The 110,145-nt window shown below is 69.8% G+C and carries 115 protein-coding genes and 2 tRNA genes (2 of these 117 only partly in view); 60 read left to right on the top strand and 57 right to left on the bottom strand.

Annotated elements, in window-relative coordinates; genetic code table 11:
- The 4 genes from E9232_RS27050 to E9232_RS27035 all read left to right on the top strand — a co-directional run.
- Window positions 1-980 carry the 3' portion of an ABC transporter ATP-binding protein/permease gene (locus tag E9232_RS27050; RefSeq protein WP_374710652.1) on the top strand. The gene continues 772 nt to the left of window position 1, outside the view, so 980 of the gene's 1,752 nt are visible here — the last part of the coding sequence; the start codon falls outside the window, past its left edge; its stop codon occupies window positions 978-980.
- Complete coding sequence (locus E9232_RS27045; RefSeq protein WP_309799410.1) at window positions 977-2,278, top strand: glucoamylase family protein; 1,302 nt, start codon at window positions 977-979, stop codon at window positions 2,276-2,278. Before E9232_RS27050 ends, E9232_RS27045 begins: the two co-directional genes overlap by 4 nt.
- A 63-nt stretch (window positions 2,279-2,341) precedes the next feature.
- Window positions 2,342-2,566: a hypothetical protein gene (locus tag E9232_RS27040; protein ID WP_309799408.1), complete on the top strand. Its 225-nt coding sequence runs from the start codon at window positions 2,342-2,344 to the stop codon at window positions 2,564-2,566.
- Window positions 2,566-4,008 (top strand): glycoside hydrolase family 15 protein, encoded by a 1,443-nt coding sequence (locus E9232_RS27035; RefSeq protein WP_309799406.1) that lies wholly within the window; start codon window positions 2,566-2,568, stop codon window positions 4,006-4,008. Before E9232_RS27040 ends, E9232_RS27035 begins: the two co-directional genes overlap by 1 nt.
- 145 nt (window positions 4,009-4,153) lie before the next feature.
- Here the strand turns inward: E9232_RS27035 and mgrA are convergent, their stop codons facing one another.
- Together mgrA and E9232_RS27025 are read right to left on the bottom strand one after the other, a co-directional pair.
- Complete coding sequence (gene mgrA / locus E9232_RS27030; protein ID WP_309799405.1) at window positions 4,154-5,197, bottom strand: L-glyceraldehyde 3-phosphate reductase; 1,044 nt, start codon at window positions 5,195-5,197, stop codon at window positions 4,154-4,156.
- 33 nt (window positions 5,198-5,230) lie between these two features.
- On the bottom strand, window positions 5,231-5,749 hold the full coding sequence (locus E9232_RS27025) for a hypothetical protein (RefSeq protein WP_309799403.1): 519 nt from the start codon (window positions 5,747-5,749) through the stop codon (window positions 5,231-5,233).
- Between the two features lie 181 nt (window positions 5,750-5,930).
- On the opposite strand from E9232_RS27025, the gene E9232_RS27020 reads away from it, so the two are divergent.
- Window positions 5,931-6,182, top strand: coding sequence for a hypothetical protein (locus E9232_RS27020; RefSeq protein ID WP_309799401.1), 252 nt, complete (start codon window positions 5,931-5,933; stop codon window positions 6,180-6,182).
- 34 nt (window positions 6,183-6,216) lie between these two features.
- Here the strand turns inward: E9232_RS27020 and E9232_RS27015 are convergent, their stop codons facing one another.
- The 9 genes from E9232_RS27015 to E9232_RS26975 form a co-directional block, all read right to left on the bottom strand.
- Entirely contained in the window at window positions 6,217-6,978 is a 762-nt protein-coding gene (locus E9232_RS27015; protein ID WP_309799399.1) for an MBL fold metallo-hydrolase, read from the bottom strand.
- A 3-nt stretch (window positions 6,979-6,981) separates the two neighbouring features.
- Window positions 6,982-7,776, bottom strand: coding sequence for a TatD family hydrolase (locus E9232_RS27010; protein WP_309799397.1), 795 nt, complete (start codon window positions 7,774-7,776; stop codon window positions 6,982-6,984).
- Entirely contained in the window at window positions 7,776-9,329 is a 1,554-nt protein-coding gene (gene metG, locus E9232_RS27005; RefSeq protein ID WP_309799395.1) for a methionine--tRNA ligase, read from the bottom strand. Before metG ends, E9232_RS27010 begins: the two co-directional genes overlap by 1 nt.
- Window positions 9,330-9,358: 29 nt before the next feature.
- Window positions 9,359-10,432 (bottom strand): DNA polymerase III subunit delta', encoded by a 1,074-nt coding sequence (locus E9232_RS27000; RefSeq protein ID WP_309799394.1) that lies wholly within the window; start codon window positions 10,430-10,432, stop codon window positions 9,359-9,361.
- Window positions 10,429-11,073: a dTMP kinase gene (tmk, locus tag E9232_RS26995; RefSeq protein ID WP_309799393.1), complete on the bottom strand. Its 645-nt coding sequence runs from the start codon at window positions 11,071-11,073 to the stop codon at window positions 10,429-10,431. Before tmk ends, E9232_RS27000 begins: the two co-directional genes overlap by 4 nt.
- Window positions 11,074-11,220: 147 nt before the next feature.
- A complete protein-coding gene (locus E9232_RS26990) occupies window positions 11,221-12,156 on the bottom strand; it encodes a septal ring lytic transglycosylase RlpA family protein (protein ID WP_309799391.1) in 936 nt (311 codons plus the stop codon).
- A gap of 286 nt (window positions 12,157-12,442) precedes the next feature.
- A complete protein-coding gene (locus E9232_RS26985) occupies window positions 12,443-13,333 on the bottom strand; it encodes an NAD(P)/FAD-dependent oxidoreductase (protein ID WP_309799390.1) in 891 nt (296 codons plus the stop codon).
- Between the two features lie 192 nt (window positions 13,334-13,525).
- On the bottom strand, window positions 13,526-14,401 hold the full coding sequence (locus E9232_RS26980) for a hypothetical protein (protein ID WP_309799388.1): 876 nt from the start codon (window positions 14,399-14,401) through the stop codon (window positions 13,526-13,528).
- Between the two features lie 182 nt (window positions 14,402-14,583).
- Window positions 14,584-15,792, bottom strand: coding sequence for an NAD(P)/FAD-dependent oxidoreductase (locus E9232_RS26975; protein ID WP_309799386.1), 1,209 nt, complete (start codon window positions 15,790-15,792; stop codon window positions 14,584-14,586).
- A 236-nt stretch (window positions 15,793-16,028) separates the two neighbouring features.
- Here E9232_RS26975 and E9232_RS26970 point away from each other — a divergent pair, with 236 nt between their 5' ends.
- Both E9232_RS26970 and E9232_RS26965 read left to right on the top strand, forming a co-directional pair.
- A complete protein-coding gene (locus tag E9232_RS26970; protein ID WP_309799384.1) occupies window positions 16,029-16,319 on the top strand; it encodes a hypothetical protein in 291 nt (96 codons plus the stop codon).
- A 249-nt stretch (window positions 16,320-16,568) separates the two neighbouring features.
- Window positions 16,569-17,627: a helix-turn-helix domain-containing protein gene (locus tag E9232_RS26965; protein WP_309799382.1), complete on the top strand. Its 1,059-nt coding sequence runs from the start codon at window positions 16,569-16,571 to the stop codon at window positions 17,625-17,627.
- Window positions 17,628-17,741: 114 nt separating this feature from the next.
- Here the strand turns inward: E9232_RS26965 and E9232_RS26960 are convergent, their stop codons facing one another.
- Both E9232_RS26960 and E9232_RS26955 read right to left on the bottom strand, forming a co-directional pair.
- Window positions 17,742-18,053 carry a hypothetical protein gene (locus tag E9232_RS26960; RefSeq protein WP_309799380.1) on the bottom strand — a complete coding sequence of 104 codons (312 nt, stop codon included), beginning with the start codon at window positions 18,051-18,053 and terminating at the stop codon, window positions 17,742-17,744.
- 140 nt (window positions 18,054-18,193) lie between these two features.
- Window positions 18,194-18,628 (bottom strand): response regulator, encoded by a 435-nt coding sequence (locus E9232_RS26955; protein ID WP_309799379.1) that lies wholly within the window; start codon window positions 18,626-18,628, stop codon window positions 18,194-18,196.
- Between the two features lie 559 nt (window positions 18,629-19,187).
- Between E9232_RS26955 and E9232_RS26950 the strand changes: the two genes are divergently transcribed.
- On the top strand, window positions 19,188-19,691 hold the full coding sequence (locus tag E9232_RS26950; RefSeq protein WP_309799377.1) for a sigma-70 family RNA polymerase sigma factor: 504 nt from the start codon (window positions 19,188-19,190) through the stop codon (window positions 19,689-19,691).
- Here E9232_RS26950 and E9232_RS26945 read toward each other — a convergent pair.
- Window positions 19,685-21,139, bottom strand: a complete 1,455-nt coding sequence (locus E9232_RS26945) for a DHA2 family efflux MFS transporter permease subunit (protein WP_309799375.1) — start codon at window positions 21,137-21,139, stop codon at window positions 19,685-19,687. The genes E9232_RS26950 and E9232_RS26945 overlap by 7 nt on opposite strands.
- Before the next feature lie 270 nt (window positions 21,140-21,409).
- Here E9232_RS26945 and ampC point away from each other — a divergent pair, with 270 nt between their 5' ends.
- On the top strand, window positions 21,410-22,519 hold the full coding sequence (ampC, locus tag E9232_RS26940) for a class C beta-lactamase (protein ID WP_374710660.1): 1,110 nt from the start codon (window positions 21,410-21,412) through the stop codon (window positions 22,517-22,519).
- 51 nt (window positions 22,520-22,570) lie between these two features.
- On the opposite strand, the gene E9232_RS26935 is transcribed toward ampC, so the two are convergent.
- The gene (locus tag E9232_RS26935) at window positions 22,571-24,289 is read right to left on the bottom strand and encodes an MFS transporter (RefSeq protein WP_309799371.1); all 1,719 of its coding nucleotides are present in this window, start codon (window positions 24,287-24,289) and stop codon (window positions 22,571-22,573) included.
- Window positions 24,290-24,481: 192 nt separating this feature from the next.
- On the opposite strand from E9232_RS26935, the gene E9232_RS26930 reads away from it, so the two are divergent.
- The 3 genes from E9232_RS26930 (at window position 24,482) to E9232_RS26920 (ending at window position 27,245) form a co-directional block, all read left to right on the top strand.
- Entirely contained in the window at window positions 24,482-25,333 is an 852-nt protein-coding gene (locus E9232_RS26930) for an alpha/beta hydrolase family protein (protein ID WP_309799369.1), read from the top strand.
- Window positions 25,334-25,372: 39 nt separating this feature from the next.
- Window positions 25,373-26,938 carry an ABC transporter substrate-binding protein gene (locus E9232_RS26925; protein ID WP_309799366.1) on the top strand — a complete coding sequence of 522 codons (1,566 nt, stop codon included), beginning with the start codon at window positions 25,373-25,375 and terminating at the stop codon, window positions 26,936-26,938.
- A gap of 67 nt (window positions 26,939-27,005) precedes the next feature.
- Window positions 27,006-27,245, top strand: a complete 240-nt coding sequence (locus E9232_RS26920) for a hypothetical protein (RefSeq protein WP_309799365.1) — start codon at window positions 27,006-27,008, stop codon at window positions 27,243-27,245.
- 24 nt (window positions 27,246-27,269) lie between these two features.
- On the opposite strand, the gene E9232_RS26915 is transcribed toward E9232_RS26920, so the two are convergent.
- Window positions 27,270-27,728, bottom strand: a complete 459-nt coding sequence (locus E9232_RS26915) for an Lrp/AsnC family transcriptional regulator (RefSeq protein WP_309799363.1) — start codon at window positions 27,726-27,728, stop codon at window positions 27,270-27,272.
- Between the two features lie 138 nt (window positions 27,729-27,866).
- Between E9232_RS26915 and alr (E9232_RS26910) the strand changes: the two genes are divergently transcribed.
- Together alr (E9232_RS26910) and E9232_RS26905 are read left to right on the top strand one after the other, a co-directional pair.
- Window positions 27,867-29,027 carry an alanine racemase gene (alr, locus tag E9232_RS26910; protein WP_309799361.1) on the top strand — a complete coding sequence of 387 codons (1,161 nt, stop codon included), beginning with the start codon at window positions 27,867-27,869 and terminating at the stop codon, window positions 29,025-29,027.
- The gene (locus E9232_RS26905; RefSeq protein WP_309799359.1) at window positions 29,024-30,355 is read left to right on the top strand and encodes a D-amino acid dehydrogenase; all 1,332 of its coding nucleotides are present in this window, start codon (window positions 29,024-29,026) and stop codon (window positions 30,353-30,355) included. The genes alr (E9232_RS26910) and E9232_RS26905 overlap by 4 nt, the downstream gene beginning before the upstream one ends.
- A gap of 124 nt (window positions 30,356-30,479) precedes the next feature.
- Here the strand turns inward: E9232_RS26905 and E9232_RS26900 are convergent, their stop codons facing one another.
- From E9232_RS26900 to E9232_RS26890, 3 genes are all read right to left on the bottom strand, one after another.
- Window positions 30,480-30,812: a protealysin inhibitor emfourin gene (locus E9232_RS26900; protein ID WP_309799358.1), complete on the bottom strand. Its 333-nt coding sequence runs from the start codon at window positions 30,810-30,812 to the stop codon at window positions 30,480-30,482.
- 20 nt (window positions 30,813-30,832) lie between these two features.
- Complete coding sequence (locus E9232_RS26895) at window positions 30,833-31,906, bottom strand: M4 family metallopeptidase (RefSeq protein ID WP_309799356.1); 1,074 nt, start codon at window positions 31,904-31,906, stop codon at window positions 30,833-30,835.
- Window positions 31,907-32,295: 389 nt separating this feature from the next.
- On the bottom strand, window positions 32,296-32,988 hold the full coding sequence (locus E9232_RS26890; protein ID WP_309799354.1) for a hypothetical protein: 693 nt from the start codon (window positions 32,986-32,988) through the stop codon (window positions 32,296-32,298).
- A 94-nt stretch (window positions 32,989-33,082) separates the two neighbouring features.
- Between E9232_RS26890 and E9232_RS26885 the strand changes: the two genes are divergently transcribed.
- Entirely contained in the window at window positions 33,083-33,763 is a 681-nt protein-coding gene (locus E9232_RS26885; protein ID WP_309799352.1) for a TetR family transcriptional regulator, read from the top strand.
- 210 nt (window positions 33,764-33,973) lie between these two features.
- A complete protein-coding gene (locus tag E9232_RS26880; protein WP_309799350.1) occupies window positions 33,974-34,954 on the top strand; it encodes a hypothetical protein in 981 nt (326 codons plus the stop codon).
- Window positions 34,955-35,017: 63 nt separating this feature from the next.
- On the opposite strand, the gene E9232_RS26875 is transcribed toward E9232_RS26880, so the two are convergent.
- Complete coding sequence (locus E9232_RS26875; protein WP_309799348.1) at window positions 35,018-36,160, bottom strand: epoxide hydrolase family protein; 1,143 nt, start codon at window positions 36,158-36,160, stop codon at window positions 35,018-35,020.
- A gap of 231 nt (window positions 36,161-36,391) precedes the next feature.
- Here E9232_RS26875 and E9232_RS26870 point away from each other — a divergent pair, with 231 nt between their 5' ends.
- The 5 genes from E9232_RS26870 (at window position 36,392) to E9232_RS26850 (ending at window position 39,915) form a co-directional block, all read left to right on the top strand.
- Window positions 36,392-36,547: a hypothetical protein gene (locus tag E9232_RS26870; RefSeq protein WP_309799346.1), complete on the top strand. Its 156-nt coding sequence runs from the start codon at window positions 36,392-36,394 to the stop codon at window positions 36,545-36,547.
- A 167-nt stretch (window positions 36,548-36,714) separates the two neighbouring features.
- Entirely contained in the window at window positions 36,715-36,918 is a 204-nt protein-coding gene (locus tag E9232_RS26865; protein ID WP_309799344.1) for a hypothetical protein, read from the top strand.
- A gap of 331 nt (window positions 36,919-37,249) precedes the next feature.
- The gene (locus tag E9232_RS26860) at window positions 37,250-38,053 is read left to right on the top strand and encodes an ABC transporter permease (RefSeq protein ID WP_309799343.1); all 804 of its coding nucleotides are present in this window, start codon (window positions 37,250-37,252) and stop codon (window positions 38,051-38,053) included.
- A gap of 57 nt (window positions 38,054-38,110) precedes the next feature.
- Complete coding sequence (locus E9232_RS26855; protein ID WP_309799341.1) at window positions 38,111-39,088, top strand: ABC transporter substrate-binding protein; 978 nt, start codon at window positions 38,111-38,113, stop codon at window positions 39,086-39,088.
- 11 nt (window positions 39,089-39,099) lie between these two features.
- Entirely contained in the window at window positions 39,100-39,915 is an 816-nt protein-coding gene (locus tag E9232_RS26850; RefSeq protein WP_309799339.1) for an ABC transporter ATP-binding protein, read from the top strand.
- Between the two features lie 49 nt (window positions 39,916-39,964).
- Here E9232_RS26850 and E9232_RS26845 read toward each other — a convergent pair whose 3' ends face one another.
- The 4 genes from E9232_RS26845 to E9232_RS26830 are packed head-to-tail and all read right to left on the bottom strand — an operon-like array spanning window position 39,965 to window position 42,470.
- Window positions 39,965-40,402, bottom strand: coding sequence for a DUF2948 family protein (locus E9232_RS26845; protein WP_309799337.1), 438 nt, complete (start codon window positions 40,400-40,402; stop codon window positions 39,965-39,967).
- 4 nt (window positions 40,403-40,406) lie between these two features.
- A complete protein-coding gene (gene murA, locus E9232_RS26840) occupies window positions 40,407-41,690 on the bottom strand; it encodes a UDP-N-acetylglucosamine 1-carboxyvinyltransferase (RefSeq protein WP_309799335.1) in 1,284 nt (427 codons plus the stop codon).
- 36 nt (window positions 41,691-41,726) lie between these two features.
- The gene (gene dcd, locus E9232_RS26835; RefSeq protein WP_374710659.1) at window positions 41,727-42,272 is read right to left on the bottom strand and encodes a dCTP deaminase; all 546 of its coding nucleotides are present in this window, start codon (window positions 42,270-42,272) and stop codon (window positions 41,727-41,729) included.
- Window positions 42,273-42,284: 12 nt separating this feature from the next.
- Window positions 42,285-42,470 (bottom strand): hypothetical protein, encoded by a 186-nt coding sequence (locus E9232_RS26830; RefSeq protein WP_309799331.1) that lies wholly within the window; start codon window positions 42,468-42,470, stop codon window positions 42,285-42,287.
- Window positions 42,471-42,582: 112 nt separating this feature from the next.
- Between E9232_RS26830 and E9232_RS26825 the strand changes: the two genes are divergently transcribed.
- Window positions 42,583-42,657 (top strand) — tRNA-Thr (locus E9232_RS26825).
- A gap of 135 nt (window positions 42,658-42,792) precedes the next feature.
- A tRNA-Thr gene (locus E9232_RS26820) sits at window positions 42,793-42,867 on the top strand.
- 400 nt (window positions 42,868-43,267) lie between these two features.
- Here E9232_RS26820 and E9232_RS26815 read toward each other — a convergent pair.
- From E9232_RS26815 to E9232_RS26800, 4 genes are all read right to left on the bottom strand, one after another.
- A complete protein-coding gene (locus E9232_RS26815; protein WP_309799329.1) occupies window positions 43,268-43,474 on the bottom strand; it encodes a hypothetical protein in 207 nt (68 codons plus the stop codon).
- Window positions 43,475-43,843: 369 nt separating this feature from the next.
- Window positions 43,844-45,427: a cisplatin damage response ATP-dependent DNA ligase gene (locus E9232_RS26810; protein ID WP_309799327.1), complete on the bottom strand. Its 1,584-nt coding sequence runs from the start codon at window positions 45,425-45,427 to the stop codon at window positions 43,844-43,846.
- A complete protein-coding gene (locus tag E9232_RS26805; RefSeq protein WP_309799325.1) occupies window positions 45,424-46,458 on the bottom strand; it encodes a ligase-associated DNA damage response exonuclease in 1,035 nt (344 codons plus the stop codon). The genes E9232_RS26810 and E9232_RS26805 overlap by 4 nt, the downstream gene beginning before the upstream one ends.
- 26 nt (window positions 46,459-46,484) lie before the next feature.
- Window positions 46,485-46,907, bottom strand: a complete 423-nt coding sequence (locus E9232_RS26800; RefSeq protein ID WP_309799323.1) for a hypothetical protein — start codon at window positions 46,905-46,907, stop codon at window positions 46,485-46,487.
- Between the two features lie 100 nt (window positions 46,908-47,007).
- Between E9232_RS26800 and E9232_RS26795 the strand changes: the two genes are divergently transcribed.
- The gene (locus E9232_RS26795) at window positions 47,008-47,934 is read left to right on the top strand and encodes a PfkB family carbohydrate kinase (protein WP_309799321.1); all 927 of its coding nucleotides are present in this window, start codon (window positions 47,008-47,010) and stop codon (window positions 47,932-47,934) included.
- Window positions 47,935-47,942: 8 nt separating this feature from the next.
- On the top strand, window positions 47,943-48,857 hold the full coding sequence (locus tag E9232_RS26790) for a pseudouridine-5'-phosphate glycosidase (protein ID WP_309799319.1): 915 nt from the start codon (window positions 47,943-47,945) through the stop codon (window positions 48,855-48,857).
- Here the strand turns inward: E9232_RS26790 and E9232_RS26785 are convergent.
- The 3 genes from E9232_RS26785 to E9232_RS26775 form a co-directional block, all read right to left on the bottom strand.
- The gene (locus E9232_RS26785; RefSeq protein WP_309799317.1) at window positions 48,854-49,921 is read right to left on the bottom strand and encodes a lipid A deacylase LpxR family protein; all 1,068 of its coding nucleotides are present in this window, start codon (window positions 49,919-49,921) and stop codon (window positions 48,854-48,856) included. The genes E9232_RS26790 and E9232_RS26785 overlap by 4 nt on opposite strands.
- A gap of 87 nt (window positions 49,922-50,008) precedes the next feature.
- Window positions 50,009-50,692, bottom strand: coding sequence for a dethiobiotin synthase (bioD, locus tag E9232_RS26780; protein WP_309799315.1), 684 nt, complete (start codon window positions 50,690-50,692; stop codon window positions 50,009-50,011).
- Entirely contained in the window at window positions 50,689-51,843 is a 1,155-nt protein-coding gene (locus E9232_RS26775) for an aminotransferase class I/II-fold pyridoxal phosphate-dependent enzyme (RefSeq protein WP_309799313.1), read from the bottom strand. The genes bioD and E9232_RS26775 overlap by 4 nt, the downstream gene beginning before the upstream one ends.
- A 117-nt stretch (window positions 51,844-51,960) precedes the next feature.
- On the opposite strand from E9232_RS26775, the gene bioB reads away from it, so the two are divergent.
- Window positions 51,961-53,007: a biotin synthase BioB gene (bioB, locus tag E9232_RS26770; protein WP_445351992.1), complete on the top strand. Its 1,047-nt coding sequence runs from the start codon at window positions 51,961-51,963 to the stop codon at window positions 53,005-53,007.
- Window positions 52,997-54,265, top strand: coding sequence for an adenosylmethionine--8-amino-7-oxononanoate transaminase (locus E9232_RS26765; RefSeq protein ID WP_309799312.1), 1,269 nt, complete (start codon window positions 52,997-52,999; stop codon window positions 54,263-54,265). The genes bioB and E9232_RS26765 overlap by 11 nt, the downstream gene beginning before the upstream one ends.
- A 186-nt stretch (window positions 54,266-54,451) precedes the next feature.
- Here E9232_RS26765 and E9232_RS26760 read toward each other — a convergent pair whose 3' ends face one another.
- Window positions 54,452-55,051: a flavin reductase family protein gene (locus tag E9232_RS26760; RefSeq protein WP_309799310.1), complete on the bottom strand. Its 600-nt coding sequence runs from the start codon at window positions 55,049-55,051 to the stop codon at window positions 54,452-54,454.
- Window positions 55,052-55,238: 187 nt separating this feature from the next.
- Between E9232_RS26760 and E9232_RS26755 the strand changes: the two genes are divergently transcribed.
- The gene (locus tag E9232_RS26755) at window positions 55,239-55,700 is read left to right on the top strand and encodes a DUF4126 domain-containing protein (RefSeq protein ID WP_309799309.1); all 462 of its coding nucleotides are present in this window, start codon (window positions 55,239-55,241) and stop codon (window positions 55,698-55,700) included.
- 37 nt (window positions 55,701-55,737) lie between these two features.
- Here E9232_RS26755 and E9232_RS26750 read toward each other — a convergent pair whose 3' ends face one another.
- Complete coding sequence (locus E9232_RS26750; protein ID WP_309799307.1) at window positions 55,738-56,220, bottom strand: YybH family protein; 483 nt, start codon at window positions 56,218-56,220, stop codon at window positions 55,738-55,740.
- 248 nt (window positions 56,221-56,468) lie between these two features.
- Here E9232_RS26750 and E9232_RS26745 point away from each other — a divergent pair, with 248 nt between their 5' ends.
- Entirely contained in the window at window positions 56,469-57,017 is a 549-nt protein-coding gene (locus E9232_RS26745) for a hypothetical protein (RefSeq protein ID WP_309799305.1), read from the top strand.
- A 7-nt stretch (window positions 57,018-57,024) separates the two neighbouring features.
- Here E9232_RS26745 and E9232_RS26740 read toward each other — a convergent pair whose 3' ends face one another.
- A complete protein-coding gene (locus E9232_RS26740) occupies window positions 57,025-57,789 on the bottom strand; it encodes a 5'-methylthioadenosine/adenosylhomocysteine nucleosidase (protein ID WP_309799303.1) in 765 nt (254 codons plus the stop codon).
- Window positions 57,790-57,858: 69 nt separating this feature from the next.
- A complete protein-coding gene (locus E9232_RS26735) occupies window positions 57,859-58,122 on the bottom strand; it encodes a hypothetical protein (protein WP_309799301.1) in 264 nt (87 codons plus the stop codon).
- Here E9232_RS26735 and E9232_RS26730 point away from each other — a divergent pair.
- The 7 genes from E9232_RS26730 (at window position 58,121) to E9232_RS26700 (ending at window position 66,216) form a co-directional block, all read left to right on the top strand.
- The gene (locus tag E9232_RS26730) at window positions 58,121-58,795 is read left to right on the top strand and encodes a hypothetical protein (protein WP_309799299.1); all 675 of its coding nucleotides are present in this window, start codon (window positions 58,121-58,123) and stop codon (window positions 58,793-58,795) included. The genes E9232_RS26735 and E9232_RS26730 overlap by 2 nt on opposite strands.
- 168 nt (window positions 58,796-58,963) lie before the next feature.
- Window positions 58,964-60,226 (top strand): arsenic transporter, encoded by a 1,263-nt coding sequence (locus E9232_RS26725; RefSeq protein ID WP_309799298.1) that lies wholly within the window; start codon window positions 58,964-58,966, stop codon window positions 60,224-60,226.
- Window positions 60,227-60,346: 120 nt separating this feature from the next.
- Window positions 60,347-62,818: a ligase-associated DNA damage response DEXH box helicase gene (locus E9232_RS26720; protein WP_309799296.1), complete on the top strand. Its 2,472-nt coding sequence runs from the start codon at window positions 60,347-60,349 to the stop codon at window positions 62,816-62,818.
- A gap of 95 nt (window positions 62,819-62,913) precedes the next feature.
- Window positions 62,914-63,528, top strand: coding sequence for a hypothetical protein (locus E9232_RS26715; protein ID WP_309799293.1), 615 nt, complete (start codon window positions 62,914-62,916; stop codon window positions 63,526-63,528).
- A complete protein-coding gene (locus E9232_RS26710; protein ID WP_309799291.1) occupies window positions 63,525-63,965 on the top strand; it encodes a hypothetical protein in 441 nt (146 codons plus the stop codon). The genes E9232_RS26715 and E9232_RS26710 overlap by 4 nt, the downstream gene beginning before the upstream one ends.
- Window positions 63,966-64,025: 60 nt before the next feature.
- Window positions 64,026-64,727: a ligase-associated DNA damage response endonuclease PdeM gene (gene pdeM, locus E9232_RS26705; protein WP_309799290.1), complete on the top strand. Its 702-nt coding sequence runs from the start codon at window positions 64,026-64,028 to the stop codon at window positions 64,725-64,727.
- Window positions 64,728-64,773: 46 nt separating this feature from the next.
- Window positions 64,774-66,216 carry a cryptochrome/photolyase family protein gene (locus E9232_RS26700; RefSeq protein ID WP_309799288.1) on the top strand — a complete coding sequence of 481 codons (1,443 nt, stop codon included), beginning with the start codon at window positions 64,774-64,776 and terminating at the stop codon, window positions 66,214-66,216.
- Here E9232_RS26700 and E9232_RS26695 read toward each other — a convergent pair.
- The 4 genes from E9232_RS26695 to E9232_RS26680 are packed head-to-tail and all read right to left on the bottom strand — an operon-like array spanning window position 66,213 to window position 69,361.
- A complete protein-coding gene (locus E9232_RS26695; RefSeq protein WP_309799286.1) occupies window positions 66,213-66,911 on the bottom strand; it encodes an HdaA/DnaA family protein in 699 nt (232 codons plus the stop codon). The two genes, E9232_RS26700 and E9232_RS26695, sit on opposite strands and share 4 nt — an antisense overlap.
- Window positions 66,908-68,023: an AI-2E family transporter gene (locus E9232_RS26690; protein ID WP_309799284.1), complete on the bottom strand. Its 1,116-nt coding sequence runs from the start codon at window positions 68,021-68,023 to the stop codon at window positions 66,908-66,910. The genes E9232_RS26695 and E9232_RS26690 overlap by 4 nt, the downstream gene beginning before the upstream one ends.
- Complete coding sequence (locus E9232_RS26685; RefSeq protein ID WP_309799282.1) at window positions 68,020-68,619, bottom strand: CDP-alcohol phosphatidyltransferase family protein; 600 nt, start codon at window positions 68,617-68,619, stop codon at window positions 68,020-68,022. Before E9232_RS26685 ends, E9232_RS26690 begins: the two co-directional genes overlap by 4 nt.
- A gap of 7 nt (window positions 68,620-68,626) precedes the next feature.
- The gene (locus E9232_RS26680) at window positions 68,627-69,361 is read right to left on the bottom strand and encodes a hypothetical protein (RefSeq protein ID WP_309799280.1); all 735 of its coding nucleotides are present in this window, start codon (window positions 69,359-69,361) and stop codon (window positions 68,627-68,629) included.
- An 86-nt stretch (window positions 69,362-69,447) separates the two neighbouring features.
- On the opposite strand from E9232_RS26680, the gene purM reads away from it, so the two are divergent.
- From purM to E9232_RS26665, 3 genes are all read left to right on the top strand, one after another.
- Window positions 69,448-70,530, top strand: coding sequence for a phosphoribosylformylglycinamidine cyclo-ligase (purM, locus tag E9232_RS26675; RefSeq protein WP_309799278.1), 1,083 nt, complete (start codon window positions 69,448-69,450; stop codon window positions 70,528-70,530).
- The gene (gene purN, locus E9232_RS26670; RefSeq protein ID WP_309799276.1) at window positions 70,518-71,183 is read left to right on the top strand and encodes a phosphoribosylglycinamide formyltransferase; all 666 of its coding nucleotides are present in this window, start codon (window positions 70,518-70,520) and stop codon (window positions 71,181-71,183) included. The genes purM and purN overlap by 13 nt, the downstream gene beginning before the upstream one ends.
- Before the next feature lie 128 nt (window positions 71,184-71,311).
- Entirely contained in the window at window positions 71,312-71,455 is a 144-nt protein-coding gene (locus E9232_RS26665; RefSeq protein ID WP_309799274.1) for an aa3-type cytochrome c oxidase subunit IV, read from the top strand.
- A gap of 110 nt (window positions 71,456-71,565) precedes the next feature.
- Here the strand turns inward: E9232_RS26665 and ndk are convergent, their stop codons facing one another.
- Window positions 71,566-71,985 carry a nucleoside-diphosphate kinase gene (gene ndk / locus E9232_RS26660; RefSeq protein ID WP_309799272.1) on the bottom strand — a complete coding sequence of 140 codons (420 nt, stop codon included), beginning with the start codon at window positions 71,983-71,985 and terminating at the stop codon, window positions 71,566-71,568.
- Window positions 71,986-72,115: 130 nt separating this feature from the next.
- Here ndk and E9232_RS26655 point away from each other — a divergent pair, with 130 nt between their 5' ends.
- The gene (locus E9232_RS26655) at window positions 72,116-73,999 is read left to right on the top strand and encodes an ABC-F family ATP-binding cassette domain-containing protein (protein ID WP_309799270.1); all 1,884 of its coding nucleotides are present in this window, start codon (window positions 72,116-72,118) and stop codon (window positions 73,997-73,999) included.
- Window positions 74,000-74,005: 6 nt separating this feature from the next.
- Here E9232_RS26655 and E9232_RS26650 read toward each other — a convergent pair whose 3' ends face one another.
- From E9232_RS26650 to E9232_RS26640, 3 genes are read right to left on the bottom strand one after another with little or no spacing between them, the layout of a single operon-like run.
- Window positions 74,006-74,716 (bottom strand): phosphatase PAP2 family protein, encoded by a 711-nt coding sequence (locus E9232_RS26650; RefSeq protein WP_309799269.1) that lies wholly within the window; start codon window positions 74,714-74,716, stop codon window positions 74,006-74,008.
- Window positions 74,713-75,177, bottom strand: a complete 465-nt coding sequence (locus tag E9232_RS26645) for a DNA polymerase III subunit chi (protein WP_309799267.1) — start codon at window positions 75,175-75,177, stop codon at window positions 74,713-74,715. Before E9232_RS26645 ends, E9232_RS26650 begins: the two co-directional genes overlap by 4 nt.
- Entirely contained in the window at window positions 75,177-76,700 is a 1,524-nt protein-coding gene (locus E9232_RS26640) for a leucyl aminopeptidase (protein WP_309799265.1), read from the bottom strand. Before E9232_RS26640 ends, E9232_RS26645 begins: the two co-directional genes overlap by 1 nt.
- A gap of 196 nt (window positions 76,701-76,896) precedes the next feature.
- Here E9232_RS26640 and lptG point away from each other — a divergent pair, with 196 nt between their 5' ends.
- From lptG to rsmA, 3 genes are all read left to right on the top strand, one after another.
- Window positions 76,897-77,991, top strand: coding sequence for an LPS export ABC transporter permease LptG (gene lptG, locus E9232_RS26635; RefSeq protein WP_309799263.1), 1,095 nt, complete (start codon window positions 76,897-76,899; stop codon window positions 77,989-77,991).
- A gap of 97 nt (window positions 77,992-78,088) precedes the next feature.
- A complete protein-coding gene (locus E9232_RS26630) occupies window positions 78,089-79,390 on the top strand; it encodes a peptidylprolyl isomerase (RefSeq protein WP_309799261.1) in 1,302 nt (433 codons plus the stop codon).
- 35 nt (window positions 79,391-79,425) lie between these two features.
- Window positions 79,426-80,262, top strand: a complete 837-nt coding sequence (rsmA, locus tag E9232_RS26625; protein WP_309799259.1) for a 16S rRNA (adenine(1518)-N(6)/adenine(1519)-N(6))-dimethyltransferase RsmA — start codon at window positions 79,426-79,428, stop codon at window positions 80,260-80,262.
- 1 nt (window position 80,263) lies between these two features.
- Here the strand turns inward: rsmA and gmk are convergent, their stop codons facing one another.
- A complete protein-coding gene (gmk, locus tag E9232_RS26620) occupies window positions 80,264-80,896 on the bottom strand; it encodes a guanylate kinase (RefSeq protein ID WP_309799257.1) in 633 nt (210 codons plus the stop codon).
- Complete coding sequence (locus E9232_RS26615) at window positions 80,893-81,798, bottom strand: YicC/YloC family endoribonuclease (protein WP_309799256.1); 906 nt, start codon at window positions 81,796-81,798, stop codon at window positions 80,893-80,895. Before E9232_RS26615 ends, gmk begins: the two co-directional genes overlap by 4 nt.
- Before the next feature lie 310 nt (window positions 81,799-82,108).
- Between E9232_RS26615 and E9232_RS26610 the strand changes: the two genes are divergently transcribed.
- Both E9232_RS26610 and E9232_RS26605 read left to right on the top strand, forming a co-directional pair.
- Window positions 82,109-82,867 carry an SDR family NAD(P)-dependent oxidoreductase gene (locus E9232_RS26610; protein WP_309799254.1) on the top strand — a complete coding sequence of 253 codons (759 nt, stop codon included), beginning with the start codon at window positions 82,109-82,111 and terminating at the stop codon, window positions 82,865-82,867.
- 36 nt (window positions 82,868-82,903) lie between these two features.
- On the top strand, window positions 82,904-83,071 hold the full coding sequence (locus E9232_RS26605) for a hypothetical protein (RefSeq protein WP_309799252.1): 168 nt from the start codon (window positions 82,904-82,906) through the stop codon (window positions 83,069-83,071).
- Window positions 83,072-83,086: 15 nt separating this feature from the next.
- Here the strand turns inward: E9232_RS26605 and pssA are convergent, their stop codons facing one another.
- From pssA to fabD, 7 genes are all read right to left on the bottom strand, one after another.
- Window positions 83,087-83,965, bottom strand: a complete 879-nt coding sequence (pssA, locus tag E9232_RS26600) for a CDP-diacylglycerol--serine O-phosphatidyltransferase (RefSeq protein WP_309799250.1) — start codon at window positions 83,963-83,965, stop codon at window positions 83,087-83,089.
- Window positions 83,962-84,654, bottom strand: coding sequence for a phosphatidylserine decarboxylase (locus E9232_RS26595; RefSeq protein WP_374710651.1), 693 nt, complete (start codon window positions 84,652-84,654; stop codon window positions 83,962-83,964). The genes pssA and E9232_RS26595 overlap by 4 nt, the downstream gene beginning before the upstream one ends.
- A gap of 29 nt (window positions 84,655-84,683) precedes the next feature.
- The gene (gene mltG, locus E9232_RS26590; protein WP_309799245.1) at window positions 84,684-85,709 is read right to left on the bottom strand and encodes an endolytic transglycosylase MltG; all 1,026 of its coding nucleotides are present in this window, start codon (window positions 85,707-85,709) and stop codon (window positions 84,684-84,686) included.
- A gap of 4 nt (window positions 85,710-85,713) precedes the next feature.
- A complete protein-coding gene (gene fabF / locus E9232_RS26585; RefSeq protein WP_309799244.1) occupies window positions 85,714-86,976 on the bottom strand; it encodes a beta-ketoacyl-ACP synthase II in 1,263 nt (420 codons plus the stop codon).
- Window positions 86,977-87,021: 45 nt separating this feature from the next.
- Window positions 87,022-87,261 carry an acyl carrier protein gene (locus tag E9232_RS26580; RefSeq protein WP_309799242.1) on the bottom strand — a complete coding sequence of 80 codons (240 nt, stop codon included), beginning with the start codon at window positions 87,259-87,261 and terminating at the stop codon, window positions 87,022-87,024.
- Window positions 87,262-87,403: 142 nt separating this feature from the next.
- Window positions 87,404-88,141 (bottom strand): 3-oxoacyl-[acyl-carrier-protein] reductase, encoded by a 738-nt coding sequence (gene fabG / locus E9232_RS26575; protein WP_309799239.1) that lies wholly within the window; start codon window positions 88,139-88,141, stop codon window positions 87,404-87,406.
- A gap of 32 nt (window positions 88,142-88,173) precedes the next feature.
- Window positions 88,174-89,127, bottom strand: coding sequence for an ACP S-malonyltransferase (fabD, locus tag E9232_RS26570; protein ID WP_309799238.1), 954 nt, complete (start codon window positions 89,125-89,127; stop codon window positions 88,174-88,176).
- 234 nt (window positions 89,128-89,361) lie between these two features.
- On the opposite strand from fabD, the gene rpsF reads away from it, so the two are divergent.
- From rpsF to E9232_RS26505, 13 genes are all read left to right on the top strand, one after another.
- Complete coding sequence (gene rpsF, locus E9232_RS26565; protein ID WP_309799237.1) at window positions 89,362-89,838, top strand: 30S ribosomal protein S6; 477 nt, start codon at window positions 89,362-89,364, stop codon at window positions 89,836-89,838.
- A gap of 5 nt (window positions 89,839-89,843) precedes the next feature.
- Window positions 89,844-90,074: a 30S ribosomal protein S18 gene (rpsR, locus tag E9232_RS26560; protein ID WP_306770208.1), complete on the top strand. Its 231-nt coding sequence runs from the start codon at window positions 89,844-89,846 to the stop codon at window positions 90,072-90,074.
- 12 nt (window positions 90,075-90,086) lie between these two features.
- Window positions 90,087-90,683 (top strand): 50S ribosomal protein L9, encoded by a 597-nt coding sequence (gene rplI / locus E9232_RS26555; RefSeq protein WP_309799230.1) that lies wholly within the window; start codon window positions 90,087-90,089, stop codon window positions 90,681-90,683.
- A 277-nt stretch (window positions 90,684-90,960) separates the two neighbouring features.
- Window positions 90,961-93,513, top strand: coding sequence for a bifunctional lysylphosphatidylglycerol flippase/synthetase MprF (gene mprF / locus E9232_RS26550; RefSeq protein ID WP_309799228.1), 2,553 nt, complete (start codon window positions 90,961-90,963; stop codon window positions 93,511-93,513).
- Between the two features lie 14 nt (window positions 93,514-93,527).
- A complete protein-coding gene (locus E9232_RS26545) occupies window positions 93,528-94,949 on the top strand; it encodes a virulence factor family protein (RefSeq protein ID WP_309799226.1) in 1,422 nt (473 codons plus the stop codon).
- Between the two features lie 115 nt (window positions 94,950-95,064).
- The gene (locus E9232_RS26540) at window positions 95,065-96,552 is read left to right on the top strand and encodes a replicative DNA helicase (protein ID WP_309799224.1); all 1,488 of its coding nucleotides are present in this window, start codon (window positions 95,065-95,067) and stop codon (window positions 96,550-96,552) included.
- The gene (alr, locus tag E9232_RS26535; RefSeq protein ID WP_309799222.1) at window positions 96,542-97,660 is read left to right on the top strand and encodes an alanine racemase; all 1,119 of its coding nucleotides are present in this window, start codon (window positions 96,542-96,544) and stop codon (window positions 97,658-97,660) included. The genes E9232_RS26540 and alr (E9232_RS26535) overlap by 11 nt, the downstream gene beginning before the upstream one ends.
- Entirely contained in the window at window positions 97,657-98,427 is a 771-nt protein-coding gene (locus E9232_RS26530; RefSeq protein ID WP_309799220.1) for an MlaE family ABC transporter permease, read from the top strand. The genes alr (E9232_RS26535) and E9232_RS26530 overlap by 4 nt, the downstream gene beginning before the upstream one ends.
- A 7-nt stretch (window positions 98,428-98,434) precedes the next feature.
- Window positions 98,435-99,214, top strand: a complete 780-nt coding sequence (locus E9232_RS26525; protein WP_309799218.1) for an ABC transporter ATP-binding protein — start codon at window positions 98,435-98,437, stop codon at window positions 99,212-99,214.
- Between the two features lie 14 nt (window positions 99,215-99,228).
- Window positions 99,229-100,668 carry a DNA repair protein RadA gene (gene radA / locus E9232_RS26520; RefSeq protein ID WP_309799216.1) on the top strand — a complete coding sequence of 480 codons (1,440 nt, stop codon included), beginning with the start codon at window positions 99,229-99,231 and terminating at the stop codon, window positions 100,666-100,668.
- Window positions 100,655-101,437, top strand: coding sequence for a CvpA family protein (locus tag E9232_RS26515; protein WP_309799214.1), 783 nt, complete (start codon window positions 100,655-100,657; stop codon window positions 101,435-101,437). The genes radA and E9232_RS26515 overlap by 14 nt, the downstream gene beginning before the upstream one ends.
- A gap of 68 nt (window positions 101,438-101,505) precedes the next feature.
- On the top strand, window positions 101,506-102,972 hold the full coding sequence (gene purF / locus E9232_RS26510) for an amidophosphoribosyltransferase (protein WP_309799765.1): 1,467 nt from the start codon (window positions 101,506-101,508) through the stop codon (window positions 102,970-102,972).
- 4 nt (window positions 102,973-102,976) lie between these two features.
- A complete protein-coding gene (locus tag E9232_RS26505; RefSeq protein WP_309799212.1) occupies window positions 102,977-103,696 on the top strand; it encodes an SDR family NAD(P)-dependent oxidoreductase in 720 nt (239 codons plus the stop codon).
- 6 nt (window positions 103,697-103,702) lie between these two features.
- On the opposite strand, the gene E9232_RS26500 is transcribed toward E9232_RS26505, so the two are convergent.
- The 4 genes from E9232_RS26500 to E9232_RS26485 all read right to left on the bottom strand — a co-directional run bounded on the left by E9232_RS26500 (window position 103,703) and on the right by E9232_RS26485 (window position 107,921).
- Window positions 103,703-104,539: a transglutaminase-like domain-containing protein gene (locus E9232_RS26500; protein WP_309799210.1), complete on the bottom strand. Its 837-nt coding sequence runs from the start codon at window positions 104,537-104,539 to the stop codon at window positions 103,703-103,705.
- 213 nt (window positions 104,540-104,752) lie between these two features.
- Window positions 104,753-105,643 (bottom strand): 3-hydroxyisobutyrate dehydrogenase, encoded by an 891-nt coding sequence (gene mmsB, locus E9232_RS26495; protein ID WP_309799208.1) that lies wholly within the window; start codon window positions 105,641-105,643, stop codon window positions 104,753-104,755.
- Between the two features lie 43 nt (window positions 105,644-105,686).
- Window positions 105,687-106,760 carry an enoyl-CoA hydratase/isomerase family protein gene (locus E9232_RS26490; protein ID WP_309799206.1) on the bottom strand — a complete coding sequence of 358 codons (1,074 nt, stop codon included), beginning with the start codon at window positions 106,758-106,760 and terminating at the stop codon, window positions 105,687-105,689.
- A gap of 21 nt (window positions 106,761-106,781) precedes the next feature.
- Window positions 106,782-107,921, bottom strand: coding sequence for an acyl-CoA dehydrogenase family protein (locus tag E9232_RS26485; protein WP_309799205.1), 1,140 nt, complete (start codon window positions 107,919-107,921; stop codon window positions 106,782-106,784).
- A 300-nt stretch (window positions 107,922-108,221) separates the two neighbouring features.
- Between E9232_RS26485 and E9232_RS26480 the strand changes: the two genes are divergently transcribed.
- Window positions 108,222-108,626: a heme-binding protein gene (locus E9232_RS26480; protein WP_309799203.1), complete on the top strand. Its 405-nt coding sequence runs from the start codon at window positions 108,222-108,224 to the stop codon at window positions 108,624-108,626.
- A gap of 24 nt (window positions 108,627-108,650) precedes the next feature.
- Here the strand turns inward: E9232_RS26480 and E9232_RS26475 are convergent, their stop codons facing one another.
- Window positions 108,651-109,157, bottom strand: coding sequence for a hypothetical protein (locus E9232_RS26475; RefSeq protein ID WP_309799201.1), 507 nt, complete (start codon window positions 109,155-109,157; stop codon window positions 108,651-108,653).
- 353 nt (window positions 109,158-109,510) lie between these two features.
- Between E9232_RS26475 and E9232_RS26470 the strand changes: the two genes are divergently transcribed.
- Window positions 109,511-110,145 carry the 5' portion of an ABC transporter ATP-binding protein gene (locus tag E9232_RS26470; RefSeq protein WP_309799199.1) on the top strand. It continues 181 nt past the right edge of the window, so only the first 635 of its 816 coding nucleotides appear in the window; its start codon is at window positions 109,511-109,513; its stop codon lies off the right edge, out of view.

Genomic DNA, 110,145 nt, shown 5'->3' with positions numbered 1-110,145 from the left:
CCGCCGGCTATGGCTGGTTCACCATCGTCGCCCCGATCCTGGTCGCCTCGCCCGGCTATTTCGGCGGCGACCTGACCTTCGGCGAGCTGATGGTGGCGGTCGGCGCCTTCATCCAGGTGCAGCAGGCCCTGCGCTGGTTCGTCGACAATTTCAGCAACCTCGCCGACTGGCGGGCAACGCTGCTGCGGGTGATGAGCTTCCGCGAGACGCTGCTGACGCTCGAAAACCTCAACGGCGAGCCGCGGAAGATCGAGTTCGCCGTGGGCCCGGCGAAGCAGATCGGCTTCGAGAAGCTCGGCGTGCTGTCGACCGGCGGCATGGCCGTGCTCGACGACGAGAAGGTCCGGATCACGCCGGGCGAGCGCGTGCTGATCGTTGGCCGCACCGGCGGCGGCAAGAGCACCCTGTTCCGCGCCTTCGCCGGGCTGTGGCCCTGGGGCACCGGGCGGATCCTGGTGCCGCCCGACGCCAACATGATGTTCCTGCCGCAGCGTCCCTACCTGCCGCCGGGCACCATGCGTGCCGCCCTGGCCTATCCCAAGGACGCCGCCAGCTTCGGTGACGACCAGATCTGCGCCGCGCTGAAGCGCACCGACATGGGCCATCACGAGATCTCGCTCGACCAGGTGAAGCACTGGGACAAGGAGCTGACCGGCGACGAGCTGCAGACCCTGACCTTCGCCCGGCTGCTGCTGCACAAGCCGGACTGGGTGTTCATCGACGAGATGGTCGATTCGATGGACGAGGAGCGGCGCAAGATCGCCATGTCGATCTTCGAGCACGAGCTGCCCGGCACCGCGGTCATCACCATCGCCCGGCGCGAGGTCAAGAACGGCTTCTACACCCGCGTCCTGAAGCTGCACATGACCGACGAGGTCACCGGCGCGCGCCGGATGCCGGTCGGCCGCCAGCCGCGGCGGGCGATCCCCTCCTCCGCCGGCTACGCCCCCCTGCTGCATCACCGAGAACCGATGGAATGACGAAACGGCCTGCTGCCCCGACCCGCCGCGCCTCCTCGAAGAAGTCTGGCGCGGCGGCGCTGTCGGACGACGCCCTGCTCGATCTCGTGCAGCGCCAGACCTTCCAGTTCTTCTGGGATGCGGCGCACCCGGTCAGCGGCATGATCCCCGACCGCACCGACCGCGCCGGCAAGCCGCCGAACAACTGGGTCACGACCGGCGGGTCCGGCTTCGGCGTCATGGCGATCATCGTCGCGGCGGAACGCGGCTGGATCGAGCGGGTGGCCGCGGTGGAACGGCTGATGGTCATCATCCGCCACCTCGAACACACCACCTCGCATCACGGCGTGTTCCCGCATTTCCTCGACGGCAGCACCGGCGCCACGGTGTCGTTCAGCCGCAAGGATGATGGCGGCGACCTGGTCGAGACCGCCTTCCTGTTCCAGGGGCTGCTCTGCGCCCGCGCCTATTTCGACCGCGACGCCGCCAACGAGACCGAGCTGCGCAACCACATCACCTGGCTGTGGAACGAGACGGAGTGGAACTGGTACACCCGTGGCGGGCTGAACGTCCTGTTCTGGCACTGGGGCGCCAACAACGGCTGGGGCATGGGCCACGAGATCCGCGGCTGGAACGAGTGCCTGATCACCTACATCCTGGCCGCCTCGTCGCCGCGCTACGCCATCGACGCCGAGGTCTACCATAAGGGCTGGGCCATGGGTCGGTACTTCCTGAGCCAGCGGACCTACTACGACATCGAGCTGCCGCTCGGCATGCCCTATGGCGGGCCGCTGTTCTTCACCCACTACTCCTTCCTCGGCCTCGATCCGCGCGGCCTGAAGGACCAGTACGCCGATTACTGGGAACAGAACCGCCGGCACACGCTCATCAACTACGAGCACTGCGTCCGCAACCCGAACCACTTCAAGGGGTACGGGCCGGATTGCTGGGGCCTGACCGCCAGCGACAACCCGACCGGCTATTCCGCCCATGCGCCGGACAACGACATCGGCGTCATCAGCCCGACCGCGGCGCTGTCGGCGATGCCCTACGCGCCGGAGCAGTCGATGCGGGCGCTGCGGCACTTCTATGAAACGCTCGGCGACAAGATCTGGGACAGGTTCGGTTTCGTCGACGCCTTCTCGGAACAGGCCGGCTGGGCCGCCGACACCTATCTGGCGATCGACCAGGGCCCGATCGTGGCGATGATCGAGAACCACCGCAGCGGCCTGCTGTGGAAGCTGTTCATGGGCATCCCGGACGTGCAGCAGGGTCTGCGCAAGCTCGGCTTCGAAAGCCCGCATCTGGGCGGAGGCTGAGGGCGGAGCACAACTCCAGCTTCGCCGCCCTTCCCGCCCGAATTCTGCTAGACTGGTGTGATCATGAACGAGAGCACCGAGAATCTGGTCCTTGAGCATCTCCGGCACCTCCGCGCCGGCACGGACCGTTTGCTCGACCGCATGGACGACCTGACCGCCCGCGTCGGGCGGCTCGAGGTCAACACCGCGCGCATCGAGGTCGTTCTGGCCGAGCACTCTGTGCGGTTCGACAAGGTCGAACGGCGGCTCGACCGGATCGAAACCCGTCTTGGGCTGATTGACGCTTGATGCGGTCTGACGGCCCCGGCTTGGCCGGCTGGGCGGAGCGGCAATACGCCGTCTCCGCCCGCAACCTGACGCTCGGCGTCTCCGCCACCCATCTGGTCAAGCAGCGGCCGCCGTTCCGCCAGCGCATCGTGCCGAAGCCCGGCTCGGTGGTGGCGACGGCGGTGATGGGGGCCTACGACCCCGATCCCGACTATTTCTTCCACTGGTACCGGGATTCGGCGCTGGTGATGGATGCGCTGCGGATCGCGATCGCCGACGGCAGCCGGCCGGCCGCGGATGCCGGCCTGGTCCGCGACTTCATCCGCTTCAGCCTGGATCTGCGCGGCCTGACCGGTGCGGCGGTCCTGGCTGCGGGCGACCCGAAGCGCGGCGTCGATCCCGCCTTCGTCCAGCATGTCCGCTCCGATGCCGATCTGCGCGGCGTGGCCGGCGACCGCATCTGGGGCGAGGTCCGGGTCAATCCGGACGGCACCCTGGACACGCTGAACTGGTCGCGGCCGCAGCATGACGGGCCGGCGCTGCGTGCCCTGACCCTGCTGCGCGGCCTGGACCTCGACGGGCTGGACCGGGCCGGGGCAGCCGAGCTGCTTCACATCGACCTCGCCTTCACCCTGGCGCATCACCGCGAACCGAGCTTCGAGATCTGGGAAGACAGCCTCGGCCACGACTACTACACCCAGGCCGTGCAATGCGCCGCCCTGCGCGAGGGCGCCGGGTGGCTGGAGGCGCAGGGCGATGCCGGGACCGCCGACCGATGCCGGCAGGCGTCGGCGGCGCTGGCGACGGCGCTGGACGGCCATTGGCAGGCCGATGCCGGGGCCTATGCCAGCCTGCTGCCGGCGTCGTCCGACGCGCCGCGCCGGGCGCTCGACATCGCTGTCATCCTCGGCGTGCTGCATGCCGGCCTGACCGACGGTCCGCACAGTGTGCTGGATCCGCGCGCCCAGGCGACGCTGGCCGCTCTCGAGGACCTGTTCGCCGGGCTCTACCCGATCAACCAGGACCGCCCGTCCGGTCGGGCTCCGGCGCTGGGCCGCTACCGCGAGGACCAGTATTACGGCGGCGGCGCCTGGTACATCGCGACGCTGGGCGCCGCGGAGTTCCATTTCCGCCTGGCCGGGGCGCTGGCCGGCGGCACGGATTTCGCGCTGACCGCCGACAACCGCGGCTTCGTGGCCCGGGCGCTGGGCGCCGAGCCCCGCGCGGAGGACGCCGCATCCCCGGCCGGACGCCGGCGGCTGGCGGACGCCTTCCTGGCCCGCGGCGACGCCTTCCTCGCGACGGTCCGGGCTTACACGCCCGATGACGGCGCCTTGTCCGAGCAGTTCGACCGGACGACCGGGGCGCAGACGTCAGCCAAGCACCTGGGCTGGAGCTATGCCGGCTTCATCTCCGCCTTGGCGGCGCGGAGGAAAGCGTCGGTGAGCCTCCGGGCTCGCTGACAACAACCCATAGCTGTCATTGCCGGGCTTGACCCGGCAATCCAGGGGCCACCAAGAACCGCCTTCGAAAACCCCTGGATGCCCGGGTCAAGCCCGGGCATGACAGTGAAAGAACCGAAGTGTGGAGCGGGTCTGACGACCCCTCCTACCCCGCCGCCTTCGCGGTCGAGGACGTCCGCCACAGGTCGATGCCGCCATCCAGGGCGTGCCGGTCGATCTCGGCCAGCTCCTCGGCGGTCAGGGGCGCGCCCTTCAGCGCGTCCAGGCTGTCGTCGAGCTGGGCCACCGACCGCGCGCCGATCAGGGCCGAGGTGACGCGCGGGTCGCGCAGCACCCAGGTCAGCGCCATCTGGGCCAGGGTCTGGCCGCGGCGCTTGGCGATCCCGTTCAGCCCGCGGATGCGCGCGATGTTGCCCTCCGACAGCAGCGCCGGCCGCAGCGACCCGCCGCGCTTGGCCCGCGAATCCTCGGGCACGCCGTCGAGGTACTTCGAGGTCAGCATGCCCTGCGCCAGCGGCGAGAAGGCGATGCAGCCGATGCCCAGCTCCTCCAGCGCATCGAGCAGCCCGTCCTCGACCCAGCGGTTGAGCATGGAATAGGAAGGCTGGTGGATCAGGCAGGGCGTGCCGAGGTCCTTCAGGATCGCGGCGGCCTGGCGCGTCGCCTCCGGCGAGTAGGAGGAGATGCCGACATAGAGCGCCTTGCCCTGGCGCACGACATGGTCGAGCGCACCCATGGTCTCCTCGAGCGGCGTCTCTGGGTCGAGGCGGTGGGAGTAGAAGATGTCGACATAGTCGAGCCCCATGCGCTTGAGGCTCTGGTCCAGGCTGGCGATCAGGTATTTGCGCGAGCCGAAATTGCCGTAGGGGCCCGGCCACATGTCGTAGCCGGCCTTGGTCGAGATCAGCAGCTCGTCGCGGTAGGGCTGGAAATCGGCGGCGAAGATCCGGCCGAAATTCTCCTCGGCCGAGCCGTAGGGCGGGCCGTAGTTGTTGGCCAGGTCGAAATGGGTGACGCCGCGGTCGAAGGCGCGGCGCAGCACGGCGCGGCCGGTCTGGTAGTGGTCGACCCCGCCGAAGTTCTGCCACAGGCCGAGCGAGATCTCCGGCAGCTGGAGGCCGCTGCGGCCGGAACGGCGGAACTTCGCGGCCTCGTAACGCGCCTCGTCGGCGATCCAGGGCTTCTGCATGGCTGTCGTCCTACCTGTCGAATGTCGTTGGCGTCACGCGGCCGGCGGAGTGCCGGCCCGAATCCCGTCCTGCAGGGCGACGGGCTGGGCGCATTGCCCGGCCCCGCCGATCACGGTCTGCGCCGCGTCGCCGTCGCCGGGCGACCCGTCCTGCAGGTAGAAGATCTCGTTGTTCGAGTTGAAGGCGCGCAGCTCGCGCCCCGCGGCGTTCTGGATCGTGCCGGTGTGGTTGACCGGGTGCTGCTGCCGCCCGCCCTCCGGCGTCTCGACGATCAGGAAGCCGCACAGCTCGTAGCGCAGCGTGCGCCCGGGCGGCACCTTGACCGACAGCTCGGCGGTCGGCTCGTCCTTGGTGACGTGCAGCACGCCGATGGTGCGGCCGTCGATGCCGACCGTGATCAGCTCCTCGATCTGGCCCTGCCCGAGCTCGTCGGTGATGCGGAAGCGGTCTTCCTTCGGGCCGGCGCCGGCCTGCGGCGCGGCCACGAGAATCAGCGCGCAGGCGGCCAGCAGGGCACGCCAGGGCCGCAGGATGCGCTTCGATGGCCGCACGATGCCCTCCCCGTCCATATCCCGCCCGTTCGCTGTGATCGGGCGACCCTAGCGCGGGGCCGGAGCACATACCAGCTTGCGCAATCGTCCCCAGATCGGCTAGGCCATCGCCTCCGCGGATGCGGCGTGGCCTTCGGGGTCATGTCCGGGCATCCCTTCGAAACCCAGCTAAGGTATCGACATGCGTTCGTTCGACGGGCAACGGTCCGATGGCGCCCCGATTCGCCGGAACCGCCAGGAAAAGGAAAAGCAGCTGCAGGAGCTGGAGCAGAAGCGCGCCCATCTCGGCATGCACACCTCCTCGACCCTGCGCGCCGCCATGGACCGCAAGATCGCGGAGCTGAAGACCGAACTGGCGCTGGCCGACCGTGCCGCCGCGGCCCAGTCCGCCGCCGGCCCCGCGCCGCGCCGGCCGGGCGGCCCGCGCCGCTGAGCATCTGAGGGGCGGCGGCTCGCCGCCCCGGCTCTCAGCTGTATTCGATCACCAGCCCGTCATGGGCCGGCCGGACATGCGCCGGCAGCCGCGCGCACAGCCGGTCGTAGTCCATCTGGTGGTTCATGTGGGTCAGCCAGGCCCGCTTGGGCTTGAGCCGCTCGATCCATTCCAGGGTCAGTTCCAGATGGGCGTGGGAGACATGCGGCTCCTCCCGCGTGGCATCGACCATCCAGCTCTCGACCCCCTCCAGCGCCGCCCAGGCCCGATCGTCCAGCCGCACCACATCGGTCGAATAGGCGAAGCTGCCGAAGCGGTAGCCCATCGACAGGCTGCGGCCGTGGTCCTGCTCGAATGGCACGATGTCGATGTCGCCGATCCGGAACGGCCCCTCCAGCACATGCGGCACCAGGAACGGGTGGTAGAAGCCTCGGTCCATCTCGACCGAGGTCATGGTGTAGCCGAAGCGTTCCTCCAGCTCCTGCCGCACCGCCGCGTCCATGTAGGTGTTGATCGGCTGCTTGAAGGCCAGCGGCCGCAGGTCGTCGATGCCGTGGATGTGATCGGCATGGGCGTGGGTGTAGAGCAGCGCGTCGACCCGCTTCACCTCGTGGTCCAGCAGCTGCTCGCGCAGGTCCGGCGAGGTGTCGACCAGGATTGTGGTGGTGTCGCTCTGCACCAGGATCGACGGCCGCCGCCGGCGGTTGCGCGGATTGGCCGGGTCGCAGGTGCCCCAGATGCCGCCGACCATCGGCACGCCCATCGAACCGCCGCAGCCGAGGACCGTCACGCGCATCGCTCAGGCCTCTTGTCTCGGAATTTTCGTGAACAGGTTGAAGAAGTTGTCCGTCGTCCTTCGCGCAAAATCTGAGCTTGGAAGGCCGTGCAGCTCGGCCACGCGCTGGGCGGTGTGGGCGACGAAGGCGGGCTCGTTGCGCTTGCCGCGCTTCGGCACCGGCGCGAGGTAGGGCGCGTCGGTCTCGACCAGGATGCGGTCGAGCGGGACGTCCTTGGCGGTGGCGCGGATGTCCTCGGACTTGTTGAAGGTCACGATCCCGGACAGCGAGATATGAAGCCCGAGTTTCACTGATTCTTCAGCCAGTTGCCGCGTTCCGCTGAAGCAATGGATGATGCCGCGCAGCGGTGGCCGGTCGCCGCCCTGCCCCTCCTCTTCCAGGATCCGCAGCGTGTCGGCCTCGGCCTCGCGGGTGTGGACAATGATCGGCAGGTCGGCGATGCGGGCGGCGCGGATGTGGCGGCGGAAGCCCTCCTGCTGCGCCTCGGCCGGACTCAACCCGTAGTGGTAGTCGAGGCCGGTCTCGCCGATGCCGACGATCTTCGGATGGGTGGTGAGGTCGAGGATCTCCTCGACCGTGAGGTCGGTGAAGTCCTTGGCCTCATGCGGGTGCACCCCGACCGCGCCGTAGAGCATCGGAAAGCGCTCGACCAGGGCGATGGTCGCCGGCAGCCGCTCCGGCCGGGTGCAGATGGTCAGCATGCAGCCGATTCCGGCGGCCGTGGCGCGGCCGACCACATCGTCGATCTCCGCGGCGAAATCCGGGAAATCCAGGTGGCAGTGACTGTCGACCAGCATCAGGCGGCGCTCTCCGGCTCGATATAGCGCGGGAACACGCCCTCGGGCTTCGGCAGCGGCGTGCCGGGCACCAGGGCATCGGCGTCGCCGACCCGGGCGAAGCTGCGCGCGTCGTCCGCCACGGCCAACTGGTCGAGCGTCTTCGCCATCGCCTGCGGCATGATCGGCTGCACCAGGATCGACAGGCGCCGCACCGTCTCGGCCAGCACCCACAGCACTGTGGCCATCCGCGCGGGGTCGGTCTTGCGCAGGGTCCAGGGCGCCTGCTCGTCGACATAGCGGTTGGCCTCGCCGACGACGGTCCACACCGCCTCCAGCCCGCGATGGAAGGCCTGGGCGTCGAATTCGCGACGCAGCGTCTCCAGCAGCGCCGGCAGCTGGTCCAGCAGCCCGCGGTCGACCTCGGTCAGGGGGCCGGGCTGCGGCACGCGGCCGTCGCAGTTCTTGGCGATCATCGACAGCACACGCTGGGCAAGGTTGCCGAAGCCGTTGGCCAGCTCGCCATTGGTGCGCTGGACCATGGCGCGGCGCGAGAAGTCGCCGTCCTGGCCGAACGAGACCTCGCGCAGCAGGAAGTACCGCACCGGGTCGAGGCCGTAGGTCTCCACCAGCTCCAGCGGGTCGATCACGTTACCGAGCGACTTCGAGATCTTCTGGCCCTCATTGGTCCACCAGCCATGGGCGAAGACGCGCTTCACCACCGGCAGGCCGGCCGACATCAGGAAGGCGGGCCAGTACAGGGCGTGGAAACGCAGGATGTCCTTGCCGACCATGTGCAGGTCGGCCGGCCAGAAGCGCTTGAAGCTCTCGGCCTGGGTGTCGGGATAGCCGACCGCGGTGAGGTAGTTGGTCAGCGCGTCGACCCACACATACATGATGTGCGCCTCGTCGCCTGGCACCTTCACCCCCCAGTTGAAGGTGGTGCGGCTGATCGACAGGTCGCGCAGCCCCGACTTCACGAAGGCGATGACCTCGTTGCGGCGCGATTCCGGCGCGATGAAGTCCGGGTTGGCCTCGTAGAAGGCCAGCAGCCGGTCGCCCCAGGCCGACAGGCGGAAGAAGTAGCTCGGCTCCTCCACCCAGTCGCATTCGGCGCCGGTCGGGGCGATGCGCTTGCCGTCGACAATGGTCAGCTCGTCCTCGCCGTAGAACGCCTCGTCGCGCACCGAGTACCAGCCGGCATAGCCGCCAAGATAGATGTCGCCATTGGCCTTCATCGCCTCCCAGATCGCCTGCGACGCCTTGATGTGGCGCGGCTCGGTGGTGCGGATGAAGTCGTCGTTGCTGAAGTTCATCGCCGCGGCCAGGTCGCGGAAATTCTGGCTGACCTGGTCGGTGAAGGCCTGCGGGTCGATCCCGGCCAGCTCGGCCGCCTTCTGCACCTTCTGGCCGTGCTCGTCGGTGCCGGTCAGGAAATGCACGTCATAGCCGTCGAGCCGCTTGAACCGCGCCAGCACGTCGCAGGCGAGCGTGGTGTAGGCGTGGCCGATATGCGGCTTGTCGTTGACGTAGTAGATCGGGGTGGTGATGTAGAAGGGCTTCGGCGCCGACATCGCGGCCTCTTTTCGTGCTGTGGCGGCGGTCAGCTGTTGCAGGCGCGCTCGATGCCGATGAACGCCTGCAGGAGGACCTGCTTCCGATCGAGGTTGGACCCGTCCGCCTGGGCGAACAGACGGCGGGTGTTGTCCCACAGCTCCACCCAGCGATCAAGGCCGCCGGCCCTGCCGACCGCACCGACCACACGCTGCATCACCGTCCCCTCGCCCGCCACGATCTCGGGCGGCTCGGTGCCGCGGGCGGCGGCGCGGGCCAGCCGCGCCATCCACCAGACCAGCAGCTCGGTGAACAGCCGCCAGCTCGATTCGGCGGCCACCGGCCCGATCCGGTCGCCCATCTTGTGCACGGCGCGGAAATCGACCCGCGGGAAGTCGTCCAGCAGCGCCACCATGTCGCGATAGAGGCCGAGCCCGCCCTCCTCCAGCAGCGACGTGGCGCGGCCGATGCTGCCCTCGGCCAGGCGCACCAGCGCCGCCCGGTCGGCTGGATCCAGCTCCGGCGCGTGCTCGGCCAGCAGCCGGTCGACCGTCGCATCCGGCAGCGGCTCCAGCGCCAGGTGCCGGCAGCGTGAGCGGATGGTGGGCAGCAGCGCGCCGGGGTTGCCGCAGGTCAGCAGCAGGATGGCGCGGGCCGGCGGCTCCTCCAGGATCTTCAGCAGGGCGTTGGCGCCGTTGCGGTTCATCGCCTCGGCCTCGTCGACGATGACGGCGCGCCAGGCGCCCTCGGCCGCGGTCAGGCGCAGGAACGGGTCGATGCGCCGGATCTCCTCGACCGGGATCTCGCGGCTGCGGCGCTTGCGCTCGTCGTCGCCGTTGTTGCGCTCGATGGTCAGCAGGTCGGCATGGCCGCCGGCGGCGGCGCGGCGGAAGGTCGGGTGCTCCAGCGGCAGGTCGAGACCTGCCGCGTCAGGGCGGCCGCCGGCCATCAGGAAGCGGGCGACACGATGAGCAAAGGTGGCCTTGCCGATGCCGGATGGGCCGGTGATCAGCCAGGCATGCGGCAGCCGGCCGGCGCGGAACGCGTCCAGGAACGCCGCCTCCGCCGCCTCATGGCCGAGCAGCCGGGGGTTGGCGCGGGGCGCCAGCAGGGGCTCGGTCACCTGACGGCCCCCAACTTGAACCTGGCGTCGACGGCGGTCCGGATGGCGGCGGCCACATCGTCGATCGGGCCGGCGGCGTCGATCACGACGCAGCGCTGCGGCTCGGCCGCGGCGATGGCCAGGAAGCCGTCGCGCAGCCGGCGGTGCAGCGCCTCGCCCATCCGCTCATAGCGATCCTCGGCCCCGCGCCGGGCGCCGGCCCGCGCCAGGCCGATTTCGACCGGCACGTCGAGCAGCAGCGTGAGGTCCGGCTTCAGCCCGTCCGTCGCGATCTGGAACAGGGTGTCGAGCACGCCGCGATCCACCCCCTGCCCCACGCCCTGATAGACCAGCGAGCTGTCGGCGTAGCGGTCCGACACCACCCAGGCGCCGCGAGCCAGGGCGGGGCGCACGGTGACGCGCAGATGGTCGCGCCGGGCGGCGAAATGGAGCAGAGCCTCAGTCACGGCGTCCCAGCGGTCGGTGTCGCCCTTGACCAGGAGGTCGCGGATCGCCTCGGCCCCGGGAGAGCCTCCGGGCTCGCGCGTGGTCACGACCTCCAGGCCGCGTTCGGCCAGGGTCGTGGCGAGGCGGCGGAGCTGGGTGCTCTTGCCGGAGCCCTCGCCGCCTTCCAGGGTGATGAACTGTCCGCGCGTGCTCAAGCGATCCGTCCCGATGGTTCGCCTCGGGGACGGGTCTCGTCCGCCAGGGCCAGGCGAGCCCCACCCTAGCGAGTTGCGGACCGCATGATCCAGATGATTGAGACCGTCATCTGCGACGGCCGGGCATTCCCCACGTCTGGCCGGCCGTTACTCCGCGACGATGCGCGCCCCGGGATAGCCGGCATCGGCGATCTGCTTCAGGGCGCTCGATGCGGCCTTGGGGTCGATGAAGGGGCCGATGCGCAGTTCGATCGCGCCGGAACCAGCGGCGGTCGAGACCGGTCCGAAGCGGCGCAGAGCTTCGGACAGCGTGGCCACCTGCTGCGGCCGGGTGACCTTGGCGGCGGCGACGAAGAGGCCGGTCGGCTTCCCCTCGTCCTCGGCGCGGCCGACGATCTCCGGCATCCGGGCGGGCAGCGCCGGCGCCGGCGGGACGGCGATATAGGGCACGTCGCCGACATCGGCCGGGCCGCCGGCGGAGGCGACCTGGCTGCGCCGCGCCTGCTGCCGCTGCAGTTGCAGCGCCTGGTAGCGCGTCTCTTCTTCGAGCACCTGGATCTTGACCCGGGCCGAACCGCTGCCGCGGAAGCCCAGCAACTCCGCACCACGGGCGGACATGTCGATGATCTTCGACCGCACGAACGGGCCGCGGTCGTTGATCCTGACGATCAGCGTCCGACCGTTGTCGAGGTTGGTGACCTTGACCAGGCTGGGCATCGGCAGGCTGCGGTGCGCGGCGGTGACGAGACCGCTGTCGAAGCGTTCGCCGCTGGCGGTCTTCCGGCCGTGGAAGCCGGGCCCATACCAAGTGGCGTCGCCGACTTGCACGGAATCGCGATCGGTGCGCGCCACGTAGCGCACGCCGTTAATGGCGACGACACCCGGATCGGCGGGTCGTTGGACAGTCGGCCGTTCAGCGATGCTCCCCTTCCCGGACTGGGTGGGAGCGCATCCGGTGGCGACCAGTGCCACACCGATGGCTGCAACGACGGCGAGCCCCGATCGACGATCCGTGTTCCTGCGGGTAGATCTCACGCAGAAGGCACGGCGTCCGGACCGGGTCAGGTTCGGTTCGGCAGTCATGTTGATCGATATGTCATAAGAACCGGGGCCGGGTCCAGCTTTTTCGGTCCGTCTCGGTTCGTTGCTTCTGCAACTGACCTGTCGGCCGACCCGAAACGGCACCCGCGATCCCCGATCTGCCTGGGTATTTCTACATACTCTCATAGGTTGTATTGGACGGCAGAGAGATTCAACAGGAGACTATTATCCTCACCAAACCCGGGCGAAATCAAAACGCTATGCGAATTTTCGGAGAGCCGAAATGTCCCGAAGGCTGCCGGCCGTCGAACCGGCAGCCGTCTGGAGTCTAGACCAGCTGTTTCGCGACCATCGCGGCCTGGCCGATGCCGGCCGAGATCGACGCGAAAAAGGGGTCCAGCGCGACATCGCCGATCGCCCAGACATTCGGCAGGCGGGTCCGGCAGCGTTCGTCGACGCGCAGGAATCCCCGCTCATCGATCAGGCTGGTGTCGTTCAGGAAAGACGTATTCCCCGTGACCCCGATGCGCACCAGCACGGCGGCGCACGGCAGGATGCGGATTTCGGAGCCCTGCTCGATCTCGACACCTTCGACCCGATCGCGTCCGACGATCCGCAGCACCCGCGCCGGCGCCCGGACCTCGATGTTTGCGGTCTTCGCCATCCGGTCGAGGAAGCGGTCCTGCCCGCGAAAGACTGGCGACCTGTGCACCAGGACCACCCGCGCCGCCGCCTCGGCCAGCAGCAGCGCGTTTTCGACGGCGCGGTCGCCGCCCCCGACGATCACCACGGTCCGTCCGGCGAAGCGCTGCGCATCCTGCGAGGCCGAATACACCTCGCCGCGCCCGATCATCTCGGCTTCGCCGGGGATGCCGAGGGTCTTCTGCCGGCTGCCCGAGGCGATGATCAGCCGGTCATAGCCATACGGCCCCGTGGTCGTCCGAACGACGCCGGACTCCGGATCGATCCCTTCCACCACGATGTTTTGGCGGATCTGCACGCCGAGGGCCGAGGCATGCGCCGCAAGCCGTGCGGCGAGGTCCGGACCCGCAACCTCGGGAATTCCCGGAAAGTCGGGAATGAGGTTGCCGATCGAGAGCAACTGGCCGCCCGGCCGGTCATGGCTGTCCAGCACGATGGGGTGGAGGTCGAAGCGCCGCAGCCAAATGGCCGCGCTCAAGCCGGCCGGGCCCGCCCCGATGACGATGATCTTCTGCACCGGTGACCGCATTCCCATCGCATCGATCGCACGCCCGTCGGGGGGCAGCAGGCAAACCAGCCTATCGCGCCGGCCCCGGTGCATCAATCGGCTGGCTGGAGACGGGCCATACGCCGGGGACCCAGTCTCGCTCAAGAAAAACCCCGGCTGAAGCCGGGGTTTCCTTTTCACGTCCGGACCTCGACGAACCGATCAGGGATCGTCGCGCAGCCGGCCGCCGAGCGCCGCGCTGACCGAGGCGATGAAGGCGCCGATCAGCAGCGACAGGAAGGTGGCGAAGGCCGTCGTCAGGCCGGCCTTGCGGGCGGCATCGGCCGCCTGCTTCGCCTTCACGGTTGCGGCGTCGATCTGCGCCACGACCTCACCGACCCGCTTCTCCGCATCGGCCTGGCTCAGGCCGGTCCGGCTCGCCACGACCTGGGCGAGGTAGCTCTTGTCGGCGTCCGGCAGCGTACCCGTGGCGGCGCCGTTCACCAGGATGCGAGTCACCTCCTGGCGCGCATCGGCCCGGTCCGCCGTCGCCACCTGGCTGCCGGGCGGCTGCCGGAACAGCTGGTCGACGAAGTAGCCGGTCGGGTCGCCTGGCGCGGCGTTCGACGCGGCGGCCGTCGCGCCCTGCGCCGCACCGGCGGCGACGGTTGCCCCGGCCTGCACCCCGGTCGAGGCGGCGCCGAAGGCGATGCACGCCAGCAGTGCTGCGACGAGCAGGGTCGAGACGCACCACGCCAGCAGGCCGTGGGCGGTGTCGCGGAAGAACACCTCGTCGGTGTGGACATCGGTCCAGCGGGTCCGCAGCCGACCGGTGACGTAGCCGCCGAGGCCGGAGGCGATCCACTGGATCACCAGGAACCCGATCGCCGCGGTCACGGCGAAGGTGCCGGCGCCGACCCCGGTGTTGGACCAGGGCGAGACGATGGACAGCCCGAAGCCCGTGCCCAGGACCATCAGGGCGAGCGTGACCGCGGCGGCGACCGCGGCACCGGCGAAGATCGCGCCCCAGGACACCGCTGAAGCGGTCTCCGCGGCCACCGGGACCACGCCCCGGGAGTCCGAGAATGTGGTGGTCATGTCCTGGTTCTCCTCAGTGGAACAGAAGCGCCAGGATGATGATCACCGGGATGGGAACACCGAGCAGCCAAAGAAGAATTCCGCGGCCCATTTTGGCCTCCAAGAAAAGGACTGATGCTTAGCCAATAGTGGGTCGGATGGTTTCGTTCCGCTTTCTCCGATCGGCAGCGTCCGGGCCGATGTCAGGGAAATGCGAAGATCGCCTCGTCGGGATCGGGGATGCCCAGGATCGCGCGAGGGATCAACTGGGCGGCCATCGCGCTGAAGGTGAAGCCGTTGCCGCCAAAGCCGAGGATTGCGAAGCCGCGGCGCATCCCGGGAATCCGGCCGATGGTCGGCAGGCCGCTCCGGCTTTCGCCGAAGCTGCCGGTCCAGCGGTAGTCCGGCGTCGGGTCGATCGCCGGCCACAGCGCGGCGACCCGGCGGGCGATCGCAGCGCTCTTGCTGCCGATCAGCGCGTCGCGCTTGTCCTCGTCGGCGAAGGGCTCGTCCTTGCCGCCGGCGACGACGCGTCCGTCCGCGGTGGTGCGGGCGTAGAAATACGGGTCGCTGGCATCCCACACCAGCGCCCGGCTGCGCCACAGCCGGTCGGGCTGCGGCGCGGTCGCGATCGCCCAGGTGGAATTGATGTCGTGCGCCGCGGGCGGGATGAACGGCATCAGCTCGTAGCCGGTGGCGAAGACGGCGAAGCGGGCGCGGATCTCCGGTCCGCCGGCGGTGGCGATGACGATTCCGGAGCGGGTCTCCTGGACCTCTGTGGCCTCGACCGGCGCATGCAACGCGGCCCCTCTCCGGCCGGCGGAGCGCCACAGCCCGCCGACCAGCCGAAGCGGATCGGCCTCGGCATTGCCGGCCGAGACGATGGCGCCGGCGGCGTCGATCGAGGTCAGGTCATGCAGCGCCACGCTGTCGACGAAACGCGAGCGCAGGCCGATCCGCAGCCGGGCCTCGCACTCCCGGCGCAAATCCTTCAGGCCTAGTGTGGTGCCCGGCAGGTAGACCGAGAGGCGGTCCCGGAACTTCGGGCGCAGGCCCAGGTCGCGGATCCGCGTCCGGAGGTGATCCACGGCCGCGGCGGACCGCCAATAGGCCCGGGCGGCCCGCGCCTCGCCGATCTCGTCCGTCAGCTGGATCAGGGGCCGGTCGATCTCGGTGGCCAGCAAGGCGGTGCTGGCAGCCGAGGAGCCGCGCCCGAAATCGCGGCGATCGATGGCGATGACGCTGAGGCCGGCCTGCAGGATCGCGTCGGCGACGAGAGCGCCCGAGACGCCGCCGCCGACAATGGCGACATCCGCCTCGTGGTCCCCGTCCAAAGCCGCCGCGGGGATGCCCGGCATGCCGTGGGCGGACCAGACGGGCTGGCCGGATCTGAGGTCGAGCCGTTCGGGCATGTGGATCACCGTCCGTGTTCGGGCAAAAGGCCGGAGACACGGCGGGATCCGCAGTCCTGCGCAATCGGTCGTTGCCTCGAGGCGTCAATGTCGTGGGCCCGTCGCCGGTTCCCTTCGCTTGCCGTCCGGCGGGACGACCCAGGATCCGATGCGGCCGAGGGAACAACTTCCCATCGTCCGGCATTGAGCTGTCACCGCCCGTCATCACCCTCCCGACGAGCATCCGAATCTCGCAGATGCGAACGAAGGAAGATCGCGACATGGCCACCCGAGCTCCGGCATCGACGAAGCATCAGGTTCTCGCCGCCTATCAGAGCAGCCGTCAGGCCGGCGACGACGAATGGACCGCCTGCGAGAAGGCTTTGCTGGCCTTCGCACGCCAGCACCCCGAGGCCTCCAGTGAATTCGCCAACACCTTCATCTCCACCGCGCTGTGGGAGCGCTATGTGTCGTCCCGCCTGGATGCGGAGTGGGAGTCGATTCCGGCATCGCGCGCGGCTCACCCGGCCAGCCACGCCGCCGGCTGATCCCGGCGCAACCCCTTCGGAAACCGGTTCGCGCAACCCGATTCCTCATTGCGGGATTCCCAAGGAACCAAGGCGCTTCGAAAGTGTTATGGGGCCGAACACGCCGCTCCTTGCATTGTCGACGGGTTTTTCGCCATGCAACCTCCTGCGACACCATCGGCAGGGCTTCCCGGTACCGGGAACGGTGACGGGTTCGAAACCACCCCCCTCCCCGACGTTCGGCGCGGCGTGGCCCGTCCGCAGATCGAGATGCTGGATCCCGCAACCCGGGCTCTGCTGGCGCATCCGGACGCCCAGGACATGCAGGTTGCGGCGGGCGGGATCATCCTTGCTGAAGGTGATCAGAATCCGCCGCTGGCCGTGATCCGGTCCGGTTGGGCGGCCCGTTGCAAATCCTTGCCCGACGGGCGCCGCCAGATCCTCGCCTTCCTGCTGCCGGGCGACCTCATTGGTTTCCAGGCGCAGTTCGCCGGGGCCGCGGCGACCTCCGTCGAGGCGATCACCGATGTCCATCTGCGGTCCTGCCGGCCGGACAGCATCCGCCGCCCCGCGGATGCTGTCGCAGCACACGTCATCGCGCTCATGGCGGTCAAGCAGATCGAGCTGCAGGACGCGCTGCTCTCGCTTGGCCAGCGCACCGCCGCCGAGCGCATGGCCGCTCTCTTCCTCGACCTGTTCGAGCGCGCCGCGTCACGACAGATGCTCAGGGCCGGCGCCCTGCCGATGCCGTTGACGCAGAGCCATCTCTCCGCGGCCCTCGGGGTCAGCCCGGTGCACGCCAACCGTGTCATCGGCAAGCTTCAGCGCTCAGGCGCGGTCAGGCTGCAACGCGGCCGCCTGCAGATCCTGGATCTGGGACTGCTGTGCGAGGCAGCGCTGCGGCCGATGCCCGCGGCGTTGGCGCAGATCTTCGGCCGGCCGACATCGCTCCCCACGGCCGCTCCTGTGCCGCACGCGGCCCCGGCCAAGCGCATCCTCGTCGTCGAGGACGAATTCTTCCTGGCGCATCAGGTCGAAGACATCCTGGTGCGGATGGGTCTGGAGGTCGTCGGCCCCTGCGCTTCGCTGCAGGAGGCGATCCGGATCTCGGAGACGCAGCCGCTCGATGCGGCGCTGCTGGATGTGCATCTCGGGCAGGACGCGCTGGTCTATCCTGTGGCCGAGCAACTGCGCCGGCGCAACATCCCCTTCTCGTTCCTGACGGGTTACCTTGACCATGACCTCGGGCGTTTCCCGGCCGAGCAGGTTCTGAGCAAGCCGTTCCAACGGAAGCAGCTGGAGCTCGCCGTCGAGGGCCTGATCCGCTGAGAGACCGTTTGTAAATGCTACTGGCGCGGCCGTCTGGCAGCGGTCTCTCCGGTTCTCGAAACCACCACCAGCCGACTCACGCCAGCGCATTTCCAAACGGTCTCTGAGGATCCCTCAGATCATGCGCTCGATCGCGATCGCCTGATCCGAGCTGTCGACCAGATCCATCAGTTGCGACGGATCGAACTCGAGGCCGTCCTCGCCGAGAAGAGCGATGGCCAGGGTGCAGACGATCGCGCTCTTCTCGTTGTCCGACAGCGGGTCGTCCTTGCGCATCATCAGCTGTCGCAGCCAGGTCGCCAATTCGAGCGACGACATTCTCTCGGCGACGACCTGATCCAGCAGCGCCCGCGTCAGATAGGCGGCGCCCTCGAATTCGGCCCGGTCGTTCGAATCGTCGGTGTGGGGCGGCGGGGACTGTTTCATCACGCCGCGGAGGCTACGACAACTTCGCCCGCAAAAAAACCTCCGCCGTTTCCAGTGGTCTTTTCTCCCGCTCGGCGAAGGCCGGATTTCGGAACCAACCGAGACGCTGCACCGCGCCTGCCCCGCCTCCCGGCGTAAGGTCAGGTCCCCATGACCTCGGCCAGGGCGGCCTTGAGCATCCCCAGGTCGTAGGGCTTCTGCAGATAGGCGAAGGCCTCGGACGGCGACGGAGGGACCGCCGCCTGGCAATAGCCGGTGGCGATGACGATGGGCAGCCGCGGCCGCACCTGCCGCAGCGTCAGGGCCAGATCGTGGCCGCTGCCATCGGGCAGGCCGAGATCGATGATGGCGACATCGATCCGCTCGCCGGTGCGCTGCATCACGGCGAGGGCCTCCGCGGCGGATCCGGCCTCCTCGACCGTCGTCCCGAGCTCCTCCAGCAGGTCGACCGCCACCATCCGGATCAGCGGCTCGTCCTCGACGAGGAGCGCGACGTCGACGGATTTCGTCGTCGTGGACCGCGACGGGTCCGCATGCTCGGATTCCATCATGCGGGCGGCGCGCCAGTCATCCATCGTCTTCCTCCCGGACATCCTCGGCCTCGCGGCGGACTGCCTGCAGCAACGGGACATTCCCGCACGGAGTTCCCCGCGCCCGCACGCAATCCCGGATGAGCAATCCTAAGGCGTGGCGGTCCTGGCGCTGACCAGGGCCTGCTCGAGCTGTTCGAAGGTGAGGGCCTGGACAGGACGGGGCTGGAAGTCCGGGTCCAGGCCGGCCCGGCCGTAGCAAAAGAGCGCGACGATGATCAGACCGTCAATACTTGCCCTGAGCGCCGGGGGCCGCCTCGCCGCACCGAGAGTGAACGGCAGTCATTGGCTCACCTGGAAAATGACCGAACACATCATTTGATAAAAACTCCGTACATCATTTGATAATAGATCGGGTCAGTATCCAAAAATAAATCCGACTAACATTTGTTTATAAAACAGAATTAGACCCGCATATTGCCTCGATTTGTCCGTTTCTGCGCGCCTTTAGTCTCAGAAAAACGATGCGGTGACATAAACTTGGCGGAACATTGGCGCGGCCTCTCCGTTTGTCTGGCAGATTCACAAACGGGGGTATCCTCCCATGCCTGCAGTCTCTGCCGCGACCGAACGTCAGTTCCTTTCGACCGTCGCGCCCTGCATGCCCGATCTCCGGCGCTACGCCATGTCCCTGGCCCGCAACCCCGCCGATGCCGACGACCTGGTTCAGGAGACCATGCTGCGCGCCACCCTGAAGCTGCATCTCTGGCAGCCCGGCACCAACATCATGGCCTGGCTGGTGGTCATGATGCGCCGCCTCTACCTCTCCAAATTCGTCAGCGGCGCCCACAACAAAGCCGAGATGATCCCGATCGACGACTGGGATGCCGCGGTGCCCGCGACCCAGACCCAGGCGATCGAGCTGCGCGAGCTGGAATCGCGCTGGCCCAAGCTGTCCAAGCATCATCGCGAGGTGCTGGAGCTCGTCGCCATCATGGGGGCGTCCTACGAGGAGGCGGCCGAGCGCTTCCAGGTCCCGGTCGGCACCATCCGGTCGAGGTTGGGCCGCGCCCGCATCTGCCTCCGCGACGAGCAGGCGGCTCACTGAGCCCCGGGCTGCTTCCGGCGCTGATGGCCGCTGACCTGCACGCCGTCCTCCGGCCGCAGATACAGGAAGCCCGGGATCGAGAGCAGCGGGATGATGGCCATCAGCAGGAACACCTCATGGAAGCGCTCCGGGGTCAGCACATGGCTCTCGAAGCTGACGAGGCCCAGCAGCATGGCGCCGACCGAGACGCCGAAGCTGACGCTGAGCTGCTGCAGCACGCCGCCGAGGCTGGTGGCCCGGCTGAGCTTGTCGGCCGGCATGTCGGCATAGGACAGCGTGTTCGAGGTCATGAACTGCATCGACCGCAGCAGGCCGAACAGGAAGATGTAGCCGAGCAGCAGCCAATGCGGCGTGTCGGGCTGCATCAGGGCGAAACCGGCGACTCCGGCGGAGCCCAGCGCCGCGCTGAGGATCAGAACCCGGTCGAAGCCGAGGCGGCGCAGCAGCGGTGACAGCGCCGGGCGGATCAGCAGCGCGCCGAGGCTGCTGACGAAGGTCAGCGAGCCGGAGACCACGGGGCTTTCGCCGAATCCGACCTGCAGCATCAGCGGCAGCAGGAACGGCACCCCGTTCAGGCCGATCCGGCACAGCCCGCCGGCGAGGGTGCCGACCCAGAACGACCGCAGGCGGAACAGCGTCAGGTCCACCGCCGGCGCCCGCACCCGGCGGGCATAGCGCCCGAAGGCCAGCAGCAGCAGGATGGCGGCAAACAGCACCGCCCCGATCGCCGGCACCGGAATGGTCGGCCGGCCGATGTTCTCGAGGCCGTATTGCAGCAGCGCGACGCCCGCCCCGACCATCAGGAAGCCGCGATAGTCGAACCGCGCCATGACCTCGCCGCGGACATCCTCGATGAAGCGCAGCGCCATCACGATGCCCAGGCAGCCGAACGGCACGTTGACGTAGAAGATCCAGCGCCACGACGCGTAGGTGGTGAGGACGCCGCCGAGCAGCGGCCCGATCACCGGCCCCAGGATCGCCGGCAGGGTCATGTAGGTCATCGCCGTGACCAGCTGGCTGCGCGGAAAGCTGCGCAGCAGGATCAGCCGCCCCACCGGCGTCATCATGGCGCCGCCCAGCCCCTGCAGGGCCCGCATCGCCAGCAGCATGCCGAAACTGTCGGCCATGCCGCACAGGGCCGAGCCGACCGTGAAGGTGCCCAGCGCCAGCGCGAAGATCCGGCGCGCGCCGAACCGGTCGGCGAACCAGCCGCTGACCGGGATGAACACGGCCAGGGTCAGGATGTAGGTGGTCACCGCCAGGTTCAGCCGCAGCGGCGTGGTGCCGAGGCTGACCGCCATGTCCGGAATCGCGGTGGTGATGATGGTGGAGTCGAGCTGCTCCATCAGGAAGGCGATGGCGACGATCATCGGGATGATCACGCGCAGCCGCGGGTCGCGCTGGGTCGCGAACGACTGCTGGTCCGGTGCGCTGTCCGATGCCGCCATGCGACCGGGTTTAGCCCCCTGCGCAACCGCTTGCACCCCGTCGCGGCCCGCCACATGGAAGGGTTGCGGGCGAAGCATGTGTGATAGGCCGCCGCGGCTCCGAGAAGGCGCGACCGGGCCCGCGATATCGGCCTCGCTGCCGCCACATTGGGTTTGCTTTCTCAGGCCCCCGGCCGCTCCGCGAGCGCCCTTCCCCGGAGAGGATGTCACTTGAGAGATATCGCAAAGGCGGCCCTGCCGCTGGCCCTGGCCGCCGCCTCCCTGTTCCCGATGGCCGGCCAAGCCGCCAATCGCGCCGATGCCGTCACCGCCGCCGTGGACGGTGCCTTCCGCCCCCTGCTGCAGCAATACGACGTGCCCGGCATCGCCGTCGCCGTGACGGTCGACGGCCAGGAATACTTCTTCAACTACGGGGTGGCCTCGAAGGCGAGCGGCGCGCCGGTGACCCGGGACACGATCTTCGAGATCGGTTCGGTCAGCAAGACCTTCACTGCCACGCTGGCCTCGGCCGCCCAGGTCCTCGGCAAGGTCTCATTCGACGATCATCCCGGGACCTTCATGCCGCAGCTGCGCGGCACCGCCGTCGACAAGGCCAGCCTGCTCGACCTCGGCACCTTCACGGCGGGCGGATTCCCGCTGCAGTTCCCCGATGCGGTGACCAACGATGCCGAGATGCTGGCCTATTTCCAGAAGTGGAAGCCGGACGCCGCGCCGGGCACGCAGCGGCGCTATTCCAACCCCAGCATCGGCCTGTTCGGGCATATCGCCGGGCTGGCGATGAAGGCCGACTTCGCCGGGCTGGTCGAGACCGAGATCTTCGCCAAGCTGGGCCTGGCCCACAGCCATATCCGGATGCCGGCGGCTGAGATGGACGCCTATGCCTGGGGTTACAACAAGGCCGGCCAGCCGGTCCGGGTGAATCCCGGCGTGTTCGACGCCGAAGCCTATGGCGTCAAATCCACCGCCGCCGACATGATCCGCTTCGTCGAGGCCAACATCCGGCCGGAGACGCTCGAGCCGCCGCTGCGCCAGGCGATCGAGGGCACCCATATCGGCTACTCCAAGGTCGGCGGGATGGTGCAGGGGCTGGGCTGGGAGCAGTATCCCTATCCGGTCACACTGGATCGGCTGCTGGCCGGCAACTCCAACCAGATGAGCCTGGAGGCCAATGCCGCGACGCCGCTGACGCCGCCGCAGGTCCCGGCGGGACCGACCCTGTTCAACAAGACCGGGTCCACCAACGGCTTCGGCGCCTATGTCGCGTTCGTGCCGGACCGCAAGATCGGCATCGTGATGCTGGCCAACCGGAACTTCCCGATCTCGGCCCGCGTCACGGCGGCCCATGCCGTCCTTGAGAAGCTCTCGGCGGGCGCGCCGTAAGTCCGGAGACTCCGCCCGTCGCGCGCCTGGGTCGGGCGTGCGACGGGCGCTCTATGATGGCCGGTCCGGCTTCGGCTTCGCCCGGCTGTCGTTCACCTTCCTGGCGGCCAGCACCTTCCGGCCGCGCTTGCGCCAGCTCACCGCGTGGCGGACCGCCGGCGGTGGTGGGCCCTGGTGCAGCCGGCCGACGCAGTCGATCAGCTCACGGTCGGCGGCGGTCAGCCGGGCCAGCAGCCGCAGATGCTGGTACCAGCTGTCGACGAAATAGACCTCGCTCCATTTCAGCCGGTCGGCGGCGTCGCGGAACAGCGACCAGCGGCTGGCGCCGTTGCGCAGCCGGACCTCGCGCATCCGGGCCGTGGCGCGGACGAAGTCGCGCTCCTGCTCCGGATCGATGCGGTATTCGACCACCACCATCACCGCGTCGCGCCGCGGATCGATCGGCAGCGCCGGCAGCTCCAGCTTGCGGGCCGGCGCCGATCGCAGGTCGACCAGGGCGATGTCCGGGATCTTCAGGCGCCACAGCGCCCACAGCGCGCCCAGCAGCAGGGTCGCGCCGCTCGCCGCCAGCGCGGCATCGACGCCGATGCCCTCGGCCAGCGCGCCCCACACCACCGACCCCAGCGCCAGCCCGCCATACAGCGCCATCTGGTAGACCGCCATGGCGCGGGCCTTGACCCAGTCCGGCACCAGCATCTGCACCGCGGTGTTGTAGGTCGAGACCACGGCGATCCAGGCGACGCCGCCGAGGAACAGCACCGGCAGGATCACCGCGACGAGGTGGACGGTGCCGAGGACCAGCAGCACCGTGGCGAAGCTGAAGGCCGAGACCGAGATCAGCCAGCTGGTGCCCAGCCAGTCCCGCGCCGGCTGGACGATGAAGCCGCCGCACACCGCGCCGATACCCAGCGCGCCGAGCAGGATGCCGTAGCCGACCGCGTCGTCGCCCATCCGGGCCATCGCGACCAGCGGCAGCAACGCCCAGACCGAGCTGGCGCAGAAGCCGAAGATGATCGACCGCGTCGCCACCCGCCGCGTCACCAGCGAATGCCGGGCGAAGCGCAGGCCGCCGGTCACCGCCTCGCGCAGGGTCTCGGGCGGCAGCGTCGACCGCGTCGGCCGCCAGCCCCAGGACCAGATGGCCGTGGCCAGCCCGGCGAAGCTGACGGTGGCGATCAGGAACACCCAAGGGGCGCCCAGCGCGGCCAGCAGCAGCCCGCCGATCGCCGGCCCCAAAGCGCGAGCGACGTTGTAGTTGATCGAGTTCAGCAGGACGGCGCTGGCCACCGCCGGCTTCGGCACCATGTCGCCGACCGCCGCCTGCCAGGCCGGTCCCTCCAGGGCGTAGCCGACGGCGATCAAGAGGGTCAGCCCGATCAGCCCGAACGGCTCCAGCAGGTCGAGGAAGCCGAGCACGGTCAGGATCAGGCCGCCGAGGATGCAGCACCCCTCCCCGGCCAGGATCATCTTGCGTCGGTCGTAGATGTCGGCCAGCGCCCCGGTGGGCAGCGACAGCAGCACCAGCGGCACCGCGGTCGCCACCTGGATCAGCGCGATCAGGAGCGGGCTCGCCGCCATGACGGTGAGCTCCCAGGCGGCGGCGACCGACTGCGCCCAGTCGCCGAGATTGGCGAACAGCCCGGTGAACCAGACCAGGCGGAAGATCGGGAAGGCCAGCGCCTCGAAGAACGGGGCCAGAAGCCTGGACGGTGCCGGCTCGGCGCCGCGCTCCACCCGAAGATCGTCCTTGGCGCCGACGGCCTGCTGCATCCGGCAAGTCTAGGCGACCTTGCCTAGCCTCCGCAAAGGCCATGGTGGAAACCACCCCGCTGGGCCGGGAGACGCTCCATCACGAATTGGGTTTTTGCATTATCAAAATGCATTCCGACTTGCAGCTACCGGTCGCCGTCGTAAGATGGCGGAGGGACCGGGATTCGAACCCGGGCACAGGGAGATCGAGCGATGCGCGACCGTCCGGGCCATGGCGTCAAGCTGTCCTACTACGATTTCGGCCAGACGCCGTTCTTCGCCCTTCAGGCCGACCAGCGCGTCTCTTATTGCCTCTACGTGCCGCGCGACTACGCGGAGGACGGCGACAAGCGCTACAGCCTGGCTGTGCTGATGCACGGCACCGGCCGCACCGTCGACACCTATCGCAACGGCTTCAAGCGCTTCGCCGACGCCCAGGACTGCATCCTGCTGGTGCCGCTGTTCCCCGCCGGGCTGATCGAGCCGGCCGACGTGTCGAACTACAAGCGCCTGGCCTTCCACGACATGCGCTTCGACCTGCTGCTGCTGGCCATGGTCGACGAAGTGGCGGCGAAGTACCGGGTCGATGCCGACCGCTTCCTGATGTTCGGCTTTTCCGGCGGCGGCCATTTCGTCCACCGCTTCCTCTACGTCCATCCCGACCGGCTGCTCGGCGTCAGCATCGGCGCGCCGGGCTCGGTCACGCTGCTGGACTGGGACCATGACTGGTGGGTGGGCCTACGCGATTTCGAGGCCCGCTTCGGCCGGCCGGTGGACATCGCGGCGATGCGGCGGGTGGCGGTGCAGATGGTGATCGGCGCCGAGGACACCGAGACCTGGGAGATCGTGACCAAGCCCAGCGATCCCGGCTGGATGGACGGGGCCGACCTGGCCGGCGCCAACCGCCAGGACCGCATGCGGTCATTGCGGGAGAGTTTCGAGCGCCACGGCATCGCGGTGCGCCAGGACACCGTGCCCGGCGTCGGCCATGACGGCGGCCGGGTGCTGGCGCCGGTCGAGGATTTCTTCGTCCAGACGCTGGCGGAGGCCCGATCCAAGGCCTGACCGGTTCTGTTCAACGAAAAAATCATGGGGAGGTTCGTGATGACCAAGCTGCGTCCCTGGATCGGCGTCCTCGCTCTCCTCCTCGTGCCCGGCATGGCGCACGCCGAGGCCCCGGCGCCGCGCCAGACTCCGCTGCTGTCGATCGCGCTCAACGCCGACATCCGCAGCAGCAATCCGGGGGTGCAGCGCGACTTCAACTCCGACGTGGTGCTACAGCATGTGGTCGAGGGGCTGGTCGCGCCGCGCGAGGACCTGACCGTGGCGCCGCTGCTGGCCTCGAGCATCGACGTGTCGCCCGACGGCACCGCCTACACCTTCCATCTCCGCGACGGCGTCGGCTTCCATGACGGCAAGCCGCTGACCTCGGCCGAGGTGGCGTGGAGCTGGAAGCGCTATCTCGACCCGGCGACGCAGTGGCAGTGCCTCGACCGCTTCGACGGGCGCAACGGCCCCAAGGTGGTGGCGGTGGAGACGCCGGATCCGCGCACCGCGGTGTTCCGGCTCGACCGGCGCAGCGCCATGTTCCTGGTCAACATGGCCAGCATCCAGTGCGACGCGGTGATCCTGAGCCCATCCTCGGTCGGCCCGGACGGCGCCTGGATCAGGCCGGTCGGCACCGGCCCCTATGTGTTCGGCGACTGGCAGAAGAACCGCTATCTCGAGCTGACCCGCTTCCCCGGCTACAGCCCCCTGCCCGGCTCGCGCGACGGCATGGTCGGCGGCCGCCAGGCGCTGGCGGAGCAGCTGCGTTTTGTCGTCATTCCCGACCGTTCAGTGATGAACGCGGCCCTCCAGGCCGGCCAGGTCGACATCATCAACGATGTCGGCCCGACCGAGATGGACGCGATGAAGGCGATGGGCGCGCAGGTGACGGTGACGCCGACCCTGTCCTGGGCGGTGCTGCTGCTGCAGACCCGCGACCCGCTGCTGTCCGACGTCCGGGTGCGCCAGGCCCTGGCCCAGGCGATCGACGGCAAGCAGGTGGCCGAGGCGGCGAGCTTCGGCCTCGCCACCCCCAACCCATCCGCCGTCGCCGTCGCCAGCGCCTACCACACCCAGGCCGAGGCGGCGTGGCCGGCCTTCGACCTAGTGGCGGCCGCGAAGCTGCTGCAGGAGGCGGGCCATGCCGGCGCCACCCTGCGGATCCAGACCAACAACCGCCCCACCGGCCAGTACGAGGCGGCGCTGATGATCCAGGGGCTGCTGGCCGGCGCCGGCATCGACGCCCGGCTCGATACGCTGGACTGGGCGACCCAGCTGCAGAACTACCGCGAGGGCAAGTTCCAGGCCTCGGTCTTCACCTTCTCCGGCCGGGCCGACCCGGCGCTGGCCTATGATTCCATCGTCGGCAGCAAGGACGACGACCCGACCAGCCAGTGGGAGGATCCGCAGGCGATCGCCTGGCTGGACGAGGCCAAGACGGTGGAGGACAAGGCGGCGCGGCAGGCAGTGTTCGACAGGCTGCACGCCCGCATGGCCGAGCAGGTGCCGGTGATCGGGCTGTTCAACCCGGTGCAGGTGACCGCAGCCGGGCCGAAGGTCCGTGGCTATGCCGACTGGGCGCCGGGCACGGCCCGGCTGTGGGGCGTGTGGAAGGCGGAGTAGAGGCCGCGGCGCCCACCGCCGGCCGGTATGTTAGGATCCGCCTCGCATTCACGTCCTGGAGGTCGCCATGAGCGACACGGTCGATGCCCTGCTGCTCGACATGCTGGAATGGATCGGGAAGACGGACCGGCCCTATGCCGATGTGATGGACGCCTGGCGCACCTCCTGCCCGCGCCTGCCGGTGTGGGAGGAGGCGAACGACCGCCGCCTGGTCACCCAGGCGCAGCAGGCCGGCGGCGTCCCGGTGGTGCAGCTGACGGCGTCGGGCCGGGCCTATCTGGACCGGCACCTGCGGGATCACGGCTGATCCCCAGGTGCTGAATGCCAAGTTCTACACCCCCGAATTGCCGCGGATCACGCTGCGCAGGGTGAAGGCGGACTGGATGCGCAACACGCCGGGCATGCGCGACAGCTGCTCCTTGTGGATGCGCTCGTAATCGGCGGTGTCACGGGCGACCACGCGCAGCAGATAATCCGACATGCCCGTCATCAGGTAGCACTGGTCGACCTCGGGGCATTTCCGCACCGCCGCCTCGAAGCGGGCGAGGTACTCCTCGGTCTGGCGCTCCAGCGTGATCTGGACGATGGCGATGGTCGGGTTGGCCACGTCGGGCTCGTCGATCAGCGCGGTGTAGCCACGGATGATGCCGGCATGCTCCATCAACTGGCGCCGGCGCAGGCAGGCCGATTGCGACAGCCCGACCGCCTCGGCCAGGTCGGAATTGCTCATCCGCCCGTCGCCGCGCAGCAGCTGGATGATCTTGCGGTCGATGGCGTCGAGCGAGGTCATGTGTGGTTTCTGCGAAAAGCGCCGAATTTGCTGCGAACACCTGACCATCCGGCCGCAGAAGGATCAATGGAAATCAAGGATCAGCGGGGGCCTCCCGCCGTATTCTGAGGGCGTTCCGATCCCCTGCGGTCAGGCCCCATGCACAGCCCCCTCCCCGACCTGTCCGGCGCCACGCTGACCGTCGATCTCGGCGCGATCCGCGACAACTGGCGGACGCTGCGCGGGCGGCTCGGCCGCACCGCCTGCGCCGCGGTGCTGAAGGCCGACGCCTACGGGCTGGGCGCCGACCGCGTCGCCCCGGTGCTGGCCGCGGCGGGCTGCCGCCACTTCTTCGTCGCCCATCTCGAGGAGGGCATCGCGCTGCGGCCGCATGTGCCGGAGGCGGCGGAAATCTCCGTGCTGCACGGGCTGATGCCGGGCTGCGAGGACATCGCCCTCGCCCACAATCTCACCCCGGTGCTGAACAGCCTGGAGCAGGTCGAGGCCTGGGCCGCCCTGGCGCGGCGCCGCGAGACCAGGCTGCCGGCGGCGTTGCAGCTCGACACCGGCATGTCGCGCATGGGCCTGGCTCCGGCCGAGCTGGACCGCATCGCCGCCGAGCCGCACCGGCTGGACGGCATCGACCTGCGGCTGGTGATGAGCCACCTCGCCTGCGCCGAGCAGCCGGACAACTCGGCCAACGGCATGCAGCGCCTGCGCTTCGACGTCGCCCGCCGCCGCCTGCCGGCCGCGCCGGCGTCGTTGGCGAACTCCTCCGCCATATTCCTCGGCCCCACCTTCCACTACGACCTCGCCCGGCCCGGCGCCGCGCTGTACGGCCTGGCCCCGACCATCGGGGCGCCGAACCCGCTGCATCAGGTGGTGCGGCTGCAGGCGCGGGTGGTGCAGACCCGCATCATCGCGGCCGGCGATGCCGTCGGCTACGGCCTGCACTTCCGCGCCGATGGGCCGCGCCGCATCGCCACCCTGGCGGTCGGCTATGCCGACGGTTTCCCGCGCAGCCTGGGCCATCGCGGCGCCGCGGCGTATCTCGGCGACGTTGCCCTGCCGGTCGTCGGCGCGGTGTCGATGGACTCGATCACCCTCGACGCCTCTGCCCTGCCCGAAGGTGCGCTGCGCCCCGGCACCCTGGTCGACCTGATCGGCCCACACCGCAGCGTCGACGGCCTCGCCGCCGAGGCCGGCACCATCGGCTACGAGATCCTGTCCCGTTTCGGCCGCCGCTTCCGGCGCGACCATGTCGACGCCGCGCCGGCCGCCTCATCACCCGTCCTGGTTCTCGAAGGAGTCCCGTCGTGAAGGTCATCGTCCTCGGCGCCGGCGTCATCGGCGTGACCACCGCCTATTACCTCGCCCGCTCCGGCCACGACGTCACCGTGATCGACCGCCAGGACGGGCCGGCGAACGAGACCAGCTTCGCCAATGCCGGCCAGGTCTCGCCCGGCTATTCCGCGCCCTGGGCGGCGCCGGGCGTGCCGCTGAAGGCGATCAAGTGGATGCTGATGCAGCACAGCCCCTTCGTGCTGCGCCCGCAACTGGACCCGCGGCAGTGGCTGTGGCTGGCGCAGATGCTGCGCAACTGCACCGCCGGCCGCTATGCCGTGAACAAGGCCCGGATGGTCCGGCTGGCCGAGTACAGCCGCGACTGCCTGGTGCAGCTGCGCGCCGACACCGGCATCGCCTATGACGACAAGGCCCAGGGCACGCTGCAGCTGTTCCGCACCCAGAAGCAGGTCGACGCCGCGGCCAAGGACATCGCCGTGCTGCAGGAGGCCGGTGTCCCCTACGAGGTGCTGGACCCGGCCGCCTGCGCCGTGGCCGAGCCGGCCCTGGCCGCGGTCAGCGGCAAGATCGCCGGCGGCCTGCGCCTGCCGGGCGACGAGACCGGCGACTGCTTCAAGTTCACCAACAACCTGGCCAAGCTGGCCGCCGCTCTCGGCGTCACCTTCCGCTGGGGCGCCAGGATCGCCGGGCTGCAGAGCGACGGCAGCCGCATCGGCGGCGTGGCGCTGGAGGGCGGCGAGATCCTGCGCGCCGACAGCTATGTGCTGGCGCTGGGCAGCTACTCCCCGCTGCTGCTGAAGCCGCTGGGCATCGAGATCCCGGTCTATCCGGTCAAGGGCTATTCGATCACCGTGCCGGTGACCGAGGCCGACGGCGCGCCGGTCTCAACCGTGATGGACGAGACCTACAAGGTGGCGATCACCCGACTGGGCGACCGCATCCGGGTCGGCGGCACCGCCGAGCTGGCGGGGTTCAGCAGCAAGCTGTGGGACGCGCGCCGGGCGACGCTGGAGCATTCGGTCACCGACCTGTTCCCGCGCGGCGGCGACGTCAGCCGTGCCAGCTTCTGGACCGGCATGCGGCCGATGACGCCGGACGGCACCCCGGTGGTCGGCCGCACGCCCTATGGCAACCTGTTCCTCAACACCGGCCATGGCACGCTGGGCTGGACCATGGCCTGCGGTTCCGGCCGGGTGATGTCGGACATCCTGTCCGGCCGCCGCGCCGAGATCGACCTGGAAGGCCTGGCCATGGACCGCTACCGCTGGGCCGACCTGACCGGCATCCGCGCCCCGCAGGGCGGCCGCGGACCGGTCGGCGCCCCGATCCCGCAGGCGGGGTGAAGGCTTCTCAGCCTTCTCCGTCATTGCGAGCGCAGCGAAGCAATCCATGGCGCCTCCTGGCATGGATGGCTTCGTCGGCTGCGCCTCCTCGCAATCACGATTGGGGGGTGGCTCCGGCGCCAGACTATTGCCGCTTCTTCTCCCGCAGCGCCCGCACCTGCTCCACCAGGCAGCCGACCAGGGCCTTCAGCGCCGGGTCGGCGATCGGTTCGGCCAGGTGCAGGGTGCGGCTGCGGTCGGCCTGCTCCACCGTCACCGTGAACTGCCGGGCGTCCGGCATCGGCCGGGTCAGCGCCTCGGGCGCCGCCGCGCGGTCGAGGAATTTCGCGTCATGCACCAGCGCCTGGATCCGCGCGGCCTCTTCCGGCGGCAGCGCCGACAGCTCCAGCACCACCGGCTCGGCCAGCCCCGGCGCGTAGAACAGACCCGTGCTCGGCATCGCGATGGTGACCCGCATCTCCCGTTCCTTGCAAAGCGTCAGCTGGTCGGCACCCCGACCTGCTTCCAGGCGTCGGCCACCGCCTTGACCTCGGCCTTCTTCGACCCCGGCAGCCGGGCCGCGACATCCACCGTCACCGCGGCGAAATCGGCGAATTTGGTGGTGTCGGTCACCCGGGCGTCACGCACCGCATCATACCAGATCCGGCCCGCCCGCTCCCAGGCATAGCCGCCGATGGCGGTGGCGGCGAGAGTGAAGGCCCGGTTCGGGATGCCGGAGTTGATGTGGACGCCGCCATTGTCCTGCATGGTGTCGACATAGTCCTTCATGTGACCGGGCTGGCGGTCGCGGCCCAGCACCGGGTCGTCATAGGCGGTGCCCGGCGCCTTCATCGACCGCAACCCGATGCCCTGGACCTTCTTGGTCAGGAGCCCCGCGCCGATGATCCAGTCGGCCTTGTCGGCGGTCTGCTTCAGCACCCATTGCTTGATCAGCGAGCCCCAGACGTCGGACAGGGATTCGTTCAGCGCGCCCGGCTGCTGCATGTAGACGAGGCCGGCCTCGTCCTCGGTGACGCCATGGCCGAGCTCATGGCCGATGACGTCGAGCGAACTGGTGAAGCGGTTGAACAGGTCGCCGTCGCCATCGCCGAACACCATGCGCTGGCCGTTCCAGAAGGCGTTGTTGTAGCGGTCGCCGTAATGCACGGTGGCGTCCAGCGCCATGCCGTCGTCGTCGATCGAGTTGCGCCGGTAGGCCTGCAGGAAGAAATCGAAGGTGTGGCCCAGCCCGTCATAGGCTTCGTCGGCCGCGACGTCGCCGGACGGCCCCTGCCCTTCGGCGCGCACCAGCTTGCCCGGCAGGCCCTCGCCGCCATCGGCGGTGTAGATGCTGCGCTGCCGCGACGGCGGCAAGGCCAGCTTGCGGCTGCGGCGCGCCGACAGGCTCTGGGCCACGGCCAGCTGGGCCCGCATCGACCGCAGGGTGCTGTCGATGCCCAGCGCGCGGCTGGCCGCCGCCTTCTGCGCCTTGCTGCCGTTGGCGAGCACCGAGCGCAACAGATAGGGCGGCAGGATGCAGAAGATCGAATGGCGATGGTGACGGGTGCACATGGGGCTCTCCCTGTTCCAACCGACGATCATCCCGCGAACCGGGCCCGTGACCGCATCATAGGAAGCAAAACCGCGATGCCGCTACTGGTTCCCGGCTTCGGTCGGGCCGCCCCCTCCGTCATCGCGAGAAACGAAGCGACGCGGCGATCCATGCCAGGCGGCGCGATGGATTGCTTCGTCGGCTTCGCCTCCTCGCAACGACGATTGGGGGGAACCGGTCCGAGCCTCGTAGGTTGGGTTCGCTTTTGCGAACCCAACAATGACCCAGGCCGCGGGGTGTCGGGTTCGTAAGTGCGAACCCAACCTACGCCTGACGCGCAAGCGCCTCCGGCCTCTTCCGCAGGGCGGGAGAGGCAACGCAAACGGTTTCGCAGCGGACGACCCGGCGCTCAGCTGGTGTCGACCTCGTCGCGCATCAGCGCGTGGTCTGCCTCGCTCATCCAGTCCTGCCGGGGGATCCAGCGGGCCGGGGGCTTCCAGCTGGGCGGCGTCCCCTTGGGCTGATAGTCGTCGCCATCCTTGGCCGGATCAGCCCCCTCCCGCCAGGTCTGCGGCCACCGTCCGGGGCCCGGCATCAGCCGGAGGTGCCGGAAGATCCGGACGAACAGCTCGTGGGGCGACGCGGCGTCAAGCTCGGCGTCGAGCCTCTCGCTCTCCCGCAGCTGCTCCTGCAGCCGGTCCCGCATCGCTTTGATCGGTGCCTGCGCGCCGCCATTGTCGGTGAGGTCGATCGCGACCGTGGCCACGCGCTCGACCAGACGGCGGCGGCGCCAGCGGCGGTCGCGCACGGCCTGGGCCTCGGCGGCCCGGGCTCGGTGGGCGTCGCGGACCTTCTCCACCATCGCCAGGGTCAGGCGCACGGCGCGGGCGCCGCGGGTAAACATCAGCATGAAATCGGGGCTGGCGGAGCCAGTGTCCGCAGCGGCAGGGGTGGCGGCAATGGCCGCTTCCTGCTGCTGCGCCACCATCCGCACCATCTGCATGCTCAGCTCGGCCAGCTCGCGCAGATGCCCCAGCTCCCAATCCGTCCACTCCTGGTCGGTCGGTGCGGCCTCCGCGGGTGCTGATCGTGCCTTGGTCATGGAACATATCATGAACAAAACGATGCGTTATCGCAATGAACAAATTGTTTACGTCCCCGCTTTTCCCTTCCACCCGCGCCCCGGCTGCGGACAAATGGGCGGAGGCAGCGGGGGCGAGGCTTTGGAGCGGATCGAGGCAGCGGGAAAGATGCGGGTGCGCTGGCAGCGCGACCCGGCCGGCATGCGCCAGCGCATCCTCGACGCCGCGCTGGAGGAGTTCGCCCGCCACGGCTTCGGCGACGCCCGGATCGATCGCATCGCCGCGGCGGCCGGCGCCAACAAGCGCATGCTGTACTACCATGTCGGCAACAAGGAGACGCTGTACCTGGCGGTGCTGGAGGCGGCCTATGCCCGCATCCGCATCGCCGAACGGGCGCTGAACCTGGAGAGCCTGGCGCCGGACGCGGCGATCGCCCGGCTGGTCGAGTTCACCTGGAGCTATTTCCTGGAGCACCCGGAATTCCTGACCCTGCTGAACCAGGAGAACCTGTACCAGGGCCGGCACCTGCGCCGGTCGGACAGCGTCCGGCCGCTGCACTCTCCCTTCGTCGGGATGATCGGCGAGGTGCTGGCCCGCGGCGTGGCCGCCGGCGCCTTCCGCCCCGGCATCGACCCGGTGCAGCTCTACATCTCGATCGCCGGGCTGGCGTATTTCTACGTGTCCAACCGCTGGACCCTCGGCGTCATCTTCGACCGCGACCTGTTCGAGGCCGAGGCCCGGGCCGAGCGCCTGGCCCATATGACCGATCTGGTGCTGTCGGCGCTGCGGCGGTGAGGACGACCGTCCACAAGGGACAGAAAGCGGTCACCTAGCATAACTCATCGGATGGCTGGTTTACGCTAAACGGAAGGTGCGTCAGCATCCCGAGCGAGATGCTCGACCGGTCGGCGCGTCGATCATGTCCAGAAGCGTAGAGTTGCGATTGATCTGAATGAGCCAATCCAAAGGGCCACCATTCCGAGCTATCTCGGTGCTGAGGATGTCATGTCCGACGATTATGCTTACAACCTTGCCCAATGTGATGTTCCTGTGGAACGGCGGCCTGCGCTTGAGTCCTATCGCGCCAGACGACGCATATGGCTTTCTTGGATAGATACGGATGAACACCATGCAATATGGAATACGTTGCATTCAATGATCTGGGCTGAAGTTTCTCTCAAATTTCTATCAAATTTTGCATCCCTGAATGATGAGAATCCTCTCAATAATTACGTCATGGTTGACCTAATCCTCGGCGGTTATGTCGCCAGACAAACTCTAGCGATACGAAGGCTGATGGAGCAGACACAAAAGGACCGAATATCAATACGAAGACTTGTATCTGAGATTAAGCGCAATTTTTCTTTGTTCACACGGGAAAACTATGTTTGCTTTGATGGCCTGCCTTATGACTACGAGGCAGTTAGGCATGCACGCTTGCTCAATTATACCAAAGGCCAGAGCCAAGCAGGCGTTTGGGTGCCAACTGCCGGTCCGGAAGCTGACGGCAGCTCTGAATCAGCTCATGTACAGTTCGATAGATTAGCCGGTATTGACCCGGCCTCGCGAAGCCGCGAGGACTGCCTCCCGCTCTCTCTTATAACGACGATTGAAAAGTGGCTCGAAGATAGCGGTGCTGACGACCTAGCGAAGTGGAGCGATGCCTACCTCGCTCACTCGGGTGGACCAGAATCGAGAAGGAAAACTCCGGACCTCAAGATAACCGCTGACAAGTTCACAAAGGCAATCAAGGGCCTCGTGCGCGTGACTGAAGCGATATCGGCATGTCTTCTTTTCGCTGGTGGCCGATCCGGCTCGTTGATGCCAGTCGCGCAGTTCGACCTGTTCGAGAAACTGGACAAACCCATTGTGGAGCCAGGGGCCAATGATGCCGCCTATGAGCTTTGGCACAAGCTCAGCGATACGTGGGATATCTGCGCCGACGGCGTGGATGTGGAACTGATCGGCAACGAGAAGGCGAAATGACAGCACCTCGGTTCTAAACAGCGCACCAGTCGCCAGCAGTGGCCCGCAAGAGGCCGAATCCCGTCACCGCAGCGGCCGGAAGAAGTCCTGGATGTCGCGGGCCAGCGCCTCGGGCTGTTCCAGCGCCGCGAAATGGCCGCCGCGCTCCATCACCGTCCAGTGGCGCAGATCGGTGAACACCCGCTCCGCCACCACCCGCGGCGGCCGCAGGATCTCCCTGGGGAAGACGGCATGGCCGGCGGGCACGCCGACCGTCGCGCCGGCCGGGATCGGCAGCGCGCCGTGCTGGCGGGCGTAGTACAGCCAGAAGGATGGGCCGATCGTGCCGGTGAACCAGTACAGCGCGATGTCGGCCAGCATGGCGTCGCGCGGCACGGCGTCGACCCCGCCATCCGCCCAGGCCTGGAACTTCTCGGCGATCCAGGCGGCCAGCCCGGCCGGGGAATCGGTCAGGGCGAAGGCCGGGGTCTGCGGCCGGGTGCCCTGCAGGACGGCGTAGGCGCGGCTGTCGCGGTCCCATTCCGCCAGCTGCTCGAGATACTCCCGCTCCTCCGGCACCGGATCGTCGCGGCGCAGGGCCGACCCGACCAGGCCGGACAGCAGGTTGAAGTGCACGCCGATCATCCGCCCGGGGTGGCGGTGGGCCAGGCTGCCGGTGATGAAGGCGCCCCAGTCGCCGCCCTGCGCCCCGAAGCGCCGGTAGCCCAGCACATCGGTCATCAGCCCGGCGAACAGATCCGCCGCCTCCGGCGGCCCGAACCGCCTCTGCCCCGGCGCGAAGGACAGGCCGTAGCCCGGCAGCGACGGCGCCACCACGGTGAAGGCATCGGCCGGGTCGCCACCGAACCGGGCCGGGTCGGTCAGGCGCGGGATGATGTCGGTGAACTCGAACACCGATCCCGGCCAGCCATGCGACAGCAGCAGCGGCATCGGGGCCGGTCCCTGCCCCGGGACATGGAGGTAGTGCAGGCCGATGCCGCCGAGCGGCACCTTGAACTGCGGGAACGCGTTCAGCCGGGCCTCCGCCGCCCGCCAGTCGAAGCCGTCGCGCCAATAGGCGACCAGCTCCTGCACCCAGGCGACGTCGGCGCCGGCCGACCAGGGCTCGCCGGGCGCCGCATCGGGCCAGCGGGTGCGCGCCAGGCGGTCGCGCAGATCCGCGATCTCGGCGTCGGGGACATGCAGGGTGAACGGCTCGGGTGCCATGGCGATCTCCGATTCCGGCGTCGATCCAGGCTAGGACCCCGGCCCCCATCGCGGTCAAGCCCGGGCGGGGATCGCCAGCCATGCTTCACCCGTTGACCAGGGTGTCCGGGCTTCTTGTCCAAACATATCATTTTATGCGAGCCTGGAATGGCAGCGCTTGGGCCGGCGAATTTTCCGCCTCGACAGACCCCGGCGTTGCCTCGTCGATTTCGACATCATGAGGAGATCGTCATGTCAGGTCCGAAAAATCCGGAAACCAACACTGCCAAGCCCGCGCCGGCCGCAAAAACGCCACCGGCAGAGGGCCAGGTTCCGAAGGCCAATAAGGCCAAGCCGAAGCCGGGGCTCGTCAGCGAGGCTCCCTATTCACCGTTGTTGATCAAGTAGACCCGGATAAAGCCAGATCGTACCGCTGGCACTTCGTGCGGCCGCGCCCGCTCCAGACGGGTGAGCGCGGCCGCTCAAATCGGGCAGCGGCGTGCTGCGGCCTGCGAATTTCAGGCCCTGTCGCCCGAGCCTTGCCGAGTGCATTTCGATGCCGTGAGGAGATCGTCATGACAGCAAAGAAACCCGACGATGCGACCAAGACCGCGAACCAACGGTCCGGCGCCTGGACCGATATGAGACCGCTCGATATGGCGAGCAAGCCGGCGGCCGATAATGCCGGTGCGCCGAAAAAGCCGAAGATCAACAAAGACGACGTCAGGCCGCCGCCGGGAATTTCTCCTGACAACTGGGACGGCGGGGAGCCCGAATAAACGACGCTCCGCGTGGTTGAACGTCGCCGCGCGGAGCCCTGTCTCCACGAGAGCCGATTGTCTTGCCTCTCCTGATCGCGAGACCCTTTCGGAAATCCCCCACCGTCATTGCGAGCGCAGCGAAGCAATCCATCGGGCCGCTCGCACCGGCGCCATGGATTGCTTCGTCGGCTTCGCCTCCTCGCAATGACGGGGTTGGGAATTGCGAAAGGCCTCGCTCGCGGCCGAGGCCGAAGGCGTGCCCCCTCTTGACCCCCGCCCCGCGCCACAGCAGGATTTAACCAACGAGTTAATTTCTGCCGGGCCCAGCCCAGCGACCGGGGAGACGCCGATGGGAGCGCGCAGCGCCCGAGCCCAGGCCCTGTTGCAGGCCGGCTGGATCAGGCCGTTCGTCCTGCTGCTGATCATCATCGGGCTGTGGGACCTGGCGATCCGGGTGTTCCACCTGCCGCCCTACCAGGTGCCGGCGCCGTGGGACGTGATGGTCACGCTGTGGCGCGATGGGCCCGAGCTGCTGCGCCAGGCGGTGCCGACCACGGTGGCCACGGTGCTGGGCTTCCTGCTGTCGGCCGCCATCGGCATCCCCACCGCGATGCTGATCGCGGGCTCCCGCACGGTCGAGGCCTATGTCTACCCGCTGCTGGTGTTCTCGCAGTCGATCCCCAAGGTGGCGATCGCGCCGCTGTTCGTGGTGTGGTTCGGCTTCGGGCTGGAGCCCAAGGTGATCTCGGCCTTCCTGCTCGCGGTGTTCCCGGTGGTGGTCTCGGCGGTGCAGGGCTTCAAGTCGCTCGACCCCGACACGCTGGACCTCGCCCGCGCCATGGCCGCCAGCCGCTGGCAGGTGTTCCGCATGGTCGGGCTGCCCGCGGCGATGCCGGCGATCTTCTCCGGCCTCAAGGTCGCGGTGACGCTGGCGGTGGTCGGCGCCGTGGTCGGCGAATTCGTCGGCGCCAATTCCGGCATCGGCTTCGTGCTGCAGCGGTCGATCGGCAATTTCGAGCTGCCGACCATGTTCGCGGCGCTGGTGATCCTGGCGCTGCTGGGCGTGATCCTGTTCTGGCTGGTCGACCTGGTCGAGCGGCTGGTGATCCCGTGGCACGCCAGCCGGCGGCGCGACCTGATCCTCGCCGCCTGAGGCGGCGCAACGTCCAAGCCGCCCGAGGCGGCGCAAAGTCCGAAGGGGGAGGAACCGATGATCCGCACTCTGCTCGCCGCGCTGGCCCTGGTGCTCGCCGCCGGCACCGCCCAGGCGGCCGACAAGGTCGTGCTGATGCTGAACTGGTACGTCTATGGCGAGCACGCGCCGTTCTTCTACGGCAAGGCCCGCGGCTTCTACGCCGACCAGGGCATCGACCTGGAGATCCAGGAGGGCCGCGGCTCGGCCATGACCGCCCAGGCGGTGGCCGCCGGCACCGTCGGCTTCGGCTATTTCGACGTGCCGACCATGATCAAGGCCGCGGCCAAGGGCGCGCCGCTGGTCTCGGTCGGGGTGCTCTTGCAGAAGAGCCCGATGTCGGTGATGGGCTTCACCGACAAAAACATCCGCACGCCTGATGACATCAAGGGCAAGACCGTGGCCACCACGCCGGGCGATTCGCTGTCGCAGATCTGGCCGTTCTTCCTGCAGAAGACCGGGCTGCAGGAGAGCGACTTCAAGACCGTCTCGGGCGACGCCCAGACCAAGCTGAACGCCGTGATCAACGGCCAGGCCGACCTGCTGCTGGGCTATTCGATGGACCAGAGCATGAAGATCAAGGATGCCACCGGCAAGGACGTCACCCCGATCCTGTTCGCCGATTACGGGGTCAACATGGTGTCGTCCGGCATCGTCGTGACCAAGGATCTGGTGGCGGAGAACCCGGACCTGATCCGGCGCTTCATGGCGGCCACCACCCAGTCGGTCGAGGCGGCGGAGAAGGCGCCGGCCGAGGCCACCGCCGCGGTGCTGGAGGCGCTGCCCAAAGCAGGCAAGCCGGCGACGCTGCAGGAGGGCTTCGAGCGCACCATCCCGCTGTACCGCACCGACGAGACCAAGGCCGAGCGGCCGTTCCACGTCACCGACGCCAACATGGCCGCTAGCGTGGCGCTGCTGATCCAGTATGGCGGCGTCGCCGCCGACGCGGCGCCCGACCCGAAGGCGTTCTACACCAACGACTTCCTGCCGAAATGAGCGGAAGCGGCATGACCAGGCCTGGCCTGCGCGTGGTCGAGACGGCGGAGGCATCGCGGCCGGCGGTGATCGCGGTCGAGGGCGTGTCGAAGACCTATCGCGGCCGCGACGGCGAGGTGCCGTCGCTGGCGCCGCTGGACTTCACCATCGACGAGGGCGAGTTCCTGGTGCTGGTCGGCCCGTCCGGCTGCGGCAAGTCCACCCTGCTGAAGCTGATCGCCGGCCTGCTGCCGCCCAGCACCGGCCGCATCCGCCTGGCCGGGCGCGAGGTCGCCAAGCCGCATGGCGACGCCGGCATCGTGTTCCAGAACGCGCTGCTGCTGCCGTGGCGCAGCGTGCTGGCCAATGTGATGATGCCGGTCGAGGTCAAGCGCCTGCCGCGCGCGCCCTATCTGGAGCGCGCCGGCCAGCTGCTGCGCATGGTCGGGCTGGAGGGGTTCGAGGCCAAGCTGCCCTGGCAGCTCTCCGGCGGCATGCAGCAGCGGGTGTCGCTGTGCCGGGCGCTGGTGACCGACCCGTCGATCGTGCTGATGGACGAGCCCTTCGGCGCGCTCGACGCCATGACCCGCGAGCGGATGAATGTCGAGCTGCAGCGGATCCAGCGCGAGACGCGCAAGACCATCCTCTTGATCACCCATTCGATCCCGGAGGCGGTGTTCCTGGCCGACCGGGTGCTGGTGATGACCGAGCGGCCGGGGTCGATCGCCGCGGTCTACGACGTGCCCCTGCCCAAGCCGCGGTCGCTGGAGGTCATGGGCGACCCCCGCTTCGTCGCCCTGACCCAGCAGATCCGCGGCCATTTCCGCGCCCAGGGCGGGCTGGACTGAGGCTGAGGCGCAAAGGCTGACCGGTCGATCGATCAATCTTAGATAACGCTCAGTCCGGGTGCTGCGGCTTCTGCGGCGTCGGCCAGGGTTCGCCGCGGTCCTCGAGCAGCACGTCGATGCCGCCGCCGGCCAGGCGCAGGCTGGCGTCGCCGGCGAAGCTGAGGACAATGCCGCCCTCATCCGCCGTGATCGCCAGCAGGTCGAGCATCCGGGCCCGGTCGCGCAGGTCGAGGCCGCGGGTCTGGGCCGAGTCGATGCCCTCGAACCGCACGCCGCACAAAGTGCGCTGCCACACCTGCTCGCCCTCGATCACCTCGGCCGGCACCTCCCAGCAGAAGCGGTTCACCGCCATGACGAAGCGGCGCTCGCGGCGCAGGAAGGTGACGTCGTGGACCGGCACGATCGCGTCCTGCAGCGCGGCCGAGAGCACGGCGAGGTCGTCGCTGTCCCGGGCGCGCAGGCGCAGAGGGGTGGTCACCTCGGCCACGGGATCAGTCGGCCTTGATGCGGGTGACGTCGGCGCCGCAGGCGGCCAGCTTCTCCTCCAGCCGCTCGTAGCCGCGGTCGAGGTGGTAGACCCGGTTCAGCAGGGTCTCGCCCTGGGCCACAAGCCCGGCGATGACCAGCGAGACGCTGGCGCGCAGATCGGTCGCCATCACCGGGGCGCCGGTCAGCCTGGGCACGCCGCGCACCAGGGCCGAGGCGCCGTGGATGGTGACGTTGGCACCCATCCGCACCAGCTCGGGCACATGCATGAAGCGATTCTCGAAGATCGTCTCGGTGATCATCGAGGCGCCCTTGGCCATCGTCATCAGCCCCATCATCTGGGCCTGCAGATCGGTGGGGAAGCCGGGATAGGGCTCGGTCATCACGTCGACGCCGACCAGGTCGCCGGTGCGGCGCACCTTGAAGCCGTCCACCGTCGGCTCGAACTCGACCCCGGCGCCGCGCAGCACGTCGGCCGCGGCCTCGATCAGGTGCAGGCTGGTGCCGACCAGCTCGACCTCGCCGCCGGTCGCGGCCGCGGCCATGACATAGGTGCCGGTCTCGATCCGATCGGCGACGATGCGGTGGGTCGCCCGGTGCAGCCGGTCACGGCCCTGGATGCGGATGGTGTCGGTCCCCGCCCCTTCGATCGACGCGCCCATGGCGTTGAGGCAGGCGGCGAGGTCGACGATCTCCGGCTCACGCGCGGCGTTGACCAGCACGGTCTCGCCGCGGGCCAGAGAGGCCGCCATCATCAGGTTCTCGGTGGCGCCGACCGACACCTTGGGGAACACGATGCGGGCGCCCTGCAGCCCGTTGGGGGCGCGGGCGTTGATGTAGCCCTCGGTCACCTCGATCTCGGCGCCCAGCTGCTCCAGCCCCATGATGTGCAGGTCGACCGGCCGGGTGCCGATGGCGCAGCCGCCGGGCAGCGACACCTTGGCGTGGCCCTCGCGCGCCACCAGCGGCCCCAGCACCAGCACGCTGGCGCGCATCTTCCGCACCAGATCATAGGGGGCGGTGGTGCTGCGGATGCGCCGGGCGGTCAGCTCGATCACCCGGCCCTGGGCACCATCCGCGGCGCCGCCGTTCAACGCGATCTCGACCCCGTGCTGGGCCAGCAGCGTCGCCAGGGTCGAGATGTCGGCGAGATGCGGCAGGTTGGTCAGGGTCAGGGTTTCGTCCGACAGCAGCGCCGCCGCCATCAGCGGCAGCGCCGCGTTCTTCGCCCCGCTGATCGCGAGCCGGCCCTGGAGGGGGCGACCGCCCCGGATACGAATCTTGTCCATGATGGCTCCCGCTGGCCCGCCGTTCGAACGATGATGTCAGAGTTTAGGGAGCGTGACGCCCCTTTGGCCCATGTATTTGCCGGCCCGGTCGGCATAGGACACCTCGCAGGGCTGGTCGCCCTTGAGGAACAGGAACTGGCAGGCGCCTTCATTGGCGTAGATCTTGGCCGGCAGCGGCGTGGTGTTGGAGAATTCCAGCGTCACATGGCCCTCCCACTCCGGCTCCAGCGGCGTGACGTTGACGATGATGCCGCAGCGGGCATAGGTCGACTTGCCCAGGCAGATCACCAGCACGTCGCGCGGGATGCGGAAATACTCGACCGTGCGGGCCAGGGCGAAGCTGTTGGGCGGGATGATGCAGACCGGGCCCTTGCGCTCCACGAAGCTCTTCGGATCGAAGTTCTTCGGGTCGACCAGGGCGCTGTCGACATTGGTGAAGACCAGGAACTCGTCGGAGACGCGGGCGTCGTAGCCGTAGCTCGACAGGCCGTAGGAGATGGTGCCCTCGCGCTTCTGCCGCTCGACGAAGGGCTCGATCATAGTGTCCCCGAGCGCCCGCTCGCGGATCCAGATGTCGGACATGATCGTCACGGCCTAACCCCTCGTCTCGTCATCGCGCCCGGTCTCGCCGCCGGCCGCACCCGCTTCGCCCTCGACCGCCGCCCGCCCCCGGCCCTGCGCCTTGCGCCGCGCCAGGTTGGCGCGCAGCGCCGCGGCCTCGCGCTCCTGGCGGGACGGGCTTCCGGGCTTGGCTGTCGGGGGTCGACGCTGATCGGTCATTTCGGCTTTGGTATGGCCGATGCGCCGGCGTTTCGCAACCGGACGAACAAAGATCCGCGAAAGCACTTGCGTCAGGGCCGCCGATGTGGCCGATTGCGCCGCCTTGAAGCGGGCTGCCGTAGCTCAGTGGTAGAGCACTCCCTTGGTAAGGGAGAGGTCCTGAGTTCAATCCTCAGCGGCAGCACCACCTCTCGCGTTCCCTGCCTTGTCGGCGGCGGCGTGAGTCGCAATTCCGGCGATCGGATCCGGGTGGATACGATCACGGAAAAGCGCTTGCACCACCCCCGGCGGTATGGCAGGTTCCGCGCCGCTTCGAAGGCGGGCTGCCGTAGCTCAGTGGTAGAGCACTCCCTTGGTAAGGGAGAGGTCCTGAGTTCAATCCTCAGCGGCAGCACCAGTTCCCGGACTCCCAACCCACCGCGGCCATGTCAGGCATCGTCCCCGGACGACGCCTAGGATTGCTGCTAGGGTCTGGAATTCACCTTATTTTTCTGTCATTGCCCGGCTTGACCGGGCAATCCAGGGGCCCCACGCACCGCTCTCGATAGCCCCTGGATCCTCGGGTCAAGCCCGAGGATGACAAGTGAAGGGGGCGAGATCGCACGGGGACTCGCCCGCCGATTGCCTTTCGCCGCAACCGCTCTACCGCTCTGCCTCAGTGGCGATGCCGATCGCCGACGGCGATGCAATCAGTAACAATGCTGGACTCATCGTCGTCTCTCCACGGCCCGGTCACACGGGCCATGCAGCACTGTGATGGGGATTCGGGACGTCGGCCAGCAGCGGCCGGCGGGTCCTCAGCTGGCGATGCCGATCGCCGGCGGCGCCGCGCGCTCGGTCTGCCGGGCGATGCGCTCCGCCTCGGCGACGGTGCGGAAAATCTGGCCTTCGAGGCCCTGGAACCGGGAATCGGATGCGTAGAAGCGGAAGCCCCGCTTCTGCGCCACGACGATACCGACCGCCTCGCCGGCGACCTCGATCGTGAACGCTTCGGAACGAACCATTGTGAGCTCGACCTCTGGTGGATCGGCGCTCAGCGCCGACCAATGACAGGAGCGGACGGGGAACAGGGCGACATGCCCGTCAGTTCCGCCATCGTCCGACCTTATGATCGGGCCTCTGGAGGGTCGGTTTGGTAGCAGTCGCCAACATCTTACCCATCCGTGTTTCTGCCGTCGGTCCGCGAGAAAGCGTACGACTGCCGCCTTCTTCGGGCGCGGCCTCATCTGCTGGCATCAAGTGCTCGGCGACCTCTCGTGGCGGGCCGTTCTTGCATCGAACCTCTCGCAGCCGGCGATGACTGTCAACGCCTATTACGCGAGCGGTTTGAACAAAATGTTATTGCCAAGTTGAACTAATGTTAAATTGAAGTATTACTCGACAATCATTCGCTCCAACGTCTCCAGGCGATCGGCTTCACCGGCCGGCTTGTCCCAGCGGATGCGGTGCACCCGGGGGAATCGCATTGCGACTCCGGATTTGTGGCGGGTCGAGCGGTGGACGCTGTCGAAGGCCACCTCCAGCACCAGCAGCGGCTCGACCTCGCGCACCGGGCCAAAGCGCTTGACCGTGTGGGCGCGCACCCAGCGGTCGAGCTGCGCCAGCTCCTCGTCGGTGAAGCCGAAATAGGCCTTGCCCACCGGCACCAGCCGGTCGCCCTCCGCCTCCGCCCGCCAGGTGCCGAAGGTATAGTCGGAGTAGAAGGATGACCGCTTGCCGTGGCCGCGCTGGGCGTACATCAGCACGGTGTCGAGGGTCAGGGCGCCGCGCTTCCATTTGAACCACGGTCCCTTCGGCCGGCCGGCGACATAATCGCTGTCGGCCCGCTTCAGCATCAGCCCCTCGATCGCCTGGGCCCGGGCGCCGTCGCGCAGGGCCGCCAGCTCGTCCCAGCTCCCGAACGGGATCAACGGCGACAGGTCCATCCGCACCGGCTGCTCGCGCGCGATCCAAGATTCCAGCCGGATGCGGCGGGCGTCGAGCGGCAGCGGCCGCAGGTCCTCCTCACCCTCGAACAGGATGTCGTAGAGCCGCACCCAGGCGGGATGGTCGGCCAGCATGCGGGCGGTGACGGCCTTGCGGTTCAGCCGCTGCTGCAGGTCGTTGAACGGCGCCACCAGCCCGTCACGCGCCACCAGCAGCTCGCCGTCCAGCACGGCGTGGAAGCGGATGGTGTCGGCGAGGTCCGGGAAGGCGCCGGTGACGTCGTCGCCGCTGCGCGAATAGATCCGCGGCGGCCGGTCGCCGCGGCCGACCACCTGGACCCGGATGCCGTCCCACTTCCATTCGGCGCGGTAGGCCGCCGGGTCCAGCGCCGCGATGTCCTCGGCCTCCAGCGGATGCGCCAGCATCAGCGGGCGGAAGGTGGCGCGGTCACCGATCTCCGGCTTCGGCCCCTGCCCCGACAGCCAGATGAACAGCTCCTCATAGGGCGGCTCCAGCGCGTGCCACAGCTCCTCGATGGCGTCGACCGGCTGCTGCCCCCATTCCGCCAGCGCCACCTTGGCCAGCCGGGCGGAGACGCCGATGCGCAGGTTGCCGGTGATCAGCTTCAGCAGGGCGAAGCGCTCCGACGCCGCCAGCGCGTCGAGCCAGCGCTCGACCAGCATCGGCGCCGCGGCGCGCGAGGTGGCGCGCAGCTCCTCCACCACCTCGGTGATGGTCGGCTGCCGGTTGGCGCCCGGCTTGGGCGGCCAGATCAGCGCCACGGTCTCGGCGAGGTCGCCGACGAAGTCATAGGACCAGCCGAACAGCGTCTCGTCGACCCTTGATGTGGCGAGGCCGCGGATGGTCGAGGCCTTGACCGAGGCGAAGCTCAGTCCCCCGGTCAGGGCCGCCAGCGCCCAGCCGCGGTCGGGATCCGCGGTGTGCTCGAAATAGTCGGCCAGCAGCCGCAGCTTGCCGTTGCGCGACGGCATGTAGACGAGACCCTCGATCAGCGCGGCAAACGCCCTCATGCGCCGTCGTCCTCCTCGAAGCCGATCAGCGCCAGCGCCCGGGCAGCGCGGCCGGTGCTGCGCAGCTGGTGGATGAGCGCCTCCTCGCGGCCATGGGTGACCCAGACCTCGCCGGCCTCGACCTCGTCGATGGTGGCGAGAAGCTCGTCCCAATCGGCATGGTCGGAGATCACCAGCGGCAGCTCGACGCCGCCCTGCCGGGCGCGCTGGCGCACCCGCATCCAGCCCGACGCCGCCGCCACCACCGGATCCGGCAGCCGGCGCGACCAGCGGTCGGCGATGGCCGAGGGCGGCGCCAGCACCACCTGCCCGGCCAGCTCGGCCTTCGACGCCCCGGTGGCCGGCAGCAGCGGGCCCAGCGGCACGCCGAGCGATTCGTAGAGGTCGCACAGGGCTTGCAGCGCGCCATGCAGGTAGATCGGCCGGTCCCAGCCGGCCTGGCGCAGCAGGCAGATCACGCGCTGGCACTTGCCCAGGGAATAGACGCCGACGACATGCGCCCGCTCCGGGAACAGCGCGATCGAATGCAGCAGCCGGGCGATCTCGCCGCTGTCCGGCGGGTGGCGGAACACCGGCAGGCCGAAGGTGGCCTCGGTGACGAACACGTCGCACAGCACCGGCTGGAACGGCCGGCAGGTCGGGTCCGGCCGCCGCTTGTAGTCGCCGGAGAGCACGACCCGGCTGCCGGCATGCTCCAGCACGATCTGGGCCGAGCCGAGCACGTGGCCGGCCGGCACGAAGCTGACATCGACCTCGCCGATCCGCATGGATTCGCCCAGGGCCGCCGGCTGCAGCGTGCCACCGGCGGCGTCGCCGTAGCGAGCACGCATGATCGCCAGCGTCTCCGCCGTCGCCAGCACCGCGGCGTTGTTGGGCCGGGCATGGTCGGAATGGCCATGGGTGACCAGCGCCCGCGGGACCGGCCGCATCGGGTCGACATGGAAGCCGCCGGGCACCACGAAGAGGCCCTCGGGCTGCACTCGGATCCATTGGTCGGGGCGTGGATTCGGCATGGCTCGACGATAGGACATGGACCGGGCCGGCGCCAAATCCAGCCCTAGTCGGCGGACGCCACCGGGGCCGGTTTGCAGCCAATCCCGTCATCGGCCACCCGCTTGCCCAGCCAGATCCCGGCGAGGCGGTCGGCGACATACCATTTGCCGCTGAACCCGGTGCCGCCCTCCTTGAACGCGAAGATCACGCTGCCGGTGCCGAACTTGTCGGTCCAGACGAAGCGGTGGCGGTCGCCGCCCAGGGCCTGGCCGTCGCTCAGCATCCCGTCATAGGGACCGGCGCTGGCGTCGACGATGTGGTAGCAGCCGCCATGCCGCTCGGGCAGGAAAGTCAGGGTCGACGGCGCCAGCGCGCCGCCGGAGGTGACCTGGCCGCGATAGGTCCCCGACGGCCCGGCCGAGGTCTGGGCCAGGGCCGGAGCGGTGAGCCCGAACAGCAGGGCGCAGAGCAGCAGAAGCCTTCGCATGGGCTGGATGCTGCCGGTTGCGGGGCCGCGCCGCAACCCCGGATCTTGCGTTTCGCCGGAACCGGACGCAGGGTGCGGCCGAGTCCGGCGAGAGATCCTGATGACGCTGCCCGTCTGGTGCTTCGGCGCCGCCAACATCGACCGCCAGGCCCGCGCCCACCGCACCGTCCGGCTGGGCACCTCGAATCCGGTGACGATCCGCACCAGCCTGGGCGGCGTCGCCCGCAACGTGGCCGAGACCCTGGCGCGGCTGGGTCTGCCGGTCGGGCTGGTCAGCCGCATGGGGTCCGACCCGTCGGCCGAGCGCATCCTGGCGGCGATGGTCCGGCTGGGCCTCGACCTGTCCCAGGTCACCCGGTCGGCGACCAGCGGCACCGCCAGCTACACCGCAGTGCTGGAGCCCGGCGGCGAGATGACGGTCGCGATCGCCGACATGGGCATCTATGACGAGATAGGCCCGGCGGTGCTGGCCCCGGCCCTGGCGGCGGCGGAAGCGGCGTCGGCCTGGTTCGTCGACGCCAACCTGCCGGCCGACGGGATCGCGGCGATCCTGGTCCATCCCGGCCGGCCCGCGCTGGTCGCGGTCGACGCCGTGTCCTCGCCGAAATCCGAGAAGCTGCGCGGCATGCTCGACCGCATCGGCCTGCTGTGCCTCAACCGCGACGAGGCCGAGGCCATCACCGGCCATCCCGTCAGCGACGAGGCCACCGCCTGGGCGGCGCTGCGCCGGCTGCGCGCCGCCGGCGTCGCCCGCGTCGTGCTGAACCGCGGCGGCGACGGCGCCCTGATCGCCGATGCCGTGGGCGAGGCCGCCATCCCCGCCTGCCCGGCCGACCTGGTCGACGTCACCGGCGCCGGCGACGCCGCCGCGGCCGGCACGCTCTACGGCCTGGTCACCGGCCTGGCCCTGCCCGACGCCGCCCGGCTGGGCCGCGCCGCCGCGGCGCTGGCGCTGGAGGCGCCGACCGCCGTGCCCGAAACCCTGACCGCCGACGCGCTGCGCCGGCGCGCCCTGCTCTCCGCCTGAGGACCGCCATGAACAGCCTTCTCTCGATCGCCCCCGAGGTCTCCGCCGCCCTGGCCGCCGGCCGCCCAGTGGTGGCGCTGGAGAGCACCATCATCTCGCACGGCATGCCCTATCCCCAGAACCTGGAGATGGCGCAGCGGGTCGAGGGCATCATCCGCGAGGAGGGCGCGGTGCCGGCGACCATCGCCGTCGCCGACGGCCGCATCCATGTCGGGCTGGACGAGGCGCTGCTGCACCGGCTGGCGACGGCCAAGGGCGTGGCCAAGCTGTCGCGCCGCGACCTGGCCGGGATCCTGGCGTCGGGCGGGCTGGGCGCCACCACGGTGGCGGCGACCATGATCGCGGCCCACCTCGCCGGCATCCGCGTCTTCGCCACCGGCGGCATCGGCGGCGTGCATCGCGGCGCCGAAACCAGCTTCGACGTCTCGGCCGATCTCGACGAGCTGGCGCGCACCCCGGTGGCGGTGGTCTGCGCCGGCGCCAAGTCGATCCTCGACCTGCCCAAGACCCTGGAATATCTCGAGACCCGCGGCGTGCCGGTGATCGGCTACGGCACCGGCACCCTACCCGCCTTCTTCTCCCGCTCCAGCGGCCTGGCCCTGGCGCTGCGCCGCGACACGCCGGAGGAGGTCGCCGCCCTGCTGGACGCCCAGGCGGCGCTGGGCTTCCCGGCCGGGGCGGTGATCGCCAACCCGATCCCGGAGGCACATGCGCTGCCCGAGGCCGAGATCGACGCCGCCATCACCAGCGCCCTGGCCGACGCCGGGCGCGAGGGCGTGGGCGGCAAGGACGTGACGCCCTACCTGTTGGCCCGCATCGTCGCCCTGACCGGCGGCCGCAGCCTGACCGCCAACATCGCCCTGGTCGAGCACAACGCCCGCCTCGGCGCCCGCATCGCCAAGGCGTTGGCGGCCCGCGCCTAGAACCGCAACGACAGCGAGAGCGCGCCGTACTGGCTGAGGTCACCGCCCTTCTGGCCCTCGAACTCCTTGGTCCGGAAGACATGGGTGTAGGCGAGGCGGGCGCCGGAGATGGTCATGGCGACGCCGAGCTGCAGGTCGCCGACCAGCGGGTTCTTGGTGACGTGCGGGCTGTCCTCGAAGGTGTTGCCGTCGAGGAAGATGTTGCGGGCCACGGCGCGGCCCTCGACGCTGGCGAAGAAATACCAGCCGAAGCCGCTGGTCGGGATGAAGAAGTCCGAGCCCGGGATGCTGGGCCGGATCCGCGGCGGGCCGTAATCGACGGGCAGGTCGAAGCCGAGGCGTATGGTGGCGCCGGCCGAGGCCTGGGTCAGCACGTTGCCGACGGTGGCGCCGACATAGGGTGACAGGTCGAAGCCGATGCCCAGCGGCGCCGCGACATAGAGGCTGCGCCAGGTGCGCTCGTAGCTGAGGATCACGCCCGGCTCGTTGTGCAGCTGATGGCTCCAACCCCGCGCCCGGTTCACATCGATGATGTGGTGCACGGTGCTCTGCACCTGCTCGCCCAGCGCGTAGGGGCCGACCACGCCCATCTGCAGCTCGAGCCGGTCGAGCCGGTCGCCCGAATCCGCCAGGAAGGCGGCGCCGCCGTACAGCCAGGCGGCATAGGGCCGGTCGTGCTGGTCCGGGTTCTGCCGGGTGATGTCCTTCGGGGTGAACATGCTCTGGCCGAAGCTGAAGCTGGATCGCACCGGCGCCGCATCCGGGAACAGCGGCAGCGCCCGCACCGTGTTGAGCAGCCAGTCCGGCGTCCCGGCCTCCGACGTGGTGTAGGAGAAGCGGAAGCCGTTGGTGTAGCCGCGGTCGGTCCTGGCGAAAAGGTCGTTCTCCAGGGTGAAGCCGAGGATCGAGCCGGTGTCCTCGGCCAGGGGATGCGGCGCTTCCGGTGTCGGGTTCACCACGGTCGGCGTGGTGACCTGCGCCTGCGCGGCGCCCGCGAGCAGAAGCAGGCCGGCACCGGCCATGGCGCTGGTCCGCCATGGCGACGCGGTGCGTGATCTCGTCATGTATCCCCCTCCGACTCCGATCCGCCGGGCCTCGGCGGATGACGTAAGAGCCGGAACGGGACAAACGGCCGATCGGTTCCCTCTCGGTCAGATCCGCGCCGCCGCGGCGATCGCCGCCATCGCCGCGGGATCGGCCTCCGGTCCCCGCCGCTCCAGTGCGAAGACCGGGACGGCGCCGGCGAAGCGGCCGATGGTCTCCCGGGTCTCCTCCAGCGGCACGGTGCTGCCGGGCGTCTCGCTGAGGACGATGGCGCGGACATCCAGCCCGGCGCCGCGCAGCACGGCGAGCGTGGTCAGGGTGTGGCTGATGGTGCCGAGATAGCTGCCGGCGACCAGCAGCACCGGGACGCCCAGCGCCGCCATCCAGTCCAGCACGGTCTCGCGCCCGGTCAGCGGCACCATGGCGCCGCCGACGCCCTCGACCAGCAGCGGGTCGTCGCCCGCCGCGGCGATGGCGGCGCGGCCATGGGCCACCAGCGCGGCAAAGTCGATCGCCCGGCCCTCTCTCCGCGCGGCCATGTCCGGCGACAGCGGGGGGACGAAGCGCCAGGGCGCGATCTCGGCCAGCGCCGCGTCGGTGGTCTTCCGGTCGAGCGCGCGCAGCAGCACCGCCGGGTCGCTGTCGCCCTTGGTCGAATCGTCGAAGCCGCTGACCACCGGCTTCAGCGCCCGCACCGCCCGGCCCTGGCCGCGCAGGTGCCGGGCCAGGGCGGCGGTGATGAAGGTCTTGCCGATCTCGGTGCCGGTGGCGGTGATGAACAGCGCGCTCATCGCCCCAAACCCTGCGCCCTCAAGGCCTTGGCCAGGCGCTCGATCTCGGCCTCGGGATGGTTGGCGGTGAAGGTGACGCGCAGCCGCGAGGTGCCCGGCGCCACCGTCGGCGGCCGGATCGCGGTCACCAGGAAGCCATCGGCCTCCAGCCGCTTCGCAGCGTCCAGCGCCGCCGCGGCGTCGCCGATGATGACCGGCACGATCGGGCTGTCAGCCGGCGGCAGGCCCATCAGCCCGGTGAACAGCCGCGCCTTGAGCACCGGCCGGGCGACCAGCGCGGCATCGCCCTCGATCAGGTCCAGCGCCGCCAGCGCCGCCCCGGCCGAGGCCGGGGGCAGGCCGGTGGAATAGACCAGGGTGCGGCTGCGGCTCTTGATCAGGTCGATCACCGGCGCCGCGGCGCAGAGATAGCCGCCATAGCTGCCGACCGCCTTGGACAGCGTGCCCATCTGCAGCGGCACATCGGCCTTGCGGCCGCCGATGAAGCTGGAGCCGCGGCCGCCGCCGACCACGCCGATGCCGTGGGCGTCGTCGGTCAGCAGCCAGGCATCGTGGTCCGCGGCCAGCGCGGCGAGGTCGTGCACCGGCGCCAGGTCGCCATCCATCGAGAACACGCCGTCGGTGGCGATCAGGCAGCGCTCATGCTTGCGCCGCCGGGCCTGCAGCAGCTCGGCGAGATGGCCGAGGTCGTTGTGGCGGAACACGGCGACCGGCGCCCCGGCCAGCTTCGCCCCGGTCCAGACGCAGGAATGCACCAGCTCGTCGACCAGGATCAGGTCGTTCTCGCCGACCAGGGTCGGGATGATGCCGGCATTGGCGAGGTAGCCGGAGCCGAAGACGCAGGCCGCCTCGGCCCCCTTCAGCACCGCCAGCCGGCGTTCCAGCTCGTCGAGCAGCGGGGTGTTGCCGGTCACGAGTCGCGAGGCGCCCGCCCCGGCGCCGTAGCGTTCGACCGCCGCCTGCGCCGCCGCCTTCACCGCCGGGTGCTGGCTGAGGTTCAGATAGTCGTTGCAGCAGAAGGACAGCAGCCGGCGGCCGCCGCGCAGGATCCAGAGTCCATCCAGCCTTTCGGTCGGCTGCAGGGTGCGCAGCAGGCTGCGCGCGGCCAGGGAGCGGAGCTTCCCCGTGGCGAATTCATCGAGGGATTTCATGCGCTTGGTCTTACGAGTTCACGTGCCGGGCGGCGGAGATGGCTTGACGTGGCCGGCCGGGACAGTAGCTTCGGGTCCCATCGGGCGCAATTGCGCCCCTCGGGAGATGTCCGCGCGATGACGACCCTGGACCGCCAGATGATCACGACCACGGCCACGATCACCGCCACGCGCCCCCCGGCCCCGCTCGGGCAGGTGCGCAGCGACTGGACGGTGGCGGAGATCCGGGCCCTGTTCGCCCTGCCCTTCCCCGAGCTGATCTTCCAGGCCCAGACCGTGCACCGCATGCGGTTCAACCCGGCCGAGGTCCAGATGTCGCGGCTGCTGTCGATCAAGACCGGCGGCTGCCCCGAGGATTGCGCGTACTGCCCGCAGAGCGCGCAGTTCGAGACTGGCGTCGACGCCTCCAAGCTGATGGAGGTCGAGACCGTGCTGGCCGAGGCGCGCGAGGCCCGTGACGGCGGCGCCACCCGCTTCTGCATGGGGGCCGCCTGGCGGTCGCCCAAGGACCGCGACATCGACAAGGTCTGCGCCATGGTCGAGGGCGTGCGCGCCATGGGCATGGAGACCTGCATGACCCTGGGCATGCTGACCCCGGACCAGGCCGGGCGGCTGAAGCAGGCCGGTCTCGACTACTACAACCACAACCTCGACACCTCGCCGGAATTCTACGGCGAGATCATCACCACCCGGACCTACCAGGACCGGCTGGACACGCTGTCCCATGTCCGCGACGCCGGCATCTCGGTGTGCTGCGGCGGCATCGTCGGCCTCGGCGAATCGATCGGCGACCGCGCCTCGCTGATCCACAGCCTGGCCAGCCTGCCGGTGCACCCCGAAAGCGTGCCGATCAACCTGCTGATCCAGGTCGAGGGCACGCCGCTGGCGGGCAGCGACCGGGTGCACCCGATCGACTTCGTCCGCACCATCGCCGTGGCCCGCATCGTCATGCCGGCCTCGAAGGTGCGGCTGTCGGCCGGGCGCGAGGACATGACCGACGAGATGCAGGCGCTGTGCTTCGTCGCCGGCGCCAACTCGATCTTCTGCGGCGCCAAGCTGCTAACCACCCGGAACCCGGGCGAGGACCGCGACCAGGCGCTGCTCGACCGGCTGGGCATGGTGCCCGAGCCGGGCCCGGAGATCGCCAGCGCCGATGCCGCCTGAGGGTCCTGCCTGGCTCGACCAGGGCTGGCTGCATGTCTGGCTGCCCTACGCCCAGATGAAGCATGCGGCGGTGCCGCTGCCGGTGGTGGCAACCGAGGGCGTGCGCATCCGGCTGGCGGACGGGCGCGAGCTGATCGACGGCATCGCCAGCTGGTGGACCGCTTGCCACGGCTACAACCACCCGCACATCCGCCAGGCGGTGGAGCGGCAGCTCGCGGCCCTGCCCCATGTCATGTTCGGCGGGTTGGCGCATGAGCAGCCCTACCGCCTGGCCGCGCGCCTCGCTGCGCTGCTGCCCGGCGATCTCGACCGGGTGTTCTTCACCGAATCCGGCTCGGTCGCGGTCGAGGTCGCGATCAAGATGGCGGTGCAGTACGGGCTGAACCGCGGGCTGAGGGGCCGGTCGAAGGTCCTGGCCTTCCGCGGCGGCTATCACGGCGACACCATCGCCACCATGGCCGTGTGCGACCCCGAGGAGGGCATGCACAGCCATTTCGGCGGGCTGCTGCCGGAGAATGTGATCGCCGACCTGCCGCGCGACGCGGCCGGTCTGGCGGCGCTGGATGCGCTGTTGCAGCGGCGCGGTCCCGAGATCGCGGCGATCCTGGTCGAGCCGCTGGTCCAGGGCGCCGGCGGCATGCTGTTCCACGAGCCGGAGGTGCTGCGCCGGCTGCGCGACCTGGCCGAGCGGCACGACGTGCTGCTGATCTTCGACGAGATCTTCACCGGCTTCGGCCGCACCGGCTCGATGTTCGCCTGCCAGCAGGCCGGGGTGGTGCCCGACATCCTGACCCTGTCCAAGGGCCTGACCGGCGGCACCCTGCCGCTGGCGGCGACGGTGGCCTCCGCCAGCGTGTTCGAGGGCTTCTGGTCGGACGACCCCGGCCACGCGCTGATGCACGGCCCGACCTATATGGGCACCGCGCTGGGCTGCGCCGCCGCCAACGCCACGCTGGACCTGTTCGAGACCGAGCCGCGGCTGCAGCAGGTGGCGGCGATCGAGGCCCAGTTGAAGCGCGAGCTGGAACCCTGCCGCACCCTGCCCGGCGTGCGCGACGTCCGCGTGCTCGGGGCCATCGGCGTGGTCGAGCTGGAAGCGATCCGCGACCTCGCGGCCCTGAAGCGCCGCTTCGTCGCGGCCGGCGTCTGGGTCCGGCCGTTCCGCAACATCGTCTACCTGACCCCCGCCTTCACCATCGCGCTGGACGAGCTGTCGGTGCTGACCGGCGCAATCGCGACGGTGCTGGGCGAGGGCTGAGGCGCCCGACTCACGGCCATGCCACCCTCACCCTCCCGTCGCCTTTGGCGTGAGCGTAGCCTTTCCGGCTTCCCCACATCGTCATTGCGAGCGCAGCGAAGCAATCCATCGGGCCGCTCGTGCGGGACCATGGATTGCTTCGTCGGCTTCGCCTCCTCGCAATGACGGTAGGGGGAAGGCCGACCCTCAGCGCGGCCGCTGCATGCTGAAGACGGTGTCCAGCACGCCGTACTCCATGTAGCCGAGCCGCGAGATCGCGCGCCGGGCGGAGAGGTCGATGCGGCCGTCGACGATGACCGCATCGTCGATGTGGATCGACACCACCTCGCCGATCACGATCGCGCCCGGCATCGGCTCGCCCGCCGCCGTCGTCAGCGGCACCGACTTGACCCAACGGCATTCCAGCGCCGCGGCGGCCGCCGCCACCCGGGGCGGTTTCACCAGCCGCGACGGCACCATCTCCAGCCCGGCGAGGTCGGCTTCGCTCACCTCGGGGCCGACGGTGGCCGAGGTGGTGTTCATCTGCTCGCGCAGGTCCCAGGTGGCGAGGTTGGCGACGAATTCACCGGTGACCTCGGCGTTGCGTTGCGAATCCTTCGGCCCGCTGGGCGCGAACATCACCATCGGCGGCCGGTCCGCCACCGCGTTGAAGAAACTGTAGGGCGCCAAATTGACCACGCCCGCGGGGCTGACCGTGCTGATCCACCCGATCGGCCGCGGCACCACCAGCGCCTTGAACGGATCATGCGGCAGCCCGTGGTCGCGCAGCCTGGGTTGGTAGTCCATGGATCGTCTCGCGGCTTGGGAGACCCGATAGAAGGGCGGCCTAGGCGGCCGGGTCAAGACGGCAGCGGGGAAGCAGCCCTGCCTGTACGGATTTATCTCCGCTGGAGCCGAATCGCACATCCCTGCACACTCCATCCGAGACATTCGGCGCGGCCCTCCGCGGCCGACCGTTCGGAGGGAGAGAGCGATGTCCATCCTTGTCCTGGCGCTGCTGATCGGGGTCGTGGCCGGGCTGCGGGCGCTGACCGCGCCGGCGGCCGTGGCCTGGGCCGCCCATCTCGGCTGGCTGCCGCTGGGTGGCACCTGGTTGGAGTTCCTGGGCTACACCGCCACGCCCTACATCCTCACCCTGGCCGCGATCGCGGAGCTGGTCGCCGACCAGCTGCCGCGGACCGGCAGCCGCAAGGCGCCAGGGCCCTTCGCCTTCCGGATCATCGTCGGGGCGCTGTGCGGCGCCGCCTTGGGCGAGCCCGGCAGCATGCTGATCGGCGGCGCGGCGGCGGGCGCCATCGGCGCCGTGATCGGCACCCTGGCCGGCTATCAGGCCCGGATGCGGCTGGCCGCGGCGGCGGGCCGGGACCTGCCGATCGCCCTGCTGGAGGATGCGATCGCCGTCGGCGGTGCGCTCTGGATCGTCGCGTCGGTGTAGGCCGAGGGGCCGGAGGTCGCCCGGCCCCTGTCCCCGCTCAGAAGGTCAGGTTGCGCACGATCTGCCATTGGCCGGACGGGTTGCGGCGCCACACCGTCAGATAGGGGCCGGAGGAGCTGTGGGTCTCGCCCTTGGCGTCGACCCTGGTGGTGCCGCCATGGCCCCATTCGTAGATCAGCCCGTCGCGGATCGACTGGATGCCGTCCTGCTGGATGGTGCCGCCGGTGACCTTGCTGCCGGGCGCGAAACGCTCCGCGATGAAGGCCTCGATCGCCGCCCGGCCGGCAATGGTCTTGCCGTCGCCGAGGATGAACATGGCGTCGTCGGCGAAGGGGGCGACGGCGCGGCGGGCGTCCTGCGCCTCCAGCGCCGGGATCCAGTCGGCGTTGGCCGCGTCGATCACCGGCCTGGCCGCGGCCAGGTCCTCCTCCGGCGTGCCGGCCCGGGCGCCGGGGGACAGCGCCGCGCAGAGCGCCAGGGTGGCGACGGCCAAAGTCTTGGAAGGCAGGATGGTCTTCATCAGGCTCCTCCTCGCAATTCGCGTTTCTTGCCGAGGGGTCGGGACCGCTCCAGGACGGTCGTCCGCCATGGCCTTGCCCGGCCCGTCTGACACTATAACCTCCAACCCGGTTAGGCATGGGTGGAAAATCCGCATCAGGGCGGCGGTTCGGCATTGCCGTGCCGGAGATGACAAAAGCTTCATGCGGGGCCGCGGAATAGCCGGGGGGCCCGCGGGGTCAACGGTCTGTCGGTTCACGACGCCAACCCATGGACAAGATCATGTCCCTCGCCCGCTTCCCCTGGTTCCGCCTGCCGCCGCTGGCCGCCCTCGCTTTGGCCGGCACCACCCTGTCGGCGTTCGCGTTGCCGCGCGTGGTGCCCGATGAGATCGACCCGGTCTCGCTGCTGCCCTTCACCAACACCGTGGACGGGGCCGGCGTGGCCACCGCGGTGCAGGGCGACCCGTTCGCGGCCCGGGGCGTCACCATGCCGGACTTCACCGCCGCGGTGACGCGGATCATGAGCGAGACCTTCGCCACCCGCTTCGTCCCGGCCGCCGGCCACGGCGCGGGGCCGAAGCCCTTTGTCGCCCTTGCCTTCAACCCGGCGGCGGGGCTGCTGCCGGAGGCGCTGTGCAACGGCCGGCCGGTGGCCACCGAGGCGGCGCGGCGCCCGATCGTGGTCCGGGCCGCCACCTGCATCGACGGCAGGGCGCAATCCGCGGCCACCGGCTATCTCGACCAGGCTGCGGGGCCCGCCGACCCGGGCTTCACCAGCCTGGTGCAGGGCCTGACGCAGCGGCTGGTGAATCTGTGAGGGACCGCTACAGCACCGTGACGATGCGTCCGACCACGCGGGCGGCGATGCCGGCGGCGGCGTCGAGGAAGGCAGGGAAGTCCATGTGGCTGTCACCGCCGGCGAGGTCGCTGAGCGCCCGCACCACCACCGCCGGGGCGCCGAAGCGCTGGGCCACCGCCGCCACCGCCGCGCCCTCCATCTCCACCGCCACGCCGCCGAAGCCGAGATGCAGCCGCTCGCGCGCCACGGGGTCGTTGACGAAGCTGTCCCCGGTCAGGATGGTGCCGAAGATCAGTCGGGAGCGATGCGGCTCGCCGCCGGTCGCCGCGGCACTGAATCCACCGATATCAACGCCTTCCAGTGCGTCCTTGATCTTCGACATCAGGTCGGGCGGCAGGATGTAGCCGATGTCCTCGGGGAAACCGGGCAGCGGCGGGACACCGGGCTGGTAGGGCTTCAGCCGGCCACCGACCAGGGCGCCGTAATCATGCATCACCAGCCGGTCGGCCACCACCACATCGCCGATGCCGAGATCGGGGTCGAGCCCGCCGGCGACGCCGGAGAACAAGAGCGCCCGGCATTTGAACTCCTGCAGCAGCAGGGTCGCGACCATGGCCGCATGGCTCTTGCCGATGCCGGCCTCGACCGCCACCAGATCCTTGCCGCCGAGCCGGCCGATGCGGAAGCGGCAACCGGCGATCTCGCGCTCCTGCCGGATCACCAGATCGGCATGCGCCGCCAGCTCCTGCGGGATCGCCGCCATCAACCCGATCGGTCCGTTGCCGCCCATCGCATCCCTCCGCGCCACGTCCCCGCCCTTATGCCTGGGGCGGGGACAGGCGCCAAGGGGATGCGACGGTCAGGACAGGCCGAGAGCCGGCCGGGCGCGCGGGCCGATCAGGCGATAGGCCACGATCAGCAAGCCGAACCACACCGGGGCGACATAGAGGCGCCGGGCATGGCTGCCTTGCCCGCCGCTCTGGCTGACGACCCCCAAGCACGGTCGGCCCAACATTGCAGGCGTAACGCGATGATCGGGCGATGAAACACTTTTGTGGAGCTTTTGCCGTAAAATGCATCCGGAACTGGCTTTCGTGAGAGTGAGCACCGGATCGATGACCATGGCGACCGTCCTGGACGAATTGCGCGCCGACCCCGAGGCCTTCCTGCGCCACTACGCGGTGGCCATTGCCGGCCGGGCGCCCGATCTGACGCAGCTTCAGGAAAAGCGGGCGAAATTCCAGCTGCGCACCGAAGGGCGCGCGGCGTTCCGCGGCTTCCAGACCGGCATCGCGGGCCTGCGGTCCAAGCAGAAGGACCGCCCCTCCATCCAGTTCGCCCAGCTGCCCGCCAACAGCAACGCCGCGCTGGGGCCCGACGTCGCCGAGGTCTGGTACGTGCCGATGGCCGAGGACACCACCCGGATGGCCAACCGCCACACCCTGCTCTCCGGCACCGAAGGCCCCGACATCGCCTTCACCTCCCAGCTGTCGGGCTGCACCTTCTCGATCGGCACCGCGTCGCAGGGTGGCGGCCTGATCGTGTCGCATATCCGCCCGCCCCAGGGCCGCCAGCCGGACGCCGCGGACTACCAGGCCATGCGCGACGCGGGATCGCTGGGCCCGATGGCCCATTTCTTCGATCGCGAATCCCGCCCCGGCCAAACCTCCTACGGCGAACCCGGCAATCTCGCGACGATCATCGGAGTCAGGCGCGGCGGCACCTGGCGCTTCTATGCCCAGATCTACAACCTGGTCGACCGGCGCCTGTACAAGGTGGAGCGCCTGAACGCCTGATCGGCCCGACACAAAGGCTGGACGCCGCCCCTGCATCGCTGGCAATTCTGCAACGACGGTCGCGTGGGAACCCGACGGCCGCCGAACGAATTGTGCGGACATGGCCTTGGGCCGGGGCCCCGAAGCCTCGGCGCCCGATCGCCGTGGGAACAGAGGCCGAAGCCCCCGATGAGCATCCTGACCGACAGCGCCGCCGCCACCTGGGGAATCGCGGCGCTGGCCACCATCGGCGTGATCGCACGGCCCTGGCGCCTGCCGGAGGCGATCTGGGCGGTGGCGGGCGCCGCGGCCCTGGTCGGGTTCGGCCTGCTGTCCGGCAGCGATGCGCTGATGGCCATCGGCAAGGGCGCCGACGTCTACCTGTTCCTGATCGGCATGATGCTGCTGGCCGAGCTGGCCCGGATCGAAGGGCTGTTCGACTGGGCCGCGGCGATCGCCGCCCGCCAGGCCCGCGGGTCGGCCAGCCGGCTGTTCGGGCTGACCTATGTCGTCGGCATCGTCGTCACCGTGTTCCTGTCGAACGACGCCACCGCGGTGGTGCTGACGCCCGCGGTCTATGCCGTGGCGCGGGCGGCCGGGGCGCCGCCCCTGCCCTACCTGTTCATCTGCGCCTTCATTGCCAACGCCGCCAGCTTCGTGCTGCCGATCTCCAACCCGGCCAACCTCGTGGTGTTCGGCAGCCAGATGCCGCCGCTGCTGACCTGGCTGTCCTGGTTCACCCTGCCGTCGGTGCTGGCGATCGGCGCCACCTTCGTGGCGCTGCGGCTGACCCAGGCCAAGGCGCTGCGCGCGCCGATCGCAACCGACATCGTGGTGCCGGCCCTGCCGCCGGGCGGCCACATCGCCGCCTGGGGCCTCGGCGCCACCGCCGTGGTGCTGCTGCTGGCCTCCGGCTTCGGGCTGGATCTCGGCCTGCCGACCGCGCTGGCCGGCCTGGCCACCACCGCCATCGTGCTGCTGCACCGCCGCGCCGCGCCGTGGCGGCTGATGCGCAGCATCTCCTGGGAGGTGCTGCCGCTGGTCGCCGGCCTGTTCGTGCTGGTCGAGGGGCTGGACCGCACCGGCGTGGTCCACCTGCTGGCCGGCACCCTGCAGGAGGCCGCTTCCCGCTCCATCGACGGCACGTCCTGGGGCGTCGGCGTGATCGTGGCGGTGGCGACCAACCTGATGAACAACCTGCCGGCCGGGCTGATCGTGCAATCCACCCTCGCCCAGGCACCGGTGCCGCCGCAGCTGGCCGGCGCCGCCCTGATCGGCGTCGACCTCGGCCCCAACCTGTCGGTCACCGGGTCTCTGGCCACCATCCTGTGGCTGGTCGCCCTGCGCCGCGAGGGCATCGAGGTCGGCGCCCTGCAGTTCCTGCGCCTCGGCTGCATCGTCATGCCGCCCGCCCTGCTGCTGGCCCTCGCCGGGTTCCTGCTGCCGTGGTGACCGCCCCGGACACCGGCTTGACGAGAACAAACACTAAACACTTGCGCTGCCGCCCGGCGATGGGCTGATCTGGTGCGGTGACGGCGACGGCCGTGACGGCGTTTGTCGGGACAAGGGATCATGAGCGCGCTGGCGGAGACCGCCGAACCGCTGCTGCCGGCGGCCTTCGAAGGCTGGTTCCGGCACAAGGGCTGGACGCCGCACCTGCACCAGCTGGCGATGCTGCAGGCGGCGCGCGACGGCGTGCACGCGCTGCTGATCGCCCCGACCGGCGGCGGCAAGACCCTGTCCGGCTTCCTGCCCTCGCTGACCGAGCTGGCGGAGCGGCCGCGCGAGGGGCTGCACACCCTCTACATCTCGCCGCTCAAGGCCCTGGCGGTCGACATCCACCGCAACCTGGAGCAGCCGATCGCCGAGATGCGGCTGCCGATCCGGGCCGAGACCCGCACCGGCGACACGCCGCAGGCCAAGCGCGAGCGCCAGCGCCGCCACGCGCCGCAGATCCTGATGACCACGCCGGAAAGCCTGGCGCTGATGCTGTCCTATGGCGACGCCGACCGCATCTTCGGCGGCGTGCGCTGCGTCATCATCGACGAGCTGCACGCTTTGGCCGGCACCAAGCGCGGCGACCTGCTGGCGCTGGGCCTCGCCCGCCTCGCCTTCCATGCGCCGACGGCGCGGCGGGTCGGGCTGTCGGCCACCGTCGCCCATCCCGACGCGCTGGTCGCCTGGCTGTCGCCCAGCGGCCATGCCGATCCGGCGCTGGTGCGCACCGTCCAGGGCCCGCCCGGGATCAAGCCGATCGTCGAGATCCTGGAGGCCGAGGCGCCGCTGCCCTGGTCCGGCCACATGGGCACCTATGCCGTGGCCGACCTGTACGACCGCATCCGCAAGGCCGGCACCACCCTGCTGTTCGTCAACACCCGGGCGCAGGCCGAGCTGGTGTTCCAGGCGCTGTGGCGGGTCAATGACGACGTGCTGCCGATCGCGCTGCACCATGGCAGCCTGGCGGCGGAGCAGCGGCGCAAGGTCGAGGCGGCGATGGCGCGGGGTGAGTTGCGCGCCGTGGTCGCCACCTCCTCGCTCGACCTCGGCATCGACTGGGCGGCGGTCGACCTGGTGATCCAGATCGGCGCGCCCAAGGGCGCCAGCCGCCTGCTGCAGCGCATCGGCCGCTCCAACCACCGCTTCGACGAGCCCTCGGTGGCGCTGCTGGTGCCGGCCAACCGCTTCGAGGTGCTGGAGTGCCAGGCCGCCGCCGACGCGGTCGAGGCGATGACGCTGGACGGCGACCCGCCCGCCCCCGGCACGCTGGACACGCTGGCGCAGCACCTGCTGGGCTGCGCCTGCTCCGCCCCCTTCGACGCGAAGGAGATGTATGCCGAGGTGCGGCGGGCGGCGCCCTATGCCGCGCTGACCCGGCGCGACTTCGACGACGTGCTCGATTTCGTCGCCCACGGCGGCTACGCGCTGCAGGTCTATGACCGCTTCCATCGGCTTAAGCGCGACGCCGACGGCCGCTGGCGCGTGGCCAGCCCGGTGGTGGCGCGGCAGTACCGCATGAATGTCGGCACCATCGTCGAGGAGGAGACGCTGAAGGTCCGGCTCGGCGGCGGCTTCGGCAAGGTGCTGGGCGAGGTCGAGGAGTATTTCGCCCAAGGCCTGGTGCCGGGCGACACCTTCATGTTCGCCGGCCAGCTGCTGCGCTTCGAGGGCATCCGCGAGATGTCGGTGATCGCCAGCCGCGCCGCCAGCGGCGAACCCAAGGTGCCGGCCTTCGCCGGCGGCCGCATGCCGCTGACCACCCATCTGGCCGACCGGGTGCGCCGCCTGCTGTCGACCCCCGCCCATTGGGCCGGGCTGCCCGACGATGTGCGCGAATGGCTGGAGCTGCAGCGCCACCGCTCCGGCCTGCCGGGCCCGGGCGAGCTGATGGTCGAGACCTTCCCGCGCGGCGGCCGGCACTACATGGTGGCCTATTGCTTCGAGGGGCGGCAGGCGCACCAGACCCTGGGCATGCTGCTGACCAAGCGGATGGAGCGGGCCGGGCTGGGGCCGATCGGCTTTGTCGCCACCGACTATGTGCTGGCGACCTGGAGCCTGCATCCGGTGACCGACCCGGCGCCGCTGTTCAGCGAGGACATGCTGGGCGACGACCTGGAGGCCTGGATGGGCGATTCCAGCCTGCTGCGCCGCACCTTCCGCAACGTCGCCATCATCGCCGGGCTGATCGAGCGGCGGTCGCCCGGCGAGAAGAAAACCGGGCGCCAGGTCACGGTCAGCGCCGACCTGATCTACGACGTGCTGCGCCGGCACCAGCCCGACCATGTGCTGCTGCGGGCCACAAGGGCGGATGCGGCCCGCGGCCTGGTCGACGTCGCTCGCGTGGCACTGTCGCTGAAGCGCGCCCGGCGCAAGCTGACCCACCGCGCGCTGGACCGGGTCTCGCCGCTGGCCGTCCCGGTGCTGCTCGAGATCGGCCGCGTCAGCGTCGCCGCCGGCGCCATCGACGCGATGCTGGAGGAGACCGCCGCCGAGATGATCGCCGAAGCCACGCCGCAGAAGGCCGAAGGGCGCCGGCGGCGGGGGTGAGCGGCGCAGCAGGACCGACCGAATTCTGGCCCCCCTGCCCCATCCCGCTGAATTCGCTACGATCCACCCCGGCAGCCAGATTCGGGGGGCGATCGATGGCAGAGGATGCGGACAGGCGGGATCGGCTCGCGCGGGCCAAGGCGGCGCTGGAGATCGATGCCTCGCCCGAGGCACGCGCCCGGATCAAGGCCGGCTACGAGGCGCTGTGCGTCGACCTGGTCAGCGCCTGGGTGCTGGGCGAGAAGCGGTTCGAAAGCCAGGGCCAGCAGGCCGAGGACTGGATCGCCCGCTGCTACGAGGCCCTGCACAGCGACGAGCAGCCGGACGCGGCCCGCATCTACGCCCGGTTCCAGCTGGGGCTGCCGCGAGCGCAGTACCTGGCCCGGCTGCTGCGCGCCCGCCGCAGCGCCCAGTGGCGCGCCGCCGCCCGGGCCGAGCTGCGCCAGGCGCTGCAGCGGGCCGAGACCATGTCCCGCGAGGCCGCCGCGGTCGGCCGGGCACAGATCCAGCGCTTCGACCTCAGCCTGTCGCGCGGCGCCTATGACGAGCTGGTGGTGCTGTATGACGCCGTGGCGTCCGCCGTCACCGGCGGCGACCGCCCGGCGCCGCCGACCAAGCGGCCCTCCTCCCCCACCCTGACCTGGTTCTCGATCACCGCCGAGACCATCCTGGCCCTGCTGGACGCCCTGCCCGAGGAGACCAAGCCGTGAGTCCGCTGAACCCGCTGACCATGGTCAGCCTGATGCTGACCCTCGCCGGCCTGCTCGGCAGCTTCTTCTACATCCAGCTCAGCCAGTGGCTGCGCGACCTGATGGCGCTGGAGAAGAAGAGCGATCTGAACCGCTTCGCCGGCAGTGAAGCCGAGAAACGGGCGCTGCTGGAATGCCGGGTCGAATACCGCAAGCTGGTGAGCTGGCCGACCGCGGTGGTCAATCTCAGCGTGATCCTGTTCGTCCTGTTCGTGCTGGGCAACGCCCTGCTGATGATCCGCACGGCCACGGCCGATCCGCTTTACCCCAACATCGCCGTCGCGCTGTGGGTGTTCCTGGGCCTTTTCGTCGTGCTGTCGTTCGGGCTGCTGGGACTGGGCCAGCGCAGCGCCGCCGCCACCCGGCGGATCCTGGACAAGGCGGCGCCGAAGCCCTGATCAGAACGGAAGTCGAACAAAGCCATTGCCGGACCCCGGAAGCGGGCCTAAACCGGAAGCATGCCGACCCGCACCATTCCGCTCCGCGACCACGACTTCCGGCCCGACCCGTCGGGCGCGCTGTGGTGGCCGGAGCGGCGCTGGCTGCTGGTCGCAGACCTGCATCTGGAGAAGGCCACGGCGCTGGCCCGGCGCTCCGGCCGCCTGCTGCCGCCCTATGACAGCGCCGCCACCCTGGGCCGGCTCGGCGCGGTGATCGACCGGCTGGATCCGGTCACCGTGGTCGCGCTCGGCGACAGCTTCCACGATTCGGCCGGCGCCGACCGGCTGGGCGCCGCCGAGCTGGCGGTGCTGGGCCGGCTGGCCCGGGGTCGCGACTGGATCTGGGTGTTGGGCAACCACGACCCCGATTTGCCGGCGGCGCTGCCCGGCGACCGCATCACCGAATTCGCGATCGACGGGGTGACCTGCCGCCACGCCGCCCTGCCCGGGGCCACGGCCGAGATCTCCGGCCACTACCACCCCAAGGCGGCGGTCAGCGGCCGCGCCGGGCGGGTGACCGGGCGCTGCTTCGTGGCCGACGACCACCGGCTGGTGCTGCCGGCCTTCGGCGCCTACACCGGCGGGCTCGACGTGCTCGACCCGGCGATCCGCGGGCTGCTGGCGCCGGCCTTCCATGTCTGGCTGATCGGCCGCGCGGTGCTGCACCGCTTCCCTGGCGCCCGGCTGTCGCCGATCGGACAGCGCTGGGCCGAGGCCTGACCCGAAGGGTGCTGGACTTTCGCTGGCTCTGCTCCAGCTTCGGCACATGACCGACGCCACCCTGCTCTGGTTCCGCCAGGACCTCCGCCTCGACGACAACCCCGCCCTCGCCGCCGCCATCGCGCGCGGCGGGTCGGTGGTCCCGGTCTTCATCCTCGACCCCGGGGGCGAAGGCGACTGGCCGCCGGGCGGCGCCAGCCGGTGGTGGCTGCACCATTCGCTGGCCGCCCTGGCAACGGCGCTGGCGGCGCGCGGCAGCCGGCTGGTGCTGCGGCGCGGGCCGGCGGCGAAGGTGCTGGACGCGCTGATCCGGGAGGCCGGGGCCGGCGCCGTGCTGTGGAACCGGCGCTACGAGCCGGCCGCGATCGCCCGCGACAGCGCGATCAAGCAGGACCTCAAGCGGCGCGGTATCGCCGCCGAAAGCCTCAACGCGGCGCTGCTGTTCGAACCCTGGGAGATCCGCAGCAGGTCGGACGCACCGTTCAAGGTCTTCACCCCATTCTGGCGCGCCTGCCTCGAGCGCGGCGGCATCGCCGAGCCACTGGATGCGCCGAAGCGGATCCCCGCGCCGGACGCCTGGCCCGAGGGTGACGACCTCGACGGCTGGCGCCTGCTGCCGACCAAACCGGATTGGGCCGGCGGGCTGCGCGCGGCCTGGACACCGGGCGAGGCCGGCGCCCGCGAGCGCCTGTCCAGCTTCCTCGATAGCGGCCTCGCCGGCTATGCGGCACGGCGCGACCGGCCGGATCTCGACGGCACCTCGTCCCTGTCGCCGCATCTGCATTGGGGCGAGATCGGGCCGCGGCGAAGCTGGCAGGCGCTCGAGCACGCCGCCGCCGAAACGCCGGCGCTGCGCTCCGCCGCCAGCGCCTATCAGCGCCAGCTCGGCTGGCGCGAATTCTCCACCCATCTGCTGCATGCGCGGCCGGAGCTGCCGGCCGACCCGCTCGACGCCCGCTTCGCCGCCTTCCCCTGGGAAAGCGACCCCAAGGCCCTGCGGGCCTGGCAGCGCGGCCTGACGGGCTATCCCGTGGTCGATGCCGGGATGCGGCAGCTGTGGCGGACCGGCTGGATGCACAACCGCGTGCGCATGGTCGCTGCCTCGTTCCTGATCAAGCACCTGCGCCTCCATTGGCGCGAGGGCGAGGCGTGGTTCTGGGACACGCTGGTCGATGCCGACCTCGCCAACAACGCCGCCAGCTGGCAGTGGGTTGCCGGCAGCGGCGCCGACGCCGCCCCCTATTTCCGCATCTTCAACCCGGTGCTGCAGGGCGAGAAATTCGACCCCGACGGGACCTATGTCCGCCGCCACGTGCCCGAGCTGGCGCGGTTGCCGGCGAAATGGATCCACCGGCCCTGGGCGGCGCCGGACGCGGTGCTGGCGGATGCCGGAGTCACGCTGGGCAAGACCTATCCGCGGCCGATCGTCGACCACGCCGCCGCCCGCCGCCTCGCCCTCGCCGCCTTCCAGGCGCTGCCGAGAGCCTAATCCCCGTGCCGTTCCGCCAGCACGGTGCGGACCAGCGGCAGGGTGATCGAGCGGCCCTGGGCCAGGCTGGCGGCGTCGATCTCGGCCACCAGCCGCCGGGCCTCGGCGAAGCTGCGCTCCATCCGCGCCAGCATCGCCTGCACGATCTCCGGCCCCACCGCCAGCTGGCGGTCGGCGAACAGCTTGGCCAGCACCTGCGCCAGCAACGCATCGTCCGGCTCGCCCAGGCCGACGGCCGGCGCCGCCTTCAGCCGCGAGGCCAGGTCTGGCAGCGCCACCGGCCAGCGCGCCGGCGGCTGGCGCGCCGCCAGCAGCAGAAAGCCGCCGGCCTCCTTCAGCAGGTTGTGCAGGTGGAACAGCGCCCGCTCCGCCGCCGCATCGCCGGCGACGCGGTCGGCATCGTCCAGCGCCACCGCGCCGACGGCCGCGACCTCGGCCGGGTCCGCCGCGGCCAGCGCGCCCCCGGCCAGCCGCAGCGCGCCGCTGCGCTGCGCCCAGATGCCGAGCAGGTGGCTCTTGCCCGCCCCCGGCGCGCCGTGCAGGGCCAGGACGCCGGCCGGCCAGCCGGGCCAGCGCGCGATCCAGCCCGCGGCCTCGCGGTTGCTGTCGGCGACGATGAAATCCTCGGGCCCCAAGGCGGGGGGCAGCGACAGGTCGAAGACGAACTGCGCGACCTCTCCAGTCAGCTTGCTCATGACACCGTGGGGAGGCCGGATTCGCCGGGGCCTGGTTCGCCGGGATCGGGCGGGTCGGGCGGCTTGCGGTACAGCGCGCTCTCGCGATAGCGGCGCAGCCCGAAGCGGGTCAGCACGCCGATCACCGCCGCCACCGGCACCGCCAGCATCACCCCGGTGAAGCCGAACAGGCTGCCGGCGGCGAGCAGCGCGAAGATCACCCAGACCGGATGCAGCCCGACGGATTCGCCGACCAGCTTCGGGGTGACGAAATTGCCCTCCAGGAACTGGCCGAGCAGGAAGATGCCCAGCACCAGCGCCCACATCGTCCAGTCGTCATACTGCACCATGGCGATGCCGACCGAGCTGATCAGCCCGACCAGCGAGCCGACATAGGGGATGATCGAGAGAATCCCCGTCATCATCCCGATCAGCAGCCCGAAGTTCAGCCCGACGATCGACAGGGCGATGGCATAGAACAGCCCCAGCAGCAGGCAGACGATCAGCTGGCCGCGGATGAACTTCGACAGGGTGAAGTTCACCTCGATGCCCAGGCCGCGGATGGTGTCGCGCTGCGCGATCGGCAGGTTCTGGTCGATCACTCCGATCATGCGGTCCCAGTCGCGCAGCATGTAGAAGGCGACCACCGGGGTGATGAACACCAGCGACAGCAGGTCGATCAGCGCCATGCCGCCCTGCCACAGGCCGCCGATCACCGTGCCGATCCAGGACACGGCGCTGCCGGCATACTGGCTGACCGCCTTCTGGATCTCGGCGAAGTTGGATTGGGAGACGCGGTGCTTCAGCTCCGCGATCAGCGGCTGCAGCCGCGCCGCCGCCCGGGTCATCATGTCGGGCACGGCCGAGAGCAGCCCGGTCACCTGGTTCAGCATGATCGGCAGGATGATCAGCGCCGCCAGGATCGCCACGAACAGGAACAAGAGCAGCAGCACCGTGGTCGCCAGCCAGCGCGGCAGGCCCAGCCGCTGCAGCCGCTCGCACACCGGGTCCAGCAGATAGGCGATGATCATGCCGGTGACGAAGGGCGCCAGCACGCCGCTGAGCAGCCAGACCAGCAGGCAGAAGATGACGAATCCGATCAGCCAGAAGCGGATCTGCGCCGATGCGTTCACGCGTGGGCCCCGATCGCGGTGAAGAATTGGCGGATGGTCTCGCGGAGATAGCCGATCCCCGACAGGATGGTGGTGGCGGCGACCACCCAGACCAGCCCGCCGATCACGCCGCTGGCGTCGACCGCCAGGCCGGGTGCTGCCATCACCAGCACCACCAGCGCGATCTGCAGCAGGGTGTTGAGCTTGCTGATCAGCGACGGCGTCAGCGAACGGGCGCCGCGGCCGGCGAAATGCAGCACCACGACGCCGAGCACCAGGCCGATGTCGCGGGCCACCACCAGCCACACCAGCCAGACCGGCAGCGCCTCCATCCAGGTCAGCGCGAGATAGGTGCCGACGAGCAGCGACTTGTCGGCGATCGGGTCGAGATAGCTGCCCAGGGCGGTGCGCGCCTGCAGCCAGCGGGCCAGGATGCCGTCGATCGCGTCGGTCAGCGCCGCCGCCGAGAACATCCAGAAGGCGGTGACCAGACGGCCGTCCAGAATCAGCCAGATCGTGATCGGCGCGACGACGAGCCGGGCGAGGCTGAGCAGGTTGGGCAGGTAGCGCGCCAGGCGGCGCAAGGAGCCCTGCCGGGGTGGGACGGGATCGGTCACGTCGTACCTAGCCGCCGGTGCGATGCAGCTCGAGCGCCTGCGGGCCCTGCTGGACCGTCAGGCCCTGCTGCGCCAGGATCTGGTTGAGCTGGGTCTGGTCGCCAGGGAAGCGCAGCTCGAGCACGGCTTGGTGCGACGTCAGGCTGACCATGGACGAGGTGACCACACCGCCGAGGCGGGTCAGCCGGCCCTGGATATCGTACCAGTCCGCCGCCGCGGTGAGCGGCACGGTGACGGTGACATGGCCCTGGGCGGTGAAGCCCGGCGACGCCCCCGGCTGAGCCAGCGTTCCCGGCAAGGTTCCCGGCGGGGTGCCGAGCGAGGTCGGCGCGATCTGCGGCGCGGCGCCGCCGCCGGCCACCAGCTGCTGGACCCCATTGCTACGGAAGGTGTAGGCCAGTTTGGCGGCGTAATGGCCGGGCGAGGTCTGCTCCGACTGCACCTGGAAGCGTTCGACCAGCCGCTCGACATCGGAATCGGACATGCCGGTGGCACGGGCGGGATCGGCGCCGATCTGCTGCAGCAGCTGCTGCAGCGCCTTGCGCGGCCCCTGGGCGAAGGCCTTGGTCCGCGCCTCGGTGGCGTTCGCCGCGGTGGCCTCGACCGCGACGCCGTCGACCGAATAGCCGGAGGCGTTGCCCGCGATCGGCGCCCCGCCGCTGGTCTGGGCATGGATCGGCGCCAGTCCGGCAGCGAGCAGCAGGGCTGCCAGCGCCACAGTCGATCCGATGCGAAGCATCATTGCAAAGCCTTCCGGTTCCGCTATGGTCCGCGCCCATCCGCACGGATAATCCGCCTTTATATAGCACCCCTCTCCGCGAGGTCATCATGTGCCCGCCGACTGACCCCCAGGAAAGCGCCGACGCCTACAGCCGAGCCGGTGTGAACATCGCCGAGGGCGACGCCTTCGTCGGCGACATCAAGCCCCTGGCCGAAAGCACGCGCCGGCGCGGCATGATGGAAGGCCTGGGCGGCTTCGGCGCGCTGTTCGACCCCAAGGCGGCCGGCTTCCGCGACCCCATCCTGGTGGCCGCGACCGACGGGGTCGGCACCAAGCTGAAGGTGGCGATCGAGACCGGGCGGCACGACACCGTCGGCATCGACCTCGTCGCCATGTGCGTCAACGACCTGGTGGTGCAGGGCGCCGAGCCGCTGTTCTTCCTCGACTACTTCGCGTCCGGCAAGCTCGACCGCACGGTCGGCGGCGGCGTGCTGCGCGGCATCGCCGAAGGCTGCCGCCAGGCCGGCTGCGCCCTGATCGGCGGCGAGACCGCGGAGATGCCAGGCATGTACGCGCCCGGCGACTACGATCTCGCCGGCTTCGCGGTCGGCGCAGTGGAGCGCGAGCAGGCGCTGACCGGCAAGGATGTCCGCGACGGCGACGTGGTGCTCGGCCTGTCCTCGACCGGCGTGCACTCCAACGGCTATTCGCTGGTCCGCCGCACGGTCGCCGATGCCGGCCTGGCCTGGGACGCGCCGGCCCCCTTCGCCAACGACCTCACGGTCGGCGAGGCCTTCCTGACCCCGACCCGGATCTATGTGAAGAGCACGCTCGCGGCCATCCGCGCCGGCGGCGTCCATGCCATGGCCCACATCACCGGCGGCGGGTTGACCGAGAACATTCCGCGGGTGCTGCCGGACGGGCTGGGCGTCACGCTCGATGCCGGCACCTGGCCCCTGCCCCCGGCCTTCCGCTGGCTGAAGGCGCAGGGCGGGCTGAGCGCGGCCGAGATGGCCCGCACCTTCAACAGCGGCATCGGCATGGTGGTGATCGTGGCGCCGGAGCGGGTCGAGGCGCTGTCGGCGATCCTGACCGGCCAGGGCGAGTCCGTGCACCAGATCGGCCGCGTCGTCGTCGATGCCGGGCATTCGGTGAAGATCTCCGGGGCGGAGGCGGCATGGGCCAGCTGAAGGTCGGGGGCCGGCTGAAGGTCGGGATCCTGATCTCCGGCCGCGGCAGCAATATGGCGGCGCTGGCCGAGGCCTGCGCCGCGCCCGACTTCCCGGCCGAGATCGCCCTCGTCCTGTCCGACATCCCGACCGCCGGCGGCCTCGCCCTCGCCGCGGGCCGCGGCATCGCCACCCAGGCGGTCGACCGCAAGGCCTACGCCTCCAAACCCGCGTTCGAGACGGCGGTCGATGCCGCCCTGCGCGCCGCCGGGGTCGAGCTGATCTGCCTCGCCGGCTTCATGCGGGTGCTGAGCGCCGATTTCGTCGAGCGCTGGCGCGACCGTATCCTCAACGTCCATCCGTCGCTGCTGCCGGCCTTCCCGGGGCTCGACACCCATGCCCGGGCCCTGGCCGCCGGGGTCAAGGTCGCCGGCTGCACCGTGCATGTGGTGCGCGCGGTGGTCGATGACGGCCCGATCCTGGCCCAGGTGGCCGTCCCCGTGCTCGACGGCGACGACCCGGACAGCCTGGCCGCCCGCATCCTGGTCGAGGAGCACCGGTGCTATCCACTGGCGCTGCGCTGGGTCGCCGAGGGCCGGGTCGCGATCGACGGCGGCCGGGCCCGGATCACCGGCGCGGCGGCGGCATCAGAGGCGCTGCGCAACCCGTTGTGACGACTGTAACAATTCCGCCTGGTGTCGCTGCGACAATTAAACCCTAATTCACTGGACAAGACCGGGGCCCGTTCGTAAATGGTGCCCTGTTCCGAAACACATGAAAGATGCGGACGAGGATGAGTGCGATGGCCACCGACGGCACGAATCAGGTCTCGGACGAGCTGCTGACGTCCCGCAGGCTGATGTATGCGAGCTTCGTCCGCTTCAGCACCTGGGGCATCGTCTTCGTCGCCGTGCTGCTGATCGCGATGACCCTGTTCCTGCTGTGATGTCAGCGGGATGAACGAAAAAGAGCCGGCCCCGCAGGGCCGGCTCTTTTGGTTTGGAGGGCAGGCCCTCCGCAACCCGGCTGCTTAGCCGACGATCGCAGCGCGGCTGTTTAGCCGACGATTTCGGTGCCCGCGAAGAAGAAGGCGATCTCGACCGCCGCATTCTCGGCCGAATCGGAACCGTGGACCGAATTCGCCTCGATCGATTCCGCGAATTCCTTGCGGATGGTGCCCGCCGCGGCGTTGGCCGGGTTGGTGGCGCCCATCACGTCGCGGTTCTTGGCGACGGCGTTGTCGCCCTGCAGCACCTGGACCACGACCGGGCCCGAGATCATGAAGGCGCACAGGTCGTTGAAGAACGGGCGTTCCTTGTGGACGCCGTAGAACGCCTCGGCCTGGGCCTTGGTCAGCTGCAGGCGCTTCTGCGCGACGATGCGCAGGCCGGCATCCTCGAACTTGGCGTTGATCTTGCCGGTCAGGTTGCGGCGGGTGGCGTCCGGCTTGATGATCGAAAGGGTGCGCTCGGCCATGTGGTCCTCGTTTTCGGGCGATTGGGATCGGAATTGCGCGGCCTTATAGACGGGCCGCCCCGATCCGGCAACCGGAGTGCATGAATCGCGGGGCCCGAATCCGGCCGGGTCGTGCTATGACCCCGCCGCCATGCTTCAAATCCAGGACGTCACCATCCGCATCGCCGGCCGCTCGCTGCTCGACACCGCTTCGGTGTCGGTGCCGGCTGGGCACAAGGCCGGCCTCGTCGGCCACAACGGCACCGGCAAGTCGACGCTGCTGCGCGCGATCCGCAAGGAGATCGGGCTCGACGGCGGCCAGATCAGCTATCCCGGGCGCTGGCGCATGGCCAGCGTCGCCCAGGAGGTGCCGGCCGGCCCCGCCAGCCTGCTCGACACCGTGCTGGCCGCCGACATCGAGCGCGCCGCGCTGATGGACGAAGCCGAGACCGCCGAGGATCCCGACCGCATCGGCGAGATCCACATGCGGCTGGCCGATATCGACGCGCACAGCGCCCCCTCCCGCGCCGCCACCATCCTGGCCGGCCTGGGCTTCGACACCGAGGCTCAAGGCCGGCCGGTCGGCGACCTCTCAGGCGGCATGCGGATGCGCGTGGCGCTGGCGGCGACGCTGTTCCTGCAGCCCGACCTGCTGCTGCTCGACGAGCCCACCAACCACCTCGACCTCGAGGCGACGCTGTGGCTCGAGACCTGGCTGAAGAGCTATCCGCACACCATCCTGATGGTCAGCCACGATCGCGACCTGCTGAACCGGGTGGTCGACATGACCATCCATCTCGAGAACTCGAAGCTGACCGCCTACACCGGCGGCTACGACCAGTTCGAGCAGACCCGGCGGATGCGGCTGGACCACATGGCGGCGCTGCAGAAGCGCCAGATCGCCCAGCGCGAGCACATGCAGAGCTTCGTCGACCGGTTCAAGGCCAAGGCGACCAAGGCCCGACAGGCGCAGAGCCGGATGAAGGCGCTGGAGAAGATGGAGCCGATCGTCGCCCTGGTCGAGGACCAGTCGATCAGCTTCGACTTCCCCAAGCCGCAGGCGCTGTCGCCGCCGATCCTGGTGCTGGACAAGGTCGCGGTCGGCTATGACGACCGGGCGGTGCTGAAAAGCCTCGACCTGCGCATCGACATGGACGACCGCATCGCCCTGCTCGGCGCCAACGGCAACGGCAAGTCGACCCTGGTCAAGCTGTTCGCCGGCCGGCTGCAGCCGATGGCGGGCGAGATGCGCCGGTCCTCCAAGCTCAAGGTCGGCTATTTCGCCCAGCACCAGGCCGAGGAGCTGGACCTGTCGCTCAACGCCATCGCCCAGGCGCGGCGGTCGATGCCCGGCGTGACCGACGAGAAGATCCGCGCCCATCTCGGCCGCTTCGGCTTCGTCCAGCGCCGCTCCGAGACCCGGATCAGCGACATGTCCGGCGGCGAGAAGGCCCGGCTGCTGCTGGCGCTGATGGCGCGCGAGGCGCCGCAGCTGCTGCTGCTCGACGAACCGACCAACCATCTCGACGTCGACAGCCGCCAGGCGCTGGTCCAGGCGCTGAACGAGTATGACGGCGCCGTGGTGCTGATCACCCATGACCCGCATCTGATCGAGCTGACCGCCGACCGGCTGCTGCTGGTGCGCGATGGCGGGGTGCATCCGTTCGAGGGCGACCTCGACGACTACCGGCGCCTGCTGGTCGAGCAGCGGCGGCAGGAGCGCTCGGGCAACAAGGGCGACAAGGCCAGCCAGGCCGACCGCAAGGAGCAGCGCCGCCTCGCCGCCGAGGCCCGGGCCCAGCTGGCGCCGCTGCGCCAGGAGATCCGGCAGATCGAGAGCCGGATCCAGAAGCTGGAGCGCGAGAAGCAGGCGATCGAGGCCAAGCTGGCCGATGGCGGGCTCTATGCCGACCCGTCGGCGGCGACCGGGCAGCAGATCGCGCTGCACGACCTCCAGGCACAGCTGGACAAGTCGGAGGAAGCCTGGCTGGAAGCTACGGCGAAGCTCGACGCGGCGCAGCAGCTGGCGGGGTGAGTGGGTTCAGCTGGGTTGCGGCCAGCGCACCAGGCCGCGGGTAAAGTCGCGCCACGCCGCGGCCGTGGTCCAGCGGTCGAACAGCAGCGCGTGCAGCCCGGCGCTGACCAGCAGGGTGACGGCCGCGGCGAAGACCACGTCGCTGAGGAAATGCCCGCCCATGCCGATGCGCAGCAGGCCTATCGCTCCGCCCAGCGCCATCGATCCCCAGAAGATCGGCCGCCGCCGGCGCCTCGGCACGACATAGGCGACGCTGTGGACGACGAAGCCGACGGTGGGGTCGCCGGCGACGAAGGAGCAGTTGCGGCTGCACTGGCCGGCGGGGATCAGCGGCGGCGAGAAGGCGGCGGCGCCGCCGAACGCCTCGACCTGGCGCGGTCGCGCCCGCCCCCAATGATCCTTCAGCACGGCATTGGCCACCAGACCCGGCCCGATCGCCAGCGCCAGCAGCAAGAAGGTCCAGCGCCGCGCATCGAGGCCGAGCAGCCGGGCCGGCCGCAGCCAGGTCCAGGCCGCAGCCGCCAGCAGCAGCGCGGCACCGGCGCGGGCCGCGAACTGCACCGCCTGGTGGATCGCCTCGGCCAGCGGCGCGCCGTCCCAGGCGAAGCCGCTGCCGGCGGCGTAGAACCAGCCGGCGACCACCAGGTCGATCCCCGGCAGCAGGACCAGGACGGCGCAGACGGCGACCGCGAGCCAGAGCGCGACGCGGGGGGTCACCCCGCCGCCACCCGCTGCTTCTCGCTCCAGGCCCCGGCCTCGTCCTGCTGGTAGTAGACCAGGGCATGCCCGGCCTCGCGCCGGCTCTTCCAGCGGCCACGGGCGGCCTGCACCGCGTCCGGGTCGTTGCCGTCGAACAGGTCGCACACCGTCTCGAATCCCCCGCCGCCGTCGGAATCCGCACCGTCGCCCAGGAACAGGACCTGGGCCCGGTTCGGATTCTCGACCTGGTCGGTGATCCAGACCGGCTGCTCCTCGGCGAAGCCGTCGCGCTTGGTGCCGTGCGGCAGGAAGCCTTCCTTGGACCAGGTCCAGAGATGACCGGCCAACGTCTCCACCCGCTCTTCCGAGCCGACGCAGACCACGGCGCGCCAGCCGCGCTGCAGCGTGCGCTCGAGCAGGACCGGCAGGGTCTGCTCGAGCGTCCGTGCGGTCAGGTGATAGAACCGGATCTCGGCCATTACCCTTCGTAATTGTCGGCCACGAGCCGGTCCAGCAGGCGCACGCCGAAGGCGGTGGCGCCCTTCGGCACCGTCGGCGTGTCCTTGCCCGACCAGGTGGTGCCGGCGATGTCGAGATGGGCCCAGGGCACCTTGTTGACGAAGCGCTGCAGGAACTGGCCGGCGACGATCGAGCCGGCGTCGCGGCTGCCGGTGATGTTCTTCATGTCGGCGATGTCGCTGTCGATCTGCTTGTCGTAGGAATCGGCCAGCGGCATGCGCCACAGCTTCTCCTCCACCGCCTTGCCGGCGGCGGCCAGCTTCTCGGCCAGGGCGTCGTCGTTCGAGAACAGCCCGGCATGGTCGGTGCCCAGCGCGATGATGATCGCCCCGGTCAGGGTGGCGAGGTTGATCATCGCCTTCGGCTTGAACCGGTCCTGGGTGTACCAGAGCGCGTCGGCCAGAACGAGCCGGCCCTCGGCATCGGTATTCCAGACCTCGATGGTCTGGCCCGACATCGAGGTGACGATGTCGCCCGGGCGCTGGGCGTCGCCCGACGGCATGTTCTCGACCAGGCCGAGCACGCCGACGGCATTGACCTTGGCCTTGCGCAGCGCCAGGCCTTTCATCAGCCCGGTGACGACGCCGGCGCCGCCCATGTCCCACTTCATGTCCCACATGCCCTGGCCGGGCTTCAGCGAGATGCCGCCGGTGTCGAAGGTGACGCCCTTGCCGACGAAGGCGATCGGCGCCTCGTCGCGGCGCTTGCCGCCGGCGCCCTTCCACTGCAGCACCACCAGCTGGCTCTCGAACGCCGAGCCCTGGCCGACGCCGAGCAGCGCACCCATCCCGAGCTTGCGCATCTGCTTCTCGCCGAGGACCTCGACCTCGATGCCGAGTTCGGCCAGCTCCTTCGCCTTGGCGGCGAAGCTTTCCGGATTCAGGATGTTCGGCGGCTCGGACACCAGTTCGCGGGTCAGGAACACGCCCTGGGCCACCGCATCGGCCCGGGCGAAGGCCTTCTTCGCCGCCGCGGCCTCGCCAGTCTGGACGGTCAGGGATTTCAGCGTCGGCTTGGCCTCGGGCTTTTCGGTGGTGCGGTAGCGCTCGAAGCGCCAGGCCCGCAGCCGGACGCCGAAGGCGAATTCGGCGGCGGCGGCCGCGGCCCCGTCCTTGCCGGCCCCATCCTTGCCGACGATGGCAACCCCGTCGAGCCGCGCCGTGGCGGCGGCCGCGCCGGTCTGGTTCAGCAGGGCCGCGACCACGCCGCCGGCACGCTGCAGCCCCACCGCGTCGACCGCATCGGGCTTGCCCAGGCCGAACAGCACGACCCGGTCGGTGCCGATGCCGGGCAGGCCGTACAGCGACAGCGTCTCGTCCCGGCCGCCCTTGAACTTCGGCGCGGCCTTCAGCGCCCGCGACAGGGCGCCCTTGGACTGCTTGTCGATGCCCGCGGCGGCGGTGGACAGCACACCGTCGGCGAACACGCCGAGCACCAGGACGCCGGCTTCCACCGAAGCGGGCGAGGCGAAGGAGATCTGCATCGTTTCGACTTCCGGGCGATTTTTGATGAACCGCGGCGACGCGGCGGAACCCGCACCGTAACAGCGGGTTTCACGATCGTCACCCGTTCAACGGGCCCCATGGCCGGCTGCGACCTCGTTGGCGGTCGCCGCGGCGCCCCGACTACTGTAGAAGATCCGCCGAGCCCCCTGCATTCACAGGCCCAATCGACGCCTCATGGTCCGATCCCCCACCTTCTACGCCTATATCGTGCGGCAGTTCCTGTTCTGGTTCATAGCGGTCCTGCTGGTGCTGAGCGGGGTGATCGCGGTGTTCGAGTTCGTCGAATTCGTCCGCCAGGTCAGCGCCATCCCGGAGCTTCCGCTGAGCCTGGCCTTCACCCTGGCCGCGTTCAAGCTGCCGAGCTCGATCGAGATCCTGTTCCATTTCGCGGTGCTGATCGCGGCGATGGTGACCTTCTGGCGCATGACCCGCAGCCGCGAGCTGGTGGTGGCCCGCGCCGCCGGCCTGTCGGCCTGGCAGTTCCTGGCGCCGGTGATCGTGACGGCGATGGTGCTGGGGGTGGTCAAGATCACCGTGGTCAACCCGATCTCGGCGGCGATGTACGGACGCTTCGAGCGCCTGGACGTCGACTATCTCGGCGGCACCGGCGACATCATGAAGGTGGCGAAGACCGGCTTCTGGCTGCGGCAGAAGGACGAGAACGGCGTCGCGGTGATCCATGCCGAGAAGGTCAGCGGCAATGGCGACCAGCTCGAGAACGCGATGTTCCTGCTGCTGAAGCCGGATGAGAGCTATCGCGGCCGGATCGACGGCGCCAGCGCCAGGCTCAAGGATGGCAAGTGGCAGATCACCGATGCCTGGGTGATGGATGGCAACGAGCCGCCGCAGCATGTCGACAGCACCACGCTGCCCAGCAACCTGACACGCAACGGGATCCAGGAGCGCTTCGCCTCGCAGCAGACCATCTCGTTCTGGGACCTGCCGGACTATGTCCGCAACCTCGAATCCACCGGCTTCTCCTCGACCCGCTACCGCATCGCCTACCAGTCGCTGCTGTCGCAGCCGCTGCTGATGGCGGCGATGATCCTGGTCGCCGCGGCGTTCAGCCTGCGGCCAGGCCGGCGGGTCGACACGGTGCTGATGATCGTCGGCGCCATCGTCACCGGCTTCTCGATCTTCGTGCTCGGCGACATCGTCGCGGCGCTCGGCCGCGCCGGGACGCTGCCGGTGCCGATGGCCGCCTGGGCCACGTCCGGCGTCGCCATGCTGTTCGGCATCGCGGCGCTGCTGCATCTCGAGGATGGCTGATGCCGCCGCTGCCCCGCCCTGCCGCCGCTTTTGCCTTGAGTCGGCCAAAGTCGCGTGCTGTATCTGCGCCTTTCAACTGCGAGGCCGTGTAGCCCTCATGATCCGTCGCCTGTCGGCCCCGTTCATCGCCCTGGTCCTGGCCCTCGTCTCGGTCGCCGCGCCGTCCGCCCTGGCGCAGACCCGTGCGGCTCCCGCGCCTGCGGCAAGCGCCGTCGGCACCATCGCCGCCGTCGTCAACGACGACGTGATCACGGTCACCGACCTGCAGTTGCGCCTGCGGTTGGCGTTGATGAGCAGCGGCCTGCCGGCGTCGCAGGAGAATCAGCAGCGGATGCTGCCCCAGGTGCTGCGCCTGCTGATCGACGAGAAGCTGCAGGGACAGGAGGCCAGCCGCACCGGCGTCGCCGTTCCCGCCCAGGATGTCGACAAGGCGCTGGCGTCGATCGCCGGCCAGAATCACCTCAGCACGCAGCAGCTGTTCACGATGCTGAAATCCACCGGCGTGCCGCAGGCGGCGCTGGAGGACCAGGTGCGGGCCCAGCTCGCCTGGCGCCAGCTGGTGCAGCGCCGCTTCGTGTCCCAGGTCGAGGTCTCCGACACCCAGATCGACGAGGTGGTGGAACGGCTGCGCGCCAACCAGGGCAAGCCGCAATACCTCGTCGCCTCGATCTTCCTGGCGGTCGACCAGGATTCGAACGACGCCCAGGTCAGGGCCCTGGCTGATCGCCTGGTCTCGGAAGTCCGCAAGGGCGCCCCCTTCCCCGCCGTGGCGCGCCAGTTCAGCCAGGCTGCCGGCGCGCAGAACGGCGGCGACATGGGCTGGGTGCTGGCCGGGCAGCTGGAGCCGGCGCTGGACCAGGTTCTCGGCGGCATGACCCAGGGCCAGGTCTCGGACCCGATCCGCACCCTCGGCGGCTACAACATCCTGCTGGTGCGCGACAAGCGGGTGGTCAACGCCCAGACCGCCACCGGCGTCAAGGTTCGCCTGAACCAGATCGTGGTGCCGGTGCCGTCGACCGCGCCGGCCAATCGGGTCGACACCGTGGTTGGCCAGATGCGCAACGACTTCAAGGACATCTCCGGTTGCGAGGCCTTCCGCACCAAGGTCAAGGAACTCGGCGTGACCGCCAATCCGGATCTCGGCGATGTCCTGCTCAGCCGCCTGCCCCAGGGCATGCGCCAAGTGGTCAGCGGCCTGGCCGACGGCCAGGTCAGCCCGCCGATGCGGGTGTCGGACGGCGTCGCCGTGATGATGGTCTGCTCGCGCGCCGACGCCGGCGGCGACGGCATCGACCGCGACCAGATTCGCGCCGGCCTGGCCGAGCAGCGGATCGACATGATGCAGCGCCGGCTGCTGCGCGACCTGCGCGGCAACGCCTACATCGACATCCGGCTCTGAGCCCCTCCGACCAAGCCGCGCGCGGCGCTGACGCGTTGCGCAGTGCCATCGCCGCCCTGCCGCCGCTGCGCGAGGTCATCGCGCAGCACGGCCTGGCGGCGAAGAAGTCGCTGGGCCAGAACTTCCTGCTCGACCTCAACGTCACCGCCCGGATCGTGCGCGAGGCCGGCGACCTCGGCGGGGCGAACGTGGTCGAGATCGGCCCCGGCCCGGGCGGCCTGACCCGCGCCCTGCTGGCCGCGCCCGCCGCCAGCATTACCGTGATCGAGCGCGATCGCCGTTTCCTGCCGGCGCTCGAGGAGCTGGCGGCGATCGGCGGCGGCAAGCTGCGCGTGGTCGAGGCGGATGCGCTGAAGACCGACATCCTGGCCCTGGTGCCGGCGCCACGCGCCGTCATTGCCAACCTGCCCTACAATGTGGCGACGCCGCTGCTGATCGGCTGGCTGCGGCACATCGACGAGTTCCGGTCGCTGACGCTGATGTTCCAGAAGGAGGTGGCCGACCGGATCGTTGCCGCCCCGCGCAGCCACGCCTATGGCCGGCTGTCGGTGATCGCCCAGTGGCGCGCCGAGGTCGACCCATTGCTGACCCTGCCCGCCCGCGCTTTCACGCCGCCGCCCAAGGTCGATTCGACCGTGGTCCAGCTGCGCCCGCGCCAGGGTCGCGAGGACGTGCCCTTCGCGGTGATGGAGGCGGTGACGGCCGCCGCCTTCGGCCAGCGCCGCAAGATGCTGCGCGCCAGCCTGCGCAGCCTGGGCGACGCCGAGGCCTTGCTGGCCGAGGCCCAGCTGTCGCCGACCGCCCGGGCCGAGGAGATCGACGTCGCCGGCTTCGTCCGCCTCGCCAGGGCGGTGGCAGCGCGCCAGGGCTGACCTAAAGCTTCGCCTGCAGCGCCCGGACGAAGGCCGGCAGGCCGGTCTGGCGGCTGCGGCGCAGGCGTTCGGCCGTCAGGATCGCCTGGATCTGGGCGATGCTGGTGGCGAGGTCGTCATTGACGATGGCGTAGTCGTATTCCGGCCAGTGGCTCATCTCGTCCGACGCCTTGGCCATGCGGCTGGCGATCACCGCGTCGCTGTCCTGGGCTCGGACGCGCAGACGCTTCTCAAGGTCATCCACCGTCGGCGGCAGGACGAAGACGCCGACCAGGTCGTCGCGCACCCGCTGGTGCAGCTGTTGCGTGCCCTGCCAGTCGATGTCGAAGATCACGTCACGGCCGGCGGCCAACGCCGCCTCGACCGGAGCGCGCGGCGTGCCGTAGGAATTGCCGAAGACCCGGGCGTATTCCAGCAGCGCGTCGTCGCGGACCATGGCGTCGAAGGTCGCCTGGTCGATAAAGTGGTAATGCGTGCCGTCGATCTCGCCCGGACGCTGCGCCCGGGTGGTGACCGACACCGAGATCGTCAGGTTCGGGTCCTGCGCCAGCACCGCACGGGTGATCGAGGTCTTGCCGGCGCCTGAGGGCGAGGACAGGACCAGCATGAGGCCGCGTCGAGGGATGTTGGTCATTCGATGTTCTGGATCTGCTCGCGGAACTGTTCGATCACGGCCTTGAGGTCGAGGCCGATGCGGGTCAGCGCCACATCCGCCGCCTTCGAGCACAGCGTGTTGGCCTCGCGGTTGAACTCCTGGCACAGGAAGTCGAGCCGGCGCCCGACGCCGGCGCCATCCGCGAGCATGCCGCGCGCCTGGCCGATATGGGCATCCAGCCGGTCCAGCTCCTCGCGCACGTCGCAGCGGCCGACCAGCAGCGCCACCTCCTGCGCCAGCCGGTCCTCGGCCAGCGGCGGCCGCGACTCCAGCAGCAGGTCGAGCTGGGCCTTCAGCCGCGCCCGCAGCGCTTCCGGCTGCGTCGCGGCGCTGCCGCGGGCCTGGCCGACGAGCTGGGCGATGTGGTCGACCTGGCCGGCCAGCACGCCGCGCAGCCGCTCGCCCTCTTCCAGCCTTGTGGACAGGAGATCGTCGAGCAGCGGCACGATCGCCGCTGCCGCCTCGGCCTCGACCGCGCTGTTCAGCTCGGCGGTGTTGCCCTCGCCGGTCTCGACCACGCCGCGGATGCCCAGCAGCGTGTCGACCTGGATCGGGGCGGCGGGGCCGTTCAGCTCCCGCACCAGCGCGATCAGCCGGTCCAGCACCTCGCGGTTGATGCGCAGCTGGGACGCGGTCTCGACCCGGCCGAGCGACAGGTTGAGGGTGACGTTGCCGCGCCGGAAGCGCTTGGCCAGCTCGATCCGGGCCGCGGCCTCCAGCCGCTCGAAGCCGGTCGGGGTGCGCAGGCGGAGGTCCAGCGACTTGCCGTTGACGCTGCGCGCCTCCCACACCCAGGACAGCCCGTCGACGCCGCCCTCCCTGCGGGCGAAGCCGGTCATGCTGGATAGCTGGGCCGTGGCGGTCTTATCGCTAACCTGCACCTCTCACCCTCCTTGTGTCCTGCGTCGCCTTGCGGCGAGTCGGATGCGGGGGTGGGACGCGAAGAGCGTATCGGACTATACGGTCGAGCGGCCCGCGCCCGCAGGCGGCCGCCGCAAGGCGACCCTCCGGGCCGGTTGAAAATGCCGGCAGGGGGCGTCGAACGGCTTGCGCGATGCGCTGCATCGCGCTGCGCCGCTCTCCTGCCCTGCCGGCATTTTGAACCGGCGCAGGACACAAGGAGGGTGAGAGATGCAGGTTAATCATAGCCGGCTTATACCGGGCGTCCCGATCGCCAACAAGGAGAACGCCATGACGGCGCCGGCGAACATCCTGATCACCGGCGCCTCGAGCGGGCTCGGCGCCGGGCTGGCCAGGGCCTATGCCGGCCCGGGCGTGCGGCTCGTCCTGTTCGGCCGCGATGCGGCGCGGCTGGAGGCGGTGGCGATATCGGTGCAGGCCCTCGGCGCCACCGCCGAGACGGTGGCGATCGACGTCACCGACCGGGCGGCGATGGCGGCGGCGGTGGTGGCGGCCGACGAGGCCGGGCCGCTCGACCTCGTCATCGCCAATGCCGGCATCGGCCCAGCTGGCGCGGAGGGCACCGACAAGACGGCGATCGCCCGGCGGGTCTTCGCGGTCAACCTCGACGGCGTGCTGAACACGGTCGACCCGATCCGGCCGCGCATGGTGGCGCGCCGAGCCGGCCAGATCGCGCTGATGAGTTCCCTCGCCGGCTTCCGCGGCGTGCCTGGCATGGGCGCCTATACCGCCTCGAAGGCCGCGGTCCGGGTCTATGGCGAGGCGATCCGGATGGAGCTGCGGCCGCGCGGCATTCGGGTTTCGGTGATCTGCCCCGGTTTCGTGCGGACGCCGCTGACCGCTGGCGCCGCCTTCCCCATGCCGATGCTGATGGAGGTCGGGGACGCGGTGGCGGCGATCCGGCGCGGCCTCGACCGCGGCCGGCCGCTGATCGCCTTCCCCTGGCCGATCCATGCCGGGATGCGGCTGGTGGCGGCGCTGCCGACCGGCTGGGTCGACGCCGCGATGCGCCGCTTCGTCAGGCTGTGACCGCCGTCACGGTGGGATCACGATCGGACGTGCATTGTGGCGTCAGGCGATCTTCCGATCGAAAGCGCGACCACCATGCATCTGATCCATGACGACGACGAAATCGAGAGCCCCTTCGACCTGATCCGCGAGATCGCGACCATCGTCGGCTGGGTGGCGACCACCTTCGCCCTGCTGCTGCTGGCCTACGCCGCGATCGGCTGACCGGGCCCCGGCCGGTCAGACCGGCGACGGGGCCGAAGGCGGCTGGTCCGCCGGCGGCTCCGGGTCGACGTCCGGCGCATCGTCCTCGACCCCCATCATCAGCGCCGCCTGGCGCTTGAGATGGGCGTAGCGGCGGATGCTGAACAGGATGCTGCCGACATAGATCAGGCCGAGCGCGACCAGCGTCGGCCAGGTGGCGGTGACCAGCAGCGTGGCCACCAGCCCGACCCCGACCAGCACCGGCACGATGTACTCCTGCGGGATCCGCACCACCTTCATCGAGAACGTCGGGATCCGGCTGACCAGCAGCAGCGCCACGAACACCGTCCACACCCCGACCAGCACCGGCGCGGCCCAGAATCCCGGCGCGAATTCGAAGCTGATCATCAGCGGCATCAGGATCAGGATCGCCCCGGCCGGCACCGGCACGCCGGTGAAGTAGTTGTAGGCGAAGGGCGGCAGGCTGTCGGCGTCGTCAAGCGCGGTGTTGAACCGGGCCAGCCGCAGCGCGGCGCAGACGGCATAGGCCATCACCGCGAGCCAGCCGAAGCTGCCGGCCCCCTGCATCATCCAGAGGTAGAGGATGATCGCCGGGCTGACGCCGAAGCTGACGATGTCGGCCAGGCTGTCCAGCTCGGCCCCGAACTTGCTGGACCCGCGCAGCAGCCGGGCGACGCGGCCGTCCAGCCCGTCCAGCACCGCCGCCACCAGGATCGCGGTCACCGCCTGCTCCCAGCGCCCCTGGATGGCGTAGCGGATCGCGGTCAGCCCGGCGCACAGCGCGAGCGTGGTCAGGATGTTCGGCAGCAGCCGGTTGATCGTCAGGCCGCGGATGCGGACGACGGGCCGGCGGCGGAACGGGCGGCGGTAGGGCCGGGGCTCGGGCGCGGTCATCGGGCCAGGGCGAGCGGGGTGACGGCGGCGACGGCCAGGTCGGCCAGCACGGTCTCGCCGCCGACCATGGTCTGGCCGACGCAGACCAGGGCCTCGACCCCGTCCGGCAGGTAGATGTCGGTGCGGCTGCCGAAGCGGATCAACCCGTAGGTCTCGCCGGCGACCACCGGCTGGCCAGGCGACAGGTCGCAGATGATGCGCCGGGCGACCAGCCCCGCGATCTGCACGAACACCAGGGCGCGGCCGTCGGGCAGGCGCAGCGACACGGCGCAGCGCTCGTTCTCCTCGCTCGCCTTCTCCAGGTTGGCGCTGAAGAACTTGCCGGGGCGGTACTTGACGTCCATCACCGCGCCGTCGGCCGGGATCCGGTTCACATGCACGTTGAACACGTCGAGGAAGATGCTGATCCGGGTCAGCGGCCGGTCGCCGAGGCCGAGTTCGACCGGCGGCGTCGCCCGCACCACCATCTGCACCCGGCCATCGGCCGGCGCCACCACCAGGTCGGGGCGGTTCGGCGTCACCCGCGGCGGATGGCGGAAGAAGTAGACGCACCAGGCGGTCGCGACCACGCCGAGCCAGCCCAGCGGTTCCCAGATCAGGAACAGGATCACCGTCGCCACGGCGAACACCCCGATGAACGGATAGCCGGCCGGGTGGATCGGCACCAGGACGCCGCGGATCGTGTGCAACAGATGCGGCTCGTCTTTACCGTTACCGTTCAAGGCGTGCTGTCCCCGGTCTCCGGAGCCGTGTCGTCGGAATTCGGCTCGGTTGCGTGCCGTCGCTTCTGCCATTCGGCGACGTTGCGATTATGTTCCTCAAGCGTCCGAGCGAAGGCATGTCCACCCGACCCATCGGCTACGAAGTAATAATAGCCCGTGACGGCCGGCTTGAGCACTGCGGCAAGTGCGTCGCGCCCGGGATTGGCGATCGGGCCCGGCGGCAGGCCCTGGACGACATAGGTGTTGTAGGGCGAATCGAGCTTCCAGTCGGCCCGGGTCAGTGCCCGCCCCAGCGGCTTCTTGCCGTTGGTCAGGCCGTAGATCACCGTGGGGTCGGACTGCAGCGGCATGCCAGCCTGCAACCGGTTCAGGAACACGCTGGCGACCATCGGCCGCTCCGCCGCCACGCCGGTCTCCTTCTCCACGATCGAGGCCAGCGTCACCGCCTCCTGCGCGCTCCTGATCGGCAGGCCGTTGGTGCGCTTCGACCACAGCGCGTCGACCTCCTGCCGCATCGCCTTGCGCATGCGCTCGACCACCCTTGCCCGGCTGTCGCCGCGGATGAACTGGTAGGTCTCCGGCAGCAGCGAGCCTTCGGCCGGCGTGTCGCCGACCTCGCCGGTCAGCAGCGGCTCGGCGTCGAGCAGGGCCACGATCTCGGTCGAGGTCAGGCCCTCGGCGATGGTGATCTTGTGCGAGACGTTGCTGCCACGGGCCAGCAGGTCCGTGGCCTCCGCCGGCGAGATCCCGGCCGGGAAGGCGTATTCGCCCGCCTTGAGGCTGCGGTCACCGCCGTCCAGCACGCTGCCGGCCAGGAATACCCAGCGGTTGGAGACCACACCGGCCGCTTCGAGCTGCGCCGCGATCACCGACAGCCCGCTGCCGCGCTCGACCACCAGCGTCGCCGGGGCGGTCAGTGGCCCCGGCGCGCGGTAGGCATGGAGGAAATAGCCCACGGCCCCGCCGATGACGGCGGCCAGCACCGCCAGGATGGCGAGAGCGCGGGCAAGAGCCCGTAGCATGCGTTCAGGCGTGCTCGCGGAAGACCAGCGACGCGTTGGTGCCGCCGAAGCCGAAGCTGTTCGACAGGGCGGCCCGCACCGGCCGCTCCTTGGCCTGCTTCGGCACCAGGTCGACGCCGAGGCAGCTGTCGGACGGGTCCTCCAGATTCAGCGTCGGCGGCACCACGTCGTGGTTGATCGCCAGCACCGAATAGATCGCCTCGACCGCGCCGGCCGCACCGAGCAGATGGCCGATCGCCGATTTGGTGGAGGACATCGAGACGGTCTCGATGGCGTTGCCGAACAGGCGCTTGACCGCGCCGAGCTCGATCTCGTCGCCGAGCGGCGTCGAGGTGCCGTGGGCGTTGACGTAGTCGATGTCGGATGGGGTCAGGCCAGCCCGCTTCAGCGCCGCCGTCATCGCCCGGAAGCCGCCATTGCCGTCTTCCGGCGGGGCGGTGATGTGGTGGGCGTCGCCCGACAGGCCGTAGCCCACCACCTCGGCATAGATGGTGGCGCCGCGCGCCTTGGCGTGCTCGAGCTCCTCGAGCACGACGACGCCGGCGCCCTCGCCCATGACGAAGCCGTCGCGACCCTTGTCATAGGGGCGCGAGGCCCGGTCGGGGGTCTCGTTATAGGCCGTGGACAGCGCCCGCGCCGCGGCGAAGCCGGCGAGCCCGAGCCGGCACACCGCCGCCTCCGCCCCGCCCGCCACCATGACGTCGGCATCGTCCCACATGATCAGCCGCGCCGCGTCGCCGATCGCGTGCGCGCCGGTCGAGCAGGCCGTGACCACGGCATGGTTCGGACCGCGGAAGCCGTGCTGGATCGAGACCTGGCCGGAGGCCAGGTTGATCAGCGCCGCCGGGATGAAGAAGGGAGAGATCCGGCGCGGCCCCTTCTGCTCCAGCGTCAGCGAGCCTTCGGCGATCCATTGCAGGCCGCCGATGCCCGACCCGATCATGACGCCGGTGCGCTCGCGCGCCTCGTCATCCGGGGGCTGCCAACCGGAATTCGCGATCGCCTCGTTGGCCGCGGCGATCGCGTAATGGATGAAGACGTCGTTCTTGCGCTGGTCCTTGGGCGGGACCGCGCTGTCGACGTCGAAGTCACCGGGCCCGGTGCCACGCGGCACCATGCCGGCCACGCGCGCCGGCAGGTCCGCGACCTCGAAGGCGGTGATCGCCCCGATGCCGGACTGCCCGGCGATCAGCCGGTCCCAGTTGGTCTTCACACCGGCACCGAGAGGCGTGACCATCCCCATGCCGGTGATTACGACACGTCGCATCATTTCATCCGGTTGTGCAGCGGAACGGGTGACAAGGGCGTGCGATCAGCCGGCCGAATGCTGCTCGATGAAGCTGATCGCGTCCTTGACCGTGAGGATCTTCTCGGCCGCGTCGTCCGGAATCTCGCAGCCGAACTCCTCTTCGAACGCCATGACCAGCTCGACGGTGTCGAGGCTGTCGGCGCCGAGGTCGTCGATGAAGCTGGCCGATTCGGTGACCTTGCCTTCTTCGACGCCGAGATGCTCGACAACAATCTTCTTAACGCGCTCGGCGATGTCGCTCATTCGTTCTACCTTTCAAGAGAGCGGAACGGGGCAGGTTTCCGCAGCATGACCCCCGCTAGTGACCGCCCCGTAGGACCCGCGGTCACATAACACACCTGATCGGGCATGGCCAAGCCTATGGCCGCGCCCGGGCCGGGCGATGTCAATACATTGCCATGCCGCCATTCACATGGATCGTCTGGCCGGTGACGTAGGCCGCCTCGAGGCTGGCCAGGTACAGCACCGCCGACGCAATCTCGGCCGGCTCGCCCATCCGCGCCATCGGGATGGTGGTCGCGATCCGCGCCTTCTGCTCGTCGTTCAGCGCATCGGTCATGGCGCTGGCGACGAAGCCCGGGGCGACGCAGTTGACGGTGATGCCGCGGCTGGCGACTTCCTGCGCCAGCGCCTTGGTCATCCCGGTCATGCCGGCCTTGGAGGCGGCGTAGTTGACCTGGCCCGGATTGCCGGTGTGGCCGACGATCGAGGTGATCGACACGATCCGGCCCCAGCGGCGCTTCATCATGCCGCGCAGCGCGGCGCGGGCCAGGCGGAAGCCGGAGACTAGGTTGACGTCGAGGACGGTCTCGAAATCCTCGTCCTTCATCCGCATCGCCAGGCCGTCGCGGGTCAGGCCGGCATTGTTGACCAGGATGTCGATGCCGCCGGTCGCGGCCTCGGCCGCCTTGGACACCGATTCGGCGCCCTCGGCGCTCGACAGGTCGCCGGGAACCACATGGGCGCGGTCGCCCAGCGCCTTGGCCAGCGCCTCGAGCTTCTCGACCTTGGTGCCGGACAGTGCCACGGTCGCCCCCTGGGCGTGCAGCAGGGTCGCGATCGCCCGGCCGATGTCGCCCGAGGCGCCGGTGACGAGCGCCGACTTGCCGTTCAGATCGAACATGCTCACTCCCTCAACCCCTTCACGCGCCCGGATCAGGCTGCCCCGATGCCGGCCACCCAGGCATCGATCTCCTCGGGCGTCTGCAGCGACACCGCGGCGAGGTCGCGATCGATGCGCTTGGCGAGGCCGGCCAGGACCTTGCCCGCCCCCAGTTCGACCAGTTCCTGCACGCCCGCGGATTTCATGTAAAGCACGCTTTCGCGCCAGCGCACGGTTCCGGTCACCTGATCGACCAGCAGGCGGCGGATCTCGTCGGGTGCCGTGACCGGCGCCGCGGTGACGTTGGCGATCACCGGCACGGCCGGCGCCTTGATCTCGACCTCGGCCAGCGCCGCGCGCATCGCCTCGGCGGCCGGCGCCATCAGCGGGCAGTGGAAAGGGGCGCTGACCGGCAGCAGGATGCTGCGCTTGGCGCCGAGTTCGGCCGCCAGCGCGATCGCGCGCTCGACCGCTTCCTTGTGGCCGCTAACCACGACCTGGCCGACCGCATTGTCGTTGGCCGTGGCGCAGATCGACTCCAGGGTCGTCGCCCGAGTGGCGACGTCGCGGGCCTGCTCGAGGTCGAGGCCCAGCAGCGCCGCCATGGCGCCGACGCCGACCGGCACCGCCTTCTGCATCGCCAGGCCGCGCAGCCGCAGCAGCCGCGCCGCGTCGGCGACGCTGATCGCCCCGGCCGCGGCCAGGGCCGAATATTCCCCGAGGCTGTGGCCCGCGACGAAGCCGGCGAGGTCGGCGATCGACCGGCCGGTCCGCTCCGCCACCGTGCGGGCGGCGGCGACCGAAGCCGCCATCAGCGCCGGCTGGGCGTTCTCGGTCAGGGTCAGGGTGGCGATGTCGCCGGCGAACATCAGCTCGGACAGTTTCTCGCCCAGCGCCGCGTCGACCTCGGCGAAGACGTCCCGGGCGGCGGCCGACCCATCGGCCAGCGCCTTGCCCATTCCGATCGATTGGCTTCCCTGTCCCGGGAAGATGAAAGCGCGCGTCATGGCCCCGCCCCCGCATCGCGATGAGGGCCGCAGGTCATAGAGTGTCGCGACTGCAAGTCAAGCGCGATCGACACGGCTGGGCGCGATGGAGCTTGATCTTCGGGCCGCCATCCGTATAGTGCGCGGCTTCGTCAATGCTCCTTGCCGGCCGCTGGGCATAGCGGTCGGCTTTGGTATGGGCGGCTGGCGGTTCGCCGCACAGCGCCATGCCGGGAACAGCCACAAGGAGTTACCATGCCACTATACGAGAGCGTGTACATCGCGCGGCAGGATGTTTCCGCCACGCAGGTGGAGGCCCTGACCGAGGGCTTCACCACCATCATCACCGAGAATGGCGGCAAGGTCACCAAGACCGAGTATTGGGGCCTGAAGAGCTTCGCCTACCGGATCAAGAAGAACCGCAAGGGCCACTACGTCCTGCTGAACATCGACGCCCCGTCGGCCGCCGTGGCCGAGATGGAGCGCCTGATGGGCATCAACGAAGACGTGCTGCGCACCCTGACCCTGCGCATGGACGCCCTCGAGGAAGGCCCGTCCGCGATGATGCAGAGCCGGGCCAGCCGTGACCGCGACGGCCGCGACCGTGATGGCCGTGGCGACCGCGAGGGCCGCGGTGGTGACCGCGACACCCGTGGTGGCGACCGTGACGGCCGCCGCGACCGTGGCTTCGGCGGCGACCGCCCCGAGGGTGGTGAAGGAGTTCCGGCATGAGTGCGATGGGTGCACGGCGTCCGTTCTTCCGTCGTCGGAAGACCTGCCCGTTCTCCGGCGCCAACGCGCCGAAGATCGACTACAAAGACACCAAGCTGCTCGGCCGTTTCATCTCCGAGCGCGGCAAGATCGTCCCGAGCCGCATCACCGCGGTGTCCGCCAAGAAGCAGCGTGAGCTGGCCCGCGCCATCAAGCGCGCGCGGTTCCTCGGCCTCCTGCCCTACATCGTGAAGTAAGGGGAGGATCCGATGGAAATCATCCTGCTGGAGCGGGTCGAGAAACTCGGCCAGATCGGCGACGTGGTGAAGGTGAAGCCCGGCTTCGCCCGCAACTACCTCCTGCCGCAGAAGAAGGCGCTGCGCGCGACCAAGGCGAACCTCGCCGTGTTCGAGAAGCAGCGCGTCCAGATCGAGGCGAACAACCTCGAGCTCAAGGCCGAGGCCGAGAAGGTGGCCGGGCGCATGAACGACGTCCAGATCGTCGTCATCCGCCAGGCCGGCGACAGCGGCCAGCTGTACGGTTCGGTGTCGGCCCGCGACATCGCGGAGTCCCTGACCACGGACGGCTACAGCGTCGATCGGAGCCAGGTCGCGATCGAGCACCCGATCAAGACCCTGGGTCTTGAGAAGGTCCGGCTGCGGCTGCACCCCGAGGTCAGCGTCACCGTCACCGTGAACGTCGCCCGTTCGGCCGAAGAGGCCGAGATGCAGCGTGCGCGTGGCGGCATGGTCTCGGCGTCCTTGCTCGAAGACGAGGAAGAAGCCGCCGAGGCGGCCGCTGCTGCCGAGGCCGGCCGCATCGCGACCGAGGCCGAAGATGTCGACACGGAGGGTGAGGCCGCGTAATCGGCCCCATCTATCCTTGCTGTGGAATGGCGCGGATCTTCGGATCCGCGCTTTTTCATTTGTAGGACCGCCATCCGCGGCATCCTGTTCGGCGGAATGACGGTAATCTAACACCCGGGTTGCAAACTCTTAACGTGATCCGGAGGTCGGACAGGGTTAGCGTCCGGGCTTCCGATCCGATCGAGTCCTCAAGTCCATGTCCACGGCACAGCCGCAGGCGGTCTCCCTTCCCACTGCCGAAATGCCGGCCGTCGCCGGCGGCTCTGTGAGTCGGCCCATGCACCAGCGCCTGAAGCCGGCCCTGCTGACCATCGTCACCCTGCTGCTGTTCGCCGGCGCGGCCTATGCCATCCGGCACCAGCTGGAGACGATGAAGTGGCATGACCTGGTGGTCCAGATCCGGGGCCTGCGCTGGTCCGCCGTGCTGCTGACCCTGGTCGGCACCATCGGCAGCTTCACCGCCCTGATCGGCTATGACTGGTCGGCGCTGCGCTATGTCGGCGCCAAGGTACCGTTCCGCACCATGGCGCTGGCCAGCTTCTGCGGCTACGCCGTCGGCAACACCATCGGCGGGCTGGTCACTGCCAGTTCGGTCCGCTACCGCGTCTACACCGCCACCGGGCTGGATTTCGCCGACATCGCCCGGATCGCCGGGTTCTGCGCCCTCGCCTTCGGCTTCGGCATCACCACGGTCGGTGCCACGGCGCTGCTGCTGCAGCCGCATCTGGTGACCCAGGCGCTGGGTATCCGCACCGCCTGGGTCACGGCGGGTGCGGTCGCGGTGCTGGCCGGGGCCGCCTGGTTCCTGCTGCTGTGCGCCCGCCGCCGCCCCGACCAGCCGCTGTTCGGGCGGATTGCGCTGCCCAGCTTCGGCATCGCCTCCGGCCAACTGCTGATCTCCGCCGTCGAGCTGCTGTTCGCCGGCTTCGCCTTCTGGGTGCTGCTGCCCCATGGCAGCGTGTCCTTCAGCGCCTTCTTCGTCGTGTTCGTGGTCGCCACCGTGGCCGGCATCGTCAGCCATGTCCCGGGCGGCGTCGGCGTGTTCGAGACGGTGATGCTGCTCGGCCTCGGCTCGGTGCTGCCGCCGTCGGCCATCGCCGCCGCGCTGGTGATCTACCGCGCGGTCTATTTCCTGATCCCGGTGATCCTGGCGGTCGGCATCCTGGCGGGCGCCGAGGCGGCCCGCGGCGTCCGACAGCTGCAGACCCACGTCCCCACCCGGCTGACGCTCGACGTCGCCGGCCGGCTGATGCCGTCGCTGATGGCGGCGCTGGTCTTCGTCATCGGCACCCTGCTGCTGATCTCGGCGGCGACGCCGACGCTGAAGAGCCGCTTCGAGATTCTGGAGACCCTGCCGGTCGCCGTGGTCGAGCTGTCGCACCTGCTGGCCAGCGTGGTCGGGCTGGCGCTGCTGGTCGTGGCCTGGGGTCTGTTCCGACGCCTGATCGCCGCTTACTGGCTGACCCTGGCGCTGCTCGGCGCCAGCGCGGTGCTGGCGCTGGGCAAGGGCTTCGCCTGGCGCGAGGCGCTGCTGCTGCTCCTGTGCCTGGTGATCATGCTGCCCTGCCGGCAGGAGTTCTGGCGCCGCTCCGCCCTGTTCGAGCAGCCGATGACGCCGGGCTGGCTGGTCGCCCTGGGCAGCGTGGTCGGCGGCATGGCCTGGCTGACCTTCTTCTCCTTCCGCCACGTCGCCTACGCCAACGACCTGTGGTGGACCTTCGAGATCCATGAGGAGGCGTCGCGCGCCCTTCGCGCCATGGTGGTGGTCAGCCTGCTGGCCACGCTGTACGGGCTGTGGCACCTGGTCCGCGCCCATCGCGGCCGGGCGGTGGCGCCGACCGCGGCAGAGCTGTTCCGGGCCGAGCAGATCCTGCGGCAGCAGCCTCGGGCCGAGGCCAACCTGGTGCGCATGGGCGACAAGGCGATCCTGTTCTCCGACAGCGGCAAGGCCTTCCTGATGTATGCCATCCAGGGCCGCACCTGGGCCGCGCTGGGCGACCCGGTCGGCGCCCGTGAAGACTGGCCCGAGCTGATCTGGCGCTTCCGCGAGATGACCGAGGCCAGCAGCGGCCGCCCGGCCTACTACGCCGTGCGCGCCGAGACCCTGCCGCTCTACCTCGACACCGGCATGACCCTGTCGAAGCTGGGCGAGGAGGCGCGGATCCCGCTGCGTGGCTTCACCCTGGAGGGCGGCGGCCGCAAGAAGGCCCTGCGCTACGCCCTGACCCGCGGCGAGAAGGACGGACTGACCTTCGAGATCGTGCCGGCCGGCGCCGGGATGCCGCTGATCAGCGAGCTGGCCGCCGTGTCCGACGCCTGGCTGACCAAGCAGGCGGCGCGCGAGAAGAAGTTCTCGCTCGGCGCCTTCGGCCCCGATTACGTCCAGGGCTCGACGCTGGCGCTGATCCGCGAGAATGGCCGCCTCGTCGCCTTCGCCAGCCTGATGACGACGGATGAGACCGCCGAGGTGGCGATCGACCTGATGCGCCACACCGAGGCGACCTCGCGCCTGGTCATGGAATACCTGATCACCAAGCTGATCGTGCATTTCCAAGGGGCCGGGTACGAGACGCTCAGCCTCGGCATGGCGCCGCTCTCAGGCATGGATTCGCACCCGATGGCGCCGCTGTGGCATCGCATCGGCCGCTTCGTCTATCGCAGCGGCGCGCGCTTCTACAATTTCGAGGGGCTGCGCGCCTTCAAGCAGAAGTTCGACCCGGTGTGGGAGCCGCGCTACCTGGCGACGCCGAGCGGACTGGCCCCGGCCCTCGCCATCTCCGACATCGCGGCGCTGATCGGCGGCGGGATCAAGGGGCTGGTCGCACGATGAGACGATCCTGGCTTGTGGCCGCCGCAGCGGGTGTGGCGGCGGGCGTCGCCGTGGTCGCGGCGACCTGGTTCCTGCCGGCCGAGCGCGCCTCGGCCACGCCGCCGCGGAACTATGATGGCGGCGACCTCGGCTCGATCCGACTGTGGCAGCCGGCGGACCAGCCCGGCGCCATGGTCTTCCTGCTGTCTGACGCCACCGGCTGGACGCCCGAGTTCGAAACCGCCGCGGAGCAGTTGCAGGCCACCGGCGCCTTCGTCGTCGGCGTCGACCTCAAGAGCTACCTCGCCGGGCTGGACAAGAACGACGACACCGACTGCCATTCCCCGGCCGGCGATTTCGAGGATCTGAGCCAGCGGCTGGAGCGCGAATACAAGTTCAGCACCTACCGCGCCCCGATCGTGGTCGGCACCGGCCAGGGCGCGACCATGGCCTATGTCGCGGTCGCCCAGGCGGCGGCGAAGACCACGATCCAGGGCGGCGCCAGCATCGGCGCGATGCCGGCGGTGCAGACCAAGCTGCCGCTGTGCTCCGGCCCCAACGACCTGCCTGCAGCGACGCCGGCCCCGGGCGGCGGCTTCACCTACGGCTCGCAGCCCCATATCCCCGGCTGGTGGCGCGTCGGCCTCGAGCAGCCGGACCCTGCGGTGTCCGCCTTCGCCACGGCGTCGGGCGGCGAGGTCGTGACGCTGGACAAGGGCTCGTCCCTGGCCGACCGGGTGACGGCGATGCTGCCCCAGGACGCGAAGGCGACCGACCCCGACAGCGCGGCGGTCAGCAGCCTGCCGCTGGAGGAGCTGCAGGCCGCCGGCCCCTCGCCCACCCTCGCCATCATCTATTCCGGTGACGGCGGCTGGCAGGATCTCGACAAGACCATCGGCGAAGCCCTTCAGAAGTCTGGGGTTTCGGCGGTCGGCGTCGACAGCCTGCGCTATTTCTGGAGCCAGCGGACGCCGGACCAGACGGCCAAGGACCTGGCCCATATCATCGACCACTACACCAAGGCCTGGGGCGCCCAGCACGTGGTGCTGATCGGCTATTCCTTCGGCGCCAATGTGCTGCCCTTCGCCTTCAACCGGCTGCCGGCGGCGGAGAAGGCCAAGGTCACGCAGCTGAGCCTGCTCGGCCTCGCCGAACGCACCGATTTCGAGATCCGCGTCACCGGCTGGCTGGGCGTCAGCGCCGACGACGACGCGCCGCCGGTGCTGCCGGAGCTCAAATCGATCGACCCCGCCCGCATCCAGTGCTTCTACGGCGAGGAGGAGGACGACACGGTGTGCCCGAACCCCGCCATGGCCGGTACCGAGATCATCAAGACCACCGGCGGCCACCATTTCGACGGCGATTACGACAGCCTGGCGAAGGTGATCATGGACGGCGCCGCGAAGCGACTGCAGGCCGGCAGCCCGGGCGCCGCTATCAAGACGACAACACCCTGATTTGACATCGGAATTCCGGTTGTCCACAGATCTGTGCACATTTGATCCCGCTATCCACAGGATGACGGGCCGGTGGTTCTGGCGATGCCCCGCCCGGCTGGGGTAGGGTGGGCCTATGGAGAAATCGCGCCCCGACGCCCCCCTCACCCTCGTTCACAGCGCCGACCCGATGGCGAGCCCGAACTACCGCCGGATGCCGGCGAACGAGGAAGCCGAACAGGCGCTGCTGGGCGCCATCCTCGCCAACAACGCCGCGCTGGAGAAGGCCTCGGACTTCCTGCGGCCCGAGCATTTCTACGTGCCCGCGCATGGCCGGATCTATGGCGCCGCGATGCGACTCGCCGAGCTGAACCGGGTCGCCGACCCGATCAGCCTGAAGCAGTATTTCGAGACCGACAACGAGCTGGAGGGCGTCGGCGGCGCCCAGTACCTGACCGACCTGGCGGCCAGCGTGGTCTCGGTGATGAATGCCGAGGACTACGCCCAGACCATCTACGACCTGTCGCTGCGGCGTCAGCTGATCCTCGCCGGCGAGGAGATCGTCAACGACGCCTACAAGCTCGACAACGAGCAGGACGGCCCGGCCCAGATCCAAGAGGGCGAGGAGAAGCTGTACCGCCTCTCCAGCTCCGGCGTGCTGCGCAAGGATTTCGAGCCGTTCGGCGACATCCTGGCCCGCGCGGTCGAGGCCGCCGGCAAGGCGCTGGAGCGCGACACGCCGCTGACCGGCGTGACCACCGGCCTGGCCGAGATCGACAAGATGATGGGCGGCCTGCAGCCGTCGGACCTGATCGTGCTGGCCGGCCGCCCGGGCATGGGCAAGACCGCGCTGGCCACCAACATGGCCTTCAACGCCGCCACCGCCTACCTGCGCAAGAACGGCAAGGAAGGCGCCGTGGTCGGCTTCTTCTCGATGGAAATGTCGTCCGACCAGCTCGCCGTCCGTATCCTGTCCGAGGTCGCCGAGATCCCGTCGGAGAAGATCCGCAAGGGCGATATGAAGCGGGCGGACTTCCCGCGCGTGGTCGAGGCCGCCAACCTGATCCGGCAGACCCCGTTCTTCGTCGACGACACCGCCGGCGTCTCGATCAGCACCTTAAGAACGCGCGCCTTGCGACTGAAACGGCAGCACAATCTCGGCATGCTGGTGGTCGACTACATCCAGCTGATGAGCGCCGGATCGACCAAGAAGAACGAGAACCGGGTGCAGGAGATCTCCGAGATCACCCGCGGCCTGAAGATCCTGGCCAAGGATCTGAGCATCCCGGTGATCGCCCTGTCCCAGCTGTCGCGCCAGGTCGAGAACCGCGAGGACAAGCGGCCGCAGCTGTCCGACCTTCGCGAATCCGGCTCGATCGAGCAGGACGCCGACGTGGTCATGTTCGTCTATCGCGAGGCCTACTACCTGTCGAAGGGCGAGCCACCCGAGGGCACGCCGGAGCACCAGGACTGGATGGCGGCGATGGACCGGGTCCACAACGTCGCCGAGGTCATCGTCGCCAAGCAGCGCCACGGCCCGACCGGCACGCGGCGCCTGCATTTCGAGGGCCAGTACACCAAGTTCTCGAACCTGCAGACCGACCCCAGCTTTGATGACCAGTGAGGATGCGGCGCTGGGCCGGGCCGGCGCCCTCCTGACCATCGACCTCGACGCCGTCGCCGAGAACTGGCGCCGGCTTTCGGCACAGGGCACGCCGGCGGAATGCGGCGCCGTGCTCAAGGCCGACGGCTACGGCCTCGGCGCCGCCCAGGTCGGCCAGGCCCTGGCCGCCGCCGGCGCCCGCAGCTTCTTCGTCGCGCATCTGGAAGAAGGCATCGCCCTTCGGGCGGTGCTCACCGAACCCCGCATCGTCGTCCTCAACGGCCTGCTGCCAACCCATGCGGCGGAGTACAGCGCCCATCGCCTGGTCCCGGCGCTGAATGACCCGGGGGAGATCGCGGCCTGGGCCGCCCATGCCGCGGCGCTGGGCACCACCCTGCCCGGCTTCGTCCATCTCGACAGCGGCATGAACCGCCTCGGCCTGGCGCCGGAGGACCAGGACCGGCTGGCCAGCGACCCGTCCGCGCTGTCCGGCATCACGCCCATCACCTGGATGACCCACCTCGCCTGCGCCGAGGAGACTGGGAACCCGATGAACCGGGCCCAGTTGCAGCGGTTCCGCCAGGCCGTCGCCAGGCTGCCGCCGGCGCCGGTCAGCATCGCCAACTCATCCGGCATCTTCCTCGGTCCAGACTTCCTGGGCGACCTGACCCGGCCCGGCGCAGCCCTCTACGGCATCAACCCCACGCCGGACCGGCCGAACCCCATGATGGGGGTGGTGCGGCTGCAGGCCCGGATCCTGCAGACCCGCCGCGTTGACACCCCCATGACCGTTGGATACGGTGCGGCCCACCGCGTGGAGGGTCCCGGCCGGATCGCGACGATCGCCGTGGGCTATGCCGATGGCGTTCTCCGCGCCTCGGGTGACAGGGGCGCCGTGCGCATCGCAGGCTTCACCGCGCCGATCACCGGCCGCATCTCGATGGATCTGATCACGGTGGACGTGACCCACATTCCCGAACCATTGGCGGTGCCTGGCGCCCTGGCCGAGATCATCGGCCCGGACCTGCCGCCCGAGCGGTTGGCCGCGAGCGCCGGGACCATCGGCTATGAGATCCTGACCAGCCTCGGCCGGCGCTACGCCCGGCACTATGTCGGCGGCGCCTTATGAACTTCCTCGCCGCGATCGGCCGGGCCTTCCTCGCTTTCCTGGCCGCCATCGGACGCCTCGCCCTGTTCGCCGCGAACGGGCTGGTGCAGTGCGTCCGGCCGCCCTTCTATCCCCGGCTGTTCGGGCGCCAGATCGTCGATATCGGCTACTACTCGCTGCCGGTGGTCGGGCTGACGGCGCTGTTCACCGGCATGGTGCTGGCGCTACAGACCCAGGCGGGATTCAGCCGATTCGGCGCCGGCGGCTTCGGCGCCAGCGTCGTCCTCCTGTCGGTGGTGCGCGAGCTGGGGCCGGTGCTGGCCGGTCTGATGGTCGCCGGCCGCATCGGCGCCTCGATGGCCGCCGAGATCGGCACCATGCGGGTGACCGAGCAGATCGACGCGCTGAGCACCCTGTCGACCAACCCGTACAAGTACCTGGTGGCACCACGGCTGATCGCCGGCCTGCTGATGCTGCCCTGCCTGGTCATCGTCGCCGACATCATCGGCGTGTTCGGCGGCTTCCTGATCAGCGTCTACCGGCTGGACGCCAACCCCTCGGCCTATATGGTTTCGACCTGGCAGGCTCTCGAAGTCGAAGACGTCGTCCTCAGCCTGGTCAAGGCCGCGGTGTTCGGCTTCGTCGTGGCGCTGATGGGCAGCTATCACGGCTACAACTCGCGCGGCGGCGCGCAGGGCGTGGGCGCGGCCACCACCAACGCGGTGGTCTCCTCCTCCATCCTGATCCTGCTGTTCGACTTCATGATCACCGGGCTGTTCGTGGGGTAATGCGGCGATGACCACCACCACCCCCAAGATCCGGCTCGAGGGCGTCACCAAGGCCTTCGGCCCGAAGCAGGTGCTGTGCGGCATAGACCTGGAGATCGCGGCCGGCGAATCCCTGGTCGTGATCGGCGGCTCCGGCACCGGCAAGTCGGTGCTGCTGAAGTCGATCCTCGGCCTGATCCGGCCGGACAAGGGCCGCATCCTGATCGACGGCGTCGAAACCAGCCGCCTCTCAGGTTCCGACCGGGTGGCGCTGATGAACCGCTTCGGCATGCTGTTCCAGGGCGCCGCCCTGTTCGACAGCCTGCCGGTCTGGGAGAACGTGGCCTTCGGCCTGATCCAGGGCCGCGGCGTGGCGCGCAAGGCGGCCAAGGACATCGCCGTCAGCAAGCTGGCCCAGGTCGGCCTCGGCCCCGACGTCGCCATGCTGTTCCCGGCCGAACTGTCGGGCGGCATGCAGAAGCGCGTCGGCCTGGCCCGTGCCATCGCCGCCGAACCCGAGATCATCTTCTTCGACGAGCCGACCACCGGCCTCGACCCGATCATGGCCGACGTGATCAACGACCTGATCGTGAAGTGCCGTCGCGACCTGGGCGCCACCACCCTGTCGATCACCCACGACATGGCCAGCGCCCGCAAGATCGCCGACCGCATCGCCATGATCTACGAAGGCCGGATCATCTGGGCCGATCGTGCGGAAAAGGTGGATGATCCCGGCAACCCCTATGTCGACCAGTTCGTGCATGGCCGCGCCGACGGGCCGATCCAGATGCAGGTCCGCGTCTCCTGACGTAAGGTTGGCCCGTGGCCAAGAACACCACCCGCTACATCTGCCAGAACTGCGGCGCCAGCTTTCCCCGCTGGGCCGGGCGCTGTGAATCCTGCGGCGAGTGGAACACGCTGGTCGAGGAGGTGGTCGAAGCCACGCCCAAGGCCTTCGGCGGCGCCAAGAACGCCGCGACCGGCCGCGCCCTGGCCTTCACCGACCTGACCGCCGCCACCATCGAGGAGCCGCGCTGGCGCAGCGGCAATGAGGAGTTCGACCGGGTCTGCGGCGGCGGCATCGTCCCCGGCTCGGCCATCCTGATCGGCGGCGACCCGGGCATCGGCAAGTCGACCCTGGTGCTGCAGGTGCTGTGCCGCCTGGCCGGCACCGTCGAATGCGCCTACGTCTCGGGCGAGGAGGCGGTCGACCAGATCCGCATGCGGGCCCGGCGCCTGGGCTTGGCCGACGCGCCGATCCGCCTCGCCGCCTCCTCCAACGTCCGCGACATCATCGCCGCCATGGACCGGCCGGACGGGCCGCGGGTGGTGGTGATCGATTCGATCCAGACCATGTTCCTGGATGCGCTGGAGAGCGCGCCGGGCACCGTGGCCCAGGTCCGCGCCTCGGCGGCGGAGCTGATCCGCCATGCCAAGCGCCGCGGCGCCGCGCTGCTGATCGTCGGCCATGTCACCAAGGACGGTGCCATCGCCGGCCCGCGGGTGCTGGAGCACATGGTCGACAGCGTCCTGTATTTCGAAGGCGAGCGCGGCCATCAGTTCCGCATCCTGCGCGCGGTGAAGAACCGATTCGGCGCCACCGACGAGATCGGCGTGTTCGAGATGACCGATGGCGGCCTGGCCGAGGTCTCCAACCCGTCCGAGCTGTTCCTGGCCGACCGCAGCGGCGACGTCTCCGGCGCCGCGGTGTTCGCCGGGCTGGAGGGCACCCGGCCGGTGCTGGTCGAGATCCAGGCCCTGGTCGCGCCCTCGCCGCTGGGGACCCCGCGCCGCGCCGTGGTCGGCTGGGACAGCGCCCGCCTGGCCATGGTGTTGGCGGTCTTGGAGGCGCGCTGCGGCGTCGCCATCGGCATGAACGACGTCTATCTCAACGTCGCCGGCGGCCTGCGCATCGCCGAGCCGGCGGCCGACCTGGCGGTGGCTGCAGCCCTGGTCTCGTCGCTGACCGGCGTGCCGGTACCGCGCGAGACCGTGGTGTTCGGCGAGATCGGCCTGTCCGGCGAGATCCGCGCGGTGGGGCAGAGCGAGGCCCGGCTGAAGGAAGCGGCGAAGCTTGGATTCACCGCCGCGATCGTGCCACAAGGACACCCGAAGAGGGGCCGCCCCGCCGGCCGCGACGCGATCCCGATCGAGCGCCGCGGCCTCGCCCGGCTCGAAGAGCTGGTGGCCCTGTTCGGCGTGGAAGGGCGCGGAGCAGGCACCGGCCGACGCAAGAGTTTCGAGGAGAGTGATTCTGGATAGCCTTCCCATCGCCGCCGGCGACATCGCGATCCTGATCATCCTCGCCATCTCCGCCTTCCTGGCGCTGGCGCGCGGCTTCGTCGCCGAGGTGCTGTCGATCGCCGGCTGGGTCGGCGCTGCCCTGGTCACGCTATGGACCTATGGCGACGCGAAGCCCTATCTGCGGCAGTACATCCAGATGCAGCTGCTGGCCGACATCCTGACCGGGGTCGGCATCTTCATCGTCGCGCTGGTGATCTTCTCCACCATCAGCCACATGCTGGCGAAGGTGGTGAAGGGATCGGCGCTGAGCGCGGTCGACCGGTCGCTGGGCTTCCTGTTCGGGCTGTTGCGCGGCGCCGTGCTGGTGTGCCTGGGCTACCTGCTGCTGACCTGGGTGTTCCCCGAGACCAAGCGGCCGCCGTGGCTGGAGAACGCCCGGATGCTGCCCTGGGTCCAGGCCGGCTCGGACTACCTGAAGAGCCTGGTGCCGCAGGAGATGGTGGCCAGCGCCCTCGACAAGGCGAAGCAGGAGGCCGGGCCGCTGACGCCGCAGACCATCACCGACCCGATCGGCAGCCTGCTGAACCAGGGCCAGCCCGCAGCACCGGCGGCGCCGGCCCAGCCGGTGCAGCAGCCGGCAGCTCCGGCCCCCGCGCCCGCCCCGGCTCAGCCGGCACCGGCCCAGCCGGCGGCACCGCGGCCGGCCGCGCCGACCCTGACGCCGACACACCCGACACAGACGCATCCGGCCCCCCCGTCGAACGCGGGTGCAACCGGTGGCGGTTGACACTATATAGGCGCCAGACGTTCCGAATGGCGCCGATGGCGCCCAGGATCAGGAGCTACCGCAGCTTCATGCTGACGACAGACCCCTTCGACCTCCACGGCGACACGCTGCGGGAGGAGTGCGGCATCTTCGGCATCATGGGCCATCCAGAGGCCGCGCCGATGACCGCGCTCGGGCTGCACGCCCTGCAGCATCGCGGCCAGGAAGCCTGTGGCATCGTCTCCTATGACGGCGAGCAGTTCCACGCCCACCGGGCCATCGGCCATGTCGGCGACACCTTCTCGGCGCATTCGGTCGTCAGCCAGCTCAAGGGCAACGCCGCGATCGGCCATGACCGCTATGCCACCACCGGCGGCGCCGGCCTGCGCAACGTCCAGCCGCTGTTCGCTGATTTCGAGTTCGGCGGCTTCGCCATCGCTCACAACGGCAACCTGACCAATGCCGGCCGGCTGCGCCACCAGCTGGTCAGCCGCGGCTGCCTGTTCCAGTCGACCTCGGACACCGAGGTGTTCCTGCACCTGATGGCGACCGCGCGCGGCGGCAACGTGATCGACCGGCTGGTCGAGGCGATGCGCCAGGTCGAGGGGGCCTATTCGCTGATCGCCCTGGCGCCCGAGCATGTCATCGGCATCCGCGACCCGATGGGCTTCCGGCCGCTGGTGCTGGGCAAGCTGGAGACCGCGTCCGGCACCAGCCATGTCCTGGCGTCGGAGACCTGCGCGCTGGACATCATCGACGCAGAGTTCGTCCGCGACGTCGAGCCGGGCGAGATGGTGGTGCTGCAGGGCGGCAAGGTCACCAGCATCAAGCCGTTCCAACCGGCCGAGCGCCGCTTCTGCATCTTCGAATACGTCTACTTCTCCCGGCCCGACAGCGTGGTCGAAGGCGCCTCGGTCTACCAGGCGCGCCGCCGGATCGGCTCCGAGCTGGCGATCGAATCGCCCGTCGAGGCCGATGTCGTCATCCCGGTGCCCGATTCGGGCGTGCCTTCCGCCATCGGTTTCGCGGCGCAGAGCGGCGTGCCGTTCGAGCTCGGCATCATCCGCAACCACTATGTCGGCCGCACCTTCATCGAGCCGAGCGACCAGATCCGCCATCTCGGCGTGCGCCTGAAGCACAACGCCAACCGGGCGATGATCGAAGGCCGCCGGGTGGTGCTGGTCGATGATTCGATCGTGCGCGGCACCACCAGCCAGAAGATCGTGAAGATGGTGCGCGCGGCCGGCGCCAAGGAGGTCCATATGCGGATCTCCAGCCCGCCGACCACCAACCCCTGCTTCTACGGCGTCGACACGCCGGAGAAGTCGAAGCTGCTGGCGCACAACTATTCGGTCGAACAGATGACCGAGCTGATCGGCGTCGACAGCCTGGCCTTCATCTCGATCGACGGGCTGTACCGGGCGATGGGCGCGCCGAAGCGGGCCGGCAATGCCCGCCAGTTCTGCGACGCCTGCTTCACCGGCGACTACCCGACGCCGCTGACCGACAACGAGGCGGCGCCGCGCCGCAGCTCCTCCCTCTCCGAGCGCACCTGAGCCGATGACCGAGACCACGAGGCCCCTGGAGGGGCGGATCGCGCTCGTCACCGGGGCGTCGCGCGGCTTCGGCGCCGCGGTCGCGGTCCGGCTGGCCGGCGCCGGCGCCCATGTCGTCTGCGCCGCCCGCACCGTCGGCGGGCTGGAAGAGACCGACGACGCGATCAAGGCGGTGGGCGGCAGCGCCACGCTGGTGCCGATGGACCTGTCGAAGTTCGAGCAGATCGACCTGCTCGGCGGGTCGCTGGCCCAGCGCTTCGGCAAGCTCGACATCCTGGTCGGCAGCGCCGCGATGCTCGGCCATCTCGGCCCGGTCGCCTACAGCGACGCCAAGGTCTGGGCCCAGGTGCTGGACCTCAACCTGACCGCCAACTACCGGCTGATCCGCTCGGCCGACGCGCTGCTGCGGGCCGCCGCCGCGCCGCGCGCGGTCTTCGTCACCGACCGGATCGCGCGGACCGGCATCGCCTATTGGAACGCCTATGCCGTGGCCAAGGCCGGGCTGGACACCCTGGCCGGGCTGTATGCGGCGGAGACGGCGAAGACCGAGCTGCGGGTTGCGCTGTTCCATCCCGGCCCGATGACCAGCCGCCTGCGCGAGCAGGGCTTCCCCGGGGAGCCCCAGGGCAGCCAGCCGGCGCCGGACGCCGCCGCCGACCGCCTGCTCGCCCATCTGCTGTCCGGCGACGGGCTCACGGCCGGCAAGGTCGCCGACTGGGACTGATCGCCGTCAGGCGTCCTCGGCCGGGTCCCGCGTCCAGCCCGTGACCTCCTCCGACCACACCTTGAAGCCGGCCAGCGTGGTCATGCCGAAGCTGTTGCTGAGCGCGACATCCGCCGCGTCGCGCCCGCGGGCCATCAGCACCCGGCCGATGCGGGGCTTGTTGTGGCGGGCGTCGAAGGTGTACCAGCGGCCGCCGAGATAGGCCTCGAACCAGGCGCTGAAATCCATCGGCGCCGGGTCCGGCGGCAGGCCGATATCGCCGAGATAGCCGGTGCAGTAGCGCGCCGGGATGTTCATGCAGCGGCACAGCGTGATGGCGAGATGCGCGAAGTCGCGGCACACGCCGGTCCGCTCCTCATACACGTCCCAGGCCGATTTGGTCGGCCGCGCATGGTCGTAGCCGAAGCGCACATGCTCATGCACGAAGTCGCAGATCGCCTGCACCTTGGCCCAGCCGGTCGGGCCCGTGCCGAACAGCTTCCACGCGGTCTCGGACATCAGGTCGGTCTGGCAGTAGCGGCTGCCGAGCAGGAACACCAGGCTGTCCTCGGGCAGCGCCGGCACCGGGATCTCCGCCGCCTCCGGCACCACCGGCTCGGTCAGGCCGCTGTCCAGCACGATCGCGTCGGTGGAGAAGCGGATCTTGCCCGCCGGCGCCAGCACCCGGCCGCAGCGGTTGCCGAAGCTGTCGACATAGGTCTCGATCGGCACGGCCGGGTCGGTGCGCAGCAGGTCGGGCGTGGTCACATCCGCGTCGCGCGACGGATGGATCCGCAGCATCACCAGCATCGGCGTCGGCTGCGGGCAGTCATAGACCAGATCAAATCCGACGCGAATCCGCATGACCCATCCTTCTGTGGCCGCATTGACGGCACTCTCGGGTCACGCCCTCCCCCGACATTCCGGCGGTTCTGATCCGGCTTGGGCTCCACGGCACGAAACACGGGCCGAAGCCGCTGCTGCGCGATCGTAACAGATGCGCGGCGGTTTGGGTTCCGGCATCGGCCGACACCGCCGCGTCGGGTCAATCCTGTGCCGACCGGGTCGGACCGATCGCTATTCGCCGGCGATCATCTTGAAGATTCCAGAGAAATCAGTATCTTTCTGACCTTCGTTCACAAACAAGGTGTAAAGCGCGGCCGCCGCGGCGCCCAGCGGCGTGGCAGCGCCGGCGGCCTGGGCCGCGGATTGCGACAGGCGCAGATCCTTCAGCATCATCGCCGCGGTGAAGCCGGCCGCGTAGTCGCGGTTGGCCGGCGAGGTCGGCACCGGCCCGGGCACCGGGCAGTAGGTGGTCAGCGACCAGCACTGGCCGGAGCTCTTGGACGCCACGTCGAACAGCGCCTGGCGCTCCAGCCCCAGCTTGTCGGCCAGGGCGAAGGCCTCCGACACCGCGATCATCGAGATGCCGAGCACCATGTTGTTGCAGATCTTCGCCGCCTGGCCGGTGCCGGGGCCGCCGGTGTGGACGATGGTCTTGCCCATCGCCTGCAGCACCGGATCGGCGCGGGCGAAGGCGTCGTCCGCGCCGCCGACCATGAAGGTCAGGGTGCCGGCCGTGGCGCCGCCGGTGCCGCCCGAGACCGGGGCATCGACCATGGCGAAGCCGCGGCCCGTCACCTCCCTCTCGATGGCGCGGGCGCTGTCGACGTCGATGGTCGAGCAGTCGATCAGCAGCCCGCCGGCGGGCGCGTTGACGCAGACGCCGTCGGCGCCGAGATAGGCCTCGCGGGCATGGGCGCCGGTCGGCAGCATGCTGATCACCACCTGCGCCTCGTCCACCGCCGCGGCGATCGAAGGCTTGGCGTCGATCCCCTCCTTCGCCACCGCCGCGCGGACGGCGTCCACCGGATCGTAGCCGGTCACCTGGTGCCCGGCCTTGAGCAGGTTCAGCGCCATCGGCCGGCCCATATGGCCGAGCCCGAGAAAGGCGATACGCAGCGACATCGGGGTCTCCTCACACCGGGCGTGGACCGCCCGCCTATCTCGTTCAGTCGAAGGTCAGCTCGGGGCCGGGCAGCGGCTGGAAGTAGGCGGCGACATCGGCCTCGTCGACCGCATCCAGCATCGCCGGCCGCCATTTCGGGTCGCGGGTCTTGTCGACCAGCTGGGCCCGGATGCCCTCGAACACATCCGGCGCGGACAGGAAGCGGTGGACCATGCGGAACTCCATCGCCGCCACCGCGTCATAGGGCATGGTCTTGCCCTGGCGCATCTGGCGCAGCGTGACCTTCAGGCTGGTCGGCGACCCCGCCCGGATCTGCGCCGCCGCGGCCGTGGCCCAGTCGCCGCCCTCGGCGTCCAGGGCGGCCAGGATCTCCTCCACCGTGTCATGGCGGAAGCAGGCGTCGATCACCGGGCGCAACGGCGGCAGGGCGGCCGCACCGGGATCGGCGGCGAAGTCCTGCAGCACCGATTCCGCCACCAGCCCGCCATTGCCGATCCACGCGGCATCGGCCAATGCCGCAACCAAATCGTCGATCCGGGCCGAGGCGACATGATGCGTCGCCAGCCGGGTGTACAGCAGGTCGGCGGCGTGCAGCCGGGCGCCGGTCAGCGCCAGATAGGTGCCGGTCTCGCCCGGGCAGCGCGACAGGAACCAGCCGCCGCCGATGTCCGGGAACAGGCCGATGCCGCATTCCGGCATGGCGCACATCGCCTTCTCGGTCGTCACCCGGTGCGAGCCATGCACCGACAGGCCGAGTCCGCCGCCCATGGTGACGCCGTCGAGCAGCGCGATCCAGGGCTTGGGGAAATGGTGGATGGCGTGGTTCAGCCGGTACTCGGTGCGGAAGAAATCCGCCTCGGGATCGCCGGTCAGCGCCGCCTTGGCCGCGGCGGGGCCGAGGTCGTAGACCGCGCGGATGTCGCCGCCGGCGCAGAAGGCGCGGTCGCCGGCGCCGCGCACCACCACGGCGTGCAGATACGGATCGTCGGTCCATTCCGCGATCTTCGGCAGCAGCGCCCGGCACATCCCCAGCGTCAGCGCGTTCAGCGCCTTCGGCCGGTTCAGGGTGACGATGGCGATCGGCCCCTCGCGGTCGAACAGGATCTCGTCGGTCATCCCTTGCTCACTCGGCCGCCCTCATTCCGCCAGCAGGCGCCGGGCCACGATCAGGCACATGATCTCGTTGGTGCCTTCCAGGATCTGGTTGACGCGGACGTCGCGCAGGAAGCGCTCCACCGGATACTCCTTGATGTAGCCGTAGCCGCCATGCAGCTGCAGCGCATCGTTGCAGATCCGGAAGCCGGCGTCGGTGGCGAAGCGCTTGGCCATGGCGCAATGCTGGGTCGCGTCCGGGTCGCGGCGGTCGAGCGAATCCGCGGCGCGGTGGATCATCAGCCGGGCGGCATCGAGGTCGATCGCCATGTCGGCCAGCTTGAACTGCAGCGCCTGGAATTCGGCGATCTTGCGGCCGAACTGGCTGCGCTGCAGCATGTGGCTGCGCGCCGCCTCCAGGCAGGCGCGGGCGCCGCCGACCGAGCAGGCGCCGATGTTGACCCGGCCGCCATCCAGCCCCTTCATGGCGAAGGTGAAGCCCTGCCCCTCCTCGCCCAGCCGGTTGGCGACCGGGACGCGGCAATCCTCGAAGATCACCGCGGTGGTGACCTGGCTGTTCCAGCCCAGCTTCTTCTCCTTCTTGCCGAAGGACAGGCCGGGCGTGCCCTTCTCGACGATCACCGCCGAGATGCCCTTCGGCCCCGCCTCCCCGGTCCGCACCATCACGACATAGACGTCGGAGGTCGACCCGCCGGAGATGAAGGCCTTGGAGCCGTTCAGCACATAGTGGTCGCCGTCCCGCACCGCCCGGGTGCGCAGCGACGCGGCGTCGGAGCCGGAGCCGGGTTCCGTCAGGCAGTAGCTGGCGAAGCGCTCCATGGTCATCAGCGTCGGCAGGAAGCGGGCCTTCAACTCCTCCGACCCGAAGCTGTCGATCATCCAGCCGACCATGTTGTGGATCGAGATGTAGGCGGCGGTGGAGACGCAGGCGGCCGACAGCTCCTCGAACACGATGGCGGCGTCGCGGCGGGTCAGCCCGCTGCCGCCATGGGCCTCGCCGCAATAGAGGCCGGCGAAGCCCAGCGCCGCGGCCTGGCGCAGCGTGTCGACCGGGAAGATCTGCTCCTCGTCCCAGCGGGCGGCGTGGGGGGCCATCTGCTCCACGGCAAAGGCGCGCGCGGCATCGCGGATGGCGTCCTGGTCGGCGTTCAGTGTGAAGCTCATGGCAACAGCGTGGCCGCAACCGGCCGCGGGATCAAGGGGCGTCGCGTACGATTGTTTCGCGGTGCCTGTCCCCTGTCCGTCATGGCCGGATCAAGTCCAGGACTGTCCGGTTGAGCTTTCCAGGTTGAGAATGAGGCACAGGTCTCAACTTTTAATGTCATTGCCCGGCTTGACCGGGCAATCCTGGGGCCACAAAGAGCCGCTCTGGCCGGCCCTGGATGCCACGGTCAAGCCGTGGCATGACAAAGTGAGGAGCGGTTGTTGCTGTTCTCTCGATACTCTCCTGTCCCGGAGCCTTTCATGTCCGACTTCGCCCCTGCCCTCGAGGAAGCCCAGGCCGTCCTATCCCGCGCGGTGGCCGATGCGGCGGCGCGCGGCCGGCGGATCGCGGCGGTTGTGATCGACCGCGGCGGCCACATCGTGGCGGCGGCGCGGATGGACGGCGCCGACCATCTGACGCTGGCCATCGCCCAGCGCCGCGCCGCGGCGGCGGTGCATTTCGCCGAGCCGACCCGCGGCGTCGCCCTGCGCCTCGCCCGCGACCCGGTCGAGGCGGCGCTGCTGGCCGGCCTGCCGGAGATGCTGGTGCAGCCCGGCGGCTTCCCCTGGCGCGACGCCGGGGCGGTGGCCGGCGCGCTCGGCATCGCCGGGGCGGGCGCCGAGGACGACCACGCGATCGGCGACGCCGCGATCGGGATGCTGTGAGCGCGTGGCGGCCCGGCCCATCCGTCACTCGGTGTCCGGGGCGTCCGGCTTGTAGATCTTGAAGCCGAGCCCGAGGGACCGGCAGAGGCGGTCGGCGGCGGTGGCGACGGCGATGGTCTCGGTGTCGAGCATCTCGACCACATCGGGCTCCTGTAGCCGCACCGCCAGCCCGGCCCGAAGGGCCGGGATCAGGGCGGGATCGGCGTATTTCGCAAAGTCCCGCTCGACCGCGGCGGTCACCGCCTTCCGGCGCTTGGCCCGGATCGCCTGGATCTCCGCCGGGCTGCCCGCCGACCGGGCCGGGCGCCGCGTGCTCGGCCCAGCCCTGGCCGCCACCGCCGCGGCCTCGTCGGCCTTCGAGCCGGCGGCTCTCGCCCGGGCGGCCTGGGCCTCGGCAGCGAGGGGGCGGGCGCCCTCGTCATCCCCCAGCTGCATGCTCATCTCGGCGAGGCGGGTAAGCATCTCCACCTGCTGCAGCGCGAGGCGGCGGCAGTAGGCCTGGATGTCGAGGTCTTCTGGTGCCTTTTCCATAGAACACATCATGAACGAGATGAGCCAGTTAACACAATGCGCATTGTGTTTATCAGGCCAGCTCACCCTCACCGTCATTGCGAGCGCAGCGAAGCAATCCACGTCGACGCCTGGCATGGATTGCTTCGTCGGCTTCGCCTCCTCGCAATGACGAAGGGGGGGAGCGCTACCCCGGGGACGCGAGGCCAGCGCGCAGCCCCTCGACCAGCGCCCATCCCTAACAGCTTTTACCGGCTTGCGTTTTTCCGGCTGCATCCGCGACACTGCGGTGCGGCGGATTGTCTCGACACGATCCGCCCGGGAAGCACCCGGCAGACGGTGCGCCCGGTCGATTGGGCTCAGGGGGGAGAGACATGCAGGCCGGGACCGCAGGGGCCCCATCGGATGACGCGCTGCTGACCGCCGATGCGGTCAGCCTCGCCTTCGGCGGGGTGAAGGCGCTGACCGAGGTCGGCTTCACCGTCCGGCGCGGCGAGCTGTTCTCGATCATCGGCCCGAACGGCGCCGGCAAGACCTCGATGGTCAACTGCATCTCCGGCCGCTACAGCCCGACCGCGGGGCGCATCCTCTACAAGGGCCGCGACATCACCCGGCTGAAGCCCAGCGCCCGGGCCGAGCTCGGCCTCGGCCGCACCTTCCAGAACCTGGCGCTGTTCGCCCACATGTCGGTGCTGGACAACATCATGGTCGGGCGCCACCACCTGCTGAAGAACAACGTCCTGACCGGGGCGCTGTGGTGGCTGGGCGGCGCCCGGCAGGAGGAGCTGAGCCACCGCCGCGCGGTCGAGGAGATCATCGATTTCCTCGAGATCCAGCATGTCCGCCGCGCCCTGGCCGGCACCCTGTCCTACGGCCTGCGCAAGCGGGTCGAGCTGGCCCGCGCCATCGCGCTGCGGCCCGACCTGATCCTGCTGGACGAGCCGATGGCCGGCATGAACCTCGAGGAGAAGGAGGACATGGCCCGCTTCATCGTCGACCTCAACGCCGA

It is taken from the genome of Inquilinus ginsengisoli, from assembly GCF_031453975.1.
GTDB classification, from domain to species: Bacteria; Pseudomonadota; Alphaproteobacteria; order DSM-16000; family Inquilinaceae; genus Inquilinus; species Inquilinus ginsengisoli_A.
The sequence above is the reverse complement of the archived record's forward strand: the minus strand, read 5'-3'. Positions and strand labels throughout refer to the sequence as shown.

Bases quoted from the DNA above. Each gene is read 5' to 3' on its own strand.
- E9232_RS27045 (WP_309799410.1), top strand. From the start codon at position 977: ATGACGAAACGGCCTGCTGCCCCGACCCGCCGCGCCTCCTCGAAGAAG.
- dcd (WP_374710659.1), bottom strand. From the start codon at position 42,272: ATGTCCGACATCTGGATCCGCGAGCGGGCGCTCGGGGACACTATGATC.
- E9232_RS26830 (WP_309799331.1), bottom strand. From the start codon at position 42,470: ATGACCGATCAGCGTCGACCCCCGACAGCCAAGCCCGGAAGCCCGTCC.
- E9232_RS26500 (WP_309799210.1), bottom strand. From the start codon at position 104,539: ATGCGGATTCGCGTCGGATTTGATCTGGTCTATGACTGCCCGCAGCCG.
- E9232_RS26630 (WP_309799261.1), top strand. From the start codon at position 78,089: ATGATCCGTCGCCTGTCGGCCCCGTTCATCGCCCTGGTCCTGGCCCTC.
- E9232_RS26800 (WP_309799323.1), bottom strand. From the start codon at position 46,907: ATGCGAAGGCTTCTGCTGCTCTGCGCCCTGCTGTTCGGGCTCACCGCT.
- E9232_RS26945 (WP_309799375.1), bottom strand. From the start codon at position 21,139: ATGGCGGCATCGGACAGCGCACCGGACCAGCAGTCGTTCGCGACCCAG.
- E9232_RS26865 (WP_309799344.1), top strand. From the start codon at position 36,715: ATGACAGCAAAGAAACCCGACGATGCGACCAAGACCGCGAACCAACGG.
- E9232_RS26735 (WP_309799301.1), bottom strand. From the start codon at position 58,122: ATGGTCATCGATCCGGTGCTCACTCTCACGAAAGCCAGTTCCGGATGC.
- rpsF (WP_309799237.1), top strand. From the start codon at position 89,362: ATGCCACTATACGAGAGCGTGTACATCGCGCGGCAGGATGTTTCCGCC.
- E9232_RS26795 (WP_309799321.1), top strand. From the start codon at position 47,008: ATGACGCTGCCCGTCTGGTGCTTCGGCGCCGCCAACATCGACCGCCAG.
- E9232_RS26740 (WP_309799303.1), bottom strand. From the start codon at position 57,789: ATGGGCGGCAACGGACCGATCGGGTTGATGGCGGCGATCCCGCAGGAG.
- E9232_RS26745 (WP_309799305.1), top strand. From the start codon at position 56,469: ATGGACAAGATCATGTCCCTCGCCCGCTTCCCCTGGTTCCGCCTGCCG.
- purN (WP_309799276.1), top strand. From the start codon at position 70,518: ATGGGCCAGCTGAAGGTCGGGGGCCGGCTGAAGGTCGGGATCCTGATC.
- E9232_RS26975 (WP_309799386.1), bottom strand. From the start codon at position 15,792: ATGCCCGAACGGCTCGACCTCAGATCCGGCCAGCCCGTCTGGTCCGCC.
- E9232_RS26990 (WP_309799391.1), bottom strand. From the start codon at position 12,156: ATGACTGCCGAACCGAACCTGACCCGGTCCGGACGCCGTGCCTTCTGC.
- E9232_RS26920 (WP_309799365.1), top strand. From the start codon at position 27,006: ATGAGCGACACGGTCGATGCCCTGCTGCTCGACATGCTGGAATGGATC.
- E9232_RS26640 (WP_309799265.1), bottom strand. From the start codon at position 76,700: ATGCAGATCTCCTTCGCCTCGCCCGCTTCGGTGGAAGCCGGCGTCCTG.
- E9232_RS26850 (WP_309799339.1), top strand. From the start codon at position 39,100: ATGACCAGGCCTGGCCTGCGCGTGGTCGAGACGGCGGAGGCATCGCGG.
- E9232_RS26775 (WP_309799313.1), bottom strand. From the start codon at position 51,843: ATGAAATCCCTCGATGAATTCGCCACGGGGAAGCTCCGCTCCCTGGCC.
- E9232_RS26505 (WP_309799212.1), top strand. From the start codon at position 102,977: ATGACCGAGACCACGAGGCCCCTGGAGGGGCGGATCGCGCTCGTCACC.
- mltG (WP_309799245.1), bottom strand. From the start codon at position 85,709: ATGCTACGGGCTCTTGCCCGCGCTCTCGCCATCCTGGCGGTGCTGGCC.
- E9232_RS26930 (WP_309799369.1), top strand. From the start codon at position 24,482: ATGCGCGACCGTCCGGGCCATGGCGTCAAGCTGTCCTACTACGATTTC.
- E9232_RS26860 (WP_309799343.1), top strand. From the start codon at position 37,250: ATGGGAGCGCGCAGCGCCCGAGCCCAGGCCCTGTTGCAGGCCGGCTGG.
- E9232_RS26525 (WP_309799218.1), top strand. From the start codon at position 98,435: ATGACCACCACCACCCCCAAGATCCGGCTCGAGGGCGTCACCAAGGCC.
- E9232_RS26965 (WP_309799382.1), top strand. From the start codon at position 16,569: ATGCTGGATCCCGCAACCCGGGCTCTGCTGGCGCATCCGGACGCCCAG.
- E9232_RS26970 (WP_309799384.1), top strand. From the start codon at position 16,029: ATGCGAACGAAGGAAGATCGCGACATGGCCACCCGAGCTCCGGCATCG.
- E9232_RS26785 (WP_309799317.1), bottom strand. From the start codon at position 49,921: ATGACGAGATCACGCACCGCGTCGCCATGGCGGACCAGCGCCATGGCC.
- murA (WP_309799335.1), bottom strand. From the start codon at position 41,690: ATGGACAAGATTCGTATCCGGGGCGGTCGCCCCCTCCAGGGCCGGCTC.
- E9232_RS26645 (WP_309799267.1), bottom strand. From the start codon at position 75,177: ATGGCCGAGATCCGGTTCTATCACCTGACCGCACGGACGCTCGAGCAG.
- metG (WP_309799395.1), bottom strand. From the start codon at position 9,329: ATGTCGGCGCCGAAGCCCTTCTACATCACCACCCCGATCTACTACGTC.
- E9232_RS26765 (WP_309799312.1), top strand. From the start codon at position 52,997: ATGCCGCCTGAGGGTCCTGCCTGGCTCGACCAGGGCTGGCTGCATGTC.
- E9232_RS26750 (WP_309799307.1), bottom strand. From the start codon at position 56,220: ATGAAGACCATCCTGCCTTCCAAGACTTTGGCCGTCGCCACCCTGGCG.
- lptG (WP_309799263.1), top strand. From the start codon at position 76,897: ATGGTCCGATCCCCCACCTTCTACGCCTATATCGTGCGGCAGTTCCTG.
- E9232_RS26610 (WP_309799254.1), top strand. From the start codon at position 82,109: ATGACGGCGCCGGCGAACATCCTGATCACCGGCGCCTCGAGCGGGCTC.
- ndk (WP_309799272.1), bottom strand. From the start codon at position 71,985: ATGGCCGAGCGCACCCTTTCGATCATCAAGCCGGACGCCACCCGCCGC.
- alr (WP_309799361.1), top strand. From the start codon at position 27,867: ATGCACAGCCCCCTCCCCGACCTGTCCGGCGCCACGCTGACCGTCGAT.
- purF (WP_309799765.1), top strand. From the start codon at position 101,506: ATGCTGACGACAGACCCCTTCGACCTCCACGGCGACACGCTGCGGGAG.
- E9232_RS26855 (WP_309799341.1), top strand. From the start codon at position 38,111: ATGATCCGCACTCTGCTCGCCGCGCTGGCCCTGGTGCTCGCCGCCGGC.
- E9232_RS26715 (WP_309799293.1), top strand. From the start codon at position 62,914: ATGGCAGAGGATGCGGACAGGCGGGATCGGCTCGCGCGGGCCAAGGCG.
- pssA (WP_309799250.1), bottom strand. From the start codon at position 83,965: ATGACCGCGCCCGAGCCCCGGCCCTACCGCCGCCCGTTCCGCCGCCGG.
- rplI (WP_309799230.1), top strand. From the start codon at position 90,087: ATGGAAATCATCCTGCTGGAGCGGGTCGAGAAACTCGGCCAGATCGGC.
- E9232_RS26680 (WP_309799280.1), bottom strand. From the start codon at position 69,361: ATGATGCTTCGCATCGGATCGACTGTGGCGCTGGCAGCCCTGCTGCTC.
- mmsB (WP_309799208.1), bottom strand. From the start codon at position 105,643: ATGTCGCTGCGTATCGCCTTTCTCGGGCTCGGCCATATGGGCCGGCCG.
- E9232_RS26895 (WP_309799356.1), bottom strand. From the start codon at position 31,906: ATGTGCACCCGTCACCATCGCCATTCGATCTTCTGCATCCTGCCGCCC.
- E9232_RS26935 (WP_309799371.1), bottom strand. From the start codon at position 24,289: ATGCAGCAGGCCGTCGGCGCCAAGGACGATCTTCGGGTGGAGCGCGGC.
- E9232_RS26665 (WP_309799274.1), top strand. From the start codon at position 71,312: ATGGCCACCGACGGCACGAATCAGGTCTCGGACGAGCTGCTGACGTCC.
- E9232_RS27040 (WP_309799408.1), top strand. From the start codon at position 2,342: ATGAACGAGAGCACCGAGAATCTGGTCCTTGAGCATCTCCGGCACCTC.
- fabG (WP_309799239.1), bottom strand. From the start codon at position 88,141: ATGTTCGATCTGAACGGCAAGTCGGCGCTCGTCACCGGCGCCTCGGGC.
- E9232_RS27035 (WP_309799406.1), top strand. From the start codon at position 2,566: ATGCGGTCTGACGGCCCCGGCTTGGCCGGCTGGGCGGAGCGGCAATAC.
- E9232_RS26530 (WP_309799220.1), top strand. From the start codon at position 97,657: ATGAACTTCCTCGCCGCGATCGGCCGGGCCTTCCTCGCTTTCCTGGCC.
- E9232_RS26950 (WP_309799377.1), top strand. From the start codon at position 19,188: ATGCCTGCAGTCTCTGCCGCGACCGAACGTCAGTTCCTTTCGACCGTC.
- E9232_RS26540 (WP_309799224.1), top strand. From the start codon at position 95,065: ATGGAGAAATCGCGCCCCGACGCCCCCCTCACCCTCGTTCACAGCGCC.
- E9232_RS26925 (WP_309799366.1), top strand. From the start codon at position 25,373: ATGACCAAGCTGCGTCCCTGGATCGGCGTCCTCGCTCTCCTCCTCGTG.
- E9232_RS27015 (WP_309799399.1), bottom strand. From the start codon at position 6,978: ATGCGCGTGACGGTCCTCGGCTGCGGCGGTTCGATGGGCGTGCCGATG.
- E9232_RS26880 (WP_309799350.1), top strand. From the start codon at position 33,974: ATGTCCGACGATTATGCTTACAACCTTGCCCAATGTGATGTTCCTGTG.
- E9232_RS27020 (WP_309799401.1), top strand. From the start codon at position 5,931: ATGCGTTCGTTCGACGGGCAACGGTCCGATGGCGCCCCGATTCGCCGG.
- E9232_RS26475 (WP_309799201.1), bottom strand. From the start codon at position 109,157: ATGGAAAAGGCACCAGAAGACCTCGACATCCAGGCCTACTGCCGCCGC.
- fabF (WP_309799244.1), bottom strand. From the start codon at position 86,976: ATGCGACGTGTCGTAATCACCGGCATGGGGATGGTCACGCCTCTCGGT.
- E9232_RS26725 (WP_309799298.1), top strand. From the start codon at position 58,964: ATGAGCATCCTGACCGACAGCGCCGCCGCCACCTGGGGAATCGCGGCG.
- E9232_RS26695 (WP_309799286.1), bottom strand. From the start codon at position 66,911: ATGAGCAAGCTGACTGGAGAGGTCGCGCAGTTCGTCTTCGACCTGTCG.
- gmk (WP_309799257.1), bottom strand. From the start codon at position 80,896: ATGACCAACATCCCTCGACGCGGCCTCATGCTGGTCCTGTCCTCGCCC.
- E9232_RS26720 (WP_309799296.1), top strand. From the start codon at position 60,347: ATGAGCGCGCTGGCGGAGACCGCCGAACCGCTGCTGCCGGCGGCCTTC.
- E9232_RS26810 (WP_309799327.1), bottom strand. From the start codon at position 45,427: ATGAGGGCGTTTGCCGCGCTGATCGAGGGTCTCGTCTACATGCCGTCG.
- bioD (WP_309799315.1), bottom strand. From the start codon at position 50,692: ATGAGCGCGCTGTTCATCACCGCCACCGGCACCGAGATCGGCAAGACC.
- E9232_RS26730 (WP_309799299.1), top strand. From the start codon at position 58,121: ATGGCGACCGTCCTGGACGAATTGCGCGCCGACCCCGAGGCCTTCCTG.
- E9232_RS26980 (WP_309799388.1), bottom strand. From the start codon at position 14,401: ATGACCACCACATTCTCGGACTCCCGGGGCGTGGTCCCGGTGGCCGCG.
- alr (WP_309799222.1), top strand. From the start codon at position 96,542: ATGACCAGTGAGGATGCGGCGCTGGGCCGGGCCGGCGCCCTCCTGACC.
- mprF (WP_309799228.1), top strand. From the start codon at position 90,961: ATGCACCAGCGCCTGAAGCCGGCCCTGCTGACCATCGTCACCCTGCTG.
- pdeM (WP_309799290.1), top strand. From the start codon at position 64,026: ATGCCGACCCGCACCATTCCGCTCCGCGACCACGACTTCCGGCCCGAC.
- E9232_RS26655 (WP_309799270.1), top strand. From the start codon at position 72,116: ATGCTTCAAATCCAGGACGTCACCATCCGCATCGCCGGCCGCTCGCTG.
- ampC (WP_374710660.1), top strand. From the start codon at position 21,410: ATGGCCGGCCAAGCCGCCAATCGCGCCGATGCCGTCACCGCCGCCGTG.
- purM (WP_309799278.1), top strand. From the start codon at position 69,448: ATGTGCCCGCCGACTGACCCCCAGGAAAGCGCCGACGCCTACAGCCGA.
- rpsR (WP_306770208.1), top strand. From the start codon at position 89,844: ATGGGTGCACGGCGTCCGTTCTTCCGTCGTCGGAAGACCTGCCCGTTC.
- fabD (WP_309799238.1), bottom strand. From the start codon at position 89,127: ATGACGCGCGCTTTCATCTTCCCGGGACAGGGAAGCCAATCGATCGGA.
- E9232_RS26875 (WP_309799348.1), bottom strand. From the start codon at position 36,160: ATGGCACCCGAGCCGTTCACCCTGCATGTCCCCGACGCCGAGATCGCG.
- E9232_RS26755 (WP_309799309.1), top strand. From the start codon at position 55,239: ATGTCCATCCTTGTCCTGGCGCTGCTGATCGGGGTCGTGGCCGGGCTG.
- E9232_RS26485 (WP_309799205.1), bottom strand. From the start codon at position 107,921: ATGAGCTTCACACTGAACGCCGACCAGGACGCCATCCGCGATGCCGCG.
- E9232_RS26805 (WP_309799325.1), bottom strand. From the start codon at position 46,458: ATGTCCTATCGTCGAGCCATGCCGAATCCACGCCCCGACCAATGGATC.
- E9232_RS26890 (WP_309799354.1), bottom strand. From the start codon at position 32,988: ATGACCAAGGCACGATCAGCACCCGCGGAGGCCGCACCGACCGACCAG.
- E9232_RS26700 (WP_309799288.1), top strand. From the start codon at position 64,774: ATGACCGACGCCACCCTGCTCTGGTTCCGCCAGGACCTCCGCCTCGAC.
- E9232_RS26885 (WP_309799352.1), top strand. From the start codon at position 33,083: ATGGGCGGAGGCAGCGGGGGCGAGGCTTTGGAGCGGATCGAGGCAGCG.
- E9232_RS26760 (WP_309799310.1), bottom strand. From the start codon at position 55,051: ATGGACTACCAACCCAGGCTGCGCGACCACGGGCTGCCGCATGATCCG.
- E9232_RS26960 (WP_309799380.1), bottom strand. From the start codon at position 18,053: ATGAAACAGTCCCCGCCGCCCCACACCGACGATTCGAACGACCGGGCC.
- E9232_RS26900 (WP_309799358.1), bottom strand. From the start codon at position 30,812: ATGCGGGTCACCATCGCGATGCCGAGCACGGGTCTGTTCTACGCGCCG.
- mgrA (WP_309799405.1), bottom strand. From the start codon at position 5,197: ATGCAGAAGCCCTGGATCGCCGACGAGGCGCGTTACGAGGCCGCGAAG.
- E9232_RS26815 (WP_309799329.1), bottom strand. From the start codon at position 43,474: ATGGTTCGTTCCGAAGCGTTCACGATCGAGGTCGCCGGCGAGGCGGTC.
- E9232_RS26955 (WP_309799379.1), bottom strand. From the start codon at position 18,628: ATGGATGACTGGCGCGCCGCCCGCATGATGGAATCCGAGCATGCGGAC.
- E9232_RS26915 (WP_309799363.1), bottom strand. From the start codon at position 27,728: ATGACCTCGCTCGACGCCATCGACCGCAAGATCATCCAGCTGCTGCGC.
- E9232_RS26580 (WP_309799242.1), bottom strand. From the start codon at position 87,261: ATGAGCGACATCGCCGAGCGCGTTAAGAAGATTGTTGTCGAGCATCTC.
- E9232_RS26490 (WP_309799206.1), bottom strand. From the start codon at position 106,760: ATGACCGACGAGATCCTGTTCGACCGCGAGGGGCCGATCGCCATCGTC.
- E9232_RS26870 (WP_309799346.1), top strand. From the start codon at position 36,392: ATGTCAGGTCCGAAAAATCCGGAAACCAACACTGCCAAGCCCGCGCCG.
- E9232_RS26480 (WP_309799203.1), top strand. From the start codon at position 108,222: ATGTCCGACTTCGCCCCTGCCCTCGAGGAAGCCCAGGCCGTCCTATCC.
- E9232_RS26790 (WP_309799319.1), top strand. From the start codon at position 47,943: ATGAACAGCCTTCTCTCGATCGCCCCCGAGGTCTCCGCCGCCCTGGCC.
- E9232_RS27010 (WP_309799397.1), bottom strand. From the start codon at position 7,776: ATGCTGGTCGACAGTCACTGCCACCTGGATTTCCCGGATTTCGCCGCG.
- bioB (WP_445351992.1), top strand. From the start codon at position 51,961: ATGACGACCCTGGACCGCCAGATGATCACGACCACGGCCACGATCACC.